This window comes from Streptomyces sp. NPDC050263, assembly GCF_040655955.1.
Taxonomy (GTDB): Bacteria; Actinomycetota; Actinomycetes; order Streptomycetales; family Streptomycetaceae; genus Streptomyces.
Window position 1 is genome coordinate 1 of record NZ_JBFAKW010000029.1, and the last position, 83,854, is coordinate 83,854.

General features: G+C 71.7%; 73 protein-coding genes and 3 pseudogenes. 30 read left to right on the top strand and 46 right to left on the bottom strand.

Features of this window, described 5'->3' with window-relative positions; all coding sequences use genetic code 11:
• The first annotated feature begins 149 nt into the window (after positions 1 to 149).
• A complete protein-coding gene (locus AB0J04_RS15810) occupies positions 150 to 2,093 on the top strand; it encodes an N-acetylmuramoyl-L-alanine amidase (protein WP_363168993.1) in 1,944 nt (647 codons plus the stop codon).
• Between the two features lie 7 nt (positions 2,094 to 2,100).
• Here the strand turns inward: AB0J04_RS15810 and AB0J04_RS15815 are convergent, their stop codons facing one another.
• From AB0J04_RS15815 to AB0J04_RS15845, 7 genes are all read right to left on the bottom strand, one after another.
• The gene (locus tag AB0J04_RS15815) at positions 2,101 to 2,598 is read right to left on the bottom strand and encodes a hypothetical protein (protein ID WP_363168994.1); all 498 of its coding nucleotides are present in this window, start codon (positions 2,596 to 2,598) and stop codon (positions 2,101 to 2,103) included.
• 170 nt (positions 2,599 to 2,768) lie between these two features.
• Positions 2,769 to 3,668, bottom strand: a complete 900-nt coding sequence (locus tag AB0J04_RS15820; RefSeq protein WP_363168995.1) for a universal stress protein — start codon at positions 3,666 to 3,668, stop codon at positions 2,769 to 2,771.
• A gap of 126 nt (positions 3,669 to 3,794) precedes the next feature.
• Positions 3,795 to 4,037: a DUF397 domain-containing protein gene (locus tag AB0J04_RS15825; RefSeq protein ID WP_079657699.1), complete on the bottom strand. Its 243-nt coding sequence runs from the start codon at positions 4,035 to 4,037 to the stop codon at positions 3,795 to 3,797.
• Between the two features lie 107 nt (positions 4,038 to 4,144).
• On the bottom strand, positions 4,145 to 5,311 hold the full coding sequence (locus AB0J04_RS15830) for a thiolase domain-containing protein (RefSeq protein WP_363168996.1): 1,167 nt from the start codon (positions 5,309 to 5,311) through the stop codon (positions 4,145 to 4,147).
• Positions 5,308 to 6,378: a thiolase domain-containing protein gene (locus tag AB0J04_RS15835; RefSeq protein ID WP_363168997.1), complete on the bottom strand. Its 1,071-nt coding sequence runs from the start codon at positions 6,376 to 6,378 to the stop codon at positions 5,308 to 5,310. The genes AB0J04_RS15830 and AB0J04_RS15835 overlap by 4 nt, the downstream gene beginning before the upstream one ends.
• On the bottom strand, positions 6,375 to 7,319 hold the full coding sequence (locus tag AB0J04_RS15840) for an OB-fold domain-containing protein (RefSeq protein WP_363168998.1): 945 nt from the start codon (positions 7,317 to 7,319) through the stop codon (positions 6,375 to 6,377). Before AB0J04_RS15840 ends, AB0J04_RS15835 begins: the two co-directional genes overlap by 4 nt.
• A gap of 134 nt (positions 7,320 to 7,453) precedes the next feature.
• Positions 7,454 to 8,254, bottom strand: a complete 801-nt coding sequence (locus tag AB0J04_RS15845) for a crotonase/enoyl-CoA hydratase family protein (protein ID WP_363168999.1) — start codon at positions 8,252 to 8,254, stop codon at positions 7,454 to 7,456.
• Between the two features lie 177 nt (positions 8,255 to 8,431).
• Here AB0J04_RS15845 and AB0J04_RS15850 point away from each other — a divergent pair, with 177 nt between their 5' ends.
• Entirely contained in the window at positions 8,432 to 10,036 is a 1,605-nt protein-coding gene (locus tag AB0J04_RS15850; protein ID WP_363169000.1) for an acyl-CoA synthetase, read from the top strand.
• Here AB0J04_RS15850 and AB0J04_RS15855 read toward each other — a convergent pair.
• Positions 9,994 to 10,875, bottom strand: a complete 882-nt coding sequence (locus AB0J04_RS15855; RefSeq protein ID WP_363169001.1) for an alpha/beta hydrolase — start codon at positions 10,873 to 10,875, stop codon at positions 9,994 to 9,996. The two genes, AB0J04_RS15850 and AB0J04_RS15855, sit on opposite strands and share 43 nt — an antisense overlap.
• A 152-nt stretch (positions 10,876 to 11,027) precedes the next feature.
• On the opposite strand from AB0J04_RS15855, the gene paaK reads away from it, so the two are divergent.
• The gene (gene paaK, locus AB0J04_RS15860) at positions 11,028 to 12,326 is read left to right on the top strand and encodes a phenylacetate--CoA ligase PaaK (RefSeq protein ID WP_363169002.1); all 1,299 of its coding nucleotides are present in this window, start codon (positions 11,028 to 11,030) and stop codon (positions 12,324 to 12,326) included.
• A 9-nt stretch (positions 12,327 to 12,335) separates the two neighbouring features.
• On the opposite strand, the pseudogene AB0J04_RS15865 reads toward paaK, so the two are convergent.
• Positions 12,336 to 13,827, bottom strand: a pseudogene (locus AB0J04_RS15865) (acyl-CoA synthetase).
• A gap of 61 nt (positions 13,828 to 13,888) precedes the next feature.
• Entirely contained in the window at positions 13,889 to 14,272 is a 384-nt protein-coding gene (locus tag AB0J04_RS15870; protein ID WP_363169003.1) for a hypothetical protein, read from the bottom strand.
• Between the two features lie 101 nt (positions 14,273 to 14,373).
• Here AB0J04_RS15870 and AB0J04_RS15875 point away from each other — a divergent pair, with 101 nt between their 5' ends.
• Positions 14,374 to 14,856 (top strand): MarR family transcriptional regulator, encoded by a 483-nt coding sequence (locus AB0J04_RS15875; RefSeq protein ID WP_363169004.1) that lies wholly within the window; start codon positions 14,374 to 14,376, stop codon positions 14,854 to 14,856.
• Here AB0J04_RS15875 and AB0J04_RS15880 read toward each other — a convergent pair.
• The 6 genes from AB0J04_RS15880 to AB0J04_RS15905 form a co-directional block, all read right to left on the bottom strand.
• Positions 14,823 to 15,752, bottom strand: a complete 930-nt coding sequence (locus AB0J04_RS15880) for a hypothetical protein (protein ID WP_363169006.1) — start codon at positions 15,750 to 15,752, stop codon at positions 14,823 to 14,825. The two genes, AB0J04_RS15875 and AB0J04_RS15880, sit on opposite strands and share 34 nt — an antisense overlap.
• 124 nt (positions 15,753 to 15,876) lie before the next feature.
• Entirely contained in the window at positions 15,877 to 16,536 is a 660-nt protein-coding gene (locus tag AB0J04_RS15885) for a response regulator transcription factor (RefSeq protein WP_363169007.1), read from the bottom strand.
• 19 nt (positions 16,537 to 16,555) lie between these two features.
• Positions 16,556 to 16,912, bottom strand: coding sequence for a hypothetical protein (locus AB0J04_RS15890; RefSeq protein ID WP_363169009.1), 357 nt, complete (start codon positions 16,910 to 16,912; stop codon positions 16,556 to 16,558).
• A 51-nt stretch (positions 16,913 to 16,963) separates the two neighbouring features.
• A complete protein-coding gene (locus AB0J04_RS15895) occupies positions 16,964 to 18,523 on the bottom strand; it encodes an acyl-CoA synthetase (protein WP_363169010.1) in 1,560 nt (519 codons plus the stop codon).
• On the bottom strand, positions 18,520 to 19,629 hold the full coding sequence (locus tag AB0J04_RS15900; RefSeq protein ID WP_363169011.1) for a nitronate monooxygenase family protein: 1,110 nt from the start codon (positions 19,627 to 19,629) through the stop codon (positions 18,520 to 18,522). The genes AB0J04_RS15895 and AB0J04_RS15900 overlap by 4 nt, the downstream gene beginning before the upstream one ends.
• A gap of 54 nt (positions 19,630 to 19,683) precedes the next feature.
• On the bottom strand, positions 19,684 to 21,276 hold the full coding sequence (locus AB0J04_RS15905; RefSeq protein ID WP_363169012.1) for an NAD(P)/FAD-dependent oxidoreductase: 1,593 nt from the start codon (positions 21,274 to 21,276) through the stop codon (positions 19,684 to 19,686).
• A gap of 123 nt (positions 21,277 to 21,399) precedes the next feature.
• On the opposite strand from AB0J04_RS15905, the gene AB0J04_RS15910 reads away from it, so the two are divergent.
• The gene (locus AB0J04_RS15910) at positions 21,400 to 22,329 is read left to right on the top strand and encodes an NUDIX domain-containing protein (RefSeq protein WP_363169013.1); all 930 of its coding nucleotides are present in this window, start codon (positions 21,400 to 21,402) and stop codon (positions 22,327 to 22,329) included.
• On the opposite strand, the gene AB0J04_RS15915 is transcribed toward AB0J04_RS15910, so the two are convergent.
• The 3 genes from AB0J04_RS15915 to AB0J04_RS15925 all read right to left on the bottom strand — a co-directional run bounded on the left by AB0J04_RS15915 (position 22,297) and on the right by AB0J04_RS15925 (position 26,201).
• Positions 22,297 to 24,534, bottom strand: coding sequence for a tetratricopeptide repeat protein (locus AB0J04_RS15915; RefSeq protein ID WP_363169014.1), 2,238 nt, complete (start codon positions 24,532 to 24,534; stop codon positions 22,297 to 22,299). The genes AB0J04_RS15910 and AB0J04_RS15915 overlap by 33 nt on opposite strands.
• Positions 24,535 to 24,593: 59 nt before the next feature.
• On the bottom strand, positions 24,594 to 25,439 hold the full coding sequence (locus tag AB0J04_RS15920) for an oxygenase MpaB family protein (protein WP_363169015.1): 846 nt from the start codon (positions 25,437 to 25,439) through the stop codon (positions 24,594 to 24,596).
• 84 nt (positions 25,440 to 25,523) lie between these two features.
• Positions 25,524 to 26,201, bottom strand: coding sequence for an alpha/beta hydrolase (locus AB0J04_RS15925; protein ID WP_363169016.1), 678 nt, complete (start codon positions 26,199 to 26,201; stop codon positions 25,524 to 25,526).
• A gap of 47 nt (positions 26,202 to 26,248) precedes the next feature.
• On the opposite strand from AB0J04_RS15925, the gene AB0J04_RS15930 reads away from it, so the two are divergent.
• The gene (locus AB0J04_RS15930) at positions 26,249 to 26,680 is read left to right on the top strand and encodes a hypothetical protein (RefSeq protein ID WP_363169017.1); all 432 of its coding nucleotides are present in this window, start codon (positions 26,249 to 26,251) and stop codon (positions 26,678 to 26,680) included.
• A gap of 81 nt (positions 26,681 to 26,761) precedes the next feature.
• Positions 26,762 to 26,917 (top strand): annotated as a pseudogene (locus AB0J04_RS15935) (TetR family transcriptional regulator); the annotation flags it as partial.
• Positions 26,918 to 27,129: 212 nt separating this feature from the next.
• On the opposite strand, the gene AB0J04_RS15940 reads toward AB0J04_RS15935, so the two are convergent.
• The 3 genes from AB0J04_RS15940 to AB0J04_RS15950 all read right to left on the bottom strand — a co-directional run bounded on the left by AB0J04_RS15940 (position 27,130) and on the right by AB0J04_RS15950 (position 29,461).
• Positions 27,130 to 28,308, bottom strand: a complete 1,179-nt coding sequence (locus AB0J04_RS15940; protein WP_363169018.1) for an acyl-CoA dehydrogenase family protein — start codon at positions 28,306 to 28,308, stop codon at positions 27,130 to 27,132.
• 144 nt (positions 28,309 to 28,452) lie between these two features.
• Positions 28,453 to 29,214: a CbtA family protein gene (locus AB0J04_RS15945; RefSeq protein ID WP_363169019.1), complete on the bottom strand. Its 762-nt coding sequence runs from the start codon at positions 29,212 to 29,214 to the stop codon at positions 28,453 to 28,455.
• Positions 29,215 to 29,239: 25 nt separating this feature from the next.
• Complete coding sequence (locus AB0J04_RS15950) at positions 29,240 to 29,461, bottom strand: CbtB-domain containing protein (protein WP_363169020.1); 222 nt, start codon at positions 29,459 to 29,461, stop codon at positions 29,240 to 29,242.
• A 261-nt stretch (positions 29,462 to 29,722) separates the two neighbouring features.
• Here AB0J04_RS15950 and AB0J04_RS15955 point away from each other — a divergent pair, with 261 nt between their 5' ends.
• Positions 29,723 to 31,408, top strand: a complete 1,686-nt coding sequence (locus AB0J04_RS15955) for a histidine phosphatase family protein (RefSeq protein WP_363169021.1) — start codon at positions 29,723 to 29,725, stop codon at positions 31,406 to 31,408.
• Positions 31,409 to 31,426: 18 nt separating this feature from the next.
• Here AB0J04_RS15955 and AB0J04_RS15960 read toward each other — a convergent pair whose 3' ends face one another.
• Positions 31,427 to 31,801, bottom strand: a complete 375-nt coding sequence (locus tag AB0J04_RS15960; protein ID WP_363169022.1) for a ferredoxin — start codon at positions 31,799 to 31,801, stop codon at positions 31,427 to 31,429.
• A 159-nt stretch (positions 31,802 to 31,960) separates the two neighbouring features.
• Here AB0J04_RS15960 and AB0J04_RS15965 point away from each other — a divergent pair, with 159 nt between their 5' ends.
• Positions 31,961 to 32,326 carry a DUF6479 family protein gene (locus AB0J04_RS15965; RefSeq protein WP_363169023.1) on the top strand — a complete coding sequence of 122 codons (366 nt, stop codon included), beginning with the start codon at positions 31,961 to 31,963 and terminating at the stop codon, positions 32,324 to 32,326.
• Between the two features lie 126 nt (positions 32,327 to 32,452).
• Here the strand turns inward: AB0J04_RS15965 and AB0J04_RS15970 are convergent, their stop codons facing one another.
• Complete coding sequence (locus tag AB0J04_RS15970; protein WP_363169024.1) at positions 32,453 to 34,840, bottom strand: excinuclease ABC subunit UvrA; 2,388 nt, start codon at positions 34,838 to 34,840, stop codon at positions 32,453 to 32,455.
• Positions 34,841 to 35,190: 350 nt separating this feature from the next.
• Between AB0J04_RS15970 and AB0J04_RS15975 the strand changes: the two genes are divergently transcribed.
• Entirely contained in the window at positions 35,191 to 37,125 is a 1,935-nt protein-coding gene (locus tag AB0J04_RS15975; RefSeq protein ID WP_363169025.1) for a PAS domain S-box protein, read from the top strand.
• Here the strand turns inward: AB0J04_RS15975 and AB0J04_RS15980 are convergent.
• The 3 genes from AB0J04_RS15980 to AB0J04_RS15990 all read right to left on the bottom strand — a co-directional run bounded on the left by AB0J04_RS15980 (position 37,109) and on the right by AB0J04_RS15990 (position 39,845).
• A complete protein-coding gene (locus tag AB0J04_RS15980; protein ID WP_363169026.1) occupies positions 37,109 to 38,086 on the bottom strand; it encodes an alpha-L-glutamate ligase in 978 nt (325 codons plus the stop codon). The two genes, AB0J04_RS15975 and AB0J04_RS15980, sit on opposite strands and share 17 nt — an antisense overlap.
• A gap of 420 nt (positions 38,087 to 38,506) precedes the next feature.
• Positions 38,507 to 38,968, bottom strand: a complete 462-nt coding sequence (locus tag AB0J04_RS15985; RefSeq protein WP_363169027.1) for an RpiB/LacA/LacB family sugar-phosphate isomerase — start codon at positions 38,966 to 38,968, stop codon at positions 38,507 to 38,509.
• Between the two features lie 10 nt (positions 38,969 to 38,978).
• Positions 38,979 to 39,845 (bottom strand): hypothetical protein, encoded by an 867-nt coding sequence (locus AB0J04_RS15990; protein ID WP_363169028.1) that lies wholly within the window; start codon positions 39,843 to 39,845, stop codon positions 38,979 to 38,981.
• A 256-nt stretch (positions 39,846 to 40,101) separates the two neighbouring features.
• Between AB0J04_RS15990 and AB0J04_RS15995 the strand changes: the two genes are divergently transcribed.
• Positions 40,102 to 43,038 (top strand): glycosyl hydrolase 115 family protein, encoded by a 2,937-nt coding sequence (locus AB0J04_RS15995; protein ID WP_363169067.1) that lies wholly within the window; start codon positions 40,102 to 40,104, stop codon positions 43,036 to 43,038.
• Between the two features lie 24 nt (positions 43,039 to 43,062).
• Here AB0J04_RS15995 and AB0J04_RS16000 read toward each other — a convergent pair whose 3' ends face one another.
• A complete protein-coding gene (locus AB0J04_RS16000; protein ID WP_363169030.1) occupies positions 43,063 to 43,785 on the bottom strand; it encodes an IclR family transcriptional regulator in 723 nt (240 codons plus the stop codon).
• A gap of 106 nt (positions 43,786 to 43,891) precedes the next feature.
• On the opposite strand from AB0J04_RS16000, the gene AB0J04_RS16005 reads away from it, so the two are divergent.
• The 5 genes from AB0J04_RS16005 to AB0J04_RS16025 all read left to right on the top strand — a co-directional run bounded on the left by AB0J04_RS16005 (position 43,892) and on the right by AB0J04_RS16025 (position 48,213).
• The gene (locus AB0J04_RS16005; RefSeq protein ID WP_363169031.1) at positions 43,892 to 44,725 is read left to right on the top strand and encodes a fumarylacetoacetate hydrolase family protein; all 834 of its coding nucleotides are present in this window, start codon (positions 43,892 to 43,894) and stop codon (positions 44,723 to 44,725) included.
• Positions 44,722 to 45,696: an acetaldehyde dehydrogenase (acetylating) gene (locus tag AB0J04_RS16010; RefSeq protein ID WP_363169032.1), complete on the top strand. Its 975-nt coding sequence runs from the start codon at positions 44,722 to 44,724 to the stop codon at positions 45,694 to 45,696. Before AB0J04_RS16005 ends, AB0J04_RS16010 begins: the two co-directional genes overlap by 4 nt.
• On the top strand, positions 45,693 to 46,709 hold the full coding sequence (dmpG, locus tag AB0J04_RS16015) for a 4-hydroxy-2-oxovalerate aldolase (protein ID WP_363169033.1): 1,017 nt from the start codon (positions 45,693 to 45,695) through the stop codon (positions 46,707 to 46,709). Before AB0J04_RS16010 ends, dmpG begins: the two co-directional genes overlap by 4 nt.
• 68 nt (positions 46,710 to 46,777) lie before the next feature.
• A complete protein-coding gene (locus tag AB0J04_RS16020; protein WP_363169034.1) occupies positions 46,778 to 47,428 on the top strand; it encodes a TetR/AcrR family transcriptional regulator in 651 nt (216 codons plus the stop codon).
• Positions 47,425 to 48,213 (top strand): fumarylacetoacetate hydrolase family protein, encoded by a 789-nt coding sequence (locus AB0J04_RS16025; RefSeq protein ID WP_363169035.1) that lies wholly within the window; start codon positions 47,425 to 47,427, stop codon positions 48,211 to 48,213. Before AB0J04_RS16020 ends, AB0J04_RS16025 begins: the two co-directional genes overlap by 4 nt.
• Before the next feature lie 10 nt (positions 48,214 to 48,223).
• On the opposite strand, the gene AB0J04_RS16030 is transcribed toward AB0J04_RS16025, so the two are convergent.
• A complete protein-coding gene (locus AB0J04_RS16030; protein WP_363169036.1) occupies positions 48,224 to 49,015 on the bottom strand; it encodes a DUF2071 domain-containing protein in 792 nt (263 codons plus the stop codon).
• A 170-nt stretch (positions 49,016 to 49,185) separates the two neighbouring features.
• On the opposite strand from AB0J04_RS16030, the gene AB0J04_RS16035 reads away from it, so the two are divergent.
• Complete coding sequence (locus AB0J04_RS16035; RefSeq protein ID WP_363169037.1) at positions 49,186 to 49,713, top strand: hypothetical protein; 528 nt, start codon at positions 49,186 to 49,188, stop codon at positions 49,711 to 49,713.
• Positions 49,714 to 49,725: 12 nt separating this feature from the next.
• On the opposite strand, the gene AB0J04_RS16040 is transcribed toward AB0J04_RS16035, so the two are convergent.
• Together AB0J04_RS16040 and AB0J04_RS16045 are read right to left on the bottom strand one after the other, a co-directional pair.
• Positions 49,726 to 50,295: a hemerythrin domain-containing protein gene (locus tag AB0J04_RS16040; protein WP_363169038.1), complete on the bottom strand. Its 570-nt coding sequence runs from the start codon at positions 50,293 to 50,295 to the stop codon at positions 49,726 to 49,728.
• Positions 50,296 to 50,372: 77 nt separating this feature from the next.
• A complete protein-coding gene (locus AB0J04_RS16045; protein ID WP_363169039.1) occupies positions 50,373 to 51,134 on the bottom strand; it encodes an SDR family oxidoreductase in 762 nt (253 codons plus the stop codon).
• Positions 51,135 to 51,343: 209 nt separating this feature from the next.
• On the opposite strand from AB0J04_RS16045, the gene AB0J04_RS16050 reads away from it, so the two are divergent.
• From AB0J04_RS16050 to rox, 6 genes are all read left to right on the top strand, one after another.
• Positions 51,344 to 52,426, top strand: coding sequence for a LacI family DNA-binding transcriptional regulator (locus AB0J04_RS16050; protein WP_363169040.1), 1,083 nt, complete (start codon positions 51,344 to 51,346; stop codon positions 52,424 to 52,426).
• 52 nt (positions 52,427 to 52,478) lie between these two features.
• A complete protein-coding gene (locus AB0J04_RS16055) occupies positions 52,479 to 52,874 on the top strand; it encodes a signal peptidase I (RefSeq protein WP_363169041.1) in 396 nt (131 codons plus the stop codon).
• Between the two features lie 359 nt (positions 52,875 to 53,233).
• The gene (locus tag AB0J04_RS16060) at positions 53,234 to 53,479 is read left to right on the top strand and encodes a tetratricopeptide repeat protein (protein ID WP_363169042.1); all 246 of its coding nucleotides are present in this window, start codon (positions 53,234 to 53,236) and stop codon (positions 53,477 to 53,479) included.
• Positions 53,464 to 53,703: a hypothetical protein gene (locus AB0J04_RS16065; RefSeq protein ID WP_363169043.1), complete on the top strand. Its 240-nt coding sequence runs from the start codon at positions 53,464 to 53,466 to the stop codon at positions 53,701 to 53,703. The genes AB0J04_RS16060 and AB0J04_RS16065 overlap by 16 nt, the downstream gene beginning before the upstream one ends.
• 96 nt (positions 53,704 to 53,799) lie before the next feature.
• Positions 53,800 to 53,955: a hypothetical protein gene (locus AB0J04_RS16070; RefSeq protein ID WP_363169044.1), complete on the top strand. Its 156-nt coding sequence runs from the start codon at positions 53,800 to 53,802 to the stop codon at positions 53,953 to 53,955.
• 187 nt (positions 53,956 to 54,142) lie between these two features.
• A complete protein-coding gene (rox, locus tag AB0J04_RS16075; protein WP_363169045.1) occupies positions 54,143 to 55,609 on the top strand; it encodes a rifampin monooxygenase in 1,467 nt (488 codons plus the stop codon).
• Positions 55,610 to 55,746: 137 nt separating this feature from the next.
• Here the strand turns inward: rox and AB0J04_RS16080 are convergent, their stop codons facing one another.
• The 4 genes from AB0J04_RS16080 to AB0J04_RS16095 all read right to left on the bottom strand — a co-directional run bounded on the left by AB0J04_RS16080 (position 55,747) and on the right by AB0J04_RS16095 (position 59,709).
• The gene (locus AB0J04_RS16080; protein WP_363169046.1) at positions 55,747 to 56,856 is read right to left on the bottom strand and encodes a hypothetical protein; all 1,110 of its coding nucleotides are present in this window, start codon (positions 56,854 to 56,856) and stop codon (positions 55,747 to 55,749) included.
• A gap of 116 nt (positions 56,857 to 56,972) precedes the next feature.
• Entirely contained in the window at positions 56,973 to 58,028 is a 1,056-nt protein-coding gene (locus tag AB0J04_RS16085; protein ID WP_363169047.1) for a 2-oxoglutarate and iron-dependent oxygenase domain-containing protein, read from the bottom strand.
• A gap of 41 nt (positions 58,029 to 58,069) precedes the next feature.
• Positions 58,070 to 58,891 carry an ABC transporter ATP-binding protein gene (locus tag AB0J04_RS16090; protein ID WP_363169048.1) on the bottom strand — a complete coding sequence of 274 codons (822 nt, stop codon included), beginning with the start codon at positions 58,889 to 58,891 and terminating at the stop codon, positions 58,070 to 58,072.
• Positions 58,888 to 59,709, bottom strand: a complete 822-nt coding sequence (locus AB0J04_RS16095) for an ABC transporter permease (protein ID WP_363169049.1) — start codon at positions 59,707 to 59,709, stop codon at positions 58,888 to 58,890. Before AB0J04_RS16095 ends, AB0J04_RS16090 begins: the two co-directional genes overlap by 4 nt.
• 326 nt (positions 59,710 to 60,035) lie before the next feature.
• Here AB0J04_RS16095 and AB0J04_RS16100 point away from each other — a divergent pair, with 326 nt between their 5' ends.
• Positions 60,036 to 61,691 carry a CocE/NonD family hydrolase gene (locus tag AB0J04_RS16100; protein ID WP_363169050.1) on the top strand — a complete coding sequence of 552 codons (1,656 nt, stop codon included), beginning with the start codon at positions 60,036 to 60,038 and terminating at the stop codon, positions 61,689 to 61,691.
• Positions 61,692 to 61,756: 65 nt separating this feature from the next.
• Entirely contained in the window at positions 61,757 to 63,298 is a 1,542-nt protein-coding gene (locus tag AB0J04_RS16105) for a carboxylesterase family protein (protein WP_363169051.1), read from the top strand.
• A gap of 19 nt (positions 63,299 to 63,317) precedes the next feature.
• Here the strand turns inward: AB0J04_RS16105 and AB0J04_RS16110 are convergent, their stop codons facing one another.
• From AB0J04_RS16110 to AB0J04_RS16125, 4 genes are all read right to left on the bottom strand, one after another.
• Positions 63,318 to 64,199 (bottom strand): IclR family transcriptional regulator, encoded by an 882-nt coding sequence (locus AB0J04_RS16110; protein WP_363169052.1) that lies wholly within the window; start codon positions 64,197 to 64,199, stop codon positions 63,318 to 63,320.
• A gap of 84 nt (positions 64,200 to 64,283) precedes the next feature.
• Positions 64,284 to 64,667, bottom strand: a complete 384-nt coding sequence (locus AB0J04_RS16115) for a Rid family hydrolase (protein WP_363169053.1) — start codon at positions 64,665 to 64,667, stop codon at positions 64,284 to 64,286.
• An 86-nt stretch (positions 64,668 to 64,753) separates the two neighbouring features.
• On the bottom strand, positions 64,754 to 65,878 hold the full coding sequence (locus AB0J04_RS16120) for an FAD-dependent oxidoreductase (RefSeq protein WP_363169054.1): 1,125 nt from the start codon (positions 65,876 to 65,878) through the stop codon (positions 64,754 to 64,756).
• A 64-nt stretch (positions 65,879 to 65,942) separates the two neighbouring features.
• Complete coding sequence (locus AB0J04_RS16125; protein WP_363169055.1) at positions 65,943 to 69,509, bottom strand: indolepyruvate ferredoxin oxidoreductase family protein; 3,567 nt, start codon at positions 69,507 to 69,509, stop codon at positions 65,943 to 65,945.
• A 287-nt stretch (positions 69,510 to 69,796) separates the two neighbouring features.
• Here AB0J04_RS16125 and AB0J04_RS16130 point away from each other — a divergent pair, with 287 nt between their 5' ends.
• The 3 genes from AB0J04_RS16130 to AB0J04_RS16140 are packed head-to-tail and all read left to right on the top strand — an operon-like array spanning position 69,797 to position 72,822.
• Entirely contained in the window at positions 69,797 to 70,582 is a 786-nt protein-coding gene (locus tag AB0J04_RS16130) for a gamma-glutamyl-gamma-aminobutyrate hydrolase family protein (protein WP_363169056.1), read from the top strand.
• 45 nt (positions 70,583 to 70,627) lie between these two features.
• Positions 70,628 to 72,064, top strand: a complete 1,437-nt coding sequence (locus AB0J04_RS16135) for an aldehyde dehydrogenase family protein (RefSeq protein ID WP_363169057.1) — start codon at positions 70,628 to 70,630, stop codon at positions 72,062 to 72,064.
• A gap of 20 nt (positions 72,065 to 72,084) precedes the next feature.
• A complete protein-coding gene (locus AB0J04_RS16140; RefSeq protein ID WP_363169058.1) occupies positions 72,085 to 72,822 on the top strand; it encodes an FCD domain-containing protein in 738 nt (245 codons plus the stop codon).
• 88 nt (positions 72,823 to 72,910) lie between these two features.
• Here the strand turns inward: AB0J04_RS16140 and AB0J04_RS16145 are convergent, their stop codons facing one another.
• The 4 genes from AB0J04_RS16145 to AB0J04_RS16160 form a co-directional block, all read right to left on the bottom strand.
• Positions 72,911 to 74,350: an aldehyde dehydrogenase family protein gene (locus AB0J04_RS16145; RefSeq protein WP_363169059.1), complete on the bottom strand. Its 1,440-nt coding sequence runs from the start codon at positions 74,348 to 74,350 to the stop codon at positions 72,911 to 72,913.
• Positions 74,351 to 74,353: 3 nt separating this feature from the next.
• Entirely contained in the window at positions 74,354 to 75,193 is an 840-nt protein-coding gene (locus AB0J04_RS16150; protein WP_363169060.1) for a gamma-glutamyl-gamma-aminobutyrate hydrolase family protein, read from the bottom strand.
• Between the two features lie 81 nt (positions 75,194 to 75,274).
• Positions 75,275 to 76,468 carry an alpha-hydroxy acid oxidase gene (locus tag AB0J04_RS16155; RefSeq protein WP_363169061.1) on the bottom strand — a complete coding sequence of 398 codons (1,194 nt, stop codon included), beginning with the start codon at positions 76,466 to 76,468 and terminating at the stop codon, positions 75,275 to 75,277.
• Between the two features lie 126 nt (positions 76,469 to 76,594).
• The gene (locus AB0J04_RS16160; protein ID WP_363169062.1) at positions 76,595 to 77,956 is read right to left on the bottom strand and encodes a glutamine synthetase family protein; all 1,362 of its coding nucleotides are present in this window, start codon (positions 77,954 to 77,956) and stop codon (positions 76,595 to 76,597) included.
• Between the two features lie 769 nt (positions 77,957 to 78,725).
• On the opposite strand from AB0J04_RS16160, the gene AB0J04_RS16165 reads away from it, so the two are divergent.
• Together AB0J04_RS16165 and AB0J04_RS16170 are read left to right on the top strand one after the other, a co-directional pair.
• Complete coding sequence (locus tag AB0J04_RS16165) at positions 78,726 to 80,186, top strand: APC family permease (protein ID WP_363169063.1); 1,461 nt, start codon at positions 78,726 to 78,728, stop codon at positions 80,184 to 80,186.
• A 211-nt stretch (positions 80,187 to 80,397) separates the two neighbouring features.
• Positions 80,398 to 80,967 (top strand): TetR/AcrR family transcriptional regulator, encoded by a 570-nt coding sequence (locus AB0J04_RS16170; RefSeq protein ID WP_363169064.1) that lies wholly within the window; start codon positions 80,398 to 80,400, stop codon positions 80,965 to 80,967.
• An 18-nt stretch (positions 80,968 to 80,985) separates the two neighbouring features.
• On the opposite strand, the gene AB0J04_RS16175 is transcribed toward AB0J04_RS16170, so the two are convergent.
• The 3 genes and pseudogenes from AB0J04_RS16175 to AB0J04_RS16185 all read right to left on the bottom strand — a co-directional run.
• On the bottom strand, positions 80,986 to 82,428 hold the full coding sequence (locus AB0J04_RS16175; protein ID WP_363169065.1) for an NtaA/DmoA family FMN-dependent monooxygenase: 1,443 nt from the start codon (positions 82,426 to 82,428) through the stop codon (positions 80,986 to 80,988).
• Positions 82,429 to 82,464: 36 nt separating this feature from the next.
• Positions 82,465 to 82,725 (bottom strand): fibronectin type III-like domain-contianing protein, encoded by a 261-nt coding sequence (locus tag AB0J04_RS16180; protein WP_363169068.1) that lies wholly within the window; start codon positions 82,723 to 82,725, stop codon positions 82,465 to 82,467.
• Positions 82,726 to 82,900: 175 nt separating this feature from the next.
• Positions 82,901 to 83,575: pseudogene (locus AB0J04_RS16185) on the bottom strand (glycoside hydrolase family 3 C-terminal domain-containing protein); the annotation flags it as partial.
• Positions 83,576 to 83,854: the final 279 nt, after the last annotated feature.

Consider the following 83,854-nt stretch of genomic DNA (forward strand, 5'->3'; position numbering starts at 1 on the left):
GGGGGCCCCCCAACCGGCCCCACCGCGGACCTTCGTATGTTCGAAGGCTTCGTATGTGCGGAAGCGGTGTCTTGCCGAGGGAAATCACCCGCATATGAGCATGATTGACGGGTTATCGTCCCTCGTCGGCTCGTCCCCAGGAGACCGCCTTGCGAAAACCCGTCATTCCCCCCGGACGAACCCGTAGAGCCGCAGGCGCCCTGGCGTCGGCGGCTCTACTGCTCCCGCTGCTCGGCGCGGCGTCGCCCACCGACCCGGCGACGAGCCTTCAGCGGGCCTTCGCCGCCGCGGCCGCCGAGTACCACGTGCCGCAGAGCGTGCTCCTGGGCGTCTCCTACCTCCAGTCCCGCTGGGACGCGCACGGCGGAGCGCCGAGCGTGACCGGCGGCTACGGCCCGATGCACCTCACCGACGCACGGACCGCGCTGGCCGACGCCTCGCACCACAGCCAGGCCCCGGAGGACGCCCGCGGCGACTCCGCCCGCCCGGCCCCGCGTCCGCCCGCCGACCTGAGACCTCCGTCGAGCGACGAGCTGCCCGCCCGCCTCAGGACCCTGCCGAGGGCGGCGGAACTGACCGGTCTGAGCGCTGCGGACCTGCGCACGGACCCCGCTGCCAACATCGCGGGCGGCGCCGCGCTCCTCGCCGCCGCCCAGCAGCACCTGGGCGAGCCGCTGAGCGCCGACCCGGCGGACTGGTACGGCGCGGTCGCCGGCTTCCCGGGCGCGGACGACAGCGCGACGGCCGCCGCCTACGCCGACGACGTCTTCGAGGTGCTCCGCACCGGCGAGCGGCGCGCCACGGACTCCGGTGAGACGGTCGCCCTGGCCGCGCAGCCGGACCTGGTGCCACGACGGTCCCAGCTGCGGAAGGCCGGCCTGCGCACGCTCTCCGCGGCGGGCACCGAGTGCCCGACGACGGTGTCCTGCGAGTGGATCGCGGCGCCGTACGAGGAGTTCGGCGACAACGACTACGGCAACCACGACGTCGCCGACCGGCCGGCCTCGCCGGGCATCAAGTACATCGTCGTCCACGACACCGAGGGCGGCTGGGCCGGGGTGCTCAACATGGTCCAGGACCCCACCTACGTGTCCTGGAACTACTCTCTGCGCTCCACCGACGGCCATGTCGCCCAGCATGTGAAGGCGAAGGACGTGGCCTGGCACTCCGGCAACTGGTACGTCAACTCCAAGTCGATCGGCCTGGAGCACGAGGGGTTCCTCACCTCCCCTGACGCCTGGTACACGGAGGCGATGTACCGGTCGTCGGCGCGTCTGGTGACGTACCTGGCCGACAAGTACGCCGTCCCGCTGGACCGGCAGCACATCCTGGGCCATGACAACGTGCCCGGCCCGACGGCCGCGTCCGTGTCCGGGATGCACACCGACCCGGGCCCGTACTGGGACTGGCGGCACTACTTCGAGCTGATGGAGCGGCCCTTCGCTGCGGCGGCCGCCGGCAGCGGCGGCGGCCTGGTGACGATCCGGCCGGACTACACCGCCAACAAGCCGGTGTACACGGACTGCGGCGGGAAGGGCCTGTCGTGTGCGGCGCACGGTTCCGGCGCGGTGCGGCTGTACTCCGACCACGACGAGAAGTCCGCGCTGGTCAAGGACGTCGGCCAGGGCTCGGGCCCGACCGCGGGGGTGAACGACATCTCCGCGCGGGCGTCGACCGGCCAGCAGTACGCGGTGGCCGACCAGTGGGGTGACTGGACGGCGATCTGGTACCTCGGTCAGAAGGCCTGGTTCAAGAACCCGGCGGCCCAGCCGGCGGCCGTGCCGGCGACCGGCCAGGTGGTGACCCCGAAGGACGGCCGCGACAGCGTCCCGCTGTACGGCCGCGCCTACCCCGAGGCGGGGGCGTACCCGGCGGGGGTGCCGGTCCAGGCGGTCTCGGCGCTGCAGTACACCCTGCCGAAGGGCCAGAAGTACGTGGTCGGGGACAAGGTGCCGGGCGAGTACTACTACGCGACCACCTTCGCCACCGGCTCGCACCGGAGCGTCGTCGGCAAGGACATGTACTACGAGATCCAGTACGGGCACCGGGTGGCGTTCGTGCGAGCCGCGGACGTGCAGCTGCTGTCGTCCTAGCCGGGCCTCAGCCCTGCTGGAACAGCTCCGCCGGGAGCGGCTTGAGCAGGGCGTAGAGGTCGTCGGTGATGGGGCGGTCCCAGGCGGCGATGGTCACCAGCACGTTGTCGCTGCGGTCGAACTGCACGCAGGAGATCCGCCCCTCGGAGAGCTTCAGCCGGCGCACGATCAGCAGGTTGTCGCCCTGCATCACCGGCATGTCCTCGGTGCCGACGACGGTCACCTCCTCGTCGTTCTCCAGCGCGAGCAGCAGCTGGGCGACCTCGAAGGGGACCTCGTCGTCCGCCACCTCGCGGGCCGGGGAGCCCTCGGGCAGATTGCCGATGATCATTGCGGGGCCGCGGCCGCCGAAGAGGTCGTAGCGCAGGAAGACGCCCTGGCAGCTGCCGTCGGGGGCGGGGAGCAGGCCGGCGCCGAGATTGCCGGGCCAGTCGCCCGGGTCCATGGCCAGTACGTCGAAGTCGGGCCCGGCGGGCGTGGCACTGCGGCGGCGGAGGAACGACATGCGGCCATGGTACGTGTTGCCGTTCGGCGATGTTCTCGGGTGCGGGTCCGTCCGGACCGGTCGCGCGGGTCACCGGCCGTGAGGTGCGGCCCGGGTGACGCGTGCGGGTCCGTCCGGGCCGGTCGCGCGGTTCCCCGCGCCCCTGGAGTGGGGCGGGGAACCGTCCGTGGTCAGTGGGGGTCTGTCGGGGGGATCACTGCCACCGGGCTCGCCGCGTGCAGGAGTACCGCGTGGGTGACCGAGCCGAGCATGCGGGTGGGGGTCAGGAGGCGGCGGCGGTGGCGGCCCAGTACGACCAGGTCGGCGTCCTTGGAGGCGGCGACGAGGAGGGCCGCCGCGTCGCCGGGGGCGGGGAGCGGGTCGGTGTGGACGCCGGGGTGGCGCTCGCGGTGCGGGGCGAGGAAGCCGTCCGCGAGGGTGGCCGTCTCGTGCTCGACGGCGTCCTGGTCGTAGAACGGGGTCGGCAGGTCGCCGGGGGCTGTCCAGGTCTGGATCGGCCAGGGGTAGGCCGCGATCACCTGGAGGCGCGCGCCGCGCAGGGCGGCCTCCGTGAAGGCGAAGTCGAGGGTGACGTCGTCGGGGCCGTCCACCTTGAGGCCCACGACCACCCGGGGGCCGGGCTCGGCCGGCAGTACGGCGTCGACCGTTCGGCCGGGTCGGGGCACGATCACGACCGGGCACTCGGCGTCCCGGGCCGCCGTCAGGCCGTTGGAGCCGAGGAGCAGGCTGGCGAAGCCGCCGCGGCCCCGGGAGCCGAGCACCAACAGCTGGGCCTCGGCTCCCAGTTCGGGCAGCAGGGCGCCGGGCGCGCCGTCCAGGCCGACGAACTCGGGGCGCGGCCGATCGTCGACCGTGGCCAGCAGGGCGCGGGCCTCGGCGAGGACCGGGTCGTCCTCCGGAGAAGGGGGCACGACCGCGGGGGCGCCGGGCGGCGTCCGGACGGCGTGGTGGCGTACGTGCGCCACGCGCAGCGGTGCTCCGCGGCGGCGGGCGGCGTCGCGGGCCCAGTCGAGGGCGCGCCAGCCGTCCTCGGAACCGTCGACCGCCGCGACGACCGGCAGCGTGCTCATGGTCCTCACCTCCCAGAACTCGACCTTCGTCCTGCTGTAGCCAGCCTTGCCCAGGCGGGGCCCCAGGAGGGGGTACGAGGTCGCGTGTCCGGAAATCGAGGAGGAACACCCCCGGTTCGGCCGGTCTCAGGTCAGGTCGAACTCCCCTTCCCGCGCCCCCGACACGAACGCTCCCCATTCGGCGGGCGTGAAGATCAGGGAAGGGCTCTGGGGGCGGCCGCTGTTGCGCATCGCGATGAATCCTTCGACGAAGGCGATCTGGACATCCCCCCGACCCTGACTGCTGGACTGCCACTCGGCGTTGCTGAGGTCCAGCTCCGGCTTGTCCCAGCCCGTGAGCGGCTGCTGCTGGATGGTGCTCTCGGCCACGTCCGTGCTCCTCCCGGTCGGTCGTCCGCGGGCCAGCCTAGCGATCGGTTCCGGACGCGGACAGAGCACGTGAGAAGGACCTTTCGGGACCCCGTGCAGGACCCGGTTCAGGACTGCGGGGCCGTCGCTCCGACGAGCCACATGGAGAAGAACTGCGAGCCGCCTCCGTAGGCGTGCCCGAGGACCTTGCGGGCCCGCTCCACCTGGTGTTCCCCGGCCTGTCCGCGGACCTGGAGCGCTGCCTCGGCGAAGCGGATCATGCCGGACGCGCCGATGGGGTTGGTGGACAGGACGCCCCCCGACATGTTGACGGGCAGGTCGCCGTCGAGCTCCGTGACCCCGGCCTCGGTGAGCTTCCAGCCCTCGCCCTCGTCGGCGAAGCCGAGGTTCTCCAGCCACATGGGCTCGTACCAGGAGAACGGCACGTACATCTCGACGGCGTCGATGTCCCGGCGCGGGTCGGTGACGCCGGCCTGCCGGTAGACGTCGGCGGCGCAGTCCCGGCCGGCCCGCGGGGACACCGCGTCCTTGCCGGCGAAGAGGGTCGGTTCGCTGCGCATCGCGCCGCCGAGCATCCAGGCGGGCGGGCGGGGCGCGCGGGCCGCGCCGGCCCGGTCGGTCAGCACCATGGCACAGGCGCCGTCCGAGGACGGGCAGGTCTCCGAGTAGCGGATCGGGTCCCACAGCATGGGCGAGGCCTGGACCTTCTCCAGGGTGATGTCGTGCTCGTGGAGGTGGGCGTAGGGGTTCTTCAGCGCGTTGCGCCGGTCCTTGTAGGCGACCAGGGAGCCGACGGTGTCGGGCGCGCCGCTGCGCCGCATGTACGCGCGCACGTGCGGTGCGAAGAACCCGCCCGCCCCGGCGAGCAGCGGCTGCTGGAAGGGGATCGGCAGGGAGAGTCCCCACATGGCGTTGGACTCGGACTGCTTCTCGAAGGCGAGGGTCAGCACGGTGCCGTGGACGCGGGCCGCGACGAGGTTCGCGGCGACGAGCGCGGTGGAGCCGCCGACCGAGCCCGCCGTGTGCACGCGCAGCATCGGCTTGCCGACCGCGCCGAGCGCGTCGGCGAGGTACAGCTCGGGCATCATGACGCCCTCGAAGAAGTCGGGGGCCTTGCCGATGACGACGGCGTCGACGTCGGCCCAGGTCAGCTCGGCGTCGTCGAGGGCGCGCCGGGCCGCCTCCCGGACCAGCCCGGCGATCGAGACGTCCCGTCGGGCCGCGACGTGCTTGGTCTGGCCGATCCCGACGACGGCCACGGGCTCCTTGCTCATCGCGGTTCCCCTTCGAGTACGGCGACCAGGTTCTGCTGAAGACACGGGCCGGAGGTGGCGTGGGCGAGGGCGCGGTCGGACTCGCCCCGGTGGATGCGGGCGGCGGCCTCGCCGATGCGGATGAGGCCGGCGGCCATCATCGGGTTGGCGGCGAGGGCGCCGCCGGACAGGTTCACCCGCACGCTGTCGTCCAGCCGCAGCGCCTTGCGCAGGACGACCTCCTGCGCGGTGAACGGCGCATGCAGTTCGGCGGTGTCGACGGGCCGGTCGAACGCGCCGGCCTGCTCGGCGGCGAGGCGGGTGGAGGGCGAGTCGGTGAGGTCGCGCACGCCGAGCGAGTGGGCCTCGATGCGGTGGTCGATGCCCCGGATCCAGGCGGGCCGGGAGCACAGTTCGCGGGCCCGTTCCCCGGCGGCGAGGATCACGGCGGCGGCGCCGTCGCCGACGGGCGGGCAGTCGCCGGTGCGCAGCGGCCGTACGGCGTAGTCGCCGTGGGGGAGCGAACCGCGCAGCTGGGCATGGGAGTTGAGGGTGGCGACCCGTCGGCTGCGCGCCCCGATCGCGGCGAGTTCGCGCTCGTCGGTGTCGCCCGCGTCGATCAGGGCCTGTGCCTGGAGCGCGGCGAGGGCGACGGAGTCCGGCCACAGGGGGGCGACGTAGTACGGGTCGAGCTGGCGGGTGAGGACGTCGCGTACGGAGCCGGGCGAGGACTTGCCGTAGGAGTAGACGAGCGCGGTGTCGGCGTCCCCCGTGAGCAGCTTGGTCCAGGCCTCGTACAGCGCCCAGGCGCCGTCCGTCTCCACATGGGACTCGGAGATGGGCGGCCAGGCGCCGACGCCGTCGAGGGCGAGGGTGAAGGAGAAGGCGCGGCCGGCGAGGTAGTCGCTGGAGCCGGAGCAGGTGAAGTCGATGTCGGCGGTCTTCAGGCCGGTCCGGTCCAGGACGCTGTGCAGGACCGGCATGAGCATCTCGACCTCGGAGAGCTCGTCGGTGGTGCGCAGCACGTCGGTCTGCGCGAAGGCCACCACCGCGATGTCGCGGAAGCCTGAGGGTTCCTCGCGGGTCACAGCAGCTCCTTGTAGACGTCGTAGTCGGCGTCGGGTTCGCCGGTGGGCCGGTAGTGGTCGGGGTAGCGGGCGCCCTGCGTCCACACGGGTTCGACGCGCAGGCCCATGCGGACCTGGTCGTAGGGGATGCCGCCGATGCGTCCGTGCAGCGCGAGGTCGGCGCCGTCGAGGGCGATGTGGGCGTAGACGTACGGCACTTCGATGTCGAGGTTCTTGGCCTTGATGTTGACGATGCAGAAGGTGGTGACCGTCCCGCGCGGTCCGACCTCGACCTGCTCGGCCGTCGGGACGCCGCAGGTCGGGCAGGCGCCGCGCGGCGGCACGTACACCTTGCGGCAGGACGGACAGCGTTCGCCGACCGTGCGCTGTGTGGAGAGCGCGGCGATGTAGGCGGACTGGGCGCGGCCGGGCGAGTAGCTGTAGTCGAGGCGGGCGGGGGCGACGATCCCGGTGACCCGCTCGCCCTCGAACTCCCCGGAGTGGTCCCCCGGCCGGCCCGGTTCGCCGTCGTGCGGCTCGAAGCAGGCGATGTCGGTGATGGCGCCGACGCGTTCCTCCGCCCAGCGGATCCGGACCCGCATTCCGGTGCGGACGGCGTCGGGGCCGGGGGCGTCGAGGGCGTGCAGCAGGGCGGTGTCGGCGCCGTCGAGCCGGACCAGGACCCAGGCGAAGGGGGTGCCGAGGGGCTGGCCGCGGCGGGGCGCGTGGTTCCAGGCCCAGGTGGTGACCGTGCCGGTGGCGGCGACCTCGACGAGATCGTGGATCTCCTCGGCGGTGACGGGGTCGTACTCGACGGGCGGCACCAGGGTGCGGCCGTCGGTCGCCTTCACCCCGAGGACGACCCGCTCCCGCAGACCGGTCAGAAACGCGCTCTGTACCGGCCCGAGAGACCTGGTGAACGGGAACTCGACGACGAGGGGGGCTTTGAGAACGTCAGGCATCGTGGGGCTGCCTCCTTGAGAGACCTGGGTGAGGAGCGCCCTTCAGGGGCGCGGGGCGGTGACATCTGCGGCTCCGCCGCGTGGGCGCGACCGGCCACGACGGCGCCGCAGCCTGCGAACGACGAGAACACCCCCTAACCCCGCTTGTAGACAGGCGCCCGTTTCTCCGCGAAGGCACGAGCCCCTTCCTTCGCATCGGCCGTGTCGAACACCGGCCAACCCCGGACGAGTTCGGCGGCGAGACCTTCTGTCTCGGTCAGCTCGGCCGTCTCGTACACGGAAGCCTTGACCGCCTCCACGGCCAGTGGCCCGCAGGCGTTGACGCGTTCGGCGATCTCCAGCGCCTTCTCCAACGCAGTGCCGTCCGGGACGACATGTCCGATCAGGCCGATGTCCGCGGCCTCGCGGGCGGTGTAGGGCCGCCCGGTGAGCAGCATCTCCAGGGCGTGGGTGCGCGGGATCTGGCGCGGCAGCCGGACCGTGGAGCCGCCGATCGGGAACAGCCCGCGCTTGACCTCGAAGAGGCCGAAGGTGGCGGACTCGCCCGCGACGCGGATGTCGGTGCCCTGGAGCATCTCGGTGCCGCCCGCCACGCAGTACCCCTCGACGGCGGCGATCACCGGCTTGCGGGGGCGGTGGTGGCGCAGCATCGCCTTCCAGTGCAGATCGGGATCGGCCTTGAGCCGGTCGCGGTACTGCTGTCCCTCCATCCCCTTGCCGGCGAGGGCCTTGAGGTCCATGCCGGCGCAGAAGGATCCGCCCGCGCCGGTGAAGACGATCGAGCGGACCGACTCGTCCTCGTCGGCTTCGAGCCAGCCGTCGTACAGGCCGACGAGCATGGCGATCGAGAGCGCGTTCTTGGCCTCCGGCCTGTTGAGCGTGAGCACGAGTGTGGCGCCTTCGCGCTGCACGGTGAGGTGTTCGGTTCCGCCCATGGCACATCTCCCCTCGGAAAGAACGAGAACAGGTTGCAGGAGGTGTGATGGCAGTTCAAGGGTTTTCTGACAGTCAGTCAGATTTCTTGACGGGAACCCTTCCCAGTTGCCGCGCCCTTTGCTCTGATGACCGACGAACCGTCCCAGGAACGCGCGCGCCCGAGGTCAGGAGGAGCGGTGGAGTACAACATTGCCGACCTGTTCGAGTCGGTCGTCGACGTGGCGGCGGACCGAGAGGCGCTCGTGTACGTCGACCATCCCGGCACGGGCGCGGAACGCCGGCTGACGTACGCGGAGTTGGACGCCGCCGCCAATCGGATCGGCCACCATCTGATCGACAGCGGGATCCGCCCCGGCGAGCATCTCGGCCTGCACCTGTACAACGGCGTCGAGTATCTCCAGACGGCACTGGGCTGCCTGAAGGCGCGGATCGTGCCGGTCAACGTCAACTACCGGTATGTCGAAGAGGAGTTGGTCTACCTCTACCGGGACGCCGATCTCGTCGCCCTCGCCTTCGACGCGGAGTTCACCGACCGGGTGGCGGCCGCGCTGCCGCAGACGCCCGCCCTGCGCCACCTGATCCGGGTCGGCCCGGCCGGCGACGGCATCGTCTCCTTCGCGGAGGCCGAGGCGGGCGGCTCCCCCGGGCGCGGCTTCCCGGCCCGCTCGGGCGACGACCAGTTCATCATCTACACCGGCGGCACGACCGGCATGCCCAAGGGGGTGATGTGGCGTCAGGAGGACCTGTTCTTCTCGGGGTTGGGCGGCGGCTCGCCGACCGGGGAGCCGGTGAAGAAGCCGCAGGAGATCGCCGAGCGGGTCGCGGCGGGCGGTACGGGCATCACCTTCTTCCCCACTCCCCCGCTGATGCACGGCACCTCCACCCTCACCGCGTTCATCGGCTTCAACTTCGGCCAACGCGTCGTGATCCACCGCAAGTTCGTGCCGGAGGAAGTGCTGCGGACGATCGAGAAGGAGAAGGTCACCAGCATCTCCCTGGTCGGCGACGCGATGCTGCGACCCCTGATCGACGCGCTCGAAGGCCCGATGAAGGGCACGGACTGCTCGTCGGTGTTCAGCGTGTCCTCGTCCGGAGCCATCATGTCGGACACGGTCCGCCGTCAGTTCCGGGCGCTGCTGCCGAACGCGATGCTGCTGAACAACTTCGGCTCCTCGGAGTCCGGCTTCAACGGCACGGCGACGGAGGACTCGGGGCCCGAGCGCGGCTTCCGCGTCCGGGTCAACTCCCGTACCCAGGTGGTCGATCCGGCGACCTACGAGCCGATCGCGCCGGGCGAGGTCGGGCGCGTCGCCCAGCACGGTCACGTGCCCCTCGGCTACTACAACGACCCGGTGAAAACGGCCGAGACCTTCTTCGAGAAGGACGGCGAGCGCTGGGTGCTGCTCGGCGACATGGCGACCGTCGACGAGGACGGCGTGGTCGTCGTCCTCGGGCGCGGCTCGCAGTGCATCAACACCGGGGGCGAGAAGGTGTACCCCGAGGAGGTCGAGCAGGCGCTGAAGTCGCATCCGGACGTGTACGACGCCCTGGTGGCGGGGGTACCGGACCCGACCTGGGGCAACCATGTGGCGGCGGTGGTGCAGATGCGCCGGGGCGCTCCGCTGCCGTCTCTGGAGGAGATCCAGACGCACTGCCGTACCCGGCTCGCCGGCTACAAGATCCCGCGTCAACTGGTGCTGACGGAGTCCATCCGCCGCTCGCCGAGCGGGAAGGCGGACTACCGGTGGGCGCGGGAGGTGGCGGTGGCGGAGAACGGCTGATCCGCCGCCAGGAAGGCGACGACCCGACGGACGAACCACTCCGGGTCGTCCAGCCACGGATAGTGCCCGGCGCCGGGCTGCACGGCGAGTTCGGCGTTCGGGAAGGCGTCGGCGACGAGCCGGGCGACCTCGGGGCGGGGCCCGCCGTCCACCTCTCCGGCGAGCACGAGGACCGGGGCGGTGACGTCGGCGAGGGCGGTGCGCAGGGCCGGCGGATCGAAGGCGTCCGGGTCCAGGAACGCCCCCTCCGCCTCGGCGTTGGTCTGCTCGTCCGCGGCGGCGTCGTGGGCGCGGGCCGCGTCGTCCCAGCGGCCGTAGAAGAAGGCGGCGACGGCCGTCCAGTCGGGTTCGTCCTCGCCCGCCAGCCATGCCTCGAACGCCGGGAACGCGGCCGCGAACCACGGCTCGTCCACCCGCAGCCGGGCCGCCGCCAGGCGTTCCTCGGGCGTGGCGGTCCGGCCCAGGGCCCACGGGTTCGCCGTGATCAGCGCGAGCCGGGACACGCGGTGCGGGTACCGGGCCGCGTACAGCAGGGCGAGACTGCCGCCCGCCGAGTGCGCGAGGACGTCGATCCGCTCCAGCCCGAGCCGGACGCGCAGGGCCTCGACGTCGTCGACCTGCCGGTCGCAGCGGTAGGTGGCCGGGTCGGCGGGGACCGCCGAGTCGCCGGTCCCGCGCAGGTCGAGCAGGATCAGCCGGCGGTGGGCGGTGAGCCCGCCCAGGTCGCCGAGGTAGGCGGAGGCCCGCATGGGGCCGCCGGGCAGGACCACGAGGGGGTCGCCCTCGCCCCGGAGGCGGTAGGCGAGCTCGGTGCCGTCGGGCGCGGTGCAGGTCGACATCGCCCGATCCTCTCCCCGGGACCCTCCGGGCCGCAACGGAAATCCCCGACCGCCCTCTTGCTCGACGCCCCTCGGCCTGGATTACGATCACGAACACCTCGACCGAATGATCGGTCGCCCGGTTTGGCGAGGTTCTGACGAGGGAGTGGCCCATGACGGACGCGCGGGACCTGCTGGACGAAGGAGAGCGCCTCGACGAGGACGCGCTGCGCGCCCTCCAGCTGGAGCGGCTGCGGGCCTCACTGCGTCACGCGTATGCCAACGTGCCCTTCTACCGGGACTCCTTCGACAAGGCGGGGGTCCACCCCGACGACTGCCGCAGCCTCTGCGATCTCTCCCGCTTCCCCTTCACCGCCAAGGAGGACCTGCGCGCGCACTACCCGTACGGGATGTTCGCCGTGCCCCGGGACCGCATCCGGCGTGTCCACGCCTCCAGCGGCACCACGGGCCGGCCGACGGTCGTCGGCTACACGGACGGGGATCTGTCCATGTGGGCGGACACGGTGGCCCGTTCGATCCGCGCCGCGGGCGGCCGGCCCGGCGACACGGTCCATGTGGCGTACGGCTACGGCCTGTTCACCGGCGGCCTCGGCGCCCACTACGGCGCGGAACGCCTGGGCTGTACGGTGATCCCCGCGTCCGGCGGTATGACGTCCCGTCAGGTCCAGTTGATCCAGGATCTTCAGCCCCGGATCATCATGGTGACCCCGTCCTACATGCTCACCCTGCTCGACGAGTTCGATCGGCAGGGCGTCGATCCGCGCTCCACCTCGCTGCGGGTGGGGATCTTCGGCGCGGAGCCGTGGACGGAGCGGATGCGCCAGGAGATCGAGGAGCGGTTCGCCATCGACGCCGTCGACATATACGGGCTGTCGGAGGTGATCGGACCGGGGGTCGCGCAGGAGTGCGTGGAGACGAAGGACGGCCTCCACATCTGGGAGGACCACTTCTATCCGGAGGTGGTCGACCCGATCACCGGGGAGGTGCTGCCGGAGGGCGAGGAGGGCGAGTTGGTGTTCACCTCGCTCACCAAGGAGGCCATGCCGGTCGTCCGCTACCGCACCCGCGACCTGACCCGGCTGCTGCCGGGCACGGCACGCGTCTTCCGACGGATGCGGAAGGTGACCGGGCGCAGCGACGACATGGTCATCCTGCGCGGGGTGAACCTCTTCCCGACGCAGATCGAGGAGATCGTGCTGCGCACCCCGGCCGTGGCGCCCCACTTCCAGCTCCGGCTGACCCGCGAGGGCCGCCTCGACGCCCTCACGGTCCGCGCGGAGGCCCGGGCCGGCGCCACCCCCGCGGACCGGGAGACGGCGGCGCTCGCCATCGCGGCGGCCGTGAAGGACGGCATCGGCGTGTCGGTCGACGTCGAGATCGTGGACCCGGAGTCGCTGGAGCGGTCGGTGGGCAAGATCAGGCGGATCGTGGATCTGCGTCCTCGGCAGTGACGGCGCGCGTCATGAGCCGAGGCGGTCCCGCAGCTCCCGCTTCAGGATCTTGCCGCTGGCGTTGCGCGGGAGTTCGTCCACGAAGAACACGCGTTTCGGGGCCTTGAAGGGGGCGAGCCGCTCGCGGGTGTGGGCGATGAGCTCGTCCTCGGTGACCTCGCCGCGAGGGACGACGACGGCCGTGACCGCCTCGATCCACTTCTCGTCGGGCAGGCCGATCACCGCGGCCTCGGCGACGCCCTCGTGGGTGTAGAGGGCGTCCTCGACCTGGCGTGAAGCGATCACCACGCCACCGGAGTTGATGACGTCCTTCACCCGGTCGACGATCGTGAAGTAGCCGTGGGCGTCCCGGACGGCGAGGTCGCCGGAGTGGAACCAGCCGTCGCGGAAGGCCTCGGCGGTCTCCTCGGGCTTGTCCCAGTAGCCCTCGCACAACTGCGGGGAGCGGTAGACGATCTCACCGGGGGTGCCGTCGGGGACGTCGTCGCCGTTCTCGTCCACGACCCGGGCGTCCACGAACAGGACCGTGCGGCCGCAGGAGTCCAGGCGGCCCTTGTGCTCGTCGGGGGCGAGGACGGTGGACAGCGGGCCGATCTCGCTCTGGCCGTAGCAGTTGTAGAAACCCAGCTCGGGGAGGCGTTCGCGCAGGCGCTCCAGGACGGGCACCGGCATGATCGACGCCCCGTAGTACGCCTTGCGCAGCCCGCTCAGGTCCCGGGTGGCGAAGTCGGGGCGGCCCGCGAGGGCGATCCAGACGGTCGGCGGGGCGAAGAGGCTGTCGACGCGGTCCGCCTCGACGAGGTCGAAGAGCTGCGCCCCGTCGGGTGCGTCGAGGATGATGTTCGTCGCGCCGACCGCGAGGTACGGCAGCAGGAACACGTGCAGCTGCGCGGAGTGGTAGAGCGGGAGCGCGTGCGCGGGACGGTCGCCGGCGCTCAGGTCGAGGGCGGCGATCGCGCTCAGGTACTCGTGCACCAGCGCCCGGTGGGTCATCATCGCGCCCTTGGGCAGGGCTGTCGTGCCGGAGGTGTAGAGCAGCTGCACCAGATCCTCGGTGCGCGGTTCCGGGCCGTCGTAGGGCTCGCTGTCCGCGAGACGGGCGAGGAGCGAGTCGTCGGCGTCGCGCAGCGGCAACGTCCGTGCGTCGGCCGGGAGCCGACCGGCGAGATCCGGGTCGGCGAGGACCAGCGCGCTGCCCGACTGGCCGACGATGTACGTCGCCGGTGAGGTTGTGGTTGACGGGGACATGGACCAGACCCGCGCGGGCGCAGGCGAGGAACGCGATGAGGTAGGCGTCCGAGTTGTGGCCGTAGGCGCCCACCCGGTCGCCGGGGGCGAGCCCCTGGCCGAGCAGGACGCTCGCCGCGCGCGAGACGGCCTCGTCGAGTTCCTCGTAGGTCCAGGTGCGCTCGCGGTACTCGACCGCGACTCGGGCCGGGGTGCGGCGGGCGCTGCGCCGCAGCACCCCGCCGACGGTGGTACTGCCGTGTCCGGGGGTCATGACTCATGATCCTCGGGCGGCGGCCGGGGCAGGTCAAGTAGCCCGCGTGCGGACGCCGGGGTCACGCGACCTCACCGGCCACTGCGGTGCGCCCCTCCTGGACTCCGACGATGCTGACGATCGTCTCCGCACGGATGCCCTCGCCGAGCACCGAGGCCACCGCGTCGGCCGTCGCGGCGATCAGACGGGCGGGGGCGTCCGGGATCTCGGGGAGGTGGTAGGCGGCCTCGCGCATGCTGAGGGTGAGCTGTGGCGCGACCTTGGCGGTGGGCAGGCCGCCGATGCCCCGCCGGTGGCCCGGGATGCCGATGAGGTCGACGCCGACCAGGGTGCGCAGCCGCTCCCCGTAGACGGACCCGACCGCGTCGGCCAGCGCGCCGATCAGCCGGGGCTCGACCGTCCCGTCGAGGGCCTCTTCGCCGATGTGGACGGTGTAGTGCGGCATGACGGATCTCCGTTCGCGTCGGTGCGTAGCATGGCGACTCGGCTGGTCGGCCAAGTCGAACAAAATAGCTTTGACTGCAAAGGTAATACGAGGAGTGTCGGATGTCCATGCCCGTGCCCATGCCCCCCTCCGGTGGGGACGAGGGTGTCGACGCGACCGTTCGTGAGCTGCTGCTGCTCATGCCGCGGCTGGTGGGCCGGGCGAAGCGGATTCCGGTGCCGGAGGCGCTGCGGTCCTTCTCCCTGGCCCCGCGCCACCTCTCCCTGCTGGCGTATCTGCTCCTCGACGGACCGATGACGGTCAACGAGCTGGCCGCGCGCCTCGAGGTCGCCCCCACCACCGTGAGCCTGCTGATCGGCGACCTCAGCCGGAAGGGCATCCTGGAGCGGCGGGAGGACGACCGCGATCGGCGTCGGCGGATCGTCGCCATCGCGGACGTCCACGAGCCGGCGATCTCGGCATGGCTCGCCCCGGGCGCGGCCGCCTGGCGCACCGCCCTGGCTCCGCTGACGGCGGATCAGCGACGGCTGTTCGTCGACACGTTGCTCGCCTACGAGGCGGGCGTCGACGCGGAGAGGGACTGAGCCGCGCGTTTCGGGGCCGCGTGCGCGACCGCGACGAACGTGGCCGCCACCGTGGTCAGGAGCCCGGCTCCCAGCAGCACCGCCATGACCGCGGTGGGGTGGAGGGGCCCGCGCCCGGCGTAGGCGGTCGCGGTGATCGCGCCGAACGCGGCCGCGTACCCGAGAGCCGCCACGCCCACCACCGTGCCCGCCGCACGCGCGCTCAGCCGGCCCGCCTCGCACAGGACGGCCAGCACGGCGAGCGCCTGAAGACCGTGCAGGCCTACGGCGTGGGCGAGTTCGGCGCTGCCCGCGGCTCCGAAGAGCACCTCGTACGGCACGTGCCCCGTGTCGTCGAACGCCTTCTCGCCGATGGCGGCCATCTTCTGCCCGATGGCTCCGGCCGCCAGCACGGCGGTCAGTCCCACGAGCACGGCGACCCGGGACGCGGCGCCGCCGTCGAACCGCACGAACGCGGCCACGAGCAGCAGGACCACGCCGAGGATCAGCGGCAGGGTGAGCGTGCCGATCACCGACCAGATCGCCGAGTCGGTGTCGGTGGCCTGGTTGAAGTGGGAGGCGGTCCCACGCCAGCGCTGCGCCGTGATGAGCACGGCCTCGGCGAGCGAGCTGAAGACGACCAGGCCCGCCGGGATCCGCGCCCACCAGCGGGCGGGCAGTTGCCGCAGGATCCAGACCACGGCCCACACCACCAGGCCGAAGGAGACGCCGAACACGACGGGCTTGCGCCAGGAGACCGGCCCCCACCAGGGCGCGAAGTCGACCACGGCGACCACGCCGTGCACGGCGCCGGAGGTCACCAGCGCCGTGCCGCACCACCACAGCAGCCGCTGGTAGCGGTCCAGGGGCCGCACGGCCCGCCACACCTCGCCGGCGAACCCACCCAGAACGCTCATGCGCACGCACCCCGTCTTCCCCGTCCTCGTCTCGCACTCCGCGTGCCGACGGTAGGGCGGGGCCGGGCGTGGGGCGTCCCTCCGGTGGGGTGCCCCGCCGTACCCCCACAGGGGTACGGGGCCGTCAGGCGAGTCCGCCGCGGAAGGCGATCACGACGGCGCCCGCCCGGTCCCGGGCGCCGATCTTGTGCAGGATCCGCTTGACGTTGGTCTTCACGGTGGACTCGGCGATGCCCAGCCGCCCGGCGAGTTCGGCGTTGGACAGTCCTTCGGCGACCAGACTCAGGATCTGCCGTTCCCGGGAGGTCAGACGGCGCAGCCGGTCCCGGTCCGGCGCCCCGGCCGGGTGGCGCGGCGGCCGCTCGTCGGTGACCAGGCGGTCCACGAGGGGCCGGGTGACCGCCGGGTCCAGCAGGGTCTCCCCGCCGGCCACCGTGCGGACGGCGTCCACGAGCCGTTCGGGTGAGGCGCGCTTGAGCAGGAAGCCGTGCGCACCGGCCCGCAGGGCGCGCCACACGTACTCGTCGTCGGGGAACGTCGTCAGGACGAGCACCCGGGTCGGCAGCGCGGCGTGCACGATCCGGCCGGTGGCCTCGATGCCGTCGTAGCCGGGCATGCGCACGTCCATCAGGACGACGTCCGGGACGAGCGCCCGGCACAGCTCCACGGCCCGCACCCCGTCGCCCGCCTCGCCGACGACCTCCATCCCGGCCGCGCCGAGCACCACCGCGACCCCCACCCTGAGCAGGGGGTCGTCGTCGGCCAGCAGGACGCGGACGGTCATCGCAGCGGCAACGCGACGCTCAGGGCGAATCCGCCGCCGTCGGCCGTGCCGTGCTCCACGTGTCCGCCGAGGGCGGCGGCCCGCTCGCCGATCCCGCGCAGACCACGGCCCGGCCGGTAGTGCTTCGGCGGCGCACGGCCAGGCTGCCGGCGATCACGGCGGCGAGCGCCAGGGCCGTCGGCAGCGGGCTGCCGGGCTCCGGCGCCGACCCGAGACGGACCGCCGCCATGGCCGCCAGGACGACGACGGCCGGCAGGACGTCGACCGCCGCCGGCGGCAGCCGGGCGGCCCAGGCCCGCTCCCCCGTCCCCGGTCCGCCGGTCGCCCTCACCTGGCCCGCCCCCGCCCCGTCCCCGAATGTCTGACGTGACGTCAAATCGCCACGGTTGCACCAGGTTAGCGAAAGAGCGCGGCGGGGGCCCTCCGGTCACACCGGTCGGGTCCGGCCCTCCCAGTACGGCTCCCGCAACCGCCGCTTGTACAGCTTGCCGTTGGGGTCGCGGGGCATCTCGGCGATGAAGTCGATGCTCTTGGGGCGCTTGTAGCCGGCGAGCCGGTCGGCGCAGTGGGCGAGGAGGACGGCTGCGAGGTCCGGACCCGGCTCCTGGCCCGGGGCCGGTTCGACGACGGCCTTGACCTGCTCGCCCCAGTCGTCGTGCGGGATGCCGAAGGCCGCGGCGTCGGCGACCGCGGGGTGGGCGAGCAACTCGGACTCGATCTCCGCGGGGTAGATGTTGACGCCGCCCGAGATGATCAGGTCGATCTTGCGGTCGCGGAGGAACAGATAGCCGTCCTCGTCGAGCACGCCGAGGTCGCCGACGGTGAAGAAGTCGCCGATGCGGTTCTTCTTCGTCTTGTCCTCGTCCTTGTGGTAGGCGAAGCCGCCGGTCGTCATCTTCATGTAGACGGTGCCGAGCTCGCCGGGCGGCAGCCGCTCGCCGTCGTCGTCGAAGACGGCCAACTCGCTGATCGGCCAGGCCTTTCCGACCGTGCCGGGCTTCTTCAGCCAGTCCTGCGCCGTGGCGAACGCGCCGCCGCCCTCGCTGGCCGCGTAGTACTCCTCCACGCAGGAGCCCCACCAGTCGATCATCGCCCGCTTCACATGATCCGGGCAGGGCGCGGCGCCGTGGATGGCATGCCGCATGGACGACACGTCGTACGCCTGCCTGGTGGCTTCGGGGAGTGCGAGCAGCCGGTGGAACTGGGTCGGGACCATGTGGGTGTGGGTGCACTTCTCCCGGTCGATCAGCCGGAGCATCTCCTCGGGCGTCCACTTGTCCATCAGGACCAGCCGGTGGCCGATGTGCAGGGACGCGCCCGCGAACTGCAGGACGGCCGTGTGGTAGAGCGGTGAGCAGACCAGGTGGACGTTGTCGTCGAACGGCCGGACGCCGAAGATGCCGAGGAAGCCGCCGAGATACGCCTCCTCCGGCAGCTTGCCGGTGAGCGGGCGCCGGATGCCGCGCGGGCGGCCCGTCGTGCCCGAGGTGTAGTTCATGACCCAGCCGAGGGTGCGGTCGGCGGGCGCCGACTCCGGTTGTCCGTCGAGGAGTTCGGCGTACGGTCGGAAGCCCTCGACCTCGCCGACGGCGTACCGGCCGGCGGCGGGCAGAGCGGCCTCGTCGGCGGCCCGGCGGGCCTGGTCGGCGAACCGCTCGTGGGCCACGAGGACCTTCGCGCCCGAGTCGGAGACGATCCAGGCGATCTCGGGGCCGACCAGGTGGTGGTTGACGGGGACGAGGTAGAACCCGGCCTGGGTGGCGGCGAGATGGGCGGTGAAGAACTCGGCCGAGTTGGGCAGGACGACGGCGAAGGCGTCGCCGCGTTCCAGACCGGCGGCGCGCAGCCCGTGCACGAGCCGGTTGGCGGCGGCGTGCAGCCGCCCGGCGGTCCACTCCTCGCCGTCGGGGGCGACCAGGACCGTGCGGTCGGGGTCGGCGGTGGCCTGGGCCCAGAAGCCCGCGGGGGGTGTGTTCGCGGTGGTCACTGGCCGCTCCTTCCGGCGATGCGGTTGATGCGGTCCACGGCGTGTTCGAAGCCGCGGGTGAGGTCGTCGAAGACCGCCTGGACGGTCCGGACCTCGTTCATGCGGCCGACGATCTGCCCGACGGGCGTCCCGAGGAGGGGGTCGACCTCGTACTTCTGGATGCGCGAGACGGCCTCGGCGACCAGCAGGCCCTGGAGGGGCATGGGGAGGGTGCCGGGCCCGTCGGCGGCGTCCCAGGCGTCGGTCCATTCGGTGCGCAGCTGGCGGGCGGGTTTCCCGGTGAGGGCGCGGGAGCGAACGGTGTCGCCGGAGCCGGCCTCGAGGAGTTTGCGGGTGAGGGCGGGCGAGTGCAGGTCGGCCTCGGCGGTGGTCAGCCACAGGGAGCCCAGCCAGACGCCCTGGGCGCCGAGGGCGAACGCGGCGGCGATCTGCCGTCCGCTGCCGATGCCGCCGGCCGCGAGGACGGGCAGCGGGGCGACGGCGTCGACGGCCTCGGGCGTGAGAACCATGGAGGCGATCTCACCGGTGTGGCCGCCGGCCTCGTAGCCCTGCGCCACCACGATGTCGATGCCCGCCTCCTGGTGCTTGCGGGCGTGCCGGGCGCTCCCGGCGAGCGCGGCGACGAGGACGTCTTGGTCGTGGGCGCGGGCGACGACGTCGGCGGGCGGCGAGCCCAGCGCGTTGGCCAGCAGCCGGATCGGGTAGTCGAAGGCCACGTCGAGCTGGCTGCGGGCCACCTGTTCCATCCAGCCGGTGATCCGCCACCCGGAGGCCTCGCCCTCGGCCAGTTCGGGCACCCCGTACTTGGCGAGGGTGTCCCGCACGAACTGCCGGTGCCCCTCGGGGATCATCGCCTCGACGTCAGCCTCACTGACGCCCTCGACCTTCTTGGCGGGCATGACGACGTCGAGTCCGTACGGCTTGCCGTCGACGTGGGCCTCGATCCAGTCGAGGTCGCGTTTGAGGTCGTCGGGGGCCGTGTAGCGGACCGCGCCGAGCACGCCGAAGCCGCCTGCGCGGCTGATGGCCGCGGCGACGGCGGGGAACGGCGTGAAGCCGAAGACGGCGTGCTCGACTCCCAGTTGTGTGCTCAGCTCCGTCTGCATGGGCGCAGGATGCCGCAGCCGGTGCGACGACGGAAGCCCTTTTCTGATACACCGTCAGATTCTTGTGTCCTCGGCCTCGAGGACCGCCATCGCCGCGTTGTGCCCCGGCACCCCGCTGACCCCTCCCCCGCGCACCGCGCCCGCCCCGCACAGCAGGACGTTCGGGTGCCGGGTCTCCACGCCCCAGCGGCCGGTGCCGTCGTCCGCGTACGGCCAGGCGAGGTCGCGGTGGAAGATGTTGCCGCCGGGCAGCCCGAGGTCGCGTTCCAGGTCGAGCGGGGTGCGCGCCTCGATGCAGGGGCGGCCCTCGGCGTCGACGGCCAGGCAGTCGGCGAGGGGTTCGGCGAGGTGGGCGTCGAGCTGGGCGAGGGTCGCCTCGAGGAGTTCCTCGCGTACCGCGTCGTTGTCCCGCGCGAAGAGCCGGGCGGGCGTGTGCAGGCCGAACAGGGTCAGCGTCTGGTAGCCCTGTGCGACGAGGTCCGGGCCGAGGATGGTCGGGTCGGTCAGGGAGTGGCAGTAGATCTCGGAGGGCGGGGCGGCGGGCAGTTCACCGGCGGCCGCCTGGGCGTGGGCGCTGGCGAGCTGCTCGTAGCCCTCGGCGATGTGGAAGGTGCCGGCGAAGGCCTCGCGCGGGTCGACGGAGGTGTCCCGCAGCCGGGGCAGCCGTTCGAGCAGCATGTTCACCTTGAGCTGGGCGCCCTCGGCGGGGGTCGGCGGCTCGTCGCCGGTGAGCGCGGCGAGGGCTTGCGGGGAGGCGTTCACCAGGACGTGCCGGGCGGCGGCGACGCCCTCGCCGTCGGCGGTGCGGTAGGCGACCTCCGCGGTACGGCCGTCCGTGTCGATCCGCAGGGCCTCGTGCCCGGTGGCGAGGACGGCGCCCGCGTCCCGGGCCGCGGCGGCGAGGGCGTCGGTGAGCGCCCCCATGCCGCCGACGGGGACGTCCCAGGCGCCGGTGCCGCCGCCGATCACGTGGTAGAGGAAGCAGCGGTTCTGCCTGAGCGAGGCGTCGTGGGCGTCGGCGAAGGTGCCGATGAGCGCGTCGGTCAGGACCACGCCGCGCACCAGGTCGTCCGCGAAGCGCTCCTCGACGGCGACGCCGATCGGCTCCTCGAACAGGGTCCGCCAGGCCTCCTCGTCGTCGACGCGGCGGCGCAGTTCCTCCCGGGTGGGCAGCGGTTCGGTGAGCGTGGGGAAGACCCGCCCGGCGACGCGCCCGGTCATGCCGTAGAACCGCTCCCAGGCCGCGTACTCGCGTGCGCCGCCGGTCAGCCGTGCGAACGCCTCCCGGGTGCGTTCCTCGCCGCCGCCCACGAGCAGGCCGGTGGGCCGCCCGCCGCGCTCCACGGGGGTGTAGGAGGAGATGGTGCGGCCCTGGACGCGGAAGCGCAGCCCCAGGTCCCGCACGATCTTCTGCGGGAGCAGGCTGACCAGGTACGAGTAGCGGGACAGCCGGGCGTCCACGCCGGTGAACGGGCGGGTGGAGACGGCGGCGCCCCCGGTGTGGTCCAGCCGTTCCAACACCAGCACGGACCGGCCGGCCCGGGCCAGATAGGCGGCGGCGACCAGCCCGTTGTGCCCGCCGCCGACGATGACGACGTCGTAGGCGCGGCGATCGTCGTGTCCGTCGTTTCCCTCGTGAGCAGCCATGCCTCTTCGTAACACGAGCCGATCAAGGTCGGCCAGGGGAGGTCGGGGCCGGCGGAGCGGCACGACCGGGACGGGCCGCTCAAGTACGGTGAATCCCATATGTGTTGGACCGGAAAGGAACCTGTGGCCGTCGATCCGGAACTTCAGCCCGAACCCCGTCGGACAGCCGCGCTGCTGGTCAACCGGCGCGGTCAGTACCTTCTCCATCTGCGTGACGCGCACAAGCCGATCTGCGATGCGGGCGCCTGGTCGTTGCCCGGCGGCGCCTGCGAGGGGGACGAGACGCCCGAGGAGGGCGTCGCGCGCGAGCTGCTGGAGGAGACCGGGCTCGTTCTGGCGGGGCTGACCCGGTTCACAGTGGTCAACGGCATCCAGGTGTTCATCGGCGGCTGGGACGGCGACCCCTCGCGGCTGCCCGTCACCGAGGGCGTCATGTTCGCCTTCTTCGACATGGCGACCACCGCTCACCTGACGATGGCGCCGGGGGCCGCCGAGGTTCTCGCCCGGCACCGGGCCGCGCCGGTCGTTCCCGCGCCGCAGCCGTCCGTCCGGCAGACCGTCCCCAACGTCGTCGGCGTCCACCTCTATCTGGAGCGGGACGGCAAGATCCTCCTCGGTCGGCGTCACCCCGACTCGCCCTTCGCTCCCCGGCACCACCACTTCCTGGCCGGGCACTGCGAGCAGGAGTCCGCGGTCGCCTGTCTGATCCGCGAGGCCCGGGAGGAGGCCGGTCTGGAGATCGAGGCGGCGGACGTCGAGCTGGTGCATGTCGTGCACGTCGTGGACGCGCCCGACACGCAGCCCAGACTCCAGCTCGTCTTCCGCGCCCGGTGCCCGCGGGGCGAGCCGCAGCTGCTGGAGCCGGACAAATGCCTCGGCTGGGACTGGTGGCCGCTGGACGCCCTCCCGGAGCCGATGGTGCCGTACGCGCGGGCGGCGATCGCCGGGATCCAGGAGGGGCGGCCGTACACGGAGCTGGGCTGGGACCAGGACCCGTCCAGCCCCCGTCCCCGGACGGGTCTACGCCCCGCCCGCCGCCCGTCGCTGCCGTAGCGCCGCCACCCTTCGGTACAGCTCGACCGCCTCCTGGCCCCGGCCGAGCTGTTCCAGGCAGTGGGCCTCGTCGTTGCGGCTGGCCAACGTGTCGGGGTGGTCGGCGCCCAGGACGCGTTCGCGGGCCGAGGCCACCCGCCGGTACTCGGTGAGCGCGTCGGCCCAGCGCCCCAGCCAGCCGAGGCCGACGGCGACCTCTCGGCGGCTGACCAGGGTGTCGGGGTGGTCGGCGCCGAGGACGCGTTCCCGGATCGCGCACACGTCCCGGGACTCGGCCAGCGCTTCCTCCCAGCGGGCCAGTCGGCCGAGGTTGACGCCCAGCCCGTGGCGGGCGCGCAGGGTCTCGGGGTGCGCCGGGCCGTCGATGCGGGTGCGGTCGTCGACGAGGTCGCGGTAGAGCTGGAGCGCCTCCGCGCTGCGGCCGAGGCGGCCCAGGCTGATGCCGGTCTCGTAGCGGGCGGCGAGGGTGTCGGGGTGGTCCGGTCCGAGGGCGTGCGCGCGGGCCGCGGCGACCTCGCGGTAGGTCTGGAGCGCCTCCGGCCAGCGGCCCAACTGGCCGAGGGCGTAGGCGACTTCGTAGCGGGTGACGAGCGTGTCCGGGTGGGTGGGGCCCAGGACCCGGGTGCGGGCGACGGCCACCTCGCTCGCCATCCGGTAGGACTCCTCCAGCCGGCCGAGTCTGCTGAGGTTGAAGGCGAGGTTGTGCCGGCAGCGCAGGGTGTCGGGGTGGTCGGGGCCGGCCGTGCGCACCCGGGCGGCGAGCACCGAGGTGTACACCTGGTGGGCGTCGAAGTGGCGGCCCAGCCGGCCGAGCACGTAGGCCATCTCCTGGCGGGTGGCGAGGGTGTCGGCGTGGTCGGCGCCGAGCACCCGGGTGCGGGCGGCGGTCACCTGCTGGTACTCGCGCAGTGCGTCGGCGGCGCGGCCGGTGCGGCTGAGGGTGAAGGCGACCTCGTAGCGGCTGGCAAGGGTCTCGGGGTGGTCCGGGCCCAGGAGGTGGGCGCGTTCGGCCGCGACGGCGCGGTGCACCTCCCCGGCCTCGGCCCAGCGGCCGAGCCGGCCCAGGCTGAGGCCGGCGTTGTGCCGTCCGGCGAGCGCGGTGAGCGCCTGCGGGGACGGTGTGTCCGGCGCGGGCGGCGCGGGGACGGCGCCGAGGGCCGGCCGGGGGATCCACTCGCCGGTCAGGGCCGCGCCGGCGTCCGGGGGCGGGACCGGCAGTCCGGCGCCGGTGGCCTTGTGGCCGGTGGTCATGCCCTGGGTCCAGGCGGGCAGCCGGGGTTCGCGGCCGGCGGACTCGGGCGGCCGCAGTTCGGGGCGGGGCGTCACCAGGGTGGGCACGTACCCGGGCGGCGTGGTGCGGGCCGCGGCGATGCGCCGGACGATCTCGCGGGCGTCGTGCGGGCGCTGTTCGGCCTGTTTCGCCAGCAGGTCGAGGATGATCCGGTCGAGGTGTTCGGGCAGGTCGGGACGGAGTTCGCGGGGCGGCCGGGGCGGGGTGTCCCGGTGGGCGACGAGGATGGCCCAGGGGTCCTCCAGGTCGAACGGCGGGGCCCCGGTGGCGATCTCGTACAGGACGCATCCCAGCGAGTACAGGTCGCTGCGCTGGTCGACCTCCTCGCCGCCGATCTGCTCCGGTGACATGTAGTGCGGGGTGCCCATGGCGATGCCGGTTCCGGTGAGCCGGGAGGTGAAGCCGATGTCGTGGCCGAGGCGGGCGATGCCGAAGTCGCAGATCTTCACCGTGCCGTCGGCGAGCCGCACGATGTTGGCCGGCTTCAGATCGCGGTGCACGATGCCCTGCCGGTGGGTGTAGGCGAGGGCCGCCGCGACCTGGTCGGCCATGTCCACGACGTCGGCGACGGGCAGCGGCCTGCGCTCGTTGTCGTCGAGCAGCTGGCAGAGGTTGCTGCCGTCCAGGAGTTCCATGACGAGGAAGAGGACGCCGTCGCTGTCGCCGAAGTCGTGGACGACCGTCACCCCGCGGTGCTGGAGCGAGGCGGCGACGCGGCCCTCGCGCCGGAACCGCTCGCGCAGGACGCGCCCGGAGGACGGGTCGTGGTGCGGGCCGATCGGTTTGAGGCACTTCACGGCGACCTGCCGGCCGAGGGACTCGTCACGGGCCCGCCACACCTCGCCCATGCCGCCGCGCCCGATCAGGTCCAGCAGCCGGTACCGGCCCTGGATCAGCCTGCTCTCCTCCGCCATAGCGCGCCGCCGCCCCCGTAACTTTCCGGCCCTCCCCCTGGCTGGTTCAGTATGGCGGCCTATCGCCCGACTTTGTACGGGGCCGGGCGGGCTTGTGGGCCGAGCCTCGCCATGGCCCGCAGGATGTGTTCGGGCGGGAGTCGCCAACGCAGACGTGCGGGAACGCAGCGCAGCAGGGTGCCCGTGGCACGCAACTCCCGGGTGACGACAGCGGGTTCGGGGGGCTGCCTGCCGTACAACTCGTGGGCGTACGGCGGCAGCGAGGCGTACGCGAGGTGCGCCACACGCCGCCAGAGCAGGGCGCGCGCCGGGACGAGCAGGGGGTGGATCGGCGGCCGGAGCAGGAAGTCGTCCACCTCGCGGGCGTCCGCCCCGGCGGCGAGTTCGGGGCGGATCTTCTCGAAGTAGGCGTCCATCTCCGCCTGGCTCGCGGGCACGACGTCGGGGTCCAGGCCCACCAGGCGGGCGCTGACGCGCTGTTCGGCCACGTAGCGGTCGGCGGTGCGGTCGGTGAGGGGGTAGCCGGAGCGGCGCAGGACGTGCAGGTAGGAGTCGATCTCGGCGCAGTGCACCCACAGCAGCAGTTCGGGTTCGTCGACGCCGTACCGCTCGCCCGTGTCGGGGTCGTTCGCGGAGAGCATGCGGTGGATCTTGCGGACCCGGGCGCCCGCCTTCTCGGCCGCCTCGGCAGTGCCGTACGTGGTCGTGCCGACGAAGTCGGCGGTGCGCATGAGCCGGCCCCAGGCGTCCTGCCGGAAGTCGGAGTTCTGCATGACTCCGCGGACGGCACGGGGGTGCAGTGCCTGGAGATAGAGCGCACGGATCCCGGCGACCCACATCATCGGGTCACCATGGACCTGCCATGTCACGCTCCGCGGGCCGAACAGCCCCGGGTCGGCCGTCATACCGGCAGTCTGACCAGGATCGTCAGTTGACACAAGGCAACAGTCGTGACCTGCGCTGACGCCGTCCGGCTCCAACGGTCTCCGTCACAGCCCGAGGATCACTTCGCGTACAGCGGCCGGCCGGGAGAGGAACGGGTGATGGCCGGCGTCGAGCTCCACGACGCGGCCCGCCCGGCCGGCGTACTCGCGTTGCAGCCGGGCGGGGGTGCCTCTGTCCTGGGCGCAGACGAGGTACGTCGAGGGCACATGCCGCCACGCTGCCGCCTTCACCGGCTGTTCGAGGACCGCCAGGCTCTGCGGGGCCGTCCGGTCCGCGGCCTGTCGCCGGATCCGCGGATCGCAGTCCTGGAGGAACGTCTCGGCCAGGGCGTCGGGCCGGACGGTGAAGGTGCCGGCCTCGGGATCGATGTCGAGAAACGGGGCGGGCTCCTCGCCGCCGAACGAGGAGAGGCTCTGCCCTTCCTCGGGCAGGTAACTCGACACGAGCAACAGGTGGTGCACGGCGTCGACGCCGGCAGCCGCCTGCGCGGTGACGGTCCCGCCATAGCTGTGGGCGACCACGACGGTCGGCTCGTCGCTCGCGGTCAGTACGTGCCGGACCGCGGCGACGTCCTCGGCCAGCCCGGGTCCTCCCGCGCCCGTCACCTCACCCGTCTCGCCGCAACTCGGCAGGGCGGGCGCCTCGCCGGCGACACCCCGCTCGGCCGGCAGCTCACCGGTTCGGTGCCACCGGCTCCCCGAGCGGCTCGAGCCCTTGGCCACCGCCGCGGGCACCTCCAGCCGGATGCTGATCTACCACTTCGGAACCCGTGACGGACTGCTCCGCGAGATCCTCGGACAGGCCCGGCAGCGCCTACTACCGCTGGTTCATGGACCCCGCCGAACGCCTGGTCTACCCCGCGGAAGACCACGAACACCACGGCCGCACCCAGGCAGCCCGCCCGCGGGTCGCGCTGTCAGCCGGCAGCGACGCCCCCCGAGCCGCCCGGATTCTCGCCGAACTCCAGGAGCACAGCCCCGAGTTCGTCCGCTACTGGGAACTCCAGGAAGTCGCCCAGCACTACGACGAGAGCAAGACCTTCCTCCCTCCCGAGCTCGGCCGCATCGAAGTCGACGGCCAGATCCTGTTCACCGCGAACCGGGCCCAGACCCTCGTCGTGCTGACCACCCGCCCCGGCACGGAGAGTCACAGCAAGCTCGAACTGCTCTCCGTCATAGGGCACCAGCAGCTCACCCCCTGACGTCCGGGCTCGACCCGTGTCGAGCGCCGGATGAACACCTCCTGCTTCGACCTGCGCACCGTCAAGGACAGGAACACCCTGATGAACACATCGGACGCCACCGCGGCCGAGCGGGCCGACGCCGCCCGCAACCGTGCCCGGCTGCTGGCGGCGGCGGCCGGGCTGGTGGCCGAGCGTGGTGCCGAGCACGTGACGATGCACGAGGTCGCGGAAGTGGCCGGGGTGGGGCCGGGCACGGAGGTCTCCGGAACCGGCTGGACCACATCCCGTGCTCGACGATCTTGCCGTTACGGACCCGGAGAGGAGAATCTGTCCATGGTCGGCGGTCCTGGCACGATGCCTGCGGAGTCCCGCGGCTTCCTCGACGACCACAGCGGTGTCGGTCAGCCGCCGCACCTCGGACTCATCTCCGAAGTGCTGAGCCGGGACCGAACCTCCGGCACTGCCGGCTAACGCCGTACCCGCGGCATCCCCAGCCCTATCCACGAGATGATCTCCCGCTGGATCTCGTTGTTGCCGCCGCCGAAGGTGAAGATCACGGCGGAGCGGTAGCCCCGTTCGAGTTCGCCGTGCAGCACGGCGCCCGCGGAGCCCTCCTGGAGTGCGCCCGGGGCCGCGACGACCTCCATCAGCCAGGCGTAGGCGTCCCGACGGGCCTCGGAGCCGTAGACCTTGACGGCGGAGGCGTCCTGCGGGGTGAGGGTGCCGTTCTGGAGGGCGCCGACCATCTGCCAGTTCAGCAGCTTGAGGGCGTCGAGCTTCACATGGGTCTGGGCCAGGCGCCGCCGCACCCAGGGCAGGTCGACGACCCGGCGGCCGTCGGCGAGCTTGGTCTCCGTCGCCCAGCGCTGTACGTCGTGCAGAGCGCGGATGGCCATCGTGCCGTGCGCGGCGAGGGTCACGCGCTCGTGGTTGAGCTGGTTGGTGATCAGCCGCCAGCCCTGGTTCTCGGCGCCGACCCGCCGGGAGACCGGGACCCGGACGTTCTCGTAGTAGCTGGCGGTGGTGTCGTGGGAGGCGAGGGTGCGGATGACGGTGCAGGAGTAGCCGGGGTCGGCGGTCGGCACGAGCAGCATGGTGATGCCCTTGTGCGGCGGGGCCTCGGGGTCGGTGCGCACGGCGAGCCAGACCCAGTCGGCGGTGTCGCCGTTGGTCGTCCAGATCTTCTGCCCGTTGACCACGTATGCGTCGCCGTCACGAACCGCACGTGTCTTGAGGGCGGCGAGGTCGGTGCCGGCGTCGGGTTCGCTGTAGCCGATGGCGAAGTCGATCTCGCCGGCGAGGATCTTCGGCAGGAACTCGGCCTTCTGCTCGTCCGTGCCGTACCGCATGATCGTCGGTCCCACGGTGTTGAGCGCCATCAACGGCAGCGGTACCCCGGCCTGGGCGGCCTCGTCGAAGAACACGAACTGCTCGATCGGCGTCAGGCCGCGGCCGCCGTACTCCTTGGGCCAGCCGACGCCGAGCCAGCCGTCTGCGCCGAGCCGGCGGATGGTCTTGCGGTAGAAGCGTTTCGCGGCGACCGGGTCGATGTGCCGGGCGTAGGCGTTGGCCGGCACCAACTCGGCGAAGTAGGCGCGCAGTTCGGCGCGCAGCCGCAGCTGCTCGGGCGTGTGGTCGAGGTGCACGGCGCCTCCTGGCTTCCCAAGGCCGGTGTTCTGAAGGTCCTGACGGCGCACACGGTAGAACGTGTTCCAGAAATTGGGAATGGGGAGGAAGACGCGAAAGGGCCCCGGGAGCGGCAGCGCTCCCGGGGCCCTTCAACAGTGCGATCAGTGAGGTACCGGGGTCGCCTGGCCCGTCACCGCCCGCTGCTCGGCGGCCCCGGGGGCGAGCAGGCGCTCCGCGAGCACCCCGAAGACGAGCCCGAAGGCGGTCCACAGAGCTGCCTGGACGGCGAGGGCGGCGAGCCGGTACTGCCACAGCAGGGTGGCCGGGAACTCCGCCGGAGCCTCGTCGAACGACGGCAGGAACGCGTACGCCAGGCCCACGACGAGGACGAAGAACCCGCCCGCCGCCAGCGTGGCGTTCCAGTTGCCCAGGCGCGGCGCGAGACGCCTGCCCAGGACGACGGCGCCGACCGCCAGCAGCACACTGAGCACGACCATCAGGAAGTACAGCGTGGTGCGCTGGTCGAGGGTGTCGGGATCCCCGACGGCCGGCGGGTTGGCGGGGTACTTCAGGAACGGGACGACATACACCGAGAGCAGCCCGCCGCCCGCCAGGAGCAGCGCGCTCGCGCGCGGCCCGAAGCGGCCGATCCTGCCGAGCGCGAAGCAGTACGCGAGGGCCGCGATGCCGCCGAACGCGACGCCGTAGACGAGGACCCCGGTGGACAGCCCCGCCGTGGACTGGAGGGTGCGGCTGACGAGTTCCTCGCCGCCGTGCTCATGGGCGTGCGCCTCCTCGAACGCGATCGCCTCGTCGACGCGCGGTTCGCCCAGGAAGTAGGCGACGACGAGGGCCGCCAGGCCCGCGGCGAGTCCCGCGAGCATGCCACGGACCAGGAGGTTTCTGACAGTTGCGGAGTTCATGAGCGGATACGCTTCCTCTTCGCTGTCAGTGGCAGGGGAAGCCGAGCAGGTGACGGGCGTCGTGCACCCACTCGTGGACGCCCTCGCCGGACACCACGGACGTGGCGCCCTGTTCGGCGCCGACGAAGTACAGCAGGACCAGCATCAGAATGCCGAAGAAGACCGCCCACGGGACGATCGCCCCGATCGGCAGCTTCTCGGGGAGGACGGTAGGAGTAGCGCTCGGCTGGACGGCGGACTGCGCCATGGCAGGACCTCCTGGGGGAACTCGCGTCCCGGCTCGGTGGTGCACAGGACGACGGTGCGGGTCTGACTCACCCGGCCCGCACCTGAGATGGGGGCCCGGCACACAGTGGCGCGACCGTGCCGGGCTTCCACCGGCTTCCGCTCGTCCGTCGTCGATGTCGATTTCGTCGAGGACCGTACCGCGAAAGTGCAGATCCGGCCAAGGGCGCACGAACGGGGTACGGAAGCGGGACCGGCGGCCCGTCCGGCAGGATGACCTCCCATGACGGGTGAGGAACTCATGGCGCTGCTCGGCCGCGCCGGGCTGGAGACCGCCGAGCGCTGGCGGTCCGAGGAGGTGCCGCCGGCCCGCGCCGCCTGGCGCCGGATCGCCTCGGCGCCGGCCACCGCGACGGTCACCGTGCCGGTTGACCGGCCCGGCGAGGTCGACGAGCGGTGGCACCGACTCGCGGTCGAGAGCGGCCTGTTCGACGGCGACGGCGTGTTCCTCGTCGACGTGGAGGGCGACCGGCCGGCCTGTCGGCCCAGGCGCTGGACCCGGGTCCGGCTCACCCCCGGCTGGAGCCTTGCCCGCGTGCTGGGCGAACGGCTCGGTGAGCAGCCGGAGTTCGTGACGAGCGGCGAGCCTCTCGTACGCGGACGGCGGAAGCCCGGCCCGCCGGTCCCGTTCGACCCGGGGATCCACCGCTACCCGCTCGACTGGGTCGTGGCCCTGCACGAGGACCCCGACGCGATGCGCCGCCTCGCCGCGTCCGCCCACCCGCCCACCCGCTCGTCCGCTCGTCCGCTCGTCCGCTCGTCCGCTCGTCCGCTCGTCCGCCGGAGCGTCGCGCGCGCCCGCCGCCTGCCGGCGGACGTCGTGGAGCGCCGGGCCCGGGACGAGGACCGGGTGGTGCAACTGTTCCTCGCCGAACGCCGCGACGACGCGCCCGCCGACATGCTCGTGTCGGTGTGGCGATGGTGGACCGGCAGCTTCAGCGCCCCCGACCGGCCGCACGGCCGCCCCGGCTTCTCCCGCCGTGACCTCCTCCGGTACGCCGACGATCCCAGTCCCCGGATGCGGCGACCGGCCCTGGCCGACCCCGACTCGACGGCCGATCTCGACGGCCGATCTCGTCGAGCGGTTCGGCCGGGGCCCGAGCGAGAAGGTCAGGCGCCGGGCCGCGAGCGACCCGCGGCTGTCGACGGCCTCGGCCGTACGGCTGCTCGACGACCCCCACGAGCACATCCGCGACGCGGCCACCCGGCACCCGCGGCTGCCCGCCCGCGTACTGGCAAGGCTGCCGCGGGACCGCGAGACCGCGCAGGACGCGGCCCGCAGCCCCGCACTGCCCGTCGCGGTCACGCGCCGGATGCTGCACGAGATACGAGAGAAGGGCGTCGCATGACGAGCAGGCTGGTACTGGTCTCCCCCGCGCTCACCGCCGCCCTGCGCGAGGCGCGGTTCGACGACGGCTGTCCGCTCGACGAGGTCGGGCTGCGGCAGGCCCGGGCGGCCGCCGGGACGCTGCCGACGGCCGAGCGCGTCTGGACGTCCCCCACCGTGCGCTGCCGCGAGACGGCCGCCGCGCTGGGGCTGGACGCCGTGGACACGCCCGGGCTGGCGGCGCTGGACGCGGGCCGCTGGCGGGGCGAGGCCCTGGCGGACGTGGGGGCGCGGGAGCCGGACGCGCTGGCCGCGTGGCTCACGGACCCGACGGCCGCGCCGCACGGCGGGGAGTCGGTGCGGGCGGTGTGCGAACGGGTGGCCGCCTGGCTCGACACGGTCGCGCTGCAACCGGGGCGGACCGTGGTCGTCGCCGAGCCCGAGATCGTCCGGGCCGCGGTGGTACGGGCGCTGGGGGCGCCGGAGTCGGCCTTCTGGCGCACCGATGTGCCGCCGCTGACGGCCGTGGAGCTCAGCGGCCGGTCGGGGCGCTGGAACGTACGGATGGGCTCCTCGCTGTGAGTGTGCCTGCGTGTGGTCTCAGCCCAGCGTGCCGAGGAACTCCGTGCAGGTCGCGGCGCAGGTACGGCAGGCGGCCGCGCCGTCCTCGGCGCCCGGGTGCCTGTCGAGGACGTGGGCGCACTCCAGGCAGACGGTCCGGCACCACTCCAGCTGGGCGCGGAGGCCGGCCTCGTCCATCCGGCTGTCCTCGGCCAGCACCCGGCAGGTGGCGTCGCACACCTCCGCGCACATGATGCCCTTGCGTCGCACGAGTTCCTGGCGTTCGCTCGCGTCCGGGTCCACGAGGCTCGCGCGCAGCGCACAGGCTCGCGCACATTCGGTGCACGCCTGCGCGCAGGCGAAGCGGTCCTCGAGGAATCGGAAGAGTTCCTGTGTGGATGTCGTCGAAGTCACCCCCGGCGGGTAGCCGGGAAGTGCGGGGCCAAACCCGCCCGGCGGCTGCGACAGCGCGCGCCGGACGCCACGCGTGAGGTTCCGTCGACGGGGAGTCACGGCCTCGAAATGGCCCCGGAATGGCGGGTTCATGACCCGTTACGGGGGTATTCGGCTGATATGACTACCGCAAGCATGCAGCTGGCCGCCGCGAGCGGCCTGCTCAGCCTCGTGCTGTTCGTCGTCGGCATGGCCGTGTTGGCCGTGCTGGCCGGCGGCTTCTGGCTGGGCTCGCGTGTCAAGTCGCGCGAGCCGGACCGGCCACGCCCCGAAGAGCAACCGCAGCTGCCGCCGGGCGGCGCGGTGCGTGAGATCCGCGAGAACCGCGAGCCCGAAGAGGTCCCCCGGACCCCGAAGGGGGGCCGGCCCCTGACCCCGTACGAACTGACCAACATGCAGACCAAGGCGAGCACGGACCAGAAACGGCCGCGCTGGAGCCGCGGCAGCAGCGGCTCGTTCGGCGGCGGCGGCCTGGGCGCCCACTGATCGCCGGACCCTCTCGCCTGCACCGCTTGCCCATCGCCGCCTGCCTGTCGTCGAGCACGACCTCACCGGGGTGACGCCACCCCGGTGAGCCGTGCGTGCGGCTCTCCCGTGCCGCCGCTCCGCCGGTCAGGCGCCGACGTAGGTCGCCAGGTGCTCCCCGGTGAGGGTGGGGCGGGTGGCGACGAGGTCGGCCGGGGTGCCCTCGAAGACGATCTTGCCGCCGTCGTGGCCGGCGCCGGGGCCGAGGTCGATGATCCAGTCGGCGTGCGCCATGACGGCCTGGTGGTGCTCGACGACGATGACGGACTTCCCGGAGTCGACGAGCCGGTCCAGCAGGCCGAGCAGGTGTTCGACGTCGGCGAGGTGGAGGCCGGCGGTCGGCTCGTCGAGGACGTAGACGCCGCCCTTGTCGCCCATGTGGACGGCCAGCTTGAGCCGCTGCCGCTCGCCGCCGGAGAGCGTGGTGAGCGGCTGGCCGAGGGTCAGATAGCCGAGCCCGACGTCGGCGAGCCGGTCGAGAATGCGGTGCGCGGCCGGGGTGGCGGCCTCGCCGGCGGCGAAGAACTCCTCGGCCTCGCTCACCGACATCGCGAGCACCTCGCTGATGTCCCGGCCGCCGAGGCGGTACTCGAGAACGGCAGGCTGGAACCGCTTCCCCTCGCAGTCCTCGCACAGGGTGGCGACGGTCTGCATGATCGCCAGGTCGGTGTAGACGACGCCGGCGCCGTTGCAGGTGGGGCAGGCGCCCTCGGAGTTGGCGCTGAACAGCGCCGGCTTGACGCCGTTGACCTTGGCGAACGCCTTGCGGATCGGGTCGAGCAGCCCGGTGTAGGTCGCCGGGTTGCTCCGCCTGGAGCCGCGGATCGGGCTCTGGTCGACCGACACCACGCCCTCCCCGGCGGGCACCGACCCGTGCACGAGCGAGCTCTTGCCGGAGCCGGCGACGCCGGTGACCACGCAGAGCACGCCCAGCGGGAGGTCGACGTCGACGCCCTGGAGGTTGTGCGTCGTCGCGCCGCGGATCTCCAGTGCGCCGCTCGGCTTGCGCACCTCGTCCTTCACCGCGGCCCGGTCGCCCAGATGGCGGCCGGTGACGGTGTCGGCGGCCCGCAGATCCTCGACGGCGCCTTCGAAGCACACGGTGCCACCGGCCGTGCCGGCGCCCGGGCCGAGGTCGACGACGTGGTCGGCGATCGCGATGACCTCCGGCTTGTGCTCCACGACGAGGACGGTGTTGCCCTTGTCCCGCAGCCGCAGCAGCAGGTCGTTCATGCGCTGGATGTCGTGCGGGTGCAGGCCGATGGTGGGCTCGTCGAAGACGTAGGTGACGTCGGTGAGCGAGGAGCCCAGGTGGCGGATCATCTTGACGCGCTGCGCCTCGCCGCCGGACAGCGTGCCCGCGGGCCGGTCCAGCGCGAGGTAACCGAGGCCGATCTCCACGAAGGAGTCGAGGGTCTGCTGGAGCGCGGCGAGCAGCGGCGCCACCGACGGCTCGTCGAGCGCGCGCACCCATTCGGCCAGGTCGCGGATCTCCATCGCGCAGGCGTCGGCGATGCTGATCCGCTTGATCTTCGACGACCTGGCGCCTTCGCTGAGCCGGGTGCCGTCGCACTCGGGGCAGACGGTGAAGGTGACGGCCCGCTCCACGAACGCCCGGATGTGCGGCTGCATCCCCTCCTTGTCCTTGGACAGGAACGACTTCTGGATCTTCGGGATCAGGCCTTCGTAGGTGAGGTTGATGCCGTTGACCTTGATCTTGACCGGCTCCCCGTAGAGGAAGGCGTGCAGCTCCCGCTTGGTGTACCTGCGGATCGGCTTGTCCGGGTCGACGAAGCCGGACTGGGCGTAGAGCTGCACGGTCCACTGGCTGTCCGACTTCCAGCCGGGGATGGTGAACGCGCCCTCGGACAGCGACTTGGTGTCGTCGTACAGCTGGGTGAGGTCGATGTCGGAGACCGAGCCGCGGCCCTCGCAGCGGTTGCACATGCCGCCGGTGCGCTCGTAGGTCGCCTTCTCGGCCTTGGTCCGGTCGCCGCGCTGGACGGTGATCGCCCCGCTCGCCCGGACCGAGGCGGTGTTGAAGGAGTACGCGCTGGGCGGGCCGATGTGCGGCTTGCCGAGCCGGCTGAAGAGGATGCGCAGCATCGCGTTGGTGTCGGTGGCGGTGCCGACCGTGGAGCGGGGGTCGGCGCCCATCCGCTGCTGATCGACGGTGATCGCGGTGGTCAGCCCGTCGAGGACGTCGACCTCGGGCCGCGCCAGAGTCGGCATGAAGCCCTGTACGAAGGCGCTGTAGGTCTCGTTGATCAGCCGCTGCGACTCCGCGGCGATGGTGTCGAACACCAGGGAGCTCTTGCCCGAGCCGGAGACCCCGGTGAACACCGTCAGCCGGCGCTTCGGGATCTCGATGCTGACGTCCTTGAGGTTGTTCTCGCGCGCGCCGTGCACGCGGATCAGGTCGTGACTGTCGGCGACGTGCAGCTCAGGCGACTGCGTGTCCGTTCTGCTGGCCATGATCGTCTTCTCTCCGTCCCGGGTGCCCGGCTCGCTCCGACCAACCTAGGCGTGACCCGGGGGTGAGCGCTTCTCGAATACTGATCGGCTCCTGATCGGTTCGGTGACGTTCAGGTTCGGACAGGCAGCGGACAGGCAGCGGACAGTAAGCGACAACGGGGAGCGAGGGCGGGCCGGAGGCGCTGAGATGGCCTGATTCGTCGTGCAGGATGAGGTGGAAGATGGCCGACTTGATGCGGGCGGAACCGGCGCGGCGCGCGGGTGCGGGGGCGGGCGTTGCGACTCAGAGCGTTCAGCCGCACTTGAAGCAGACTGTCAAGCGGAACGTGAAGCAAAGCGTCAAACAGAGTATGAAGCGGACCCTGAAGCAGCGGGCCGAGCAGAAACGGTGCGGCTGTGGAGCGTCCGCGCCGGAGGCCGCCGTCGGCGGGGCCGAGGAGCGGTTCCGGGGTCTGCTGGAGGCGGCCCCGGACGCCATGGTCATCGTCGACGACACGGGCACCATCAAACTCGTGAACGCCCAGACGGAGGCGCTGTTCGGGCACGGGCGCGAGGAACTGCTGGGCCGTCCGGTCGAGTTGCTGATCCCGCACCGGTTCCACGGCCAGCACACCGCGCACCGCAGCGGCTACACGGCCAACCGGCAGGTGCGTCCGATGGGCGCCGGTCTCGAACTGCACGGGCTGCGCAAGGACGGCACGGAGTTCCCCGTCGAGATCAGCCTGAGCCCGCTGGAGACCTCGGAAGGGCTGCTGGTGTCGGCGGCCGTGCGCGACGTCAGCGACCGCAAGGCCGCCGAGGCGCGCATCAACGAGCTGGCCGCGCTCGTGGAGTCGTCCCAGGACGCGATCCTCGCCAAGACGCTGGACGGGTACATCACGTACTGGAACGCGGCCGCGCAGCGCCTGTACGGCTACACGGCCGAGGAGGCCATCGGCCGGCATGTCTCGATGCTGGCCCCGCCGGAACTGCGGGGCGAGGTCCGCGCGTTGCTCAAGCGGCTGCGGCACGCCGAGAAGGTCGAGCACTACGAGACGCTGCGGATGACGAACACCGGGGCGCTGCTGGACGTGGACGTCACCCTGTGGCCGACCCGGGACACGCACGGCACCGTGGTCGGGGCCTGTGCGATCGTGCGGGACATCAGCGACCGCAAGCGCGCGGAGGCCGAGCTGACGGCTCTGTACGAGCAGCAGCGGCACATCGCCCTGACGCTCCAGCGCAGCCTGATGGGGACGCCGCCGGCCCTGCCCGGTCTGGCCACCGCGAGCCGCTACCGGCCGGCCACCCAGGGCGCCGGCGTGGGCGGCGACTGGTTCGACCTGATTCCGCTGGGCGCCGACCGGGTGGGGGTGCTGATAGGCGATGTCATGGGCCGCGGGCTGGAAGCGGCCGCCGTGATGGGCCAGTTGAGGTCGGCCGCGCACGCGCTGGCGAAGACCGGTATGCAGCCGAAGCAGTTGATGCGGGCGCTGGACACCTGCGTCGCCGATCTCGACGTGCCCGACCAGCTCGTCACCTGCTGCTATCTGGTGATCGCCCCCGACGCGGGCACGGTGACGGTCTGTTCGGCGGGACATCTGCCGGTGCTGGTCGCCGGCGTGGGCGAGGGCGTCAGCGCGCTGCCCTGTCCGGTCAACGCGCCGCTCGGCGTGGGCGACGTCCTCTACGAGCAGTCCAGTTCGGAGATACCGCCGGGGGCCACGCTGGTCCTCTACACGGACGGTCTCATCGAGACGCCGGGCAGCGACATCGAGGAGCGGATCGGTGAACTGACCGTGCTGCTGGACGAGTTGTTCGTGGGCACGCCGTGCCTGGAGGCCGCGGCCGACCATGTCCTGGCGGGCCTGCTGCCGGACGCCGACGGCCACAACGACGACGTCACCCTGCTGCTCGCGCAGTTGCCGGCCGCGCCGCTGGCCGCCGTCACCACCCACCTCCCGGCCACGCCGGCCTCCGTACCGGAGGGGCGGGCCTTTCTGCACAAGGCGCTCACCTCGTGGGAGTGCGCGGACAACGCCGACGACGCGCTCCTGCTGCTGTCGGAGACGCTGACGAACGCCGTCCAGCACGCGCAGGGCCCGGTCGCCCTGCATCTGCACCGCACGGCCACCGACCTCACGGTCGAGGTCAGCGACCGCAGCCCGCAGCTCCCCCAGCCGCGCCTGGCGGTCGAGGAGGAGGAGTCGGGCCGCGGTCTGATCCTGGTCCGGGCCCTCGCCGCCAGCTGGGGGGTGCGGCCGACGGACGAGGGCAAGACGACCTGGTTCACGCTGAAGCTGTGAGCCCCCGCGGCGGGCCGCCGTCGGCGAGCGCGAAGGCGTCCAGGTGCGCCTGGACGTACGGCACGGCCACAGCGTGCAGTTCGAGCTCGCCGTCGACGAAGGCGGGCTGGACGTTCACCTCGAAGACGACCCCGCCGTTCTCCACCGCCAGGTCGACGCCGGCGAAGGGCAGCCCGACCGAGGCGGTGGCCGCGACGGCGAGTTCGGCGAGCCGCGGGTCCAGGTCCGGCGGGGCGATGTGCACGGCGGTGGCGCCCTGGCAGGTGTTGCAGGGGGTGTCGGTCGCGGGCTGGAGGTGCTCGCGGGCGTGCACGACCCGGTCGCCCAGGACGAAGACCCGGAACTGGTGGCGCTGGCCGTCGGGGGTGACGTTGCCCGCGTCACGGGAGAGCAGCCAGTCGGTGCCGCGTTCGGCGTAGTAGGCGGCGGCCTGCTCCAGTTGGGCGGGGCTGGTGACGTGGAAGGTGTCGTTGCCGCCGGTGCCGACGACGGGCCTGGCCCAGGTGTCGCGGCCGAGCCGGTCGAACGTGTCGGCCGCCTCCCGTGCGGAGGGGCGGTGCAGCACGGCGGTCTCCATCTGGGCGACGCCGTCCCGCACGAAGCGTTCGACGGTGAGGTTCTTCTCGGTCGCGGTCCGCCAGGCTTCGGGGCCGGCGGCGAGGGTCACCACGTCATGGCTCTCCAGGAGCTCCTGGAAGCCGGCGAGAGCCCGTCGGTGGTGCGGCGGGATCTCGTAGAGCAGGACGACATCGGGCACGAAGTCGAGCCGCTCCTCGGGGACTTGCAGCCGTAACCGGCCTCCGTCGCGGACGCCCCGGCCGGTGCCGCCGGTCGCGAAGTGCCGGGAGTCGACCCGGACGGGCGGTGCGCCGGTGAGCAGGTCCACGGCGTCGGCGAGGTAATCGCGGCAGCCTTCGGGCGAGGTGGGGTCGGCGATCAGGGCGATGCACGGTCGGGACACAGCGGCCTCCAGTGGCTCTCGACGCGCGCTCGTACCGCGGGCGGCCCACACGCGGCCCGAGCGGTGTCACGGATGGTGCCTGTCGCGCGAGTGGTCGTCGCACCCGCCGCCCGGGGAGCCGCGCCGGTGTGCGGAGCCGTGCGCCGGGTCCGGTCGGGTGCCGGGCGGGGACGGCCGGTGACCACGGGGGTGGTGGGGCTCGCCCCGCCGGATCCGCGGGCAGGGCTGGCCGACCACTGTAAGCACCGGGCGGGACGCCGTACCAGGGCGCACGACGGGACCGCCCCTGCCCCTTCCTCTGCGCCGTCCGCCTCGTTTTGTGCGCCCTGCCGGCCGACGGGTGAGCGCGCGCCTCAGCCGCCCCAGGCCCGGTCGGGGACCTCGGAGGGAACGCGGTCCGAGGGGCGTGCGCCAGGGGCCTCAGCGCGCTTTGCCGGCCCCGGGGCCGTCGAGGGCGTCGACGCGGGCCACGTTCCGCCGGTCCTCGGCGTCCTGGCTGGCCTCGGCGGCGAACCAGGCGTCCAGGATCTCCTTGAGCAGCGGCTCGGAGGTCAGGCGGAGGCTGAGGGCCAGGACGTTGGCGTCGTTCCAGCGGCGGGCGCCGTCGGCGGTGTAGGCGTCGGTGCACAGGGCGGCCCGGACGCCGGACACCTTGTTCGCGGCGATCGACGCGCCGGTGCCGGTCCAGCAGCACACCACCGCCTGCTCCGAGGCGCCGTCGGCCACGTCCCGGGCCGCCGCCTCCGAGCACACCGCCCACTGCGGGTCGTCGCCGGTGCGCAGCGCGCCGTGCGGCGCCACGTCGTGCCCGCGGCCGCGCAACTCCGCGACGAGGGCGCGGGCCACTGGTTCGTCCATGTCCGAGGAAACCGAGATCCGCATGCCGGCGAGCCTACAGTCGGCCGCCGGTGAGGCCGACCGGATTGGCGGCGGGGAGGATCCCGGAGCCGAGGACGGTCCTGGCGAGCGGATCGAGCAGGTGGGCGAGGCGGTCGGTGGCCTCGGCGCCCAGGGCCGTCCACGGTGTGGCCGCGGCGGCGTCCGTCGCCGCCTCCACCTCCCCGCGCGCGACCGTTCCCGCCTCGGTGAGCCGCCCGTCCTCGTCGAGCCAGCCGCGCTCGCGCAACTCGGCCCGCGCCGACGCCCATTGGCCGAGGTCCCACTTGCGGGTCCGCCGCTGGAACTCCGCGTCGGACTCCCCCGCCGCGCACTTCAGCACCATCGCGTCGACCGGCCCCAGCCGGTGGCCGACGAGCACGGCGACATGGCCGTCACCGCGGTGTTCGCGCAGTGTGGTCACGGCCTGCCAGAGCCTGACGTGTGGCTGCGCCGGGCGGGGCAGGGCCTGGTTGGCGGCGCCCAGCACCCGCCCCGCCGTGTCCGCGGCAAGCGCGGCCGCCCAGGCGAGGTCTGCGGCCTCGGCGAGCTCGGCGGAGCCGATGACGTCCGGGCCGTAGAGGCTGGTCATCGCGGCGTCCACGGCCCGTTCACGTGCCGTCAGCACGTCCTGCGGCGCCGCGCGCCCCCAGGCGTCGGGCAGCGCACGCGCGACGCGGTCGGGATGGAAGACGTAGAAGCAACTGGTGACGACGGAGGCGGGGGCGGGCCCGAGGGGCGCCGCCCGCAGCGCGAAGTATCCCATCCAGTAGCCGAGCATCCCGAGCCCGTCGGCGGCCGCACGCACCTCGGGCGCGAAGTAGACCACCTGGTGCACGGGTTCGAACCGCTCCCACATCGCCCTTGCGACGGTGTCACTCACTTCACGGTCCTCCCGGCTCGGCCTGAGAGGCAGCATCCATCATGACGGCGGTCATAACAACCCGTCGGTCGGCACGGTTGTGGACGTCACGGCCGGCGCTGACCTAAGGTGCGGGGGAAAGCGCTTTCTAGCATGGTCATGCCACCGCCAGCCACTGCCCAGTCCAGGAGCGTCGATGCCGCACACCGCACCTCAGGACCCGCAGCACCCACAGGATCCCCGACCGCTGTGGACCCGGAAGGCGTTTCTGCGGGGCATGACGGCCGTCGGGCTGGTCCCGTCGGCGCCTGCGGTGGGGGCGGCGACCGCCCGTGCCGCCTCGGCTTCCGGTCGGCCGGGGTTCGATCTGGTGACGGACGGCGTCGCGGTCGAGGTGTTCGTGGACGCGGCCGACGACCCCGCCGTGCTCCGCGCGGCCGACGACCTCCGGGCGGATGTGGAGCGGGTCTGCGCAGTGCGGCCGGCGGTACGGCACGACCTGCCGGAGCGGGCCGCCGCGCTGGTCCTGGTCGGGACGCTCGGCGCGAGCCCGGTCATCGACCGGCTCGTCGCACAGGGGCGGCTCGACGTCAGAGGGGTGAAGGGGCGCTGGGAGGCGTCCGTGACCCAGGTGGTGGAGCGTCCGGCGCCCGGGGTGGACCGTGCGCTGGTCATCGCGGGCAGCGACCGGCGCGGCACGGTCTACGGTGTCTACGACACCTCGGAGCGCATCGGCGTCTCGCCCTGGTACTGGTGGGCCGATGTGCCCGTCGAGCGGCGGGACACGGTCACCGTGCCCGCGGGCCCCTGCAAGCGGCTGGAACCGGCCGTCCGTTACCGCGGGGTCTTCATCAACGACGAGCAGAACCTGACCACTTGGTCGCACCGCACCCAGGAGACGGACAAGAACATCGGCCCGGAGACCTACCGGCGCCTCTTCGAGCTGCTGCTCCGGCTGAAGGCCAACTACCTGTGGCCGGCCATGCACCCGTACTCCGACTTCTTCAACAAGTACCGGGAGAACCCCGAACTCGCCGACCGCTACGGCATCGTCGTCGGCTCCAGCCACCCGGAGGCCCTGCTGCGCAACGGGGTTCACGAGTGGGACCCGTGGGCCGAGGAGCACCGGGGCGCGGACGGCGGCCTGCCGGTCTACGACTACACGGTGAACCCGGCCGTCGTCTCCGACTACTGGAGAGCCAGGGCCCGGGAGAACGCGGCCTACGAGAGCAGTTGGACGATCGGCATGCGGGGCCTGCACGACACCGCGCTGGAGACGAAGTACGCGACCACGATCCCGGAGAAGGTCGTGGTGATGAACGACATCATCGCCGACCAGCGCCGGATCCTCGCGGAGGAGGTCGGGGCGGCGGCCGAGCCGCAGATCTTCATCCCGTACAAGGAGGTCCTGGACCTGTACAACGCCGGCGTCCAGGTCCCCGAGGACATCACGCTGATCTGGCCGGACGACAACCACGGCAACATGCGCCAGCTGCCGAACGAGACGGAGCGCGTCCGCCCGGGCGGCAACGGGATCTACTACCACCTCTCCTACTGGGGCCGGCCGCGCAGCTATCTGTGGCTGGACACCACCCAACTCGCCAAGGTCTGGCAGGAGTTGTGCCGGGTGTACGAGCACGGCGTCGACCGGATGTGGATCTTCAACGTCGGTGACCTCAAGTCGATGGAGACCGGCCTCTCCTTCTCGATGGACATGGCCTGGGACGTGGACCGATGGGATGCGGAGGACGCCGGCGGCGCAGGCGTCGAGGGCTTCCTCGGGGAGTGGTACGGACGGCAGTTCGGGCTCCGTCACGCCCGGGAGATCGCCGCGCTGCGCACCGAGTACTACCGGCTCGCGGCGGAGCGGCGCCCCGAGTTCATCGACCGGAGCATGTTCTCCGTGATCCACCACGGCGACGAGGCGGGACGCCGGCTGGCCGCGTACGACCGGCTGCTGCAGCGCACCGTGGCGCTGGGGAGCGAACTCCCCGCGGACTGCCGGGACGCGTTCTTCGAGCTTCTCCAGTACCCCGTGCACGGCGCGTACTTGATGAACCTCAAGTACTACTGGGCGGATCGCAACGCCCTCGCGGTGCGGCAGGGCCGCGGCGCGGGGACCAACCGCTTCGCGGACCTCGCCGAGGCCGCGCACGCCCAGGAGGCGGCGCTCACCAAGCGGTACAACACCGAGGTGGCGAGCGGGAAATGGGACGGCTGCATCAACCCCTACCCCTCGCAGATCCCGAAGGCGCCGGGCCGGCCGGCCGTCACCCGGGTCGCCCGGCAGGAGACCTCGGGGCTGGGGGTCGTCGCGGAGGGCAACGAGACCGGTGCGCAGCGGCCGCTGTCCTTCTCGTCCGTCACCCGGGACCGGCGTTTCGTCGACGTCTTCAACACCGGTTTCCTCGCGGTCACCTGGACCGCGGAGGCCGACCGGCCGTGGGTCCGGCTGAGTTCGGCGGGCGGCACCCTCACCGAGCAGACCCGGGTGTGGGTCGAGATCGACTGGGAGCAGGTTCCCGAGGGCGCGCACGAGGTCACGGTCGCCTTCACGAGCGGCGAGCGGCGTTTCGAGGTGCCGGTGAAGGTCGTCGACGACGCGGAGCGGGCGCGTCGGCGGGCCCGTGGGTTCGTCGAGGCGAACGGCTGGGTCTCGATCGACGCCGTGCACACCGAGCGCCGGGTGGCGCGCGGCGGGGCCCGCTGGCGGACCGTGCGCGGGCTGGGCCGTCGCGGTGCCGCCGTGGAGGCGGTGCCGTCGACGGCCGTCCCGGTCACCTCCGACCTCGCGGCCCGCGCACCGGAGTTGAGGTACCGGGTGCGCTTCAGCAGCACCGGGACCTTCCCGGTCACCGTCTTCCGGCTGCCCTCGCTCGACGAGCGCGGCGCGCGGCGGCTCGCCGTCGCCCTCGACGACCGGCCGCCCGCCGTCCTGTCGGGGCAGGCCGTCGCCACCGGCAACCGCGGTGACGCCTGGGCCCGCAATGTGGAGGAGGGCGTCGAGAAGCTCACGGCGACCGTCACCGTCACCGCACCCGGCGAGCACGTCCTGCGGGTCTTCATGGTCGACCCGGCGATCGCCGTGGACCAGATCGTGATCGACACCGGCGGGCTGCCGGCCGGCGCCTATCTCGCGCCGCCGGAGAGCTACCACCCGGTGTTCAACCCCGAGCCGGACACCGCGGCGGGCCTGGACGCGCCGGGTCGGTAGGGCTCCGCGCGCAGGACGGGCCGTTCAGGAGCCGCTCCGCAGGACCCTGGACAGGCCGAGCGCCGCCGTGCGGACCGCGGGGGCCAGTTGGGCCGGGCTGAAGCGTGCGCGCGGCACGGCCACCGAGAGCGCCGCCACCGTGGCGCCGCCGGCGAAGACGGGGGCCGCGATGCAGTTCACCCCGAGGGCGGCCTCCTGCTCCTCGTAGGCGAGGCCGGAGACCTGGATCTTCTCCAGGGCCGTCCGCAGCCGCCCGGGGTCGGTGATCGAGTACCGCGTCAGGCTCGGCAGCGGCCGGGACAGCACCTCCTCGGTCAGCTCGGCGCCGGAGAAGGCGAGCAGGGCCTTGCCGACGCCGGTGCAGGTCAGCGGCAGGCTGCCGCCGATGCGTGAGGGCAGCCGGAGGGCCTCGTGACCGTGGATGCGTTCGAGGTAGACGACGTCCGTGCCCTCGCGGACGCCGAGGTGCACGGTCTCGCGCGTGGCCTCGAACAGATCCTGGAGGAAGGGCAGGGCCGTCTCGCGCAGATCCAGCCGGTGCGGGACCAGCGAGCCGAGCTCGAACAGCTTCGCGCCGAGCCGGTACTGCGGGCCGGAGCGGTCCAGCCAGCCGAGCCGTACCAGGTCCGCGGCCAGCCGGTGCACGGTCGGCTTGGGCAGGCCGGTGCGCTCCGAAAGTTCCGACAGGCGGTACGGACCGCCGCTCGGACTGAAGCTCTCCAGGATCAGCGCAGCCTTTTCCAGCATGCTGGCACCCTGATTGTTCCGTGTCACGGAACAGAGTTTGTCCCTTCGGCGAGGCCCTGTCTATATCGAAGTCGAACCGCCGCCTCTCCCTCCCTGGAGGTATCCCGTGTCGACCGTGCTCGACGGCGTCCGTCCGGACGCCGTTCCACCGGCCGTGGCCAAGGCCGCCGATCTGCTGGCGGAGGCCGCCCGCACCGGAGCGGCCTGCCCGCCCGTGCGGACGCTGTTCGACGACGGCGACGTCGAGGCCGCCTACGCCGTGCAGCAGCTCAACGTACGGCGCGGCCTGGACGCCGGACGCCGCATCGTCGGCCGCAAGATCGGCCTGACCTCCCCGGCCGTACAGGCCCAACTCGGCGTGGACCAGCCCGACTTCGGCGCGCTGTTCGCGGACATGGCCGTGCCCGACGGCGGCGAGGCGGCCCCCGGGCGGCTGCTGCAGCCCAAGGTGGAGGCCGAGGTCGCGCTCGTGCTGGGGCGTGACCTGCCGCATCGCGAGTGCACGGTCGTCGACGTGCTGCGGGCGGTGGACTTCGCGCTGCCCGCGTTGGAGATCGTCGACAGCCGGGTGCGGGGATGGGACATCTCCCTCGTCGACACCGTCGCCGACAACGCCTCCTGCGGTCTGTACGTCCTCGGCGGCACGCCTGTTCCGCTCACCGCCGTGGATCTGCGTGCCGTGACCATGGCCATGTCCCGGGCCGGCGGGACGGTCTCCGAGGGCACCGGCGCCGACTGCCTCGGCGGCCCGCTCAACGCGGCCGTCTGGCTGGCCACGGCCCTCGCCGAGCGGGGCGACCCGCTGCGCGCGGGCGACCTCGTGCTGACCGGCGCCCTCGGCCCGATGGTCCCCGCCGCCCCGGGCGACGTCTTCGAGGCCCGGATCTCGGGCCTCGGCTCCGTCCGCGTCGCATTTCCCACCGAGGAGGACGGGCAGTGAGCACCAAAGTCGCCGTCATCGGCTCCGGCAACATCGGCACCGACCTGATGATCAAGATCCTGCGGCTGTCGGAGAGCCTGGAGATCGCCGCGATGGCCGGCATCGACCCGGACTCCGACGGCCTGGCCCGCGCCCGCCGTCTCAAGGTCGCCACGACCCACGAGGGCGTCGAAGGGCTCCTCGCGCTGGACGAGTTCGCGGACGTCGAGATCGTCTTCGACGCCACCTCGGCCGGCGCCCACCGCCACCACGATGAGGTGCTGCGGCCGCTGGGCCGCACTCTCGTCGACCTCACCCCGGCGGCCCTCGGCCCCTACGTCGTCCCGCCGGTCAACGGGGACGCCCACCTGGACGCCCCGAACGTCAACATGGTCACCTGCGGCGGCCAGGCCACCATCCCGATCGTCGCCGCGGTCGCCGCCGTCACGCCCGTGCACTACGGCGAGATCGTCGCCTCCATCGCCTCCCGCTCGGCCGGCCCGGGCACCCGGGCGAACATCGACGAGTTCACCGAGACCACGTCCTGCGCCGTCGAACGGGTCGGCGGCGCGGCCCGGGGCAAGGCGATCATCGTCCTCAACCCGGCCGAACCCCCGCTGATCATGCGGGACACCGTGCACTGCCTGGTCTCAGACTGCGCCACCGAGGCCGTCACGGCGTCGATCGAGGAAATGGTCGGGCGCGTGCAGGCCTACGTGCCGGGCTACCGGCTCAAGCAGCAGGTGCAGTTCGACCGGGTGGGCGCCGACGACCCGCTGCGCACCCTCGCTCCCGGCGCGGGCGAGGCGCTGAAGGCGTCGGTCTTCCTGGAGGTCGAGGGCGCCGCGCACTACCTCCCCGCCTACGCCGGCAACCTCGACATCATGACCTCGGCCGCGCTGCGCACCGCGGAGCGCATGGCCGCCCTCCCCCACTCCCGGCTTCGCTCGAGCGGGGGGACCCCCATCGCCACGGAGGTGGCCTCGCGATGACTCGCCTCTACGTCCAGGACGTGACCCTGCGGGACGGCATGCACGCCGTCCGGCACCGCTACACCGTCGACCAGGCGCGCAGCATCGCCGCCGCCCTCGACGCCGCCGGCGTGGCCGCCGTCGAGATCGCGCACGGCGACGGACTCGCCGGCTCCAGCATCAACTACGGCGTGGGCGCCCACACCGACTGGGAGTGGATCGAGGCCGTCACCGACGCCGTGCGGCAGGCGATCCCCACCACTCTGCTGCTGCCCGGCATCGGAACCGTCCACGACCTCGAGCAGGCGCACGCGCTGGGCGTCCGCTCGGTGCGCGTCGCCACGCACTGCACCGAGGCCGACATCTCCGCCCAGCACATCGCCGCCGCCCGCGAGCTGGGCATGGACGTGGCGGGCTTCCTGATGATGTCGCACATGGCCGAGCCCGCCGAACTCGCCCGGCAGGCCAAGCTGATGGAGTCCTACGGCGCGGCCTGCGTCTACGTCACCGACTCGGGCGGCCGACTCACCATGGACGGGGTCCGCGACCGCTTCCGCGCCTACCGGGACGTCCTCGACCCGGCCACCGAACTCGGCATCCACGCCCACCACAATCTCGCCCTGGGCGTGGCCAACACGGTGGTGGCCGTGGAGAGCGGGGCGGTCCGGGTGGACGCGTCTCTCGCGGGGCAGGGCGCGGGGGCGGGCAACTGTCCGCTGGAGGCGTTCGTCGCGGTCGCCGACCTCATGGGCTGGGAGCACGCCTGCGATCTCTTCCCGCTCATGGACGCCGCCGACGACCTCGTACGGCCGCTCCAGGACCGTGAGGTGCGGGTGGACCGCGAGACGCTCACCCTCGGCTACGCGGGGGTGTACTCCAGCTTCCTGCGCCACGCGGAGACCGCCGCCGCCCGCTACGGCCTGGACACGCGCTCCATCCTGGTCGAGGCCGGGCGCCGGGGCATGGTCGGCGGCCAGGAGGACATGATCACCGACATCGCTCTGGACCTCGTCGCCGGATCCACCGCGCCATAGCGCTCGCTACAATTGGAGCGTCCGCTACGGCGGGCTCGGGTGCAGGGGACGGCGAAGGGGCACACGCGATGACCAGTGCGCAGTCGACGCGCAAGAAGCGCGCGAACGGGGTGGAGTCGCGACAGCGCATCCTCGACGCCACCGTCGAGATCGCGGGCGAGCGCGGCTACGAGGGCACGTCCATCGCCGCCGTGAGCGCCAAGTGCGGGCTGCCCGCGAGCTCGATCTACTGGCACTTCAAGGACAAGGACGACCTGATCGGCGCGGTCATCGAGCGCAGCTTCGAGACCTGGCTCGTGGCGGTCGAACTGCCCGGAGAGGAGTCCGGCACCCCGCTGGAGCGGGTCACCGTCATGGCGGGGAACCTCGCGAAGTCCCTCGTCGAGGCCCCCGACTTCCTGCGGCTCGGGCTGATGCTCGCCCTGGAGCGGCGGCCCACCGAGACCCGGGGCCGGACGGTGTACCTCCAGGTCCGCGCCATCGCCGCCGAGCGGATCGGCGAGGTGATCCGGACCCTCCTCCCGGCGCTGGACGAGCCGACCGTGCAGACCCTCACCACGTACACGGTCGCCGGCGCCGACGGACTCTTCGTACAGCGGGAGATCAACGGCGACGCGGTCGATCTCGTGGCGATGTTCGAACTGCACGCACGGCTGGTCTACGAGGCGGCGGTCCGGATGGCAGCCGGGAGCGAGGGGAAGAAGGAGGAGACCGTATGACGCTGACGTCCGGTCAGCGCGCGCAGGCCGCCCGGCTGCTGCGCGAGGCCGAGCATCATGTGGCGCCGATCGAGCCGCTGTCGGTCCTGCTGCCCGGCCTGGACCCGGCCGACGCGTACGCCGTCCAGCAGGAGAACATCGCCCGCCGCGTGGCCGACGGCGCGACGGTCGTCGGCCACAAGGTCGGGCTGACGGCCGTCGCGATGCAGGAGCTCCTCGGGGTCGACGAACCCGACTTCGGCCATCTGCTGGACGACATGGTCCATCCCGACGGCGCGCCCGTCCTCGCCGCGCACTACTGCCGGCCGCGCGTCGAACCGGAGATCTGCTTCCGCCTCGCCCGCCCGCTGCGCGGCCCCGGGGTCACCCTCGAGGACGTCCTCGACGCCACCGAGGCGGTCGCGCCCGCCCTGGAGATCGTCGACAGCCGCATCCGCGACTGGCGGATCACCCTGGTCGACACCGTCGCCGACAACGCCAGCTCGGCCGGCCTGGTCTGCGGCCCCTGGACCCCGCTGGGCGAGGCGCCGGACCTCGCGGCCGTGACCGCCGAGCTGCTGATCGACGACCGGAGCGTGGCCGTGGGCGCCGGCAAGGACGTGCTGGGGCACCCGGCCGCCGCGGTCGCGTGGCTGGCCAACGCCCTCGCCGCCTTCGGCGCCTCGCTGGAGCCCGGCCATCTGGTCCTGCCCGGCACCATGACGGGCGCCCCGTTCGTCGCCGCGGGCTCGCAGGTCGAGGCACGCTTCAGCGGCCTGGGCCCGGTGTCGGTGACGTTCGTCTGAGGAGCGGGGCTCAGGGGGTCGGAATGCCCGCGGGGCCGGTCGGACGGGCGGGGCGGTCGAACCGGGCCGGGACGCCCGGCGAGTACAGGACGCTCACCGGCGCCCCCACGGGCGCCGGCAGGCCCGCCGCGGTGACGAGGTCCTCCTCGCACGCCACGAGTTCCGCCCGGTGCAGCGGCCAGCGCGGGTGCGCGTTGCGCAGGAACATCGGCCGGCCGAAAAAAGCGCTGTGCATGCCCCAGCGCGCGGTCAGGAAGTGCTCCGACTCCGTCGGCTCCACGATCCGTTCACCCACCCGCACGGTCAGCCGGCTGCCCGCGCCGCGCGGGCCGGGCCAGCGGCGGCGACTGGTGTACGTGACGGTGTCGCCGTCAGCCTCGATCGCCATGCGGGACCACACATAGGGCATCCGGAAGCCGATCCGCGCCACGGCGACCGGCAGCAGCCGGGAGGCGTCGAGCGAACGGAAGACCACACCGCGGCGGCCGTGCGAATCCACCGAGTAGAGGCGGACGTTGGTCTCGGGGAAGGACCCGAGGTAGGGCACTCCCGGGAGGCGGAACCATCCGACGCGGTGCATCCGGAACGCCACCAGCCCGACGTAGGTCACGCCGTTCAGGGTGTCGGGGACGGTGCCGGGCGGCAGCAGACCGGCCACGTCGGCCGGGTCCGCGGCCCAGTGCAGGAAGGCGAGATCGAGCCAGGACTGGGTGAGCAGCGGGCGCGCTATCGCGTCCGGCGCGTCAGGCGTGATGGGATGCGGGGGAAGCGGCGCGGCCTGCGGCAGCGGTGTCGGCGGCACCGCGCCAGTATCACAGAGGGGGTGGGGGTTCCCTTTGAAACGGCCCGGCGCTGTGGCCGAGGCCACGTCGGCGGCGTCTGCTCGGCCGTGTCGTCACGCACGACCGCAGGCTACGGTTTCAGCGACTCCGCACTCCCCCGTTGCCCTCGCCGAACTCCTGGGACGGACCCGTGCTCGCTGACCTGTCGCCTCTCATCGCCGCCACCACCGAATGGCTGACGCGGGCCTACCCGGCGAGCGGCGGCGCGCTCGCCTCCGCGCTGTGCGAGGCGCAGGCCCGCCAGGCGGTGACAGTCGCGGCCTGGCTGCGCTATCCGACGGCCACGGACGCCGCGCTGGTCGGCATGGCGGGCCCGGGCGGCTCGGCCCGGCTGGACTGGATCAGCGGCGCGGACGCGGACTCCGACGTGCACGCGGACGACTCGGCCTGGCGGAGCTGGGTGGACGAGGTCGTGGCGAGCTGGGCGGCCTGTCTGCTCACCGACCCGGAGCTGGCCGCGGCGGCGGTGGCCGGGCTCGCCGGCGGCGATCACGCCCCTGGGACGCCGCCGGCCTTCCGGCGACTGATCGCCCCCGACGACGGCGACCGACGGGCGGCGGCGCTGCTGCGCCACCCCGATCTCCTCGCCCCCGTGGCCGCCCTCCACCACAGCCGTCTCCTCGACCGCCTCGGCCGCGGCGAGGCCCTCATCGCGTAGGGGGCGCGAGGGTCAGTACGGCTTGCCGCGGCCGGTCATCGCGTCCCGCATCCGGTCGACCAGTCCGGCGCCCGGGGCGAGCGTCCTGTCGGCCGGGGGTTCGTCCGGAGCGGACGGATGCGGACGGGTCGGGGCGGTCTTCCTGGCCTTGCGGACCTTGTCGCCCAGCCCGTCGAGGATGACCGCCGGGCACGCCGCGCGCAGCCTGGGGAACAGGTCGCGCTCCTCGTCGGCCAGGTGGGTGCGGATCTCGCGCATCAGCATGCCGACGAGCCGGTCGAACTCGGGGTCGTCCGCCGCGCGGCCCTCCAGGTCCTTCATGATCTGCTCGGCCCTCGCGTGATCGTCGAGTTCGGTGTCGGCCAGGGCGTCGCCGCCGGGGACGCGCTCACGTACGGACGGGTGGAGACACTCCTCCTCGGCCACCGAATGCCGGACGAGTTCCGTCGTGGCCCGGTCCGCGTACCGCTTGCGGTCCGCGGCACCGGGCGGCAGTGCCTCGATCCGGCCGAAGAGCTCCTCGATCTCGCGGTGATCGCTCACCAGCTCGTCGATGACGTTCCGACCGTGCCCCTGCCCCATGTCCTCTCACCTCCGGCCCGGGCGCGACGGCTCCGGAGCGGACCCGCCACGCCCCCGAGTACCCCGCACCCGTTCGATCACCCCAGGTCCGGGTCGCCGGAGGTGAGGACGGCGGGCCGGCCGGCGAGGATGCCGCCGTCGAGGACGAACTCGGCCCCCGTCGAGAAGGTGGCGTCGACGACGATGAAGAGCACCATGCGGGCGACCTCCTCGGGCTCGCCGAACCGGGGCAGCGGCTGGCCCGCGGTGTACGCGTCGCCGAAGCCGGCGGTCATGTCGGTGCGGATGGCGCCGGGGTGGACGGAGCAGACGCGGATCCCGTCGGGGGCCAGCTCCAGCGCGGCGGTCTTCGTCAGCCCGCGCAGCCCCCACTTGCTCGCCGCGTACGAGCCGATGCCGGCGTACGAGGTGAGTCCCGCGAGGGAGGAGATGTTCACGATCGCCCCGCCCCCGGCCCGGCGCAGCGAGGGCGCGACGGCGCGCATGCCGAGCCAGGGGCCCTGGAGGTTGACGTCGATCACCCGGCGGAACGACGTGAGGGGCTCCTCCTCCATCGAGCCCCATGCGGCGATCCCCGCGTTGTTCACCAGCACCGAGACCGGACCCAGCTCCCGCTCGGTCTCGGCGACCGTCCGCTGCCAGCCGTCCTCGCCGGTGACGTCGAGGAACCGGTAGCGGGACCGTCCGCCGAGTTCGGCGGCCAGGCCGCGCCCCTCGGGTTCGAGGATGTCGGCGACGACCACGGCGGCGCCTTCGGCCGCGAGCAGTCGCGCCACCGCGGCACCGATTCCCCGGGCCCCGCCGGTGACGATCGCCACCCGTTCGTCGAGCCGTCCCATGTCGACCTCCGCCGAAGGCTTGGTTCGCTGAAGTACCCGCTCCCCAGCATCGGGCGCGCCGGTCCGGGCACGCAGTTCCTGATGACCCATAAGGCGGCACCGGACGGCCCGTGGCGGCTCCCTGATATAACGACCGGAGACTTGGCAGCAGGGCGAGCGCCGACGGCCGTCGCTTGACGGGTGGCGGGGTGACCGCCGACAATCTCTCCATGGATGTGACCGGTCACAAGAGCCCCGGCAGCCCTTCCACCCCCGGTCCGGAGCCGCGGAAGGCGGCCAGCATTCGGGATGTGGCCCAAGCCGCGGGTGTCTCGTACCAGACCGTTTCGAGGGTCATCAACAGCCACCCGAACGTCCGCGAGGAGACGCGCAAGCGGGTCGAGGGGGCCATCGAGGCGTTGGGATTCCGGCGCAATCCCACCGCGTTCGCCCTGGCGAGCGGGGTGACCCGGTCCGTCACCGTGCTGACGTCGAACACCACCCTCTACGGCTACGCGGCCACCCTCCAGGGCCTGGAGGAGGCGGCCCGGGCCGCGGGCTACTCGCTGGGCGTCAAGGTGCTGACGCCCGAGGACGACCTGGACCGCACGATCTCCACGGCCGCGTCCGGGGGCGGCGGGCTGATGGTCATCGGCTTCGACCGGCTCGGCGCCTCGGCCCTGCGCCGGGTCCCGGCGGACGTGCCGTGCGCCGCGGTCGTCGAGGCGCCGCCGCGGCGCCGGAAGCCTCCCCGTCCGGCGGTGTGGGCCGACGACCGCGAGGCGGCCCGGGCCGCCACCGCGTACCTGCTGGAGCTCGGGCACCGGACCGTTCACCACGTCGCGATCCCGACGACCGGAGCCGCCCGGGGCACGGCGGGCCCGCGCGCCCAGGGCTGGCGCAAGGCCCTGGAGGCGGCCGGCGTCACCCCGCCCGAGCCCCACGGCGGCGAGGGCTGGGACGCCCAGGTCGGTTACGAGGAAGGACGGCGCCTCGCCGACGACCCGGACGTCACGGCCGTCCTGTGCGGCAACGACGATCTGGCGCTGGGCGTGCTGCGTGCCCTGCACCACGCCGGACGGTCGGTGCCGGGAGACGTCAGCGTCGTCGGGTTCGACGACGCGCCGCACTCGGGGTTCCTCACCCCCGCCCTCACCACCGTCCGGATGGACTTCCAGGGACTGGGCCGCGACGCCTTCGAGCTGCTGCGCGACCAGCTGGAGACCGGCCACCGGCCCGCCGCTCCGACGTTCGCCGGCACGGATCTGATCATCCGCGAGAGCTCGGGGTCGCCGACGCCCGGAAGCCGGTAGCGGATCCCGGCGCGGCCGGAAGTCCGCGGGAGGACTGTTAGGGTCCGCCCACGTGAGCGACAACGTGTACGTGGGCAGTGCGGGCAAGGACGCGGCTTTGGACCGGGGGTGGCTCCTCGGCCACTTCAAGGACGTCGGCGATCCGCGGCACAGCGAGGCCCTGGAGATCAAGTGGGGTGTTCACCCGCGCCACGACGAGCGGGCCCAGTGGGCGAGGCACGACGTCCGCACGGCGCTGCTGGTTCTCGTCAGCGGCCGCTTCCGGCTGGACTTCCCCGGCCGCAGCGTCGTGCTGGACCGGCAGGGCGACTATGTCGTGTGGGGCCCGGGGGTCGACCATTCCTGGTTCGCGGAGGAGGAGTCGGTGGTGCTCACGGTCAGATGGCCGTCGGTACCCGGGTACGCGGTGGCCGCGGACCCCGTCGGCCGCGGCGAGCGGACGGTGTAGTGGCGCGGACCGGGGACGGCGTCCGTGCGCAAGGAGGCCCCCGCATCCGATGGCCCGCATCGGGCCGTGATCGCCACGCGAGCAGTTCCGGGCCGGCTGCTTCGCCGACCTGCTCCAGGACGACCTCGGCACGCTCGCCGAGGTCGCCCCGGTCCCGCACCGCGAGGGCGACCTGGCCGCGGCCGAGCTCGCCCGGCGACTGGCGCTGGTCCGGGCGGTGACCGGAGAGCGCACAGAGGGCCTGGGGCCGGACCGCCCGGCGACCCTGGAAGCGACCACGACGCTCGCGGCCCTGCTCTCGGCGAACGGCGAGCAGGCGGAAGCGGAGCGGCTGTAACGACGGCCTGCTGCCCCGGCTCGTGAAGCGCTTCGGCCTCGACGACGGCCGGACGCTCGACGCCCGGGTGGGGCCGGCACGGGTGCACCACCGGCTCGGGCGACCGGGCGACGCCGAGCCGGCACTGCGCGAGGTGCTGGCGAAACGGCGGCTGCGGCTGGGCGACGACCACCCGGACACGCTCGCCGTCCGGACCGAGCTGGAGAGCGTGCGGGAGCAGACACCGACGCCGGAGAAACCGGCGCGACGGCGATGGAGGAGGCGATGATCCCGGGGCGGTCCAGTATCGAAGCCCTGATCACCGGCAGGGCGTTCATGCGCGACATCGGGATGTTGTTCCCCGTGAGCGTGACGTTGCGCGGCGACGAGTTCGCGGCCGTGCTCATGATGCACGCCGGTCGGCTCGGCATCGGACCACCGGGCCGTACACGCCCGACCGGCCACCGGCCGACGCGGTGGACCGGGCTCAGCCGCGGACGGGGATCGGCATGACGGGGCGCCTTCCCTCCTTCCGGGTCGACGTGAGCGGCCTGTGGCCGCGCCGGAGGAAGCGACCGCGGAGTCGGTGAACGCGCCTTGCCTCGGCAAGTGGCAGGAGCAGATCTGGTCCGTCGGCCGGACGACGACCACGAGACCGGCCTCGCCCGGGTCGACGCGCGGAAAGGCGCCCGAAGGATCGGGCCCCGGTCCGACCGGCGACTGAGCCACCGGATCGGCGAGATCGAGCTGGAAGTGCCGGGCTGAGGAAAAAGAGTTGGACGGGGTACTGCCCGGGCTTGTAGCTTGCGGTCGACCGCGACACCGCCCGAGGAGGTGAGACCCATGAACGCTGTATCGACGTGGGTGCTCCCCCTTTCCGTCACGGCCGGCGATTGACGTAGGTGTCGCCGGGAGCGCCTCGACCACAAGGCACTCCCGAAAGGCAACACCCATGGACTCTCCACCGTTCGACGTGATCATTGCCGGGTGCGGGCCGACCGGCGCGATGCTGGCCGCCGAGCTGCGGCTGCACGATGTGCGGGTACTCGTTCTGGAGAAGGAGACCGAGCCCGTGTCGTTCGTCCGCATCGTCGGTCTGCACATCCGCAGTCTCGAGCTGATGGCGATGCGCGGACTGCTGGACCGCATGGTCGAACACGGACGACGGCGTCCGGCCGGCGGCTTCTTCGCCGGCATCGACAAACCCGTGCCCGCGGGCCTGGATTCCGCGCACTCCTATCTGCTGGGCATCCCGCAGCCGGTCGTCGTTCGCCTGCTCGAGGAGCATGCGATCCAGCTGGGTGCGCAGGTCCGGCGCGGTGGTGCGGTGGCCCGTTTCGAGCAGGACGACGACGGGGTGACCGTCGAGCTGGCCGACGGCGAACAGCTGCGTTCGCGCTATCTCGTCGGCTGTGACGGCGCGCGCAGTACGGTGCGCAAACTGCTCGGCGTCGGCTTCCCCGGCGAGCCCTCGCGGACCGAGACGCTGATGGGCGCGATGGAAGTGGGCATGCCGCAGGAGGAGATCGCCGCCAAGGCGACCGAAATCAGCAGGACCGACAAGCGGTTCCGGCTCAGGCCCTTCGGCGAAGGGGTCTACAGCGTGGTCGTCCCCGCCGCAGGAGTCGGCGACCGCGCGGAGCCGCCCACCCTCGAGGACTTCAAACAACAGTTGCGCGTCGTCGCCGGAACCGATTTCGGCGTGCACTCCCCGCGCTGGTTGTCCCGCTTCGGGGATGCCACCCGGCTGGCCGAACGCTATCGGGTCGGGCGGGTGCTGCTGGCCGGCGATGCGGCGCACATCCATCCGCCCACCGGCGGACAGGGTCTCAACCTGGGCGTTCAGGACGCGTTCAACCTCGGCTGGAAACTGGCCGCGCAGATCCGCGGCTGGGCGCCGGAGCCACTGCTGGACACCTACCAGGCCGAACGTCATCCGGTCGCCGAGGAGGTGCTGGACAACACCCGCGCCCAGATGGAACTGCACTCCACCGAACCGGGCCCGCAGGCCGTGCGCAGGCTGCTCACCGAGCTGATGGACTTCGACGAGGTGAACCGCTGTCTGATCGAGAAGATCACCGCGATCGGCATCCGCTACGACTTCGGCGCAGGCCCCGATCTGCTGGGCCGCCGCCTGCGCGACATCGACGTGCGGCAGGGCCGCCTCTACGGTCTGCTGCATCGCGGCCGCGGACTGCTGCTGGACCGCACCGAACGCCTGACCGTCGGCGGCTGGTCGGACCGGGTCGACCACCTCGCGGATCCGACCGCGGCGCTGGACGCTCCGTGCGTCCTGCTACGCCCCGACGGCCACGTCGCCTGGATCGGCGACGATCAGCGGGACCTGGACGACCACCTCTCCCGCTGGTTCGGTCGGCCCGCCGACCGAGGCCGCCCGAGCAACCGAAAGGCCCGATAGGTGCGGCACCTGTTCGCGGCTGTCGACGACGGCTTCGACGTACGCGGCGGCCTCCGCTGGAGCGCCCTCGACAAGCCACGCCGAGCCTCGCCTGGCTGGGAGACGTCGCCCGCAGCACCGGTCCGGCCCGGTCGTCGTCAGCATCCCGTCGGACGTCCCCGGTGCGGGCTGCGGGGATCGGCGACGAGCGCGTCGATCTCGGCGAACCAGTGCTCGCGTACGTCCGCGCCGTCGCCGTCGAGGAACCAGGCATGCTCCAGCGAACGCTTCGCGGCAGCGCCCAGCTGTTCGTTCGACCACTGCAGTGCGTTGGCCATGAGCGCGTAGTCCTGGGCGAGGTCGGTGTGGAACAGCTCCGGGTCGTCGGTGCCCAGCAGCATCGGTACGCCGCTGTCGTCCAGGATGCGATAGGCGTCGACGTACCCGGTCCCGGAGACCAGTCCGCCGAGCGCGTACGCGGTGGGTGTGAACGTCATCGGCGTACGGGCTGCGCGCAGGCGGCGCAGGACGTCCGGGTCGTCGACGCCCATCCAGCCGTGGTCGATGCGGTCGAGGCCGAGGTCGAGCGCGGCGGCGGCGTCCTCGATCACGTCGGCGTGGCCGGTGAGCCGGTAGCCCTCGGCCCGGGCCCGCTCGTAGGCCGGCGCCAGGGCCTCGAACGGAACGGTCTGGTGGTCGCCGTCGTTGCCGTAGCCGAGGATCGGCACGCCCTTCTCGCGCAGTGCGGCGGTCTGCTCGACCGTGTCGAGGGCGGCCCGCGGGCCGCCGAAGCGGTGCAGTTCGATGATGATGCCGCCGGTGAGGCCCAGTTCGTCACCGGCGACGCGGAACGCCTCGCCGACCGCCCGCAGCAGCACCTCGGGTTCCATCCCGATCTCGTCCCGGTGCAGATCCGGGGTGCACAGCAGCTCCAGATGGCGGACGCCGCGGTCGTAGGCGCCGGCGATCATGCGCAGGACGCCCTCGGTGACCAGCGCCTCGTCGCCCCAGAGCCGTACCGCCTTGTCCAGGTCGTCGAAGAACTTCCCGAGGCTGCGCAGGTCGTAGGCGGCGTCCGCCTCGCTCCGGGAGAGGCTGGACCCCGTGGTCCGTCTGTGCAGCCGGGCCAGCTCGGACGGGGCGAGCGAGCCCACCTGGTGCATGTGCAGCTCCGCCTTGGGGAGCCGCCGGGCCAGCACCACCCGCTCCTCCTCCCGTGCCATCGGCGGGAACTCGTCGATGGCGTTCGGGTCGCCGGATGAGGGCATGGTCGTACCTCCTGGGTCGCAGCGCGGTCGGCGACAGCGCAGGGGCGGTCCCGTCGGCCGGCGGCGGGCATGCCGACGGCCTACGGGACCGGTCATGTGATTGGCGTGCCGCTCCGTCAGCCGGCGGCAGCGGTCACCCTGGCCGCCTCACGCGGGGCGTGGGGGTTCTTGCGGCCCGCCCGGGAGCCCTCGAGCTTCGCCAGGATGTGTTCCTTGACCGTGATCGGCTCGTAGTACGGCTCCTCCCCCTCGGCGACGAAGGACGGCAGGGGCGCGACGACGGCGTCCGCGTTCCCGTCGTGGAAGAACGCGGCCGACCTGCGGCGCTTGATGATTCCGTCGACCACGGGCGGCGTGACCCGGTGCAGAGTGGACATCCACGTGTCGTTCGTCAGCCGGGCCGCCACGTCGCCGAGGTTGACCAGGAGCGCGCCGTCGGCGGGCTGGACGTCGTGCCATGTGTTGTCGCTGCCGAGTACCTGAAGGCCTTCGACCTGATCGGCCCACAGGACGGTCAGCAGACCGAAGTCGGTGTGCTCGCTCATGCCGGTCAGCTCGGCGCCCAGCTCGATCTCCCCGGGCGGCAGGGCGTAGTTGTTCATGCGGAGCACGTCGATCGAGTGGTCGGTGAGACCCTCGACGTAGGACTTCTCGACCCCGAGGGCGTCGGCCACGACCTCGGTGAGGGTGCGGGCGACGCGCCGGGCCTCGGCGTAGTAGGCCTCGACCTGCCCCTTGAACGACGACGGTGCGGTGGGCCACACCGAGGGCGGGTAGTCCGCTTCGGACACCTCGGCGCCCGGGTACTCGGCGGCGGAGGTCCCGACGTTGAACGCCTCGAAGAAGTCGTTCATGCGGGTCACGGGGTCGAGGCCGACGCTGTAGCTGAGGGACTCGCTCTTGGGCGGGCTGTAGCCGCGGTTCTCGCCCGCCGGACGGATCCACTGCTGTTTCGTCTCCGGTGGAAGCGCGAAGAAACCGTCGATCGCGTCGCCGAGTCCGTCGAGGACCTCGTCCGCGATGCCGTGGCCGACGACCTGGATGAAACCCACGGTGCGGCAGGCGTGGTCGAGTCGGCGCGCCACCTCTGCCCGGTCGGCAGCGGACCCGTCACGTACATACGGGCCGATGTCGATGGCCGGAACGCGGAACTGGGACGACTCGGATGACATGGTGCCCCCTTGGACGGTCGAGTGGACTTCGGGCCGGGTGATCAGCTGGCGCCTGCCGGTCGCGCCGCGCTCTGGGTGAGCTCGGCGAGCAGCGTGCGTTCGTTGTGGGTGAAGACCTCGGTCTCCATGAAGTCCAGGGTGCGCGGGCGCGGCTCGGACTGTTCGAGCACCATGCGTACCTCGGCCGGCCGGTTCGACAGGACGTAGACGCGGTCGGACAGCATGAGCGCCTCGGGGACGTCATGAGTGATGAGGATGGTCGACTGGCCGAGCTCGGCGCAGATCTGGGAGAGCCAGATCTGCAGTTCCGTTCGGGTGAGGTAGTCGAGTGCGCCGAAGGGCTCGTCGAGCAGCAGGATCGGCCGTTCCAGGACCATGGTCCGCAGCAGCGCGACGCGTTGCCGCATACCGCCGGACAGCTCGAACGGGTAGGCGTCGGCGTATCCGTCGAGCCGGAACGTGCCCAGCAGGTCGGACACCTTCCTGCGGGCGTCGGCCTTCGACATCCCGCCGAGCGTCAGACCGAGTGCGGCGTTGTCCTGGGCGGTGAGCCAGGGCAGCAGCAGGTCCTTCTGCGGCATGTACGCCGAGTACGGGCCTGGTGTCGCGTCACCGTGGTAGGTGACGGACCCCTCGTCCGGCCGCAGGAGCCCGGCGAGTATCTGGAACAGCGTGGACTTGCCGCAGCCGCTGGGGCCGATGACCGACACGAACTCACCGGGCGCGAGGTCCAGGGAGACGTCGTTGATCACGGGGTTGCGGGTCTTGCGCGGGCCTGGGAAGGTCTTGGTCACGTTCTGGACCGAGAGCAGGGGGCCGGTCAGCCGGCTGGTGGTGGTGCCGGTTGTCATGGTGTTCGTCATTCGGACCTCATCGCCTTCCGACGGCGCTCCCACGGCATCGCGAGAGTTTCGAGCAGGTAGGTGAGCGAGAACAGCAGGAGGCTCACGGCGATGCTGATCACGGCCGCGGCCAGCACCAGATCCGTCCGGAGCATGTTCTTCTGTGTCGCCATGTAGATGCCGAGCCCGTTCACCGCGCCGACCGTCTCGGCGAAGATGGCCGCCAGGACGGCGAAACTGGCGACGACCCGCAGACCGGTGAAGAAATAGGGCAGCGAGGAGGGGACCTGAAGGCGCAGGAACACCTTGACGCGGTTCGCTCCCAGCGACTTCATCAGCGTCGCCGCGTCGGGGTCCGCCGACAGGAATCCCTGGAGGAGGGAGATCGTCATGGGCAGCGCCGTGGTGATCACGATGAGCCCGATCTTCGGCCCGAGTCCGAACCCGAACCAGATGACGAACAGCGGCGCCAGCACGATGATCGGGATGGACTGGGCGACGATCAGCAGCGGAAGCGTCGCGTTGCGCAGCAGGGGCACGAAGCTCAGCAGCGTCGCCAGGATCGCCGAGACGACGACCGAGACCACCAGCCCCACCACCGTCACCTGCAGGGTCGGGACCGTGTTCTGCCAGAGCGCTTCGCGATCCGTCCAGGCGGCCTCGGCCACGCGCGTCGGGGAGGGCAGGACCGTGGGAGCGATGTTCCCGACCTTCGTGGCGACCTGCCAGGCCGCCACCGCCAGCACCACGGCCAGGGTCGGCGTGATCGTGCGGAAGAGCGGTGAGTCTCCCCACTCCCGACGCGCCCGCTTCGCCTTACGGGCAGAACTGACGCTCACGGCCGGCGACTGCTGAACAGCCGGACCGTTGCGTGGGCTTGCCTGGATCTCCGTCATCGCAGGATGTCCTTACTCAAAGGGGGGCATACCGGCACTGGTGCGGTTGACTTGTGTTTCACACCCCGGGGCCCGAGGGCGCTTGCGTTTTCGTTCACCAGCGCCGAGTGATGACATAAAACACCACGGTTGGCCATCTTGGCGAGAGTCTCGCGTTTCGAGCTTGTAAGGATCTCGACACATTGGGCCGCCCGGGCCCGGGGCCACTCCGCCACAGTGACAAGTACGTGACAGAGTACGAATGTACGTGTAATGGTACCCAAATGCGGATGACACTCGAGACCGACGTACCGATGACGACCCGGGACGGGGTCGTGCTGCGCGCCGACATCCACCGTCCCGATGACACCGAGCGACACCCTGCGCTGCTGGTCAGGCTGCCGTACGACAAGTCGTCGCCTTACACGTCGGTGTACCTCGACCAGCGGATCGCCGTGAGCCGCGGCTATGTCGTGGTCGTCCAGGACGTACGGGGCCGTGGCGCCTCCGACGGTGAATGGGTGCCGTGGAAGCACGAGACCGAGGACGGCTTCGACGCCGTCGCCTGGGTGGCCGGGCAGGACTTCTGCGACGGCCGTGTCGCCATGTACGGCGGCAGTTATTTCGGCAACACCCAGTGGCGGGCGGCCGCCTCGGGCGCCCCCGGACTGCGTGCCATCGCGCCCGGCATGACCTGGTCGGATCCGCTGGACGGCCCGCTGCGCCGCGGCGGCGTGCCCGAACACGGGCTGAACGTGGTCTGGTCGCTGTCGACCGGCATGAGCGAGCTGATGCGCCGTGGCAAGGCCGCCGAGGCGATGGAGGCGGTGCGCCGGATCGACGAACTGGCCCGGGGCGGGTACGCGAGCTATCCGGCGGGCCGCATCCCGTGGCTGGAGGAGCTGGACGTGCCCGACATCGGCCTTCGCCGGGCCGACGCCGACCCCAAGACGATGGCGGAGCTGGACGTCGTCTCCGTCATCGACGACATCCGTATCCCGGCCCTGCACGTGGGCGGCTGGTACGACGTCTTCCTGCAGGGGACCCTCGACAACTTCACGCGGCAGCGCGAACTGGGCGTCGCCAGCCATCTCGTCGTCGGTCCCTGGACGCACGGCACGGACTTCGGCTCGCAGAACGGAGACGTGAACTTCGGGCTCGCCGGCGGCGGACAGTCCATGGGCCTCACCTCGTCCCTGACGGCGGAGCACCTCGACTTCTTCGACGCGGTCCTCGACGACCGGCCCCTGGACCGGGCACCGGTCAGGCTGTTCGTCATGGGGCGCGACGAGTGGCGGGACGAGGAGAGCTGGCCGCTCGCCCGGGCGGTGACCACCCGGCTGGAGCTGGGGGCCGCCGAGCGCGCCGTCCTGCGCGGCCCCGGGCGATCCTCGGCCGATGAAGACGCGGACAGCCCATCGCCGGCGGTCGCGGCGCTCACGTTCGAGGCGTCCGAGCCGGTACAGACGGTGGGCGGCAACATCGCGATGCACGAGAAGTTCCCCTGGGGTGCGTGGGACCAGCGAGACGTCGAGTGCCGGGACGACGTGCTCGTCTTCACCACCGATCCGCTGGACGAGCCGCTGGAGATCACCGGCCGGGTCCGGGCCCACCTGCGGGTACGGCCCGGGGCGGCGGTCTCGGACTGGGTGGTGCGCGTGTGCGACGTCCGCCCCGACGGCAAGTCGATCAACCTGGTCGACGGGGTGCGCCGGGTGGAGTCCGCCGACGGCCAGGCCGACGCTGCGGGCGAGCGGACCGTGACCGTCGACCTGTGGTCGACGAGCATCGAGCTTGCGGCCGGACACCGACTGCGCGTGCACGTGGCCCACAGCAACTTCCCCCGCTGGGGCCTGAGCCAGGAGGACGGCTCGTTCGTCAGCGACGTCCTGCTCGGTGCGGGCGACAGCTGGATCGAACTCCCGGTGATCCCGCCGACGGTGTGACACTGCCGGCGGTGGCGTTGTACGGACTGGGTGTGGAGCTGTAGGGACTGGATGAGGAGTGAGCCGTGTCGGACACCGTTTCCACAGCCGCCCAGCAAGGGGAACTGGCCGGCCGGACGCTCGGCGACGGCGGATCGGTGTTCGCGGGAATCCCGTTCGCCGAGCCGCCGGTCGGGCCGCTGCTGCTGCGTCCGCCGCGCCCGCCCCGGCCGTGGCAGGGCGTGCGCGACGCCACGGCCTTCGGCGCGTCGCCCGCGCAGAACCCCGATCCGTGGTCGCCGCCTGACGCCGTCCACGACGAGGACTGCCTGCACCTGAACGTCTGGACACCGGACGTCCACGGTCGCAGACCGGTGATGGTGTGGATCTACGGCGGCGCCTTCGAGTCCGGCAGCGCGGTGCCGCCGGGCACCGACGGGCAGTGGCTGATGCGGGGCGGCGACGTCGTCGTGGTCAGCTTCACCTACCGGGTCGGCGCCCTGGGCTTCCTGGACCTCACCGGCGTTGGTGGCGAGGACTGGTCCGGCTCGGTCAACCTGGGGCTTCAGGACCAGGTCGCCGCGCTGCGCTGGGTGCGCCGGAACATCGCGCGGTTCGGCGGCGACCCGGACAACGTCTGCGTCTTCGGGGGCTCGGCGGGAGCGAGCTCCGTCGGCTGTCTGCTGGCCATGCCCTCCGCACGGGGCCTGTTCCGGCGGGCGACGCTGATGAGCCCGCCCGTCGCGCGGATCTACGCTCCGGCCACGGCACACCGGCTGGCCGCCGACCTGCTCGACACCGTCGGCGTCCACCACCCCGAGCAGCTCGTCGACGTACCGGTCGAAGAGATCCTGGCCGCCCAGGCGAAGATCGTCCCCGCCGACATGGGGGCGCGGGCCCTGCCCGGCGGGCGTTCCTGGGGACCGGTTCTGGACGGCGCCGTACTGCCGCGCACGCCGGTGCAGGCCGCCGAGGCCGGCGACACCGCCGACGTACCCCTGCTCATCGGCGCGAACCGCGACGAGATGCTGGCGGCCGAGGCCTTCGGGCAGCCCGGCGCCACACCGCCCACCACCGGCGCGCTGCATGACGAGATCGCCGGCGCGGTCGGAGAGGCAGCGGCCCGAAGCCTGCTGAACGCCTACCGTGCCGCCGAGCCCGACGCCACCACCACTCGGCTGCGCCTGCGCTTCCTCGGCGACCACCTGTACCGTGTCCCGGCCGCGCGCATGGCCGAGGCCCACACCCGCGCCGGCGGCACCGCGCACCGCTATCTCTTCGCCGCCGACCTGCCGAGCCTCGGACCGTCACACGGCATGGAGATGTCCCTCGTGTTCGGCAACCACGACACAGACGACAACCCGCTGGCTCCGCTGTACCGGCAGTGGCCCGGCTCGGCGGCGCTCGGCCGGCGGATGATGACCGCCTGGAGCACCTTCGCCCGCACCGGTGACCCCGGGTGGGCCCCGCACACGCCCGGCACCGCCGACGTCCAGGTGTTCGGCGCCCACGGCCCCGTCACCGAACCGCCGGCCGCCACCGCCGCGTCCTGGCAGCTCGCCACGCACCCGCCGACCGTCCCCGGCGGACGGCGGACACCCGGTGCCGCGCGGAGCGCTGATCGCTGATCACCGAGGGACTACGACGTCACCTGGGCTCGATCCCGTCGACCGTGGCGTCGGAGGCGATGGCGTCCGCGGTCAGTTGTCGCGCGGCGGCGGGAACGGCCTGCTCCAGCTCTTCGCGCTTACGGAGGAACAGCGACCGCGGAGCCGTGACCGACAGGGCCGCCAGCGCCCGGCCCTTCGAGTCGAGGACCGGGGCGGCCAGGCAGCAGACCTCTTCGAGGATCTCGCCCAGGTCGAGGGCGAAGCCGTCCGTGCGCACGCTCTCGATCTGCTGGCGCAGAGCGCCGAAGTCCGTCGTCGTGTACCGCGTGTAGGAGACCGGGACCACGGTCCGCAGATACTGCTCGACCTCGTCGGGGTCCCGGTGGGCCAGGACGGCCTTGCCCAGCGCCGTGCAGTAGGCGGGCAGGGTGGTGCCGGGCTTGGCCTCTATACGGAACATCTGCCGCGACGGCACCGTCTCGGCGTAGACCACGTTGCCGTTCGACAGGACGCCCAGGTGCACGGTCTCGTGGAAGCGGTCGTTGAGGTCGAGCAGGTACGGCCGGGCGATCTCGGGCAGCTTCGTCCGCGGCCGGATCCCGTTGGCGATGGCGATGAACCGGATGGACAGCCGGTAGCGCCGCGACTCGGCGTTCTGCTCGACGAAGCCGCTGTCCAGCAGGGTGACGAGCAGCCGGTCGACCGCGGGCTTGGAGACGCCGAGCTCACGCGACAGTTCCGACACCCCGGCCTCACCGAGTGTGTCGAGCTTCTCGATGAGCCGCATGGCGTTGGCGACCGAGGCGATCTTGCGCTCTTCCCGTGATTCGGACGGCGCCTGGAAGCCGGTCCAACCCTCGATCGATCGTGCCGACTGCTCCGACGCCACTGGACCCTCGCTCTTCGTATCGCGGTTCACCGATTCACATCCCGAACCATCGTACGTGGCCGAATTCGCGGGGTGAGGGCCCAGTGACGGGCCTGCACCGTGACACGGTCCCGCTCATCCGTCGATGGTCGCGATCGCCTCCACTTCGAAGAGGATGCCGCTCACCAGCACGGCACCCAGCGTGGTGCGTGCCGGGTAGGGCTGCGGGAACCTGCGAGCGTAGACGGCCTCGAAAACTGCGAACCGGGACAGATCTGCCAGATAGCAGGTGGTCTTGAGAACACGGTCCAGCCCGCTTCCCGACCGCAGCAGGACGCTCTCCAGGTTGTCGATGGCCTGCTCGACCTGGGCTTCGAAGCCCTCGACCAGCCGCCCCGTCGCCGGGTCCAGGCCCACCTGGCCGGCGGTGAAGACGGTCGGCGCCCCGATGGCGGCGGCGGAGAGGGAGACGGGGAGGGCGGGTTCGTTCGCGACGAAGACGGTGGTGCGTTCGCTCATGGTGCGGTTCCTCACGTGATCCGGGTACGGCTGCCGGTACCCGAGTAGGTTCAGTCGGTGGTCGATCGGGTTCGCGGGGCGCCCGGTCACCGCAACCGGGTCGGCGAGAGTTCTCTCAACGTGTCCCCCAGGGAGGCGAGTTCCTCGGTCTCGGCGATTCCGAGCAGGTCGGCGGCTGCCAGTTGCGACATGGCCGGAGCGAGCTGCATTCCGTACCCGCCCTGTGCGGCGTACCAGAAGAACGACTCGTCGGCGCCGTCCGCGCCGACGACCGGAAGTCCGTCGGCGACGAAGGTGCGCAGGCCCGCCCAGGGGGACGAGATGCCGCGGATCCTCAGCACGGTGGCTTCGTTCAGGTCGTCGATCGCACGCGCGATCTCCAGTTCGTCCGGTTTGGCGTCGGACGGCGGCTGCAACGTCTCCTCTGCGGGTGAGCACGCGAACATCTCGCCCTGGGGCATGAAGTGCCAGGAGTGGTCGAGGCTTCCGGTGAGCGGGATGCCGCGGGCCCGCACTCCCGCGGGCGCCTTGACCATGAAGGCGGACCGGCGCAGCGGCCTGATCCCGACCGGGCGCACCCCGAAGACGGCCGCGACCTCGTCGGCCCAGGCGCCGGCGGCGTTGACGACGGACTCGGCGGTGTACGTGGTTCCGCAGGCGTCGGTGACGACCCACGCTCCGGCCTCCCTTCGCGCTTCCACCACCTTGGCGTTCTTGTGGATCGCGCCGCCGTTCGCCCTGAGGCCTCGGATGTAGCCCTGCTGGAGCTCGTGGACGTCGATCTCCGTGGTCGCGGGATCGAACATGCCCAGCTCGCTGTGGCCCGGCGCCAGCACCGGGTTGATCTCCAGGACCTCCGCCGCCGGGACGAGCCGGGCCCGGGGGGCGTGGTCGAGCACTGACGCGTGGAAGTCGACGAGATCGTCCCCCTCTCCCTGACCGGCGACCAGGAGCAGCCCCAGGGGGCTGAACAGCGGCGAGTCCACCCGCGTCGGCGGATCCTCGAAGAAGGGCCGGCTCGCCTGCGTCAGGGCGCGTACGGCCGCGGGGCCGTAGCTCTCCACGAAGGTGGCCAGTGAGCGACCCGACGTGTGGTACGCCAGCGCCGATTCCGTCTCCAGCAGCGTCACCGGCACATATCGCGAGAGCTCGTAGGCGATGGACACTCCGGAGACGCCCCCGCCGATGACGAGGACGGCGGCGCGGTTCACTGGACCTCCGAGGACGCGGACGGGGGTGAGCAGACGGGATGGTTGTCGGATACGGCGTCGTCACTCATCGGGGCTGTCCGCCCTGCTCGTCGGAGCTGCCCGCCTTCGTCGCCAGCTCCCGCAGGCCCGCCGGGACCGAGTAGGCGATCCCCGCCTCGGCTGCGAGTCGCTCGACGGACCGGAAGTAGTCGCTCAGATGACGGACCTTGACGAACTCGTAGCCGCGTACGAGGTCGGGGGCGTCGGCCAGTTCCTGGACGCCGGCGGTGTTGTGATCCGAGAGGGACGACATGGCCAGGCCCATCATCTCGACGTACTCGTCGACGAGCGCGCGCTCGATGCGGCGGACCTTCGCCGGTCCGAAGGGGTCGAGGGGCGTACCGCGCAGACCGCGCATCGACCGCAGCAGGACGAACGCCGGGGTGAACCAGGGGCCGAGTTTCAGTTTCCGCTTCATTCCCAGCGCGCGCAGGAACGGCGGGTGGAGGTTCCAGGAGACCTTGGCGCCGGTGCCGAACTCGGCTGTCACGGCCTGCCGGGCCGAGTCGAGCAGCAGCAGTCGCGCCACCTCGTACTCGTCCTTGTAGGCCATCAGCTTGTACAGGCCCCGCGCATAGCTCGGTGTGATCGTCGCCGGACCGGGTCCCTTCGATGAGCGCTCGGCCTCGAGCACCTCGGCGACCAGGGTCAGATAGCGCTGGGCGTAGGCGAGGTTCTGGTAGCCGCGCAGGTCCTCCGCCCGGCCCAGGACCAGCTCGCGCAGCGCCGGTTCGTCCGTGAACGGCGTCAGCATCGGCGTCAGCGCGGGATCGTCGACTCCGCCGCCCGTGGGGCGCGGCGCGAGACCGAGGTCGGCGATCAGTGCGGGGCGGGCCACGGCGACCCGGCCCCAGCCGAACGCCTTGAGGTTGTCCTCCACCGCGACGCCGCTGTCGCGGAACGCCCGCAGCAGGGACTTCTCGGTGAACGGCAGGGCGCCCGCCTGGTAGGCGGCGCCGATGAGCAGCGCGTTGGCGCTGCGCTGGTGTCCGAAGACCGCGTCGCAGGTCGCGGCGACGTCGATGAACGCGCCCGCGTCGGGACGCGAGAGGGACCTGAGCCGGTCGATGAGGAGTTCCTTCGGCGGCAGTGGGATCGACGGGTCGATCGCCATGTCACCGGTGGGTTCGAGTGAGCTCGACGCGACGACGACCGTCCGGTCGGCGCCGAGCGGATCCAGCAGTCCCGGGGCCATCGCGCCCAGCATGTCGAAGCCGAGGAACAGGTCCGCCTCGCCGGGGCCGACGACCGCCGCGGGTTGGGGTGAGCCGTGGGAGTAGACCTGGATCTGGGAGACGACCCGCCCCGCCTTGATGCTGGGTCCTGGCAGGTCGAGGCTGCGTACCTCGAAGCCGTCGGAGGCCGCGGCCCTGGCCAGGACGGCGTTCGCCGACACCACTCCGGTGCCGCCGATGCCGGTCATGTGGGCGGTGAAGCCGTCGCGCGGCACGAGTGTCGAAGGGCTGGGCACGTCCGGGGGTTCGGGCGAGGTGCGCTTCGTCTTCCTGGCCTTCTTGACGTCGACCGTCAGGAACGAGGGGCAGTCGCCCTTGGCGCAGGTGAAGTCGAGGTTGCACGACGACTGGTGGATCCGGGTCTTGCGGCCGTACTCGGTCTCCACCGGCTGGACGCTCAGGCACTGGGACTTGGCGTTGCAGTCGCCGCAGCCCTCGCAGACCCGCTCGCTCACCATGATCCGCCGGGTGGGCTTGGGCAGTTCGCCCCGGCTCCAGCGGCGCCGGCGTTCGGCGGCGCACTCCTGGTCGTGGATCAGCACCGTCACTCCGCTGATCGTGGCCAGCTTCTCCTGTGCCTCGATCAGGCGGTCCCGGTGCCACACCTCGGTGCCTGGGGCGAGGTCCCGCCTGCGGTGCCGCCTCGGCTCGTCGGTCGTGACGATGATCTTGCGGACGCCCTCGGCGCGCAGGGAGTGGGTGAGTGCGGGGACGCCCATGCTGCCCTTGACGGCCTGTCCGCCCGTCATCCCCACGGCGCTGTTGTAGAGGATCTTGTAAGTGATGTTGACGTCGCTGGCCGTGGCGAGCCGCAGCGCCAGGCTCCCGGAGTGGTGGTAGGTGCCGTCACCGATGTTCTGCAGGATGTGCCGCACGCCCGTGAAGGGCGCCTGGCCGACCCACTGGGCGCCCTCTCCGCCCATCTGGGTGAAGCCGGTCTGGTTGCCGTACTCCTCCCGGTTCACCAGGAGGCTCATGATGTGGCAGCCGATGCCTGCGCCCACGACGGCGCCCTCGGGTGCCCGCAGCGAGACGTTGTGCGGGCAGCCGGAGCAGAAGAACGGGGCGCGCGCGGTCTCCAGCGGCAGTACGGGCAGCAGGCCGTTGAGGGTCGGGCGGGCGGCGGGCACCTCGACGACCCCGTGCTTCGCCAGTTGGCTGCCCAGGATCCTCGTGATCAGGTCGGGCCCGAACTCGCCGTAGCCCGGGAAGAGTTCGGCGCCGTCCGCGTCGGTCTTGCCCAGTACGGCGGGCGCGTCGGTCCGCCCGTACAGCGTGTCTTTCAGAGCCAGTTCGAGCAGCGGGCGCTTCTCCTCGATCACGACGATCCGGTCGAGTCCGTCCGTGAAGCGCAGCCACTCCGCCCGGCCGATGGGGTGGAGCGCCGAGACCTTCTTGATCCGCAGCGGGGCCGCCGCCAGGGTGTCGTCGTCGAGTCCGAGGTTCGTCAGCGCCCGGCGGAGGTCGTAGTACGTCTTGCCGGGGGCCACGAGGCCGATGCGGGCGTCGGTCCCCTCGACCACGATCGGGTTGAGGTCGTTGATGTCGATGTACTGCTCGGCGAGTTGCCGGCGCCCGCCCAGCATGTCCTTCTCGGCCTCCCGCATCGGCGGGCCCGGATCGTTGGCGCGCAGCACCGGGCGGAAGGGCTTGCCGCCGACGGACACGGCGGGCTCGTGGAAGGTCAGCCGGGCCGGGTCCGTGTCCACGGTTCCCGACCCGTCGGCGATCGCGGTGACCATCTTGAAGCCCACCCAGAGCCCGGCCGCGCGGGACAGGGCGTAGCCGTGGTGGCCGAGGTCCAGGATCTCCTGCACGGTTCCCGGGTAGAGGACCGGCATCCCGAACGCCTGGAAGAGGAAGTTGCTGTCGGACGGGTAGTTGGTGGCGTTGGCGTTGGGGTCGTCGCCGGCCAGGACCAGGACGCCGCCGTGCGGGTGCGCCCCCCGGATGTTGCCGTGCCGCAGGGCGTCCGCGGCCCGGTCCACGCCCGGGGCCTTGCCGTACCAGAGGCCGAAGACGCCGTCGACCGTCGCGTCGGGGAGGGTCGGGACCGTCTGGGCGCCCCACACGGCGGTGGCGGCGAGTTCCTCGTTCAGACCGGGCGCCTGGTGGACGCCGGCCTGTTCGAGCCGGCCCGCGTTGCGCTCCAGCTGACTCTGCAGCCCGCCCACGGGAGACCCGGGGTATCCGGTCGCGAATCCTCCGGTCCGCAGGCCACGCCGGCGATCGAGCTCGGCCTGCTCGACGAGGAGCCGGACGACGGCCTCCATCGCCGTGAGTCTCTCCAGCGGGCGATCGTTGATCGGGTCCTGGTGCTCGGGCGCGGCTACGGCCGTATCCGTGTCGAAGGTCATGACCACCTGTTCAGGCCTTTCCGACGGACTACTCATCGCGTCTCGGCATACGGGTTACAGATTCACCAACCGAGACGGACCGTAAGCCCAGACCTCGCACACCGCAAGCAATCGGGGGCAAATCGTCGGCCCCCATGGAGAACCTGCGGCTCTGCGACGTCGATCCACGGACGCCCTGCCGAACCGCTTGACTCGGCGGAGCACGGACACCATCATGCACCCATTGGTCTATTTTCCAGAACAATGAACCAAACGGGGTTCACGCGACACATGACGAACGGAAACCGATGACACCGCGAACCGGCGAGGACGAACCGACAGCAGAAGGCGATCCCCTGTGGGCGCCACTGGTGGGCGTCACCGGTCGGCGTTACGCGGGAGCCACGCTGTTCCCGCAGTACCCGGCCATGTGGGACGGAGTGTTCGTCGATGTGGGCGTCCAGCTGTACGCGCGGAACATCGCGGCAGCCGGGGGCATGACCGTCTTCCTGCCCCGGGACTCGTCGGCCGAGGCCCTGGTACAACGCCTCGACGCCGTCGTACTGTCCGGTGGAGCCGACATACACCCGCGCTTCTACGGCGGCCGGGTCACCGCGGACACCACACCGCTCGACGCCGAGCAGGACGAGTTCGACATGGCGATCGTGCGGGCGGCGATCGCGCGCGGTATCCCGGTGCTCGGCACCTGCCGGGGCCACGAGGTCCTGAACGTCGCGCTGGGCGGGACCGTGTACGACCACCACCTGCCGGGCCACGAACGGCGCGACCAGGCGGCGGCCCTCCCCGCGCACGAGGTGAACTTCGTCGAGGGCACCACCCTGCACTCCCTCTACGGGAAGCGGGCCCAGGTCAACAGCATGCATCACATGGCGGTCGACGCCGTGGCACCCGGCGTCCGGGTGGCCGGACGCTCCGACGACGGCCTCGTCGAGGCCATCGAGTGCGTCGGCCATGACGTCCTCGGCGTCCAGTGGCACCCCGAGGCCCACGCGGCACCCGACCCCGCCTTCCGGTGGCTCGTGGAGAGGGCCCGCGCCCGGGCATCGGCATCGGCCGCGCACACCCCGGCCTGAGAGATCCTCCCCTGCTTCGAGAACGTCTGACGAAAGGGCCTCCACATGTCCACGTCCGAGCAACTCGTCCTCGCCGGCACCCGCGCGCCGTCCGCCGACGGGAAGACCTTCACCGTCTACGAACCGGCGACCGGAGCGGAGCTCGCGGAGGTGGCGTACGCCTCCACCGTGGACGTCGACCGGGCCGTGGCGGCGGCGGTGACGGCGCAGGAGTCGTGGGCCGACCAGGCGCCCTCCGCCCGTGCGGCCGTGCTCCACCGCTGGGCCGACCTCGTCGAGGCACGCGCGGAGGAACTCGCCGTCCTGCAGACCCGGGAGAACGGTCTGACGATCCGGGAGTCCCGAGGCATGCTCTGGGCCACCTCGGCACTGCTTCGCTACAGCGCCGAGGCGGTCGACAAGATCGTCGGCGAGACCATCCCCAACGACGCCGGCGGGCTGCTGATGACGCAGCGCGAGCCGCTCGGCGTCGTGGCGGCGATCACGGCGTGGAACGGGCCGATCGCCATGGCGGCGCAGAAGGCCGGCCCTGCGCTCGTCACGGGGAACACGGTCGTCCTCAAGCCCTCCGAACTGGCCCCGCTCACCTCGCTGATCTTCGGTGACCTCGCCAGTGAGGCCGGGCTCCCCGAGGGGTGCCTCAGCATCCTCCCCGGCGACGGCTCGGTGGGCCGGGCCCTGGTCGAGAACCGCGATGTGGCGCGCGTGACCTTCACCGGCTCGACCGCGACGGGTCAGGACATCGCGCTGCGCGCCGCGAGCACGTTCAAGCGTCTGACGCTGGAACTCGGCGGCAAGTCCGCGGCCGTCGTCTTCCCCGACGCCGACCTCGACCGGGTGTGCGCGCTCGCGCCGGAGGCGATGTTCGGCCTCGCGGGCCAGGACTGCTGCGCTCGGTCCCGTCTGCTGATCCACGAAAGCGTCTACGACCAGGTCGTCGAGGGGTACGCGCGGACCTCCGCACGTCTGAAGGTGGGCGACCCCCTGGACGAGACCACGGACCTCGGTCCGCTGATCTCGGTCGCCCACCGCGACCGCGTGCACGGATTCGTCGAGGAGAGCGTCGCCGACGGGGCCGTGGCCGTCACCGGCGGCGCCAGGCCCGCCGGACTTCCCGAAGGGGGCGGTTGGTACGTCCCCACCGTGCTCACGGAGGTGCGCCCGGACATGCGGGTCGCCCAGGAGGAGGTGTTCGGCCCGGTCGTCAGCGTGATCCCGTTCGCCACCGAGGATGAGGCGATCCGCCTCGCGAACGACACCCGGTACGGCCTGTCGGGGTCGATCTGGACCGGGAACATCGCACGGGCCATCCGCGTCTCGCGCAAGGTGAGGAGCGGCGTCCTGGCGGTCAACTCGAACACGTCCAACTACCTCCAGGCACCCTTCGGCGGGATCAAGCAGTCGGGCATCGGCCGGGCGAACGGCCTCGCCGGACTTGAGGCCAACACCGAACTCAAGACCTTGTTCATGGACGGCACGTGACCTCGCGTTACGCTGACCAGGTGTCAACCGACGACAGCACGGCTTCCGCGGGTCTGCGACCGGTGGACATCGCTCCGGCCCACAGCGTGGTGGTGCGCTACCTGAGGCGCGCCATCCACCTGTACGAGTTCCCCGCCGGCTCGAGGCTTCCCTCGGAACGAGACCTCGCCACCCGGCTCGGCGTGTCCCGCGCCACCCTCCGCGAGGCCCTGCGGAACCTCGAAGGCGCCGGCTACGTCGAGGTCCGCAGAGGTGCCGCGGGCGGCAACTTCGTCCTCGACCGCACCGGGTCCCTCGACGAGGTACGGCGCTGGTTCACCGACCAGGGAATCGACCTGGAGGCCATCTTCGACTTCCGGGCGACCGTGGAATCGCTGGCCGCACGCCGAGCGGCCACCCGCGCGGACCCGGCCCTCATCACCACACTGCGCGATCTCAACGGCCGCATGAGCCGCACCACCGACACCGGCGAGTTCCGGCAGTGCGACCAGCGCTTCCACATGCACATCGCCGAAGCGGCCCGAGCGGAACTGGTGCGCAACGCCGTCGAAGAGGCACGCGCTGCCCTGTTCCACCCCTACCGGCTCCCGGCCCTGCGGACTTTGCAGGACCGCTGTGTCCCCGAGCACGAGGCCATCATCGACGCCCTCGCCAACCACAAGGACACCGACGCGGCAACGCTCATGAACCAGCACATCCGCGCGACCGCCGACGCCGCCGACATTTTCACGGGGCCGGACGCACCGGAGTCGACATGACCGTGAGGTGGCCTACGAGCGAGTCGTAGGCCACCTCACGGTGCGGGCGTCGTGGATCACCTCATGGTGCGGGCGCCGGTCTTCGCCTTCAGAGCGGCAGACCAGGACGGTCGGTACCGACGATCTGCTTGCCCGAGAAGAAGCCGAGCAGGTCCCTGTCGCCGTGGCCGCCGAAGCCACCGTCCCCGAAGAAGCTCTGCACCGACCCTTCGGACATGTCCAGCACGCTCGAACCATTGATCTTGACCTCGCCCGCCACCAGCCGGGCTCCGAGTGCGACTCCCGCGTCGATGTCGGTCGTCATCACATAGGCGGCCAGTCCCACCTGACCGGCGTTCGCCAGGGCCACCGCCTGCTCCTCGGTGTCGTACGGCTGCACACTGAGCAGCGGCCCGAACATCTCGCCGGCGGCGTCGAGTCCCTCGCCGTAGGCGATGGTCGGACCGAAGAACCAGCCCTTGTCCGGCACGTCGTCGACCCGGAGGAGGCGGGCGCCCGATGCGGCGAACTCTCGTACCTGGCCCTCCAGTTCGGTCCGCCTGGCCTCGAAGGCGACGGGTCCCACCCGGGTCGCGGCATCGAGACTGGAGCCCACCCGCCACCGGCCGACCTCGGCGAACAGAGCGGAGACAAGGTCGGGCAGCAGCGCACGGGCGACCAGCACCCGTCGCGGTGCCTCACACCACTGCCCCGACAGCTTGAGCGAGCCGGAGACGATGACGCTCGCGGCTTCCACCACATCCGCGTCGCCCCTCACCACAACGGGGTTGTTCGATCCCAGCTCCAGTTGGAGCCTGGCGAACCGAGGTGCCGCGACGGCCGCGATGGCCCGCCCGGTCGGTGTCGAGCCGGTCATGGAGATCGCACGGACACGGGGGTCGGACACCACCGCGGTACCGACATCCCCCCCGCCCAGCACCATGTTCACGACACCGGCTGGAACGCCCGCTTCGTGCGCCGCTCGTACGACCGGCTCAGCACTCCACGGTGATGCGGGCGACGGCTTGAGAACCACGGGGGCGCCCGCCGCCAGTGCGTAGGCCAGCTTCTTGACCGCCATCGCGGACGGCGCGTTCCAGGGCACGATCAGCGCCGTCGGACCCCACGGGACATGGCGGACCGTCACCGGCCGCTGATCGGAGGACACCGAGTACACATCGCCCCGCTCCCGCAGCAGCCGCACCGCCTCACGGACGGTTCCGCCGTTCGACGAACCGAAGAGTGTGGTGACGCTGATCGGAACACCGCTGTTCAGGGCGTCGAGACGAGCGATCTCCTGCCCCAGGCCGTCAAGCCGGTCGGCCCAGGCGAGAAGAATCCCGGCGCGCCCCTCTGGTCCCAGAGCCAGCCAGTCCCCGTCGCTGTGCGCCCGCGCGGCGGCGGCGACGGCGCGCTCGACCTGGTCGGGCGAGCTGGCCAGGTTCGGGGCCAGGACCTCTCCGGTGTTGGGGTCGAACAGGTCGCCCGCGGGAACGGGGGATTCCTCGGATGCGCCGTCGACCCAGGTGAGGAGTTCAGGAAATTCCATGGCTCAGATCCGATCGAGACAGCGCTCTGGATTACGGTCGGCGACCGTCGGCTGGGAGACATCTCCGAGGAGTTCCGGACGGGGAACCACGCGAGCTTCGATCCGCTCGTCGGACAGGCGGTGGCTGTCCCGTGCGGCAGCGACCAGCCAGTCGAATGCCGGGTCGCCGCCGAACACCTCGGGATGCCACTGGACTCCGAGGAACCGGCCCTGTGCCGCCTCGATCGCCTCCACGACGCCGTCATCGGCCCGTCCGGTGACGGTGACCCCCTCGCCCGGCCTGGCCACGGCTTGATGGTGGAAGGAGTTCACCGTCGTCTTTGCCCCGTAGAGAGTGTGAGCGACGGTCCCGGGCTCGAACGAGACACGGTGCACCCGGTCGGTCCGGTAGTAGCTGGCAAGTCCGTGGGACTCGCCTTCGCCCGCCGGCAGGTCGGCCACGAGCGAGCCGCCGAGGACGACGTTGATCAGCTGACTGCCACGGCAGATACCGAGTACAGGGACGCCGTGCTTGAGGGCTTCGTGTATCAGCCCGGATTCGAAGGTGTCCCGCGTCCGGTCTATGCGCGACGTCTTCGCTCCGGCGACCTCGCCGTAGAGCCGCGGATCGACGTCCTCGCCACCGGAGATCAGGATGCCGTCCAGGCTCTTGACCAATCGGCTCGGCGGCACGTCCATCGGCAGGTGTACCGGCACGCCGCCGGCGGTCAGCACGGACCGGGCGTAGTCGCTCACGTAGATGTCGAGGGCGGTGTCGAAGAAGGGCTCGGGAAAACCGAGCATGTGTCCCGCACCGCGACGGCCGGTCAGGCCGATGAGGGGGGCTGAATCGAAATTCGCCATCAGGCGTGCACCTCTGCGGGGTTGTGGGCACTCGCCCGTGGAACGCGGAATGTGTCAAGGAGTTCGGCTCGGCGTAGCAGGTCAGGAGGCCGACCTGGTCACCGCGTCGGCACCGAGGTCGGTGATCGAGCCCCGGCCCAGCAGTGTGAGCGTCGAGATCATCTCTTCCCGCAGGAGCCACAGCGCGTGTTCGACTCCCGCCTGTCCGCCGGCGGCAAGGGCCGCCGCGACAGGACGTCCGAGGAATACGGCCCTGGCCCCGAGGGCCACAGCCTTGACGATGTCGTTTCCCTGTCGTATCCCGCTGTCCAGGAGGATCTCGGCCTGTCCGCCCACCGCGGCCACCACCTCGGGAAGCTGCGCCAGAGCGGCGGGCACGCTGTCCAGCTGGCGCCCACCGTGGTTGGACACGACGAGCGCCGACGCGCCCGCACCCACCGCGAGCTGTGCGTCCTCACCGTTCAGAATGCCCTTGGCCATCCACGGCAGGGACGTGTGCGACATCTCCGCCGCGAGTTCGTCCCAACTCCAGACCGGTGCGGTCCTTGAGAAGAGTTGCCCGAACACCTCGCCGAGTTCACGAGGGCCCCACCACGCCGGATAGTTGCCGCCGAAGACTTCCCGCTGCACGTCGAACTTGTTGCGCAGGTTCCGTTCGCGCCAGCCGGCTGTCGGGCAGTCGACCGTCACACAGATCGCCGAGTATCCGGCTTCCTCGATCCGCTTGAGCATGCGCCGAAAACCGGCGGGATCCCCCATCGGGTGGAGCTGGCAGATACGCGCCGCGGCAGGCGCGGCGCTTGCCACGTCCTCCATGGAGAACGTGCCCGCCTCGGGGACGACGCTGATGACGCCATGGGCGGCGTTCGCTCGCGCGACCGCCTTGTGTCCTTCGGGAGCGAACATGCCGTCGGCGCCGAACGGCGCTGTCAGGACGGGCAGGGCGAGCGGTATCCCCAGCACGGTGGTGGACGTCTCCGGCGACGGCAGACCGCTCATGACCCTCGGGCGGAACTGCCAACGGGTGAACTCGGCTCGGTTCGCACGCAGCGTGATCTCGCTGCCCGCGCCCCCCTCAAGGTAGTCCCAGGCTCCGGGCTCGAGGTTCTCCTTGGCTTTGGAGAACGCTTCCTCAATGGTCGCGAACGGGGGCTCGACGACCGAAGAGGTGGTCGGCGAACTCGACTCAGTGGTCACGTCCTGCTCCATTCGGTGATCGTGGTGAAGCGACGTTGTGGGCGCGTCGGCCGGCGATTCGCGACGGCGGCCCGGCAAGGGCGGGCCAGCTCAGCCACACAGATGAGAAGATCTTCTCTGTTAAGTCAACATACCGGCGCCTCGGCGTGACCGTCAAGGAGACATGAGTCAAAGTTCTCATGTCGCCGGACTCGGCGATCTTCGTCAGACGATCTCGAAGTAGCGCTGAATCTCCCAGCGCGGGATGTGCGCCGCCGCGAGAGCGGCGTACGCCTGGACCTCGTGCTCCCGGCTCTGCGCGTAGAGCTCGACCACGTCGTCCCCGAGCCACTCGCGAGCCAGTTCGGACTTCCGCAGCAGGGCCGCCGCCGTGGCGAGATCCTGCGGCAGCTCCCGGCCCGGCACCGGAGCGCCCGGTTCGATCAGCTCTTCGGACGCGAGGATGCCGTCGACCCCGCCCGCGAGGCACGCGGCGATCGCAAGGTAGGGATGGAAGTCACTGCCTCCACGCCTGTTCTCGAAACGGGCCGAGTCCTCCGAGAGGGTGATCGCACGGAGGGCGGTCGTCCGGTTGTCCCAGCCCCAGTCGAGGGCGACGGGTGCGAAGAAGCCGGGAACGTAACGCCGGTAGGAGTTCGGCCAGGGCGCGAAGAACGCCGTGCACTCGTGCGAGACGCGGAGCGCGCCGGCCGCGTAGTGACGCCCCTCCTCGCTGAGCGTGTCGGACTTACCGCCCCAGAACACGTTCTTCCCGTCTTTCCACAGGCTCTGGTGCAGGTGGCCGGAGGTTCCCTGCTCGGCCAGGTTCACCTTGGCCATGAAGGAGACGAAGAAGCCGTGGCGCTGCGCGACCTGCCGGAGCAGCACCTTGAAGCGCGTGGCCATGTCAGCCGCCTGGAGTGCCGGGGCCGGAGCCAGCGCCGCCTCGATGTGGTGGGTGCCGACCTCGGTCATCATCATCTCGATCGGAATGCCGTACGCGCGCGCCGAGTCGTCCAGGTCTGTCGCGAACTCGCCGAAGTCGGCCCATCGCGTCAGGCTGTAGCACTGGTTGCTCCGCGAGATACGCGTCATGCCGGGCACGTCACCGGCTCGTCGGGCCCGGTCGGAGTCAGGGTCGTCCCGGAAGACGGTGAACTCGAACTCCACGCCGAAGACACCCTCGTACCCGTGCGACGCCGCCCGGTCGACGACGTTGCGAAGAACGCTGCGCGGGTGCATCGGATGCCGTTCGCGGCCCTTGGTCTCACCGTCGGCCAGCACGGCGACCACGCCCGGCTCGCCGGGCATCGCGCGCGCCGTCGACCAGTCGGGGGCCAGCAGCATGTCGCCGTTTCCGGCCTCCTCCGCGCTGAGGGCGGTGTCGAAGAGATCGTCGTCCACGGTCGCGGCCAGGTACACCTCGGTGATGGGAATGCCCTTCCCCGATCGCACCTTGTCGGCGGACAGGTACTTGCCGCGCAGACCGCCGTTGAGGTCGGGAGTCTCGACTCGTACGCGGGTCACGTCGCCGAAGCGCTCAAGTTCCGACGGGGACATCGACGCCGGACGGGACTGGTCACTCATGATTGGCTCCCACTGTCACTCTTGGCTGACAACTCAGCTGCCCTTGCGGCACAAGCACATGCGGTTTGGATCGACCACCGGAAGCCGGGGCCGCAGGGCCTCGGGATGTCATTGCACCCGGACGGCCGGGAACGGGATGCCGCGAGCGACGGCCACCGGGGGCCGATCGGCTCGCACTCGTCCTGCGTGAGTCCGGAGGGAGCCGGCCTGGACTCCTCCCCGTTCTCACCGCGATCCGCGGATACGGGGAACGCCCGGGCAACGGCGCCCGGCGCCTCCCGCGGGAGGCGCGCGCGAAGCGTTGCGCGAAACCTGGGCCACGCGCTTGCGCCCGCGTCCTGATCGGACCCGTCTCGGTTCACTCGCAGCAGCAGCCGACAGGTAAGACCGCTTGCCGTACGGGTTGGGCCATTGGTCTGCACCGTAGAGCATTGAATCGGTCGGGACAATAGGCTTCGGCATGCGGGTTCGGTACTCGAAGAGGATGGCATGGAGCACCTTGACTCCGTCCTTGGATTTTGCACCCAGGACATGGGAAATGCCGCAAGTTGCTTGACAGTCCGCCCCCTCCACCGCCACGGTATGGCTCGCATAAAGGAACGCCTCTTCGCATACCGAGACGAAGGATGCTCGACGGCAAGGCTCGGGGCAGCAACAACCACGTGTGCCCTCATCCCCGGATGACCTCCACCCGACGGGCCCCCGGTTCCGCCGACCCCCTGCCGAAGGTGACGTCTCGGAAGCCGGCTCCGACAACCCAGGAGATCCAATGAGCCAATCGTTGGGAAAGCCCACGTCAGCGCCCCCCGGAGCAAGCACCGACCGCAAACTCTCAGGCTCCATCGGTCTCGGCACGCTGACGTTCATGGTGCTCGCGATGGCCGCGCCCCTGACGGTCGCGGCCCTGAGTACGCCGATCGGCATTCTGGTCGGCAACGGCCCCGGGTACCCCGCCGCCTACATGGCCGCGACGGTGATCCTCGCCCTGTTCGCGGTGGGATTCGTGGCCATGACTCCACACGTCGGCGAGGCCGGTGCTTTCTATACCTACGTCACGCGAGGTCTGGGACGCAGGCTCGGGGTCGGGACGGGATTCCTCGCCCTGGTCACCTACACCGCCAACATGTTCGGCATCCTCGGCTTCATCGGTCAGGCGATCAGCAACCTGTTGGTGCAGTACGGCCTCCCCGCCGGAAAATGGTGGGTGTGGGCGGCGGCGGTGATCGCGCTCGTCGGCTTCCTCGGCTACCGGCGGATCGACCTGTCCGGCAAGGTTCTCGGGTTGTTGCTCATCGCCGAGGTGGTCGTCGTTGTCGTCGTCGATGCCGCCGTCCTCGTCAAGAACGGCCCGGAGGGCTACTCGTCCGGGATCGTGCACCTTTCGGCGATGACCTCGGGCTCGCCGGCGCTCGCGCTCATGTTCGCCATCGGAGCGTTCGTCGGTTTCGAGAGCACCGCCATCTACCGCGACGAAGTCCGTGACCCCCAGCGGACCATCCCGCGGGCGACGTATCTGGCACTGGCCCTGATCGGCGGCTTCTACACCGTCACGGCCTGGCTGATGGTCACCGCGTGGGGTGACCAGGGGGTCGTGGGCCGGGCGGCGAAGGACCCCAGCACGATGTTCATCGACACGACGCAGAACTTCGCGGGCAAGGTGACCGCGGATGTGGTGAGCGTCCTGATCGTGACCAGCGCGCTCGCCTGCGTCCTCAGTCTGCACAACGTGCTGGCACGCTACTACTTCAACCTAGGTACCACCGAGGTGCTGCCCGCGAGACTGGCACAGGCACACCCTCGTCACGGGTCGCCCGGGGTCGCCTCGAACATGCAGACCGTCATCAGCGCCGTGTTCATCGCGATCTGCGTCGTGGCGGGACTCGACCCCGTCGTGCAGGTGGCCACGTGGTTCGGTGGAATCATGGCGGTCGGGATCGTCCTCCTCATGCTGCTCACCTGTTGCGCGGTGCTCGCCTTCTTCCGACGCAACCCCGTCGACCCACGGCCGTGGAACAGCCTCATCGCTCCCGGCCTCGGCGCGCTCGGTCTGGCCGTGGTCCTGGCGATCATGATCCGCAACCTGCCTGTCCTCATGGGCGGCTCCGACGGTCTCGGTGTCGTCGCGGGTGCCGCGCTGGTCCTGGCCGTGTTCGCCGGCGCCGCGCTGGCACACCTGCGGCCTCGTGCCGCGTTGGCAGCCACCGATCAGAGCACGGAGAGTCCGGCGTAGTCCGAGCCGGGCCACCCGGCCCTACGGCCCAACGCGGCAGTGGGGGTTTCCCCCCTCTCGTGGTACGGCAGTCGGTCGGCGGGCCAGCGCGCCCGTGACCTGGTGCGGATGCCCGGCTCATGGCCGCTGGTCCGAGGGCGGTGATAGCGTTGCTGCCGTGTCGACGCCAGGTTCCGCGACTCGCGCCGATTCGGCGCGCACGCACCAACGCTTGCTCGATGCCGCGGGCGAACTGCTCGCCAAGCAGGGACCCACGTTCACGCTGCCCGATCTGGCCCGTCAGGCCGGGGTCTCGACCGCGACGGTCTATCGCCACTTCAGCGACGTCCACGATGTGTTCAGCACCTACTACAGAGCGCTGTTCGCCGACCTTCTCGAACGAATCAGCGCGACTGCCGGCGAAGGCGACCCGCTCACCGCGTTCCACTCCATCTGCGATCAGTGGGTTCGGGGTGCGATGAGTTGGGGTCGTTCGGCCACTCACATCCGCAGCGCGCGCGGATATCTCGCGCGCCTACGGGACGACAGCGAAGACCACCTCACACAGCGCTTCAACGCGGTCCTCACGGGCGCCATCGAGGCGTTGGTCGCCGACCCCGAACTCGGGAAGCTCCCGAGCCGGATCGACATCGACTACGCCGTCCTGTTGTGGATCACGATGTTCGACGAGCGGGTCGTGGTCGACCTCACCGAGGTGCTTGGCTGGTCGGCGGAACGCGCGTCGGCCGAACTCGCCGAATCACTGCTCGGAGCGTGGCGACAGGACCGCACGACCGTGTGACACCGGGCAATGGACACATCAGTTGCCCCCAGCCGCGTCGTCGGGCTTCGGGGCCAGGGCCACAGCCCCGTGTCGGAACGACGCCCCCACATGGCCCTCGGGAAGGGTCGCCCGGCCCGCGCCGAACAGGTGCTCGCGCAGGGTGGAGCCCTCGTACGCGGTCTTCGCGAGACCTCGTTCCCGCAGGACGGGCATGATCCGGTCGACGAAGTCGTCATAGGTGCCGGGTGTGGTGAAGGGCTCGATGAGGAAGCCGTCGACGCCCGTGCGGTCCACGAACTCCTCGACCTCGTCGGCGATCTGCTCGGGAGTGCCGACGAACCCCAGCCCGGTCGTCCCGTGGACCCTCAGATGCTCCAGCATCTCGCCGATCGTCTGCGGCTGCCGCTCGACGCTCTTGCCGCTCTCGTACTTCTCGACCAGCGACTTGGAACTGTCCTCCGTCGTCTGCCGGCTGCCGGGGATGGGCTTGTCCATGTCAGCGTCGGACAGTTCCATGCCCGTGTGGTAAGACCACTCCAGCTTGGCCGACTCCAGCGTCGAGTAGCCGGCCATCTCCGTACGCCGTCGTACGGCTTCCTCCGTGGTGTCGCCGGTGATGAACAGCGCGCCGCAGACGAACTTGATCGCGTCGGCGTCGCGCCCGAACTCCTCCTGCGCCAGGGTACGGATGGCCGCGATGTCGGCGATCGCCTTCTCCGGGTGGCTTCCCGGGATGAAGACGGCTTCGGCGTACTTGGCCGCGAACCGGCGGCCGGCGCTCGACGTGCCCGCCTGGAAGAGCAGCGGCGTGCGCTGCGGGGACGGCGGGACGGGAAGCGCGCCCTCGCAACTGAAGTAGGGGCCTTCGTGCTTGATCTCGTGGACCTTGGCGGGATCGGCGTAGATCCGGTTGACCTTGTCGTAGATGACGGCGTCGTCCTCCCAGGAGCCCTCCCACAGCTTGAGGGTCAGCTCCAGGAAGTCGTCCGCGATCGCATAGCGTTCGGCGTGCGGCCGTATGGCGGTGCCGAACAGGCGCGTGGTGGACTCCTGGTTGGCGCCCGTCACGATGTTCCATCCGATGCGCCCTCCGCTCAGGGAGTCGAGCGTCGAGAGCCGGCGGGCGATGTGGGCGGGCGGCTCCGTCATGGTGGACATCGTCGCCACCAGTCCGAGCCGGGAGGTCGCGGCGGCGATGGCGGACAGGGCGACCAGCGGGTCGCCCATGGGGAAGGCGACGGCGTCCTCGACCGCGCGCGCCGCCATCGTGCCGTTCTTCAGCGGATAGGCGAACTGGTCGGCCAGGAACAGGAAGTCGATGCCTCCCTCCTCCAGTTTGCGGCCCAGCTTCGTCCAGTAGTCCAGCGTGAGGAACTCCCCCGACGTGTTGTCCGGGTGCGCCCAGATGCCGGTGACCAGACCCGCCATGCTCAGACCCTGGATGACTCCGAAATTGAGTGGCTTTCGCTCAGTGCTCATGCCGACTACCTCCGACTACCGCTCGACTGTGGCTGTTTACAGGGAAGATTCGTCCGCGCTGCCGAGGAATCGGCCGTCTCGGGGGACGCCGGTCACCTCGCCCGTGATGGTGAGCGTGGTGCGCGCGCGAATGTCGGAGCAGCTCGCGCCGATCATGATGTCGACCTCTCCGGGTTCCACGACGAGCAGACCGTGCGGGTCGATGAGCGCGAGCGCGTTGACCGGGGCGGTCAGACGGACGTGCCTGGTGGCGCCGGCGGGGATGCCCACCCGGATGAACGCCAGGAGCTGCCGCACCGGGCGGGCGGACGGTCGAGGCGATCACGTCGCGGGCGTAGAGCTGGACCACCTCGTCCGCGTCCCGGTCGCCGCTGTTGGTGATGTCCACGCTCACCTCGATGTCACCGCCGGCCGTGACCTCGCGGGCGGCGGGTCGCGCGTCGCCGTAGATGAAGTGCGTGTAGGTCAGTCCGTGCCCGAAGGGGAACAGGGGCCGGGCCGGGCCGTCGACGCAGGTGACTTCGGCACCGCCGGGGGTGTCGTAACCGCTGCCCGCGCGGCTCCCGTGGAAGACCGGGAGCTGGCCGATGGAGGCAGGGAAGGAGACGGGCAGGCGTCCGGCCGGTGCGGTGCGTCCGAGGAGGGCGTCCGCCAGGACCGGGCCGGCGGCGGGGCCGAGCAGCGGCGCCCACAGGACGGCGTTCGCGTCGCCGGTCACCCGGTCCAGCAGGAGCGGGCGACCGCTGATCACGATGACCACGGTCGGGGTGCCCGTCGCGGCGACGACCTCGACCAGGGCTTCCTGGTCGCCGGGCAGGCGCAGATCCTGCCGGTCGACCTGCTCGCCGGCCGTCACGTCACCGACCCAGCCGGTGCGCTCGCCTACGACGACGACGGCCGCGTCCGCCCCGGTGGCTGCGTCGGTGGCGCGGGCCAGGTCGTCGGGGGTGGTGGCCTCCGGGCCGCCGAAGGGGGCGCGGACCAGCAGGGCCGGATCCTCCAGCAGCTCTTCCAGGGCATCGCTCACGCTGACCGCGTGCGTCAGTCGGCTGAGCAGATCCTCGACGGACCGGGGCATGGGAAGCTCCTCAACGATTGTCGGACGAGCGGCATATCTCCCGATGCGAGACTTGGCGCTTTCGTTCATCAGTCGAGCGTTACGACATAAAACACCACCCAGGCCGACATGGCGAGAGCCTTGCGTTTCCAGCTTGTAAGGGATGGGGTGCGGATACGTGACAGGGTACGTCTGTACGTGCAATCGTACCGATATGCGAATGTCACCGTACCCGCCCTCCCGACGACCGGGACAGGAGCAGGACGGGACCGGGACTAGGGGGCTTCTGATGGATCTCCGTGGGAGAAGGAGCGGCGTTCGGTGCGTGCTCTCGGTGTGCCGGGCGAGAGTCCTCGTAGCGGAGCTACT

Excerpts from the sequence above, each read along its gene's own strand:
- AB0J04_RS16065 (WP_363169043.1), top strand. The coding sequence starts at position 53,464 with ATGGAGGAGGCGATGATCCCGGGGCGGTCCAGTATCGAAGCCCTGATC.
- AB0J04_RS15965 (WP_363169023.1), top strand. The coding sequence starts at position 31,961 with ATGACTACCGCAAGCATGCAGCTGGCCGCCGCGAGCGGCCTGCTCAGC.
- AB0J04_RS15900 (WP_363169011.1), bottom strand. The coding sequence starts at position 19,629 with ATGCAGACGGAGCTGAGCACACAACTGGGAGTCGAGCACGCCGTCTTC.
- AB0J04_RS16160 (WP_363169062.1), bottom strand. The coding sequence starts at position 77,956 with ATGAGTGACCAGTCCCGTCCGGCGTCGATGTCCCCGTCGGAACTTGAG.
- AB0J04_RS16100 (WP_363169050.1), top strand. The coding sequence starts at position 60,036 with ATGACACTCGAGACCGACGTACCGATGACGACCCGGGACGGGGTCGTG.
- AB0J04_RS15840 (WP_363168998.1), bottom strand. The coding sequence starts at position 7,319 with ATGCCTGACGTTCTCAAAGCCCCCCTCGTCGTCGAGTTCCCGTTCACC.
- AB0J04_RS15875 (WP_363169004.1), top strand. The coding sequence starts at position 14,374 with ATGTCCATGCCCGTGCCCATGCCCCCCTCCGGTGGGGACGAGGGTGTC.
- AB0J04_RS16135 (WP_363169057.1), top strand. The coding sequence starts at position 70,628 with ATGTCCACGTCCGAGCAACTCGTCCTCGCCGGCACCCGCGCGCCGTCC.
- AB0J04_RS16000 (WP_363169030.1), bottom strand. The coding sequence starts at position 43,785 with ATGCTGGAAAAGGCTGCGCTGATCCTGGAGAGCTTCAGTCCGAGCGGC.
- AB0J04_RS15920 (WP_363169015.1), bottom strand. The coding sequence starts at position 25,439 with ATGACGGCCGACCCGGGGCTGTTCGGCCCGCGGAGCGTGACATGGCAG.
- AB0J04_RS16125 (WP_363169055.1), bottom strand. The coding sequence starts at position 69,509 with ATGACCTTCGACACGGATACGGCCGTAGCCGCGCCCGAGCACCAGGAC.
- AB0J04_RS16115 (WP_363169053.1), bottom strand. The coding sequence starts at position 64,667 with ATGAGCGAACGCACCACCGTCTTCGTCGCGAACGAACCCGCCCTCCCC.
- AB0J04_RS15870 (WP_363169003.1), bottom strand. The coding sequence starts at position 14,272 with ATGCCGCACTACACCGTCCACATCGGCGAAGAGGCCCTCGACGGGACG.
- AB0J04_RS15830 (WP_363168996.1), bottom strand. The coding sequence starts at position 5,311 with ATGAGCAAGGAGCCCGTGGCCGTCGTCGGGATCGGCCAGACCAAGCAC.
- AB0J04_RS15975 (WP_363169025.1), top strand. The coding sequence starts at position 35,191 with ATGAAGCGGACCCTGAAGCAGCGGGCCGAGCAGAAACGGTGCGGCTGT.
- AB0J04_RS15845 (WP_363168999.1), bottom strand. The coding sequence starts at position 8,254 with ATGGGCGGAACCGAACACCTCACCGTGCAGCGCGAAGGCGCCACACTC.
- AB0J04_RS15905 (WP_363169012.1), bottom strand. The coding sequence starts at position 21,276 with ATGGCTGCTCACGAGGGAAACGACGGACACGACGATCGCCGCGCCTAC.
- dmpG (WP_363169033.1), top strand. The coding sequence starts at position 45,693 with ATGACTCGCCTCTACGTCCAGGACGTGACCCTGCGGGACGGCATGCAC.
- AB0J04_RS15855 (WP_363169001.1), bottom strand. The coding sequence starts at position 10,875 with ATGTCGACCTGCACCGCGCCCGACGGCACCGAGCTCGCCTACCGCCTC.
- AB0J04_RS15950 (WP_363169020.1), bottom strand. The coding sequence starts at position 29,461 with ATGGCGCAGTCCGCCGTCCAGCCGAGCGCTACTCCTACCGTCCTCCCC.
- AB0J04_RS16025 (WP_363169035.1), top strand. The coding sequence starts at position 47,425 with ATGACGCTGACGTCCGGTCAGCGCGCGCAGGCCGCCCGGCTGCTGCGC.
- AB0J04_RS16085 (WP_363169047.1), bottom strand. The coding sequence starts at position 58,028 with ATGTCATCCGAGTCGTCCCAGTTCCGCGTTCCGGCCATCGACATCGGC.
- AB0J04_RS16130 (WP_363169056.1), top strand. The coding sequence starts at position 69,797 with ATGACACCGCGAACCGGCGAGGACGAACCGACAGCAGAAGGCGATCCC.
- paaK (WP_363169002.1), top strand. The coding sequence starts at position 11,028 with ATGACGGACGCGCGGGACCTGCTGGACGAAGGAGAGCGCCTCGACGAG.
- rox (WP_363169045.1), top strand. The coding sequence starts at position 54,143 with ATGGACTCTCCACCGTTCGACGTGATCATTGCCGGGTGCGGGCCGACC.
- AB0J04_RS16150 (WP_363169060.1), bottom strand. The coding sequence starts at position 75,193 with ATGGCGAATTTCGATTCAGCCCCCCTCATCGGCCTGACCGGCCGTCGC.
- AB0J04_RS15815 (WP_363168994.1), bottom strand. The coding sequence starts at position 2,598 with ATGTCGTTCCTCCGCCGCCGCAGTGCCACGCCCGCCGGGCCCGACTTC.
- AB0J04_RS16020 (WP_363169034.1), top strand. The coding sequence starts at position 46,778 with ATGACCAGTGCGCAGTCGACGCGCAAGAAGCGCGCGAACGGGGTGGAG.
- AB0J04_RS15955 (WP_363169021.1), top strand. The coding sequence starts at position 29,723 with ATGACGGGTGAGGAACTCATGGCGCTGCTCGGCCGCGCCGGGCTGGAG.
- AB0J04_RS15945 (WP_363169019.1), bottom strand. The coding sequence starts at position 29,214 with ATGAACTCCGCAACTGTCAGAAACCTCCTGGTCCGTGGCATGCTCGCG.
- AB0J04_RS15880 (WP_363169006.1), bottom strand. The coding sequence starts at position 15,752 with ATGAGCGTTCTGGGTGGGTTCGCCGGCGAGGTGTGGCGGGCCGTGCGG.
- AB0J04_RS15915 (WP_363169014.1), bottom strand. The coding sequence starts at position 24,534 with ATGGCGGAGGAGAGCAGGCTGATCCAGGGCCGGTACCGGCTGCTGGAC.
- AB0J04_RS15995 (WP_363169067.1), top strand. The coding sequence starts at position 40,102 with ATGACGGCCGTCGGGCTGGTCCCGTCGGCGCCTGCGGTGGGGGCGGCG.
- AB0J04_RS16165 (WP_363169063.1), top strand. The coding sequence starts at position 78,726 with ATGAGCCAATCGTTGGGAAAGCCCACGTCAGCGCCCCCCGGAGCAAGC.
- AB0J04_RS16175 (WP_363169065.1), bottom strand. The coding sequence starts at position 82,428 with ATGAGCACTGAGCGAAAGCCACTCAATTTCGGAGTCATCCAGGGTCTG.
- AB0J04_RS15885 (WP_363169007.1), bottom strand. The coding sequence starts at position 16,536 with ATGACCGTCCGCGTCCTGCTGGCCGACGACGACCCCCTGCTCAGGGTG.
- AB0J04_RS16045 (WP_363169039.1), bottom strand. The coding sequence starts at position 51,134 with ATGGGACGGCTCGACGAACGGGTGGCGATCGTCACCGGCGGGGCCCGG.
- AB0J04_RS16090 (WP_363169048.1), bottom strand. The coding sequence starts at position 58,891 with ATGACGAACACCATGACAACCGGCACCACCACCAGCCGGCTGACCGGC.
- AB0J04_RS16080 (WP_363169046.1), bottom strand. The coding sequence starts at position 56,856 with ATGCCCTCATCCGGCGACCCGAACGCCATCGACGAGTTCCCGCCGATG.
- AB0J04_RS16050 (WP_363169040.1), top strand. The coding sequence starts at position 51,344 with ATGGATGTGACCGGTCACAAGAGCCCCGGCAGCCCTTCCACCCCCGGT.
- AB0J04_RS16040 (WP_363169038.1), bottom strand. The coding sequence starts at position 50,295 with ATGGGGCAGGGGCACGGTCGGAACGTCATCGACGAGCTGGTGAGCGAT.
- AB0J04_RS15970 (WP_363169024.1), bottom strand. The coding sequence starts at position 34,840 with ATGGCCAGCAGAACGGACACGCAGTCGCCTGAGCTGCACGTCGCCGAC.
- AB0J04_RS15820 (WP_363168995.1), bottom strand. The coding sequence starts at position 3,668 with ATGAGCACGCTGCCGGTCGTCGCGGCGGTCGACGGTTCCGAGGACGGC.
- AB0J04_RS16145 (WP_363169059.1), bottom strand. The coding sequence starts at position 74,350 with ATGGAATTTCCTGAACTCCTCACCTGGGTCGACGGCGCATCCGAGGAA.
- AB0J04_RS15985 (WP_363169027.1), bottom strand. The coding sequence starts at position 38,968 with ATGCGGATCTCGGTTTCCTCGGACATGGACGAACCAGTGGCCCGCGCC.